The 112,021-nt window shown below is 67.1% G+C and carries 114 protein-coding genes, 1 pseudogene and 2 riboswitches (1 of these 117 cut by a window edge); of the genes and pseudogenes, 63 read left to right on the top strand and 52 right to left on the bottom strand.

What is annotated here, in order from left to right; genetic code table 11:
- Positions 1–274, top strand: the 3' end of a protein-coding gene (locus NV401_RS11430; RefSeq protein ID WP_380817358.1) for an N-acetylmuramoyl-L-alanine amidase. It extends 980 nt beyond the left edge of the window; only the last 274 of its 1,254 coding nucleotides appear in the window; its start codon lies off the left edge, out of view; its stop codon occupies positions 272–274.
- A 135-nt stretch (positions 275–409) separates the two neighbouring features.
- Complete coding sequence (locus tag NV401_RS11425) at positions 410–736, top strand: hypothetical protein (RefSeq protein ID WP_261294553.1); 327 nt, start codon at positions 410–412, stop codon at positions 734–736.
- A 98-nt stretch (positions 737–834) separates the two neighbouring features.
- On the opposite strand, the gene NV401_RS11420 is transcribed toward NV401_RS11425, so the two are convergent.
- The 9 genes from NV401_RS11420 to NV401_RS11380 all read right to left on the bottom strand — a co-directional run bounded on the left by NV401_RS11420 (position 835) and on the right by NV401_RS11380 (position 7,608).
- Positions 835–1,977, bottom strand: a complete 1,143-nt coding sequence (locus NV401_RS11420) for a cell wall hydrolase (protein WP_261294552.1) — start codon at positions 1,975–1,977, stop codon at positions 835–837.
- A 76-nt stretch (positions 1,978–2,053) separates the two neighbouring features.
- Positions 2,054–2,236, bottom strand: coding sequence for a hypothetical protein (locus tag NV401_RS11415; protein WP_261294551.1), 183 nt, complete (start codon positions 2,234–2,236; stop codon positions 2,054–2,056).
- A 2-nt stretch (positions 2,237–2,238) separates the two neighbouring features.
- Positions 2,239–3,381, bottom strand: coding sequence for a tRNA guanosine(34) transglycosylase Tgt (gene tgt / locus NV401_RS11410; RefSeq protein WP_261294550.1), 1,143 nt, complete (start codon positions 3,379–3,381; stop codon positions 2,239–2,241).
- 226 nt (positions 3,382–3,607) lie between these two features.
- Complete coding sequence (locus tag NV401_RS11405) at positions 3,608–4,060, bottom strand: EF-hand domain-containing protein (RefSeq protein WP_261294549.1); 453 nt, start codon at positions 4,058–4,060, stop codon at positions 3,608–3,610.
- Entirely contained in the window at positions 4,060–5,097 is a 1,038-nt protein-coding gene (queA, locus tag NV401_RS11400) for a tRNA preQ1(34) S-adenosylmethionine ribosyltransferase-isomerase QueA (protein WP_261294548.1), read from the bottom strand. The genes NV401_RS11405 and queA overlap by 1 nt, the downstream gene beginning before the upstream one ends.
- 34 nt (positions 5,098–5,131) lie before the next feature.
- Positions 5,132–5,854, bottom strand: a complete 723-nt coding sequence (locus NV401_RS11395) for a peptidylprolyl isomerase (protein WP_380817362.1) — start codon at positions 5,852–5,854, stop codon at positions 5,132–5,134.
- An 83-nt stretch (positions 5,855–5,937) separates the two neighbouring features.
- Complete coding sequence (gene coaD, locus NV401_RS11390) at positions 5,938–6,444, bottom strand: pantetheine-phosphate adenylyltransferase (RefSeq protein ID WP_261294546.1); 507 nt, start codon at positions 6,442–6,444, stop codon at positions 5,938–5,940.
- Positions 6,445–6,464: 20 nt separating this feature from the next.
- Entirely contained in the window at positions 6,465–7,331 is an 867-nt protein-coding gene (locus NV401_RS11385) for a polyprenyl synthetase family protein (protein WP_261294650.1), read from the bottom strand.
- 37 nt (positions 7,332–7,368) lie between these two features.
- Entirely contained in the window at positions 7,369–7,608 is a 240-nt protein-coding gene (locus tag NV401_RS11380; RefSeq protein ID WP_261294545.1) for an exodeoxyribonuclease VII small subunit, read from the bottom strand.
- Between the two features lie 435 nt (positions 7,609–8,043).
- Here NV401_RS11380 and NV401_RS11375 point away from each other — a divergent pair, with 435 nt between their 5' ends.
- The gene (locus NV401_RS11375) at positions 8,044–9,402 is read left to right on the top strand and encodes an NAD-dependent succinate-semialdehyde dehydrogenase (RefSeq protein WP_261294544.1); all 1,359 of its coding nucleotides are present in this window, start codon (positions 8,044–8,046) and stop codon (positions 9,400–9,402) included.
- A gap of 259 nt (positions 9,403–9,661) precedes the next feature.
- Positions 9,662–10,366: a L,D-transpeptidase family protein gene (locus NV401_RS11370; RefSeq protein ID WP_261294543.1), complete on the top strand. Its 705-nt coding sequence runs from the start codon at positions 9,662–9,664 to the stop codon at positions 10,364–10,366.
- A 31-nt stretch (positions 10,367–10,397) separates the two neighbouring features.
- On the opposite strand, the gene NV401_RS11365 is transcribed toward NV401_RS11370, so the two are convergent.
- The 5 genes from NV401_RS11365 to NV401_RS11345 form a co-directional block, all read right to left on the bottom strand.
- Positions 10,398–12,074: a long-chain-fatty-acid--CoA ligase gene (locus tag NV401_RS11365; RefSeq protein WP_261294542.1), complete on the bottom strand. Its 1,677-nt coding sequence runs from the start codon at positions 12,072–12,074 to the stop codon at positions 10,398–10,400.
- Between the two features lie 38 nt (positions 12,075–12,112).
- Positions 12,113–12,310 carry a hypothetical protein gene (locus tag NV401_RS11360; protein ID WP_261294541.1) on the bottom strand — a complete coding sequence of 66 codons (198 nt, stop codon included), beginning with the start codon at positions 12,308–12,310 and terminating at the stop codon, positions 12,113–12,115.
- Between the two features lie 64 nt (positions 12,311–12,374).
- Complete coding sequence (locus tag NV401_RS11355) at positions 12,375–14,072, bottom strand: GGDEF domain-containing protein (RefSeq protein WP_261294540.1); 1,698 nt, start codon at positions 14,070–14,072, stop codon at positions 12,375–12,377.
- A 133-nt stretch (positions 14,073–14,205) separates the two neighbouring features.
- Positions 14,206–16,521, bottom strand: coding sequence for an ATP-dependent Clp protease ATP-binding subunit ClpA (clpA, locus tag NV401_RS11350; RefSeq protein ID WP_261294539.1), 2,316 nt, complete (start codon positions 16,519–16,521; stop codon positions 14,206–14,208).
- 126 nt (positions 16,522–16,647) lie between these two features.
- Positions 16,648–16,845 carry a DUF1192 domain-containing protein gene (locus tag NV401_RS11345; RefSeq protein WP_261294538.1) on the bottom strand — a complete coding sequence of 66 codons (198 nt, stop codon included), beginning with the start codon at positions 16,843–16,845 and terminating at the stop codon, positions 16,648–16,650.
- Positions 16,846–16,937: 92 nt separating this feature from the next.
- On the opposite strand from NV401_RS11345, the gene NV401_RS11340 reads away from it, so the two are divergent.
- The 10 genes from NV401_RS11340 (at position 16,938) to NV401_RS11295 (ending at position 26,974) form a co-directional block, all read left to right on the top strand.
- Complete coding sequence (locus NV401_RS11340; protein WP_261294537.1) at positions 16,938–17,942, top strand: NAD(P)H-quinone oxidoreductase; 1,005 nt, start codon at positions 16,938–16,940, stop codon at positions 17,940–17,942.
- A gap of 183 nt (positions 17,943–18,125) precedes the next feature.
- On the top strand, positions 18,126–18,737 hold the full coding sequence (locus tag NV401_RS11335; RefSeq protein ID WP_261294536.1) for a YqiJ family protein: 612 nt from the start codon (positions 18,126–18,128) through the stop codon (positions 18,735–18,737).
- Between the two features lie 17 nt (positions 18,738–18,754).
- Positions 18,755–20,431 (top strand): flotillin family protein, encoded by a 1,677-nt coding sequence (locus NV401_RS11330; protein WP_390903629.1) that lies wholly within the window; start codon positions 18,755–18,757, stop codon positions 20,429–20,431.
- A gap of 137 nt (positions 20,432–20,568) precedes the next feature.
- Entirely contained in the window at positions 20,569–21,156 is a 588-nt protein-coding gene (locus NV401_RS11325) for a hypothetical protein (RefSeq protein WP_261294534.1), read from the top strand.
- A 101-nt stretch (positions 21,157–21,257) separates the two neighbouring features.
- A complete protein-coding gene (locus tag NV401_RS11320) occupies positions 21,258–22,139 on the top strand; it encodes a UDP-2,3-diacylglucosamine diphosphatase (RefSeq protein ID WP_261294533.1) in 882 nt (293 codons plus the stop codon).
- 5 nt (positions 22,140–22,144) lie between these two features.
- Positions 22,145–23,167: a glycosyltransferase family 4 protein gene (locus NV401_RS11315; RefSeq protein ID WP_261294532.1), complete on the top strand. Its 1,023-nt coding sequence runs from the start codon at positions 22,145–22,147 to the stop codon at positions 23,165–23,167.
- 104 nt (positions 23,168–23,271) lie between these two features.
- Complete coding sequence (locus NV401_RS11310; RefSeq protein ID WP_261294531.1) at positions 23,272–23,955, top strand: DUF1013 domain-containing protein; 684 nt, start codon at positions 23,272–23,274, stop codon at positions 23,953–23,955.
- A 159-nt stretch (positions 23,956–24,114) separates the two neighbouring features.
- The gene (locus tag NV401_RS11305) at positions 24,115–25,215 is read left to right on the top strand and encodes an MBL fold metallo-hydrolase (protein WP_261294530.1); all 1,101 of its coding nucleotides are present in this window, start codon (positions 24,115–24,117) and stop codon (positions 25,213–25,215) included.
- 175 nt (positions 25,216–25,390) lie between these two features.
- The gene (locus NV401_RS11300; protein WP_261294529.1) at positions 25,391–26,260 is read left to right on the top strand and encodes a dienelactone hydrolase family protein; all 870 of its coding nucleotides are present in this window, start codon (positions 25,391–25,393) and stop codon (positions 26,258–26,260) included.
- 69 nt (positions 26,261–26,329) lie between these two features.
- The gene (locus NV401_RS11295; RefSeq protein ID WP_261294528.1) at positions 26,330–26,974 is read left to right on the top strand and encodes a glutathione S-transferase family protein; all 645 of its coding nucleotides are present in this window, start codon (positions 26,330–26,332) and stop codon (positions 26,972–26,974) included.
- A gap of 13 nt (positions 26,975–26,987) precedes the next feature.
- Here the strand turns inward: NV401_RS11295 and radC are convergent, their stop codons facing one another.
- Complete coding sequence (radC, locus tag NV401_RS11290; RefSeq protein ID WP_261294527.1) at positions 26,988–27,671, bottom strand: RadC family protein; 684 nt, start codon at positions 27,669–27,671, stop codon at positions 26,988–26,990.
- A 103-nt stretch (positions 27,672–27,774) separates the two neighbouring features.
- Here radC and NV401_RS11285 point away from each other — a divergent pair, with 103 nt between their 5' ends.
- From NV401_RS11285 to map, 17 genes are all read left to right on the top strand, one after another.
- On the top strand, positions 27,775–30,954 hold the full coding sequence (locus NV401_RS11285) for a YdbH domain-containing protein (protein ID WP_261294526.1): 3,180 nt from the start codon (positions 27,775–27,777) through the stop codon (positions 30,952–30,954).
- Entirely contained in the window at positions 30,951–31,154 is a 204-nt protein-coding gene (locus tag NV401_RS11280; RefSeq protein WP_261294525.1) for a YnbE family lipoprotein, read from the top strand. Before NV401_RS11285 ends, NV401_RS11280 begins: the two co-directional genes overlap by 4 nt.
- Positions 31,154–31,543, top strand: a complete 390-nt coding sequence (locus NV401_RS11275; RefSeq protein WP_261294524.1) for a YdbL family protein — start codon at positions 31,154–31,156, stop codon at positions 31,541–31,543. The genes NV401_RS11280 and NV401_RS11275 overlap by 1 nt, the downstream gene beginning before the upstream one ends.
- A 275-nt stretch (positions 31,544–31,818) precedes the next feature.
- Complete coding sequence (locus NV401_RS11270; RefSeq protein ID WP_261294523.1) at positions 31,819–32,103, top strand: AtpZ/AtpI family protein; 285 nt, start codon at positions 31,819–31,821, stop codon at positions 32,101–32,103.
- A gap of 2 nt (positions 32,104–32,105) precedes the next feature.
- Positions 32,106–32,894, top strand: coding sequence for a F0F1 ATP synthase subunit A (locus tag NV401_RS11265; RefSeq protein ID WP_261294649.1), 789 nt, complete (start codon positions 32,106–32,108; stop codon positions 32,892–32,894).
- Between the two features lie 72 nt (positions 32,895–32,966).
- Positions 32,967–33,179: a F0F1 ATP synthase subunit C gene (locus tag NV401_RS11260; RefSeq protein ID WP_260600460.1), complete on the top strand. Its 213-nt coding sequence runs from the start codon at positions 32,967–32,969 to the stop codon at positions 33,177–33,179.
- 28 nt (positions 33,180–33,207) lie between these two features.
- Positions 33,208–33,702, top strand: coding sequence for a F0F1 ATP synthase subunit B family protein (locus tag NV401_RS11255; RefSeq protein WP_261294522.1), 495 nt, complete (start codon positions 33,208–33,210; stop codon positions 33,700–33,702).
- Entirely contained in the window at positions 33,695–34,249 is a 555-nt protein-coding gene (locus NV401_RS11250) for a F0F1 ATP synthase subunit B family protein (protein ID WP_261294521.1), read from the top strand. The genes NV401_RS11255 and NV401_RS11250 overlap by 8 nt, the downstream gene beginning before the upstream one ends.
- Before the next feature lie 184 nt (positions 34,250–34,433).
- Positions 34,434–34,760 carry a hypothetical protein gene (locus NV401_RS11245; protein WP_261294520.1) on the top strand — a complete coding sequence of 109 codons (327 nt, stop codon included), beginning with the start codon at positions 34,434–34,436 and terminating at the stop codon, positions 34,758–34,760.
- A 173-nt stretch (positions 34,761–34,933) separates the two neighbouring features.
- Complete coding sequence (gene uvrC, locus NV401_RS11240) at positions 34,934–36,853, top strand: excinuclease ABC subunit UvrC (protein WP_261294519.1); 1,920 nt, start codon at positions 34,934–34,936, stop codon at positions 36,851–36,853.
- Between the two features lie 181 nt (positions 36,854–37,034).
- Positions 37,035–39,836, top strand: a complete 2,802-nt coding sequence (locus NV401_RS11235) for a DUF3857 domain-containing protein (protein WP_261294518.1) — start codon at positions 37,035–37,037, stop codon at positions 39,834–39,836.
- Positions 39,837–39,887: 51 nt separating this feature from the next.
- Positions 39,888–40,838 carry a polysaccharide deacetylase family protein gene (locus tag NV401_RS11230; protein WP_261294517.1) on the top strand — a complete coding sequence of 317 codons (951 nt, stop codon included), beginning with the start codon at positions 39,888–39,890 and terminating at the stop codon, positions 40,836–40,838.
- Positions 40,835–41,749, top strand: coding sequence for a GNAT family N-acetyltransferase (locus tag NV401_RS11225; RefSeq protein ID WP_261294516.1), 915 nt, complete (start codon positions 40,835–40,837; stop codon positions 41,747–41,749). The genes NV401_RS11230 and NV401_RS11225 overlap by 4 nt, the downstream gene beginning before the upstream one ends.
- A gap of 74 nt (positions 41,750–41,823) precedes the next feature.
- Positions 41,824–42,450: a DNA repair protein RecO gene (gene recO / locus NV401_RS11220; protein ID WP_261294515.1), complete on the top strand. Its 627-nt coding sequence runs from the start codon at positions 41,824–41,826 to the stop codon at positions 42,448–42,450.
- Between the two features lie 52 nt (positions 42,451–42,502).
- A complete protein-coding gene (gene leuB, locus NV401_RS11215) occupies positions 42,503–43,546 on the top strand; it encodes a 3-isopropylmalate dehydrogenase (RefSeq protein ID WP_261294514.1) in 1,044 nt (347 codons plus the stop codon).
- Positions 43,543–44,640 carry a glycosyltransferase gene (locus NV401_RS11210; RefSeq protein ID WP_261294513.1) on the top strand — a complete coding sequence of 366 codons (1,098 nt, stop codon included), beginning with the start codon at positions 43,543–43,545 and terminating at the stop codon, positions 44,638–44,640. Before leuB ends, NV401_RS11210 begins: the two co-directional genes overlap by 4 nt.
- Complete coding sequence (map, locus tag NV401_RS11205) at positions 44,640–45,467, top strand: type I methionyl aminopeptidase (protein WP_261294512.1); 828 nt, start codon at positions 44,640–44,642, stop codon at positions 45,465–45,467. Before NV401_RS11210 ends, map begins: the two co-directional genes overlap by 1 nt.
- Positions 45,468–45,483: 16 nt before the next feature.
- Here map and NV401_RS11200 read toward each other — a convergent pair whose 3' ends face one another.
- Positions 45,484–46,734, bottom strand: a complete 1,251-nt coding sequence (locus NV401_RS11200; RefSeq protein WP_261294511.1) for a glycosyltransferase family 39 protein — start codon at positions 46,732–46,734, stop codon at positions 45,484–45,486.
- A gap of 53 nt (positions 46,735–46,787) precedes the next feature.
- On the opposite strand from NV401_RS11200, the gene NV401_RS11195 reads away from it, so the two are divergent.
- The 5 genes from NV401_RS11195 to NV401_RS11175 all read left to right on the top strand — a co-directional run bounded on the left by NV401_RS11195 (position 46,788) and on the right by NV401_RS11175 (position 50,115).
- On the top strand, positions 46,788–47,996 hold the full coding sequence (locus NV401_RS11195) for a trans-sulfuration enzyme family protein (RefSeq protein ID WP_261294510.1): 1,209 nt from the start codon (positions 46,788–46,790) through the stop codon (positions 47,994–47,996).
- A 151-nt stretch (positions 47,997–48,147) separates the two neighbouring features.
- Entirely contained in the window at positions 48,148–48,546 is a 399-nt protein-coding gene (gene apaG / locus NV401_RS11190; RefSeq protein ID WP_261294509.1) for a Co2+/Mg2+ efflux protein ApaG, read from the top strand.
- The gene (locus tag NV401_RS11185; protein ID WP_261294508.1) at positions 48,543–49,337 is read left to right on the top strand and encodes a LysR family transcriptional regulator; all 795 of its coding nucleotides are present in this window, start codon (positions 48,543–48,545) and stop codon (positions 49,335–49,337) included. The genes apaG and NV401_RS11185 overlap by 4 nt, the downstream gene beginning before the upstream one ends.
- Positions 49,334–49,861 (top strand): GNAT family N-acetyltransferase, encoded by a 528-nt coding sequence (locus tag NV401_RS11180; protein ID WP_261294507.1) that lies wholly within the window; start codon positions 49,334–49,336, stop codon positions 49,859–49,861. Before NV401_RS11185 ends, NV401_RS11180 begins: the two co-directional genes overlap by 4 nt.
- Entirely contained in the window at positions 49,858–50,115 is a 258-nt protein-coding gene (locus NV401_RS11175) for a hypothetical protein (RefSeq protein ID WP_261294506.1), read from the top strand. Before NV401_RS11180 ends, NV401_RS11175 begins: the two co-directional genes overlap by 4 nt.
- 7 nt (positions 50,116–50,122) lie before the next feature.
- Here NV401_RS11175 and NV401_RS11170 read toward each other — a convergent pair whose 3' ends face one another.
- Positions 50,123–51,286 carry a protein kinase family protein gene (locus NV401_RS11170; protein WP_261294505.1) on the bottom strand — a complete coding sequence of 388 codons (1,164 nt, stop codon included), beginning with the start codon at positions 51,284–51,286 and terminating at the stop codon, positions 50,123–50,125.
- Positions 51,287–51,310: 24 nt separating this feature from the next.
- Positions 51,311–53,293, bottom strand: a complete 1,983-nt coding sequence (gene parE, locus NV401_RS11165; protein WP_261294504.1) for a DNA topoisomerase IV subunit B — start codon at positions 53,291–53,293, stop codon at positions 51,311–51,313.
- Positions 53,294–53,689: 396 nt separating this feature from the next.
- Between parE and NV401_RS11160 the strand changes: the two genes are divergently transcribed.
- Entirely contained in the window at positions 53,690–54,544 is an 855-nt protein-coding gene (locus tag NV401_RS11160) for an outer membrane protein (protein WP_261294503.1), read from the top strand.
- Between the two features lie 202 nt (positions 54,545–54,746).
- On the opposite strand, the gene NV401_RS11155 is transcribed toward NV401_RS11160, so the two are convergent.
- A complete protein-coding gene (locus NV401_RS11155; protein ID WP_261294502.1) occupies positions 54,747–55,496 on the bottom strand; it encodes a GcrA family cell cycle regulator in 750 nt (249 codons plus the stop codon).
- A gap of 60 nt (positions 55,497–55,556) precedes the next feature.
- Between NV401_RS11155 and NV401_RS11150 the strand changes: the two genes are divergently transcribed.
- The 9 genes from NV401_RS11150 to queE all read left to right on the top strand — a co-directional run bounded on the left by NV401_RS11150 (position 55,557) and on the right by queE (position 66,093).
- Positions 55,557–56,408, top strand: coding sequence for an ABC transporter permease (locus NV401_RS11150; RefSeq protein WP_261294501.1), 852 nt, complete (start codon positions 55,557–55,559; stop codon positions 56,406–56,408).
- 205 nt (positions 56,409–56,613) lie between these two features.
- Positions 56,614–57,648 (top strand): efflux RND transporter periplasmic adaptor subunit, encoded by a 1,035-nt coding sequence (locus NV401_RS11145; RefSeq protein ID WP_261294500.1) that lies wholly within the window; start codon positions 56,614–56,616, stop codon positions 57,646–57,648.
- The gene (locus tag NV401_RS11140) at positions 57,645–60,710 is read left to right on the top strand and encodes an efflux RND transporter permease subunit (RefSeq protein ID WP_261294499.1); all 3,066 of its coding nucleotides are present in this window, start codon (positions 57,645–57,647) and stop codon (positions 60,708–60,710) included. Before NV401_RS11145 ends, NV401_RS11140 begins: the two co-directional genes overlap by 4 nt.
- A gap of 203 nt (positions 60,711–60,913) precedes the next feature.
- Positions 60,914–62,092: an aspartate aminotransferase family protein gene (locus NV401_RS11135; protein ID WP_380817378.1), complete on the top strand. Its 1,179-nt coding sequence runs from the start codon at positions 60,914–60,916 to the stop codon at positions 62,090–62,092.
- Between the two features lie 137 nt (positions 62,093–62,229).
- On the top strand, positions 62,230–63,150 hold the full coding sequence (argF, locus tag NV401_RS11130) for an ornithine carbamoyltransferase (RefSeq protein ID WP_261294497.1): 921 nt from the start codon (positions 62,230–62,232) through the stop codon (positions 63,148–63,150).
- A 32-nt stretch (positions 63,151–63,182) separates the two neighbouring features.
- Positions 63,183–64,094 carry an Hsp33 family molecular chaperone HslO gene (gene hslO, locus NV401_RS11125; RefSeq protein WP_261294496.1) on the top strand — a complete coding sequence of 304 codons (912 nt, stop codon included), beginning with the start codon at positions 63,183–63,185 and terminating at the stop codon, positions 64,092–64,094.
- 94 nt (positions 64,095–64,188) lie between these two features.
- Entirely contained in the window at positions 64,189–64,602 is a 414-nt protein-coding gene (locus NV401_RS11120; RefSeq protein ID WP_261294648.1) for a DUF3617 domain-containing protein, read from the top strand.
- 160 nt (positions 64,603–64,762) lie between these two features.
- Positions 64,763–65,458 carry a 7-cyano-7-deazaguanine synthase QueC gene (gene queC / locus NV401_RS11115; RefSeq protein WP_261294495.1) on the top strand — a complete coding sequence of 232 codons (696 nt, stop codon included), beginning with the start codon at positions 64,763–64,765 and terminating at the stop codon, positions 65,456–65,458.
- A 2-nt stretch (positions 65,459–65,460) separates the two neighbouring features.
- The gene (gene queE / locus NV401_RS11110) at positions 65,461–66,093 is read left to right on the top strand and encodes a 7-carboxy-7-deazaguanine synthase (protein WP_261294494.1); all 633 of its coding nucleotides are present in this window, start codon (positions 65,461–65,463) and stop codon (positions 66,091–66,093) included.
- A 156-nt stretch (positions 66,094–66,249) separates the two neighbouring features.
- On the opposite strand, the gene NV401_RS11105 is transcribed toward queE, so the two are convergent.
- The 3 genes from NV401_RS11105 to lipB form a co-directional block, all read right to left on the bottom strand.
- Positions 66,250–66,930, bottom strand: coding sequence for a hypothetical protein (locus NV401_RS11105; RefSeq protein ID WP_261294493.1), 681 nt, complete (start codon positions 66,928–66,930; stop codon positions 66,250–66,252).
- 155 nt (positions 66,931–67,085) lie between these two features.
- Positions 67,086–67,361, bottom strand: a complete 276-nt coding sequence (locus NV401_RS11100) for a hypothetical protein (RefSeq protein WP_261294492.1) — start codon at positions 67,359–67,361, stop codon at positions 67,086–67,088.
- Positions 67,362–67,450: 89 nt separating this feature from the next.
- Positions 67,451–68,116 carry a lipoyl(octanoyl) transferase LipB gene (gene lipB, locus NV401_RS11095; RefSeq protein WP_261294491.1) on the bottom strand — a complete coding sequence of 222 codons (666 nt, stop codon included), beginning with the start codon at positions 68,114–68,116 and terminating at the stop codon, positions 67,451–67,453.
- Between the two features lie 108 nt (positions 68,117–68,224).
- Between lipB and NV401_RS11090 the strand changes: the two genes are divergently transcribed.
- Both NV401_RS11090 and NV401_RS11085 read left to right on the top strand, forming a co-directional pair.
- Positions 68,225–69,052, top strand: a complete 828-nt coding sequence (locus NV401_RS11090; RefSeq protein WP_261294490.1) for a hypothetical protein — start codon at positions 68,225–68,227, stop codon at positions 69,050–69,052.
- A gap of 10 nt (positions 69,053–69,062) precedes the next feature.
- Entirely contained in the window at positions 69,063–69,818 is a 756-nt protein-coding gene (locus NV401_RS11085) for a hypothetical protein (protein ID WP_261294489.1), read from the top strand.
- Here NV401_RS11085 and NV401_RS11080 read toward each other — a convergent pair.
- The 3 genes from NV401_RS11080 to NV401_RS11070 form a co-directional block, all read right to left on the bottom strand.
- Positions 69,785–70,381 carry a GNAT family N-acetyltransferase gene (locus NV401_RS11080; protein WP_261294488.1) on the bottom strand — a complete coding sequence of 199 codons (597 nt, stop codon included), beginning with the start codon at positions 70,379–70,381 and terminating at the stop codon, positions 69,785–69,787. The genes NV401_RS11085 and NV401_RS11080 overlap by 34 nt on opposite strands.
- Positions 70,372–71,211 carry an oxygen-dependent coproporphyrinogen oxidase gene (hemF, locus tag NV401_RS11075; RefSeq protein WP_261294487.1) on the bottom strand — a complete coding sequence of 280 codons (840 nt, stop codon included), beginning with the start codon at positions 71,209–71,211 and terminating at the stop codon, positions 70,372–70,374. Before hemF ends, NV401_RS11080 begins: the two co-directional genes overlap by 10 nt.
- A gap of 172 nt (positions 71,212–71,383) precedes the next feature.
- Complete coding sequence (locus tag NV401_RS11070; RefSeq protein ID WP_261294486.1) at positions 71,384–71,833, bottom strand: tRNA (cytidine(34)-2'-O)-methyltransferase; 450 nt, start codon at positions 71,831–71,833, stop codon at positions 71,384–71,386.
- A 185-nt stretch (positions 71,834–72,018) separates the two neighbouring features.
- Between NV401_RS11070 and petA the strand changes: the two genes are divergently transcribed.
- The 4 genes from petA (at position 72,019) to NV401_RS11050 (ending at position 75,632) form a co-directional block, all read left to right on the top strand.
- A complete protein-coding gene (gene petA / locus NV401_RS11065) occupies positions 72,019–72,600 on the top strand; it encodes a ubiquinol-cytochrome c reductase iron-sulfur subunit (RefSeq protein ID WP_261294485.1) in 582 nt (193 codons plus the stop codon).
- Positions 72,601–72,610: 10 nt separating this feature from the next.
- On the top strand, positions 72,611–73,909 hold the full coding sequence (locus tag NV401_RS11060; RefSeq protein ID WP_261294484.1) for a cytochrome b: 1,299 nt from the start codon (positions 72,611–72,613) through the stop codon (positions 73,907–73,909).
- Positions 73,910–73,930: 21 nt separating this feature from the next.
- On the top strand, positions 73,931–74,770 hold the full coding sequence (locus NV401_RS11055; protein ID WP_261294483.1) for a cytochrome c1: 840 nt from the start codon (positions 73,931–73,933) through the stop codon (positions 74,768–74,770).
- Positions 74,771–74,906: 136 nt separating this feature from the next.
- A complete protein-coding gene (locus NV401_RS11050) occupies positions 74,907–75,632 on the top strand; it encodes a hypothetical protein (RefSeq protein ID WP_261294482.1) in 726 nt (241 codons plus the stop codon).
- 38 nt (positions 75,633–75,670) lie between these two features.
- On the opposite strand, the gene NV401_RS11045 is transcribed toward NV401_RS11050, so the two are convergent.
- The 16 genes from NV401_RS11045 to NV401_RS10970 all read right to left on the bottom strand — a co-directional run bounded on the left by NV401_RS11045 (position 75,671) and on the right by NV401_RS10970 (position 88,302).
- Positions 75,671–76,117: a MaoC family dehydratase gene (locus NV401_RS11045; RefSeq protein WP_261294481.1), complete on the bottom strand. Its 447-nt coding sequence runs from the start codon at positions 76,115–76,117 to the stop codon at positions 75,671–75,673.
- Positions 76,118–76,126: 9 nt separating this feature from the next.
- Entirely contained in the window at positions 76,127–77,380 is a 1,254-nt protein-coding gene (locus NV401_RS11040) for an alkaline phosphatase family protein (RefSeq protein ID WP_261294480.1), read from the bottom strand.
- Between the two features lie 123 nt (positions 77,381–77,503).
- Positions 77,504–78,709 carry a hypothetical protein gene (locus NV401_RS11035; protein ID WP_261294479.1) on the bottom strand — a complete coding sequence of 402 codons (1,206 nt, stop codon included), beginning with the start codon at positions 78,707–78,709 and terminating at the stop codon, positions 77,504–77,506.
- A gap of 277 nt (positions 78,710–78,986) precedes the next feature.
- Positions 78,987–79,307 carry a hypothetical protein gene (locus NV401_RS11030; RefSeq protein ID WP_261294478.1) on the bottom strand — a complete coding sequence of 107 codons (321 nt, stop codon included), beginning with the start codon at positions 79,305–79,307 and terminating at the stop codon, positions 78,987–78,989.
- Positions 79,304–79,687 carry a hypothetical protein gene (locus tag NV401_RS11025; protein WP_261294477.1) on the bottom strand — a complete coding sequence of 128 codons (384 nt, stop codon included), beginning with the start codon at positions 79,685–79,687 and terminating at the stop codon, positions 79,304–79,306. The genes NV401_RS11030 and NV401_RS11025 overlap by 4 nt, the downstream gene beginning before the upstream one ends.
- Position 79,688: 1 nt before the next feature.
- Positions 79,689–80,786 (bottom strand): redox-regulated ATPase YchF, encoded by a 1,098-nt coding sequence (ychF, locus tag NV401_RS11020; RefSeq protein ID WP_261294476.1) that lies wholly within the window; start codon positions 80,784–80,786, stop codon positions 79,689–79,691.
- Between the two features lie 90 nt (positions 80,787–80,876).
- Positions 80,877–81,056: a hypothetical protein gene (locus NV401_RS11015; RefSeq protein ID WP_261294475.1), complete on the bottom strand. Its 180-nt coding sequence runs from the start codon at positions 81,054–81,056 to the stop codon at positions 80,877–80,879.
- 73 nt (positions 81,057–81,129) lie between these two features.
- Positions 81,130–81,894 carry a Crp/Fnr family transcriptional regulator gene (locus NV401_RS11010; RefSeq protein WP_261294474.1) on the bottom strand — a complete coding sequence of 255 codons (765 nt, stop codon included), beginning with the start codon at positions 81,892–81,894 and terminating at the stop codon, positions 81,130–81,132.
- A gap of 153 nt (positions 81,895–82,047) precedes the next feature.
- Complete coding sequence (locus tag NV401_RS11005; protein ID WP_380817403.1) at positions 82,048–82,287, bottom strand: DUF6894 family protein; 240 nt, start codon at positions 82,285–82,287, stop codon at positions 82,048–82,050.
- A gap of 124 nt (positions 82,288–82,411) precedes the next feature.
- Entirely contained in the window at positions 82,412–82,660 is a 249-nt protein-coding gene (locus NV401_RS11000; protein WP_261294472.1) for a DUF6894 family protein, read from the bottom strand.
- Positions 82,661–82,757: 97 nt separating this feature from the next.
- Entirely contained in the window at positions 82,758–83,360 is a 603-nt protein-coding gene (locus NV401_RS10995) for a TIGR02466 family protein (RefSeq protein WP_261294471.1), read from the bottom strand.
- 181 nt (positions 83,361–83,541) lie between these two features.
- A complete protein-coding gene (locus tag NV401_RS10990) occupies positions 83,542–85,095 on the bottom strand; it encodes a methyl-accepting chemotaxis protein (protein WP_261294470.1) in 1,554 nt (517 codons plus the stop codon).
- Positions 85,096–85,108: 13 nt separating this feature from the next.
- On the bottom strand, positions 85,109–85,678 hold the full coding sequence (gene pth / locus NV401_RS10985) for an aminoacyl-tRNA hydrolase (RefSeq protein ID WP_261294469.1): 570 nt from the start codon (positions 85,676–85,678) through the stop codon (positions 85,109–85,111).
- A gap of 89 nt (positions 85,679–85,767) precedes the next feature.
- A complete protein-coding gene (locus NV401_RS10980) occupies positions 85,768–86,469 on the bottom strand; it encodes a 50S ribosomal protein L25/general stress protein Ctc (RefSeq protein WP_261294468.1) in 702 nt (233 codons plus the stop codon).
- A gap of 133 nt (positions 86,470–86,602) precedes the next feature.
- The gene (locus NV401_RS10975) at positions 86,603–87,418 is read right to left on the bottom strand and encodes a TraB/GumN family protein (RefSeq protein WP_261294467.1); all 816 of its coding nucleotides are present in this window, start codon (positions 87,416–87,418) and stop codon (positions 86,603–86,605) included.
- Positions 87,415–88,302 (bottom strand): TraB/GumN family protein, encoded by an 888-nt coding sequence (locus tag NV401_RS10970; protein ID WP_315369343.1) that lies wholly within the window; start codon positions 88,300–88,302, stop codon positions 87,415–87,417. Before NV401_RS10970 ends, NV401_RS10975 begins: the two co-directional genes overlap by 4 nt.
- A 139-nt stretch (positions 88,303–88,441) precedes the next feature.
- Here NV401_RS10970 and NV401_RS10965 point away from each other — a divergent pair, with 139 nt between their 5' ends.
- The 3 genes from NV401_RS10965 to ppdK all read left to right on the top strand — a co-directional run bounded on the left by NV401_RS10965 (position 88,442) and on the right by ppdK (position 94,662).
- A complete protein-coding gene (locus NV401_RS10965) occupies positions 88,442–89,308 on the top strand; it encodes a glycine--tRNA ligase subunit alpha (RefSeq protein WP_261294466.1) in 867 nt (288 codons plus the stop codon).
- 157 nt (positions 89,309–89,465) lie between these two features.
- Complete coding sequence (gene glyS / locus NV401_RS10960) at positions 89,466–91,928, top strand: glycine--tRNA ligase subunit beta (RefSeq protein ID WP_261294465.1); 2,463 nt, start codon at positions 89,466–89,468, stop codon at positions 91,926–91,928.
- A 70-nt stretch (positions 91,929–91,998) separates the two neighbouring features.
- Complete coding sequence (ppdK, locus tag NV401_RS10955) at positions 91,999–94,662, top strand: pyruvate, phosphate dikinase (protein WP_261294464.1); 2,664 nt, start codon at positions 91,999–92,001, stop codon at positions 94,660–94,662.
- 46 nt (positions 94,663–94,708) lie between these two features.
- On the opposite strand, the gene NV401_RS10950 is transcribed toward ppdK, so the two are convergent.
- The 8 genes from NV401_RS10950 to NV401_RS10915 all read right to left on the bottom strand — a co-directional run bounded on the left by NV401_RS10950 (position 94,709) and on the right by NV401_RS10915 (position 102,677).
- The gene (locus NV401_RS10950) at positions 94,709–95,365 is read right to left on the bottom strand and encodes a hypothetical protein (protein ID WP_261294463.1); all 657 of its coding nucleotides are present in this window, start codon (positions 95,363–95,365) and stop codon (positions 94,709–94,711) included.
- Between the two features lie 87 nt (positions 95,366–95,452).
- Entirely contained in the window at positions 95,453–96,454 is a 1,002-nt protein-coding gene (locus tag NV401_RS10945; protein WP_261294462.1) for a type II secretion system F family protein, read from the bottom strand.
- Between the two features lie 21 nt (positions 96,455–96,475).
- Positions 96,476–97,453: a type II secretion system F family protein gene (locus NV401_RS10940; RefSeq protein WP_261294461.1), complete on the bottom strand. Its 978-nt coding sequence runs from the start codon at positions 97,451–97,453 to the stop codon at positions 96,476–96,478.
- Positions 97,454–97,510: 57 nt separating this feature from the next.
- On the bottom strand, positions 97,511–98,791 hold the full coding sequence (locus NV401_RS10935) for an AAA family ATPase (protein WP_261294460.1): 1,281 nt from the start codon (positions 98,789–98,791) through the stop codon (positions 97,511–97,513).
- Between the two features lie 3 nt (positions 98,792–98,794).
- Entirely contained in the window at positions 98,795–99,493 is a 699-nt protein-coding gene (locus NV401_RS10930) for a CpaD family pilus assembly protein (protein WP_261294459.1), read from the bottom strand.
- 23 nt (positions 99,494–99,516) lie between these two features.
- A complete protein-coding gene (locus tag NV401_RS10925; protein WP_261294458.1) occupies positions 99,517–101,115 on the bottom strand; it encodes a type II and III secretion system protein family protein in 1,599 nt (532 codons plus the stop codon).
- Positions 101,115–102,152 (bottom strand): Flp pilus assembly protein CpaB, encoded by a 1,038-nt coding sequence (gene cpaB, locus NV401_RS10920; RefSeq protein ID WP_261294457.1) that lies wholly within the window; start codon positions 102,150–102,152, stop codon positions 101,115–101,117. Before cpaB ends, NV401_RS10925 begins: the two co-directional genes overlap by 1 nt.
- 48 nt (positions 102,153–102,200) lie before the next feature.
- Positions 102,201–102,677, bottom strand: coding sequence for an A24 family peptidase (locus NV401_RS10915; RefSeq protein WP_261294456.1), 477 nt, complete (start codon positions 102,675–102,677; stop codon positions 102,201–102,203).
- 48 nt (positions 102,678–102,725) lie between these two features.
- On the opposite strand from NV401_RS10915, the gene NV401_RS10910 reads away from it, so the two are divergent.
- The 3 genes from NV401_RS10910 to NV401_RS10900 are packed head-to-tail and all read left to right on the top strand — an operon-like array spanning position 102,726 to position 104,985.
- Positions 102,726–103,670: an alpha/beta hydrolase gene (locus tag NV401_RS10910; RefSeq protein ID WP_261294455.1), complete on the top strand. Its 945-nt coding sequence runs from the start codon at positions 102,726–102,728 to the stop codon at positions 103,668–103,670.
- A 4-nt stretch (positions 103,671–103,674) separates the two neighbouring features.
- Positions 103,675–104,760: an NAD(P)/FAD-dependent oxidoreductase gene (locus NV401_RS10905; RefSeq protein ID WP_261294454.1), complete on the top strand. Its 1,086-nt coding sequence runs from the start codon at positions 103,675–103,677 to the stop codon at positions 104,758–104,760.
- Between the two features lie 48 nt (positions 104,761–104,808).
- Positions 104,809–104,985, top strand: coding sequence for a YegP family protein (locus tag NV401_RS10900; RefSeq protein WP_261294453.1), 177 nt, complete (start codon positions 104,809–104,811; stop codon positions 104,983–104,985).
- 26 nt (positions 104,986–105,011) lie between these two features.
- On the opposite strand, the gene rnhA is transcribed toward NV401_RS10900, so the two are convergent.
- The 3 genes from rnhA to ispH all read right to left on the bottom strand — a co-directional run bounded on the left by rnhA (position 105,012) and on the right by ispH (position 107,695).
- Complete coding sequence (gene rnhA, locus NV401_RS10895; RefSeq protein ID WP_261294452.1) at positions 105,012–105,470, bottom strand: ribonuclease HI; 459 nt, start codon at positions 105,468–105,470, stop codon at positions 105,012–105,014.
- Positions 105,467–106,423: a homoserine kinase gene (gene thrB, locus NV401_RS10890; RefSeq protein ID WP_261294451.1), complete on the bottom strand. Its 957-nt coding sequence runs from the start codon at positions 106,421–106,423 to the stop codon at positions 105,467–105,469. The genes rnhA and thrB overlap by 4 nt, the downstream gene beginning before the upstream one ends.
- Positions 106,424–106,738: 315 nt before the next feature.
- Positions 106,739–107,695 carry a 4-hydroxy-3-methylbut-2-enyl diphosphate reductase gene (gene ispH, locus NV401_RS10885; protein WP_261294450.1) on the bottom strand — a complete coding sequence of 319 codons (957 nt, stop codon included), beginning with the start codon at positions 107,693–107,695 and terminating at the stop codon, positions 106,739–106,741.
- Positions 107,696–107,844: 149 nt separating this feature from the next.
- Here ispH and NV401_RS10880 point away from each other — a divergent pair, with 149 nt between their 5' ends.
- The 5 genes and pseudogenes from NV401_RS10880 to NV401_RS10860 all read left to right on the top strand — a co-directional run.
- On the top strand, positions 107,845–108,462 hold the full coding sequence (locus tag NV401_RS10880) for a hypothetical protein (RefSeq protein ID WP_261294449.1): 618 nt from the start codon (positions 107,845–107,847) through the stop codon (positions 108,460–108,462).
- Between the two features lie 62 nt (positions 108,463–108,524).
- A riboswitch (glycine riboswitch) is annotated at positions 108,525–108,625 on the top strand.
- A riboswitch (glycine riboswitch) is annotated at positions 108,626–108,728 on the top strand.
- Between the two features lie 55 nt (positions 108,729–108,783).
- A complete protein-coding gene (gene gcvT, locus NV401_RS10875; protein WP_380817393.1) occupies positions 108,784–109,932 on the top strand; it encodes a glycine cleavage system aminomethyltransferase GcvT in 1,149 nt (382 codons plus the stop codon).
- A gap of 1 nt (position 109,933) precedes the next feature.
- Positions 109,934–110,305, top strand: coding sequence for a glycine cleavage system protein GcvH (gene gcvH, locus NV401_RS10870; protein ID WP_261294448.1), 372 nt, complete (start codon positions 109,934–109,936; stop codon positions 110,303–110,305).
- A gap of 124 nt (positions 110,306–110,429) precedes the next feature.
- Positions 110,430–111,788, top strand: a complete 1,359-nt coding sequence (gene gcvPA, locus NV401_RS10865) for an aminomethyl-transferring glycine dehydrogenase subunit GcvPA (protein ID WP_261294447.1) — start codon at positions 110,430–110,432, stop codon at positions 111,786–111,788.
- Positions 111,785–112,021, top strand: a pseudogene (locus NV401_RS10860) (aminomethyl-transferring glycine dehydrogenase subunit GcvPB); the annotation flags it as partial. The gene gcvPA and the pseudogene NV401_RS10860, both read left to right, overlap by 4 nt.

Below are 112,021 nucleotides of genomic sequence, written 5' to 3'. Positions count from 1 at the left end.
GCGTGAGACGATGAATTCCTCGGCCAGCTTCGCGCGGCTGCTGGGCCGCGAGGCGCAGCCGCTGATCCCGATGAAGGCCAACTTCCATCGCATGGCCTCGCTGATGGTGCTCAAGGCGCCGGACATGCCCTCGATCCTGTTCGAGACGGGCTATCTCTCGAACCCGGTCGATGCCGCCTTCATCGACTCGTCCGATGGCCGCAAGCGCATTGCGCAGAGCGTGCGCCGCGCCGTGGAAGTGCATTTCGCGCGGCGGCTGGCGGCGGCGGAGTGACCCTGCCCCCGCGGGGGGCGCGGCCGACATAATTCGCGACACTTTCGGCCGCGCGCCGGCACAGGATTGCGACAGACCGGCTTCATAACGTTCCCCGAGGCCGACACGATCGGCCGGGAACAAGGAGTTACGGTTATGAACAAGATCACGCTCGCGCTCGCCGGCCTGGGCTTCGCCGCGGCCGCCATCCCCGCCACCGCCAATGCCGCGCCGTGGCAGAATATCAACCAGCGCCAGGCCAACCTGTACCAGCGCATCGACCAGGGCGTCCGCTCGGGCACGCTCGACCGCCGCGAGGCCGCGCAGGTCAAGACGCAGTTCCGCGGGCTGCTCAATCTCGAATCGCGCTATCGCCGCGGCGGGCTGACCAACTGGGAACGCAGCGATCTCAACCGGCGCTACGACATGCTGAGCCAGCGCGTGCGCTTCGAGAAGCACGACCGGCGCGGCCATCGCCGCTGATCGCACTTAGGCCGGAAACAAGGACGGCCTCGCCAGCAATGGCGAGGCCGTTTTCCTGTCCATCCCCGCGCGAGCGCCGGGGAAGGGCCAGGGAGATATCAGCGCAGCGGCTTGCCCGAATCCTTCCAGCGGTCGAGGATCTGCGAGTCATCCGAGCGCGTTGCCGTCGGCGCGGGCGTTGGCGCAGGTCTGACGGTGCCCGTGACCGGCAGTCCGCTCTGTGCATAGGCCGGCTGAATGACGGCGGGCGGTGTGGCCACGATCGGCGGCACCTGCGCGGCCAGCGCGACCGTCGCCAACGGCACGAGCGGTGCCTCGAGGCGCGGATGCGGGCCGGGCAGCGGCTCGTGGCCGCCATAGGCCTGCCGGAACGCGCCGGCCGTGCCCCAATAGCCCTTCCAGCGATGGAAGAAGTGCGCGCCGACCGCCGCCGTCATGACCAGGCTGCGGTTCCACGCCGGCGTTACCGCATAGGTATGGTAATGCGTCGCCATGCCGACCGGGGCATAGACCGATCCGGCGAGCGCGCGCGCCGCGACGCCCAAAGCGCGGTTCCAATAGGCCCTGGCGGGCACGCGTGCCATCGATCCGTCGCAGGCATAGCTGAACTGGCAGCCGGTGGTGCGCTCCGATCCCTGATAGACCACGCCGCACACCGTGTTCGGGAAGGCGGGATGGCGCACGCGGTTGAGGATCACCTGTGCCACCGCCTGCTGCCCCGCATCGGGTTCGCTCGCCGCCTCGTAATAGATCGCCGCGGTCAGGCATTGCAGCGCGCGTCCGCGATCGATCGCGCTGGCGGCGCGCAGCGAGAAGGGCGGCGCGGCCTGGATCGAGCTGTCGCCGATCAGCGTCGCGGCCTGCGCTTCCGCCGGCAGCGGCAGATCGGGCAAGGCGGCGGTGCCGGTCGCGCCGGTGGTCGGTGCGGCGCTTTCCTCGGCGACGTAGAAATAGGCCGCACCGGGAAAATGATCTTCGGTTTCGTAGCCGGCCGGGCGCGGCGGCGGCGCGATCGGCGCCTCTGCGGTCGCCGCGATCGCGCGCAGCGCCGCCTGCGCCGACACGCCGACGCCGACCAGCGCGAGCAGACACAGCGCGCCGAGCTTGGTCAGCAGCCGCAGTCTCAGCCAGTCGGTGATCAGGTCCAGGCTCACGCCGTCTCGGGCTCCATGCGCGCGGCGTGCGGTGCCGGCGCGCCGCGCATAGCCGGATTCGCGGCGGTAATCTGCCGGCGATTTCATCGCGTCCCGCCGCGAAACAGTTGCTGGTTAACGTAAAGTTTGGCCGTCTGCGCCCGCGGCCAGAGCGGCACGCGCCTCAGTCCTTCTTGCGCCCGGCGAACATCACCGCCGCGGCCAAGGCCGCCGATCCGATGCCGACGCCCAGCCCGATCGCGGCGATCGGCCAAGTCGTCTTCTCTTGGTTTGCCGCGGCGCGCTCCTTGGCGGCTTTGGCATGCGCCGCCGCAGCGACGATCTCGTTGGGTTCTTGGTCGGCCACGATCACTCTCCGGATTTTGGCTCTTTTCGATATGCCGCTCGAAAGCCGTTGGCAAACACTGTCAGGCGCTGCTCGGCGATCGCCGCGCGCAGATCGGCCATCAGCGCCTGGTAGAAATAGAGGTTGTGCTCGGTCATCAGCATCGCGCCCAGGATCTCGTCCGAGCGTACCAGGTGATGCAGATAGGCGCGCGTCCAGGTGCCGCAGACCGGGCAGGCGCAGGCGGGATCGAGCGGGCCCTGATCCTCGCCGAAGCGCGCGTTGCGCAGATTGATCGGGCCGCCGCGGGTGAACGCCTGGCCGGTGCGGCCGGAACGGGTCGGCAGCACGCAATCGAACATGTCGATGCCGCGCTCGACCGCGCCGACGATATCGTCGGGCTTGCCCACGCCCATCAGGTAACGCGGCTTGTCCGCCGGCAACTGGCTGGGCGCGAAATCGAGGCAGCCGAACATCGCCTCCTGCCCCTCGCCGACCGCCAGCCCGCCGACGGCATAGCCGTCGAATCCGATCGCGGTCAGCTCGCCGGCGCTTTCCGCGCGCAGCCGCTCGTCCAGCGCGCCCTGCTGGATGCCGAAGATCGCGGCGCGCGCGGCATGGTCACCGCCGCCGTCGAACGCGTCGCGGCTGCGCTTCGCCCAGCGCATCGACCGCGCCATCGCCGCGGCCTGCACCTCGCGCGTCGACGTCGTCGGGACGAGTTCGTCGAACGCCATGACGATGTCGGAGCCGAGCAAGCGCTGGATCTCGATCGAGCGTTCCGGGCTGATCGTGTGCTTCGAGCCGTCGATATGGCTGCGGAAGGTCACGCCATTCTCGTTGCGCTTGTTGAGATCGCTCAGACTCATCACCTGATAGCCGCCCGAATCGGTCAGGATCGGCCGGTCCCAGCCCATGAAGGCGTGCAAGCCGCCGAGGCGCGCAACGCGCTCGGCGGTCGGGCGCAGCATCAGGTGATAGGTGTTGCCGAGGATGATGTCGGCACCGCTGGCGCGCACGTCGCCGGGCTTCATCGCCTTGACGGTCGCGGCGGTGCCGACTGGCATGAAGGCGGGGGTGCGGATCTCGCCGCGCTGCATGCGGATCGCGCCGGTGCGCGCCTTGCCGTCGGTCGCGGCGATGGTGAAGTCGAAACGGGGAGTCATGCGAGCGTCCATGCCGTCTTGGGTCTTGGCTGTCGAGGTTGCTGCGCGTGACGAGGTTCCCTCGCCCCCCATCCGTCATCCTGAACTCGTTTCAGGATCCATCGCGCCAAACGGACGACCCTATTGGTTCAGCCCGGGCCCGAAGCCGCACTGTGGCCGTAACTCTTGGCGGGAGAGCATGCCGCCTGATGGATCCTGAATCGAGTTCAGGATGACGGCGCTGTGGTTAGCGGCGCTTGCCCGGCGGGCGGGGTGGGATGGCGCTGCGGATCGTCAGCAGTTCCGCGCGGCTGAGCGAGCCATTCTTGTCGGCATCGTAGCGGTCGAACAAGCGATCGAATTCCGCGGTCAGTTCGGCCAGCGTGATGCGGTCGTCATTATCGGTGTCGATGCCATATTGGCTGGGCAGCGCATTGGCGTCGCCGAGCCACCGCAGCGCCCAGTCGCCATAGCCGATATAGCCGATGTCGGGCTTGCCCTGCGCGACGGCAGCAAAGCTGCGCGCCAGGCAGGCGTGCAGTTCGGCGCGCGTCACCACCGCATCGGTATCCGCATCGCATGCGGCGATTGCCATCGCCGCTGGCTCGACGACGATCGAGGCGAACGGCTGCGGCTTGGCAGCAGGGACCGGGGGTGAAGGCTGCTGCGCGAGGCCAAGCAGCAGAGCGGCAAGCAGCATCACGACTCCTTCGCTGGCAACAACAGGCTGGCATCGCCATAGCTATAGAAACGATAGTCGCTGTCGATGGCATGCGCATAGGCCGCCTGCATTCGCTCGCGCCCCATCAGCGCGCTGACCAGCATGAACAGGGTCGAGCGCGGCAGATGGAAGTTGGTCATCAGCCCGTCGATCCCGCGGAAGCGATAGCCCGGCGTGATGAAGATCGCGGTGTCGCCTTCGAACGGGCGGACCACATCGTCCTCGCCGGCCGCGCTCTCGATCAGACGGAGGCTGGTCGTGCCGACCGCGATCACCCGGCCACCGGCAGCGCGAGTGGCGTTGAGACGGTCGGCGGTGGACGCATCGATCCGGCCCCATTCGGCATGCATCTGATGCGCGTCGGTATCGTCCACCTTGACCGGCAGGAACGTGCCTGCGCCGACATGCAGCGTCAGCGTGGCATGGCCGATCCCGGCGGCATCGAGCGCCGCCATCAGATCGGGCGTGAAGTGCAGCGCGGCGGTGGGGGCGGCGACGGCGCCCTTCTCGGCGGCGAACATCGTCTGGTAATCGTCAAGGTCACTGGCGTCGGCCGGGCGCTTGGCGGCGATGTACGGTGGCAAGGGCATGCGGCCGGCGCGCTCCAGCAGCAATTCGACCGGCTCGTCGCCGGTGAAGGTCAAAGCGATGCTGCCATCGGCCAGCTTGTCGGACGCGATCGCCGATACACCATGGCCGAAATCGACCGTTTCGCCGTCGCGCAAGCGCTTGGCGTTGCGCACGAAGGCGCGCCAGCGGCGTGGGCCCTCGCGCTTGTGCAAGGTCGCGCCGATCTTGGCGTCTCCGCGTCTGCCTTCGAGCTGCGCGGGGATGACGCGCGTATCGTTGAACACCAGCAGATCGCCGCGCCTGAGCTGGCCGGGCAGATCGCCTACCTGCAGGTCGCGCGTCTCGGTGCCGTCCAGCACGAGCAGCCGCGCGGCATCGCGTGGTACCGCCGGGCGCAGCGCGATCCGCTCCGGCGGCAAGGAGAAATCGAAGAGATCAACGTTCATCGTGACAATTCCCGCCCGCAAGCGGGGCGCGTGGTTACTTCTTGGGCGCCAGCTTCTTCGTCGCCGGCTTGGGCGCAGGCTTGGTGCCCGGCACGGGCAGCGGGTCGGGCAGGGCGACCGGCGCAGGCGGCATATAGGCCGGCGGGTTATCCGCCGCGATATAGGCGTGGAGGATTTTGGACGGGTTCGTCGGCGGTTCGCCGCGCTCGATCGTGTCGACATATTGCATGCCATCGAGCACGCGGCCGAACACGGTGTACTTCTTGTCGAGGCTGAGCCGCGGCTGGAAGACGATGAAGAACTGGCTGTTCGCGCTGTCCTTGTCGTCGGCGCGCGCGGCAGAGACGGCGCCGCGGACGTGCGGCAGATAATTGAATTCGGCGGGCACGTTGGGCAGCGGCGAGCCGCCGGTACCGTCGCCCTTGGGATCGCCGCCCTGCGCCATGAAGCCGTCGATCACGCGATGGAACGGCAGGCCATCATAGAAATGCTGGCGTGTGAGCAGCTTGACGCGCTCGACCATCTTGGGCGCGGCATCGCCGCGCAGCCAGATGACCACGCGGCCGCCGGTCGACAGATCGAGATACAGCAGATTTTCGGGATCGGTGGCGGACGCCGGCGCGATGCGCGGCGCGAACACCACGGGCGATTCGACGTTCTTCAACGGCTGCGCCTTTTCCGGCGGCGCCTTCTGCGCCAGCACCGGGGCGGCAAACAGCGCGCACGCAAACGCAATCATGGTGGCAATCGAACGCATCTTATCCCCGCGAAATTTCCGGCAGCAAGTGCGGCGTCTAGAGCATATCCGCGCTTGCGCCAATCTGAACGTCGGCCGCCCGCTCAGCTGCCCTTGCGGCCGATCCTGGCGACACGTGCGATCACCTCGTCGGAGACGCGGGCAGGCACGAACTTGGTGATGTCGCCGCCATAGAGCGCGATCTCCTTGACCAGCCGGCTGGCGATCGGCTGCAGCGCGACATCGGCCATCAGGAACACGGTTTCGACGCGCGGATTGATCTGCTGGTTCATCCCCGCCATCTGATATTCATATTCGAAATCGGCGACCGCGCGCAGGCCGCGCACGATCACCTTGGCGCCCTGGCGCTCGGCGAAATCCATCAGCAGCGAATCGAAACTGACCACCTCGATATCGCCGCCGATCGCCTCGACCTCGCGGCGGACCATCGCCATGCGCTCCTCGATGTCGAACATCGGCGACTTGGCGGCATTGGTGGTGACGCCGACGACCAGCCGATCGACCAGCTTGGCGCCGCGCCGGATGATGTCGGTATGGCCGAGCGTGATCGGGTCGAACGTGCCGGGATAGACGCCGATACGGGTGGTCATGTCTCTATCTCCGGACGGCTTCAATGATCCCGCGCCATTACGAAGCGGGCGATATCGCGCAGTAGATCCGCTTCCGCGCCATAAGCGTGGAGATGCGCGATCGCCTGATCGACCAGCAGGCGCAATTGTTCGCGCGCGCGGTCCAGGCCGAGCAGCGACAGGAACGTCTCCTTGCCCGCCGCTTCGTCCTTGCGCAGCGCCTTGCCGGCAAGCGCCTGATCGCCCTCGACGTCGAGAATGTCGTCGGCGATCTGGAACGCCAGGCCGAGATCGCGGGCATAGCCGCGCAGGCCCGTCCGCCCCTCGATCGGCAGGCGCCCGAGGATCGCGCCGGCCTCGACCGCGGCGGCAATCAGGGCGCCGGTCTTCATCGCCTGCAGCCGCGTGACGGTGGGCAGGTCGAAGCTCGATTTCTCGGCTTCCAGATCCATCATCTGCCCGCCGGCCATGCCGTTGGGGCCGGAGGCGCGCGCCAGATCGGCGATCAGCTCGACGCGCACGAACGGATCGGCATGCGTGTCCGGGTCGGCGAGCACGTCGAACGCCAGCGCGTGCAGGCAATCGCCCGCCAGGATCGCGGTCGCCTCGCCGAACGCGATATGCGCTGCAGGCTTGCCGTGGCGCATGTCGTCATCGTCCATCGCCGGCAGATCGTCGTGGATCAGCGAATAGACATGGATGCATTCGATCGCGAGGCCGGCGCGCCCGGCACAGTCGCGATCGACCGCGAACAATTGCGCAGTCGCCTGCACCAGCAAAGGCCGCAGCCGCTTGCCGCCGCCGATCGCGGCGTGGCGCATCGCGCGGTACAGATCGGCGCGCGGATCCGCGGGCACGTCGAGCAGCGCATCGAAACGCGCATCGATATCGCGCGCGACCTCGGCCATCGCGGCCTGCAGCAACGGTGACGCCCCCCCCACCGGGTCAGCCGGCGGCAAAGGGTTGCGTGCCGGCGGCGCGGCCGTCGGCATCGGTGCGGATCGATTCGATGCGCGATTGCGCCGCATCGAGCCGCTCCTTGCAGCGCAGCCGCAACTTGTCGCCCCGCTCGTACAGTTTGATCGCATCCTCCAGCGGCTCGTCGCCGGATTCAAGCCGGCCGACGATCGCCTCCAGCTCACGCAGCGCCGCTTCGAACGACAGGTCTTCGACAGGAATTTCCATGAGGCGCGCTATGGCCTGTGCGGGTGATGGGGGTCAAGGCTCAGCCCTGCTGCGTCAGCAGCTTGGCGCGGGGGCGCTGGGGGCAATATATAAGCATACGTGGTGCTAAGGTGGGCAGCGACCGGGGTTGGGGTTCACTGCCGCTTGTTCCCGGCCGTCACCCCGGGCTTGCCCCGGGGTCCCGCTTCTTACTTCTGCCGGGATGGGACCTCGTGGTGGCTAGGTATATGTGATCGCCGATTATCGTCGTGCCATGTGGCCAGATCTCGATACGATGCCAGAAGCCAAGAAGCGGGACCCCGGGTCAAGCCCGGGGTGACGGAGGGTCGGGCAGCACCATATCCGTGATCACAGCATTCGGCCCACCTCGAAGCGCCAACGGCGACCAAAACAGGGCGTCGTGCGTTGAGCGTCCGACCTATTCAGGAGCCCCCCATGTTTACCAGCATCAACCCCGCCACCGGTGCGCCCGGCGACAGCTTTGCCGAACTGACCTCGGACGAGATCGAGACGTGCGTGCAGCGCGCCGCGGACGCCTACAAAGCCTGGTGCGCGACCGATTATGCCACGCGCACCGCTTTGCTCGAGGCGATCGCCGAGCAGTTCGACGCCAATCGCCAGCGGCTCGCCGAGATCGCCGTGCGCGAAATGGGCAAGACGCTGAAATCGGCGCTGGCCGAGGTCGAGAAATGCGCCGTCGGCTTCCGCCATTACGCGCAGGAAGGGCCGGGGATGCTCGCCTCGCGCGAGTTCGCCACGTCCGCCGGCAAGGCGACCGCGCGCTGGCTGCCGATCGGACCGGTGCTGGCGGTGATGCCGTGGAATTTCCCGTATTGGCAGGTGGTGCGGTTCCTCGCGCCGACGATCATGGCAGGCAATGTCGGGCTGCTGAAACATGCCTCCAGCGTGCAGGGCGTCGGCGCGGCGATCGAGGAGATGGTGATTGCCGCCGGTGCGCCGGTAGGGCTGTTCCAGAATCTCGCGATCAAGTCCGACAAGGTCGATGCGCTGATCGCCGATGATCGCATCGCCGCGGTGACGCTGACCGGCAGCGAAGGCGCGGGCATGAAGGTCGCCGAGGCGGCGGGGCGCGCGCTCAAGAAGGTCGTGCTCGAACTGGGCGGATCCGATCCGTTCATCGTCATGCCCTCGGCCGATATCGACACGGCGGCGAAGACCGCGGTGACCGCGCGGATCCAGAATACGGGGCAATCGTGCATCTGCGCCAAACGCATGATCGTGCACGCCGACGTGTATGACGCGTTCCTGGAGAAATTCTCCGCCGGCATGCAGGCTGTGACGGCCGGCGACCCGATGGACCCGGCGACCGACATGGGGCCGCTGTCGAGCGAGGAGCAGCGCCAGACCGTGCTCGATCAGATCGCGATGATCGAGCGGGAAGGCGGCAAATTGCTGTTCGGCGGGGAAAAGCTGCCGGGCAAGGGGGCATATATGTCCGCCGGGATCCTGGTCGACGTGCCGATCGATCATGCGGTGGCGCAGGAGGAATTGTTCGGGCCGGTCGCGATGCTGTTCAAGGCAGACGATATCGATGCCGCGATCGCGCTCGCCAACGACGTGCCGTTCGGGCTCGGTTCGTCGGTGTGGACCAATGAGCCGGCCGAGCGCGAACGGTTCGAGCGCGAGATCGAGGCGGGGATGACCGCGGTCAACCAGATGCTGGCGAGTAGCCCGGAGGCGCCGTTCGGCGGGATCAAGCGCTCCGGCCATGGCCGCGAACTGGGGCCGTACGGGCTGCACGAATTCATGAACCTGAAGACGGTGGTGGGGTAACGCGCTCCCGTCATCCTGACGGACGTCAGGATCCATCGGGCGGCATGCTTGCCGGTTTGGTGATGCGCGGCGCTGCCCCCAACGCTCACCCCGCCCCAGTAGCGATCGAGCAAGTGGCGAAATGGATCCTGACTTTCGTCAGGATGACGGGCGCGGGGGGAGGGGGATGGCACTCCTTAACGCCGCGATCCCCCGTCCCGCCGCGGCACGGCCGAAAACAGCGGCTTTTCTCTGACGCCCGATTGCGCAATCAAGCGCGATGGCAAGCAGACGATTCTCCGGCATGATCGGCCAAGGCCGTGGCACGCGACTCTTTGCCGGCGCGCTCGCCGCCTGCCTGCTCGGCGGTGTCGGGCTGATGGCGGTGGCAGCGAACCTGCCCAAGCCCTCGGCCGCCGCCGCGCCTGCGATCAAGGCCCAGCCCGCGCGCAGGGTTCAGCGGCAGCCCCAGCCCAAACCGGTCACGCCCGCCGCGACAGCGGTCACCGCGCCCGAATCCAACTATGTCGTCAAGAGCATCCTGAAGATCGAGGGCCCGATGCGGCAGGGCGATTCCTACTGGGACGAAAGCCATGCCCCGGCGACCGGGCCGGTCGTCATCACCGTCGATCTCGCCGCGCAGACCGTGTCGGTGTTCCGCGCCGGCCACGAGATCGGCACGGCGGTGATCATCTATGGCGGTGATGACACGCCCACCCCGCTCGGCATCTTCCCGATCACGCAGAAGGATGCCGACCACGTCTCGAACATCTATGACGCGCCGATGCCCTATATGCTGCGGCTGACCAATGACGGCATCGCGATCCACGGCAGCGAGGTCGGCGACGGCTATGTCACGCACGGCTGCATCGGCGTCCCGACCGCCTTCGCCAAGAAGGTGTTCGGTGCGGCGAAGCTCGGCGACAAGGTCATCGTCACGCGCGGCGAGCGGCTGGCGACGGGGCAGGCGATCACCGCGGCATAATTCCCCCCTCCCTTTCAGGGAGGGGAGGACGTCAGACTCCCTCGGCCATGACCTCCGCGACCAGATCCTTCCGGCTCAGCTTGCCGATCATCGTCTTGGGCATGGTCAGCCGGATCACCACCTGGTCGACGCGTTCGTGCCGCCCGAGCTGCGGGTTGAGCCACTCGCGCAATTCCTCGGGCGTGGCGGCGATGCCGTCGTTGAGCGTCACATAGGCGCGTGGCTGCTCGCCGCGATAGGCGTCGGGCAGGCCGATCACCATCGCTTCCTTGACCGCCGGGTGATGGTAAAGCAGCGCCTCGATCTGGCTCGGGAAGACCTTGAAGCCGCTGACCGCGATCATGTCCTTCAGGCGATCAACGATGCGGATGAAGCCGTCCTCGTCGATCACGCCGACATCGCCGGTGCGCAGCCAGCCGTCTACGAACACTTCGTTATTGGCATCGGGCTTGCCCCAATAGCCCTTCATGATCTGCGGCCCGCGCAGGATCACCTCGCCCGGTTCGCCCTCGGGCGCAGGCTGCGTCGGATCCCCCTTGTCGACCAGCCGCACTTCGGTCGCCGGGATCGGCTGGCCGATCGTGCCGGACTTGCCTTCCTGCTCGTAGGGATTGGCCGAGACCACGCCCGAGCTTTCCGACAGGCCGTAGCCCTCGACCACGGTCGCGCCGGTCACCGCCTCGAACTTGGCCTTGAGTTCGGCCGAGAGCGGCGCGCCGCCCGAAATGCACACGCGCAGCGAGGAGAAATCGGTGCTCGCCGCCTTGGGATTGTCGAGCAGCGCCTGGTACATCGTCGGCACGCCGGGGAGCGCGGTCGCCTTGGTGCGGCTGAGCGCGGCGAGCACCTGTCCGGCATCGAAGCGCGGCAGCATCACGATGCAGCCGCCATTGAGCACGGTGCGGTTGAGCACGCAGGTATTGGCGAAGACGTGGAACAGCGGCAGCACGCCGAGGATCCGGTCGGGCTCGCCGGGATGCGGATCGAGTGCCATCACCTGGCGGGCATTGGCGCTGAGATTCTGGTGCGTCAGCATCGCGCCCTTGGGCACGCCGGTTGTGCCGCCAGTATATTGGATCAGCGCAACGTCCGCCACCGGGTCGATCGGCGGCGTCGTGTGCCGGCCGTCATTGGCGATCAGCTTGGAGAAAGCGAGGATGCGCGGATCGGCCGGCGGTGCCACCGTCTCCTTGCCCTTGAACAGGCGGTAGAGCAAAGATTTGCCCGCCGGCAGCGCGCCCGCGACCGAACCGACCACCAGCCGTTCGAGGCCGCTCTGCTCGAGCACCTTCAATGCGGTCGGCAGCACCGCCTTGGCCGAGACGGTGAACAGCAATCGCGTGCCCGAATCCGCCACCTGATGCGCGAGTTCGTCGACCGTGTAGAGCGGCGAGAAATTGACCACCGTCGCGCCGAGCTTGAGGATGCCGTAATAGGCGGCGAGATAGTGCGGCACGTTGGGCAGGAACAGGCCGATGCGATCGCCCGGTCCATAGCCCAGGGCGGCAAGGCCCGCGGCGACGCGGTTCGCCCCGTCGAGCGTCTCGGCATAGCTATAGTGTCGGCCGAGGAAATCGATCAGCGGCGCGCGGGCATGGGCCGCGGCGCTGCGATCGAACAGGTCGACCATCGAGAGCGGCGGAAATTCCGTGGTCCACGGGGTCGGATGGCGGTATTGCGTGCGCCAGGCGGCAGTCGGGTCGATCATTTACAGCCGTGTAAGCAACCGCCCCGCGGGCCGCAAGTTCAGACGAGCCGTTTGGACCAGGTAATCAATACCGACACCGCGACGATGCCCAGATCGAGCGCCGCCTGGACGCGCGCCGGGGCACGATCGGTGGAATCGTGCGTGATGATCCGGATATCGGCGGAAGGATGGCGCAGCGCGAAGACCAGCACCAGCAGGACCGCGGCGATGCTCAGGCCGATTCGACGTTCGCGCATAGTATCGGCCCCTTTCCGCTGCGCGCGCATGGTAACAAGCGCGCGCCGCAGGGGCAAGGGAGCGTCAGGCCGCGGCGCGGCCGCGGGGCGCGGCATTGCTGGCGTCGCGCGATCGGTCGCGGCCCGAGCGTTTGGCCTCGAACAGTGCGAGATCGGCGGCGCAATACAGCGTCTTCCAGTCCGCCTCGCGCGCCAGCGTGCCGCGCGCCATGCCGATGCTGGCGGTGACGGTGAGATCGAACGGCATGCGCGACGCGCGCAGCGTCGCGAGCAGCTCTTCGGGATCGATTGCGTCGGTCAGCGGCGTGACGATGGCGAATTCCTCGCCGCCGATCCGCGCCAGCAGCGAGCTAGGCCGCAGCCCGGTGCGCAGCGCCCGGGCCACCAGCCGCAACACCTCGTCGCCGCCGTCATGGCCGATCGTGTCGTTGACGCGTTTGAAATGATCGATGTCGAGCAGCAGCAATTGCTGCGCGTCGGCGCGGCCGATCGCTTCGCGCAGGAACGACCGGCGGTTCATCAGCCCGGTCAGCGGATCGGCATCGGCGAGCATCCGCGCGGCGATCTCCTGCGCCTTGGCGGCATCGCGCTCGCGCGTGATCAGCAGGATGCGATAGGCGATGGCGAGGCTGGAGAGCAAAGCTTCGAATACCATCGACACGATCGTCGAATTATCGATCCAGAAATTGTAGCCGACCAGATTGAGCCCGTGCCCGATGCGCAGCACGGCCAGGCCGATCGGCGCGGTCCAGGCGATCACGAACAGCCACAGGAATTGGCTGCGCTTCAGCCAGGCGCAGACCATCATCGGGATTGCCGTACAGATCAGCAGTGCGAAGCCGGTGGCATAGGCCAGGTCGAAGGCGCGAAACTGCCACGGCGCGAGCAGCACGACCGCCAGCGTCGGCACGGCGAGCGCGACGGAGGCGATATCGGTGCCGCGTGCCAGCCAGCGCGGGATCACGCCCGCTTCGAAGAAGTGCCGCAGGAACAGCGTGGCGGCGACCCCGGTCATCGCCAGCAGCACATAGTTCAGCCGCAACCGGTCATTGTTGCTGACCTCGGGCATCACCCAGGCGAGCGCGCCCGAGGAGGAGAAGGCATAGATCAGCATCCCCGCCATCATCGCGCAATAATACGGCAGGAACGGATGCCGCAGCGCATGCGCGAGCCCGAGATTGTACAGCAACAGCGCCAGGCACATTCCGCCGAACGCAGCATAGATCGCGGCCATCACGATGTTCGACGCGGCCGATTCGCGTTCGGTCGCCACCGTCGGCGCGAGCACGATGCCGCGCACCGCGGCGCTGCCTTCGACATGCCACAACAGCCGGGTCAGCGTCACCGGCCGATCGGGCAATGCGTTCTCGATGATCGCGCCGAGCTGCAAGTTCCGGGTCGCGCCGCGCGCATCGGTGACGATCTTGGCGCGCACGCCGTCGGCGTACAGCGCGTACAGCGTCATGCGCGTCTGCCAGACGCTGGCGACGCGCACGCCGAGCCGCTGGCCGTTTGAATCGAGCTGCAGATTCTGGCTGATCACCCAATAGTCGCCGGGGCCAAAGGCGCGCTGCGGCGTAGTGCAATCGAAGCCGCTCGGCGTGCGCAGCAGCGTGCCGGCGTCGAGGCCGGGAGTCGCCGGTCGCACGCAGGTGGCGATCGGCACGCCGACATTGCCGGCACGGATTGTGGCCTGCGCTGGCGCAAGGCCGATGCCGGACATCGCGATGGTGAACAGAACAAGGAAACGCACGATCGACATGGCCGCGATGTAGACATGCGCGAGCGAAGATTAGGTAAATATATGGCCGGCAGGGCCGGTTCGTGCGCAGCCGAAACGACAACGGCGCGCCTCCCGGGGGAGACGCGCCGCAGCGGCACCGGTGACGGCGAGGCTATCGCGCCTCGACCGTCTCCGCCTTGCCCTTCTTGCGCGGCTTCTTGGGCGGCGCCGGGGTGATTTCGAACGACAGCGCACCGTCCTTCATCTTCACGCTGACCTCGCCGCCATGGACCAGCTTGCCGAACAGCAGCTCCTCGGCGAGCGGCTGCTTGATCTTCTCCTGGATCAGGCGGCCCATCGGCCGGGCGCCGTAGAGCTTGTCATAGCCCTTGGTGGTGAGCCACGCCTTGCTCTCGTCGTCGAGATTGATGTGCACGTTGCGATCGGCCAACTGCAGCTCGAGCTGCAGGATGAACTTGTCGACCACGCGCGCCACGACCTCGGTCGGCAGATAGCCGAACGGCACGATCGCATCGAGACGGTTGCGGAATTCCGGCGTGAACATCTTCTGCACCGCCTGCTCATCCTCGCCCTCCCGGGTGAGCTGACCGAAGCCCAATGTCTCGCGCGCCATGTCCGATGCGCCGGCGTTGGTCGTCATGATCAGGATGACGTTGCGGAAGTCCACCGTCTTGCCGTGCTGATCGGTCAGCCGCCCATTGTCCATCACCTGCAGCAGGATGTTGAACAGGTCGGGATGTGCCTTCTCGATCTCGTCGAGCAGCAGCACCGAATGCGGCTGCTGGTCGATCGCATCGGTGAGCAGGCCGCCCTGGTCGAACCCGACATAGCCGGGAGGCGCACCGATCAGCCGCGAGACCGAATGGCGTTCCATATATTCCGACATGTCGAAGCGCTGCAGCGGGATGCCCATGATCGAGGCAAGCTGCTTGGCGACTTCGGTCTTGCCGACGCCGGTCGGGCCGGTGAACAGATAGTTGCCGATCGGCTTTTCCGGATCGCGCAGCCCGGCACGGCTGAGCTTGATCGCCGAGGCAAGCTTCTCGATCGCCGCATTCTGCCCGAACACCACGCGCTTCAGATCGGTCTCGAGCGATTCCAGCGCCTTGGTATCGTCGGTCGAGACCGATTTCGGCGGGATGCGGGCCATCGTCGCGATCACGGCCTCGATCTCGCGGCTGGTGATCGTCTTCTTGCGCTTGGCGAGCGGCACCAGCATCTGCATCGCGCCGACCTCGTCGATCACGTCGATCGCCTTGTCCGGCAGCTTGCGGTCGTTGATGTAGCGCGCCGACAGCTCGACCGCCGACTTGATCGCGTCGGGCGTGTACTTGACCTTGTGATGGTCCTCGAACGCCGAGCGCAGCCCGGTCAGGATCTTGACCGTATCCTCGATCGTCGGTTCGTTGACGTCGATCTTCTGGAAGCGCCGCAGCAATGCGCGGTCCTTCTCGAAATGGTTGCGGAACTCCTTGTAGGTGGTCGAGCCGATGCAACGGATCGTGCCGCCCGACAAAGCCGGCTTGAGCAGGTTCGACGCGTCCATCGCACCGCCGCTGGTCGCGCCAGCGCCGATCACGGTGTGGATCTCGTCGATGAACAGGATTGCGTCGGGCATCTTCTCGAGCTCGGTGACGACCGCCTTCAAGCGCTCCTCGAAATCGCCGCGATAGCGCGTGCCGGCGAGCAGCGCGCCCATGTCGAGCGAATAGATCACCGCCGGGAGCAGCACCTCGGGCACGTCGCCCTCGACGATCTTACGCGCGAGCCCTTCGGCGATCGCGGTTTTGCCGACGCCGGGATCGCCGACATAGAGCGGGTTGTTCTTCGAGCGGCGGCACAGGATCTGCACCGTGCGGTCGACCTCGGGGCCGCGGCCGATCAATGGGTCGACCTTGCCGTTCTTGGCCTTCTCGTTGAGATCGACGCAGAACTGCTTGAGCGCGGATTCGCTCTTGCCCTTCTCGCCTGCCTTGGCCGGCTTTTCCTCCTCCGCACCTTTCACTTCGCGAGTCTCCGGTGCTGCGCCGCCCTTGCCGACGCCGTGGCTGATGAAGCTGACCGCATCGAGCCGGCTCATATCCTGCTGCTGCAGGAAATAGACCGCATAGCTCTCGCGCTCGCTGAACAAGGCGACAAGCACGTTGGCGCCGGTCACTTCGTCGCGGCCGGAGGATTGCACGTGCAGGATAGCCCGCTGCACGACGCGCTGGAAGCCGCTGGTCGGCGACGGATCCGTTGCCGCCTCCACCTTGAGCGCCTCGAGCTCGGTATCGAGATAGTGCGCGACCGTCGTCCTGAGCTCGTCGAGCTCGACGCCGCACGAGATCATCACCTTGCTGGCGTGCTCGTCGTCGACCAGCGCGAGCAGCAGATGCTCCAGCGTGGCATATTCATGGCGCCGCGACGAAGCGGCTTCGAGCGCCTTGTGGAGTGTTGTTTCCAGCGCGGAGGCGAAAGATGGCATGAGAAGGTTACTCCAAGCGGGCCACGAACAACATGCGGCCCTTTCCTACAATGTGGAAAGGCAACGCCCCTGTAACAAGCACTTGAAAAATGCCCCGGTGATTCCTCTCGGCCGGCGCATCCCGGGTCATCGCCTGAATAGCCCGTCAGCACTTGCGCGATGGTTAACGGCGCGTTCTTTTTTCATCCGCGTCCGGGCAATCTCGGCCTCGAGTGCGGCGATCCGCACGTCGAGTTCGGTCACGGACAGGGGGTCGAGATCCTGCCGCGTCAGCGCGGTCAGCGGGTCATCGGGCGTGCCGGCGAAAATCTCGTCCAGATCCATGGGGAAGAAAGTTGACCCTGTGGGTGCCGATGTCAATAAGCAGCCGCGTGCGGCGTAACTATGCACGGGTAAAACAGGGGGACGCGGATCCAATGAACGAGCTTCCGATGACGATGCGGGCGATCGATCCGCAAGCCCCCGGCGGCCCCGAGGTGCTCGTGCTGGTCGAACGACCGGTGCCGGTGCCCGGCCCCGACGAGGTGCTGGTCCGCGTCGCGGCAGCCGGCGTCAATCGGCCGGAGGTGATGCAGCGCAAGGGGCTGTACCCGCCGCCGCCCGGTGCGTCCTCGATCCTGGGCATGGAGATATCGGGTACGATCGTCGCGGTCGGCGAGGGCGTGATGCCCGAAATCATCGGCCAGCCGGTCTGCGCGCTGATCACCGCCGGCGCCTATGCCGACTATGCCGTCGCGCCCTGGGGCCAATGCCTGCCGGTGCCCGAGGCGCTGACCATGGTCGAGGCCGCAGCGATGCCTGAAACGCTGTTCACCGTGTGGACCAACCTGTTCGAGCGCGGCTTTGCCGCCGAAGGCGATACGGTGCTGGTCCATGGCGGCACCAGCGGCATCGGCACGATGGCGATCGGCCTGTGCAAGCTGTTCGGCGTGACGATCATCGTCACTGCCGGCAGCGACGAGAAATGCGCCGCCGCCGTTGCGCTCGGCGCGGATCACGCGATCAACTACAAAGACGAAGATTTTGTCGCGCGGGTCAAGACGATCACCGAGGGCAGGGGCGTGCAAGTCGTGCTCGACATGGTCGGTGGCGATTATGTCCCGCGCAACCTGCAATGCTTGGGCGAGGACGGCCGGCACGTCTCGATCGCGGTGCAGGGCGGCGCGCAGGCGACGATTCCGCTGTTCGACATCATGCGCCGCCGCCTGACGCTCACCGGATCGACGCTGCGCCCGCGCGACGTGACGTTCAAGACGTTGGTGGCGGACGAACTGGTCCGTACCGTCTGGCCGCATGTCGAGGCCGGCCGGCTCAAGCCGGCGATCGACAAGACCTTCCCCTTCGCCGATGCGCCGAAAGCGCACGAGCGGATGGAAGCGGGCGATCATGTCGGCAAGATCGTGTTGGTGATGGAGGGCTGACGTCGAGACTTCGTCGCCGCCGGAGGTCGGGGCTGCCGTGTGAGCCGCGGCACACCTGTCCATAGCGGTCCGGCCCTTGCCGACGACAGGGCAGCCACTTTTTCGTTCTTCGTCCTAACCCCCACCGATTCCACTAGAACGCGCTCCAACACCGCTCTATCCCCTCTGCATGGGGACGGGGACATGCTGAATTTCATCGCGGCGTCGGAAAACGTCGTCTTCGTTTCGGCATTGCTGCTGATGGTGCTGATCGGCGTCGTGCAGGCGATCGGCCTGAGCGTCGATACGCATCTGGATGCCGATCTCGATTCGCACCCCGATTTGCTCGGCTGGCTCGGCGTTGGGCGGCTGCCGTTACTCATGCTGCTCGTCGTGTTCCTTGCCTTGTTCGGGACGATCGGGCTGGTCGGGCAGCAGGCATTGCACGACATCACCGGACACCTGCTTGCGGCCTGGATCGCCATTCCGCTTGCGGTCGTCGCCGCGCTTCCGCTCACCGGTTTCGCGGCGCGCGGTCTGGCGCGCATCCTGCCCGGTGATCACACCACGGCAATCACGCTCGACGATCTCGTTGGCGAGCCCGCGCGCATCGTTACGGGTCGCGCCACGCACGGCTCGCCCGCTCGCGCCCGTGTCGAGGATCAATATGGGCAGGCGCATTATGTGATGGTCGAGCCCAATTCCGCCTCCGAAACTTTCGAGGAGGGTGAGGCCATCCTGCTCGTTCGCCGCGAGAACGACCTGTTCCGTGCCATTTCCCGCGGCGATCATCGCCTGCCGCATATCGGAGTCTGACCGTAATGAACGACGTGGTGACCCAGACGGGTTCGGTGCTGCCGTATCTGATCTATGCCGGCGTCAGTCTTGGCGCCCTGCTGGTGCTCGGGCTGATCATCGCTAAATTGTACAAGCGCGCCTCTAAGGAGATCGGCTTCGTGCGCACAGGTTTCGGCGGCGAAAAGGTCGTGATCAATGGTGGCGCGCTGGTGCTGCCGGTGTTTCACGAAACCATGCCGGTCAACATGAACACCGTGCGCCTCGCGGTCGAGCGCAAGAATACCGATGCGCTGATCACACTCGATCGGTTGCGCATCGACGTGAAGGCTGAATTCTACGTCCGCGTCCGTCCGGATGCGCAGTCGATCGCCACCGCCGCGCAGACGCTCGGAATGCGCACGATGAACCCCGATGCGCTGAAGGAGCTGGTCGAGGGCAAGTTCGTCGACGCCTTGCGTTCGGTCGCTGCCGGCATGACGATGAACCAGTTGCACGAACAGCGCGCTGATTTCGTCCAGAAGGTGCAGCAGGTCTCCTCTGCCGATTTGGCGATGAACGGGCTGGAGCTTGAATCCGTTTCGCTCACCGGTCTCGACCAGACGTCGATCGAGCATTTCAACGCCAACAACGCGTTCGACGCCGAAGGCCTGACCAAGCTGACCGAGCAGATCGAACTGCGCAAGAAGACGCGCAACGATATCGAGCAGGATACGCGAATTCAGATCGAGACCAAGAATCTCGAGGCCGAGCGGCAATCCTTCCTGATCGGTCGCGATACCGAATTCGCCCGGCTCGAGCAGGAACGCGAGATCGAGCTGAAGCGCGCCGGCCAGGCCTCCGAAGTCTCGCGCGAACAGGCGTTGCGTACGCGCGAGGCCGATCAGGCGCGGATCGAGGCCAAGCAGCAGGTGGATAATTCGCAGATCATCGCCGATCGCGCAGTGAAGGAGGCGCAGATCGCGCAGGCCCAGGCGCTCGAACTCGCGCGTCAGGAACAGCAGATCGCGGTGCAGAACAAGAGCCGCGAGGAAAGCCAGTCGCGCGCCGAAGCCGATAATGCCCGGGCCGCGGCGGTCGTGGCCGAGGAACGCGTCGGCACCGCGCGCGAAGCCGAGGTGGCCGAGCGCCAGAAGCGCATCGAGCTGATCGACGCGTCGCGCGAGGCGGAGCGCGCCGCGATTGGCATCAAGGTGCAGGCCGAGGCGGAGAAACAGGCCGCGGCCGACCGCGCCGATGCGATCCGCCTCACCGCCGAGGGCGAGGCGGATGCCGCGCGCTTCCGCTCGGAGGCCGATCGGCTGCGCTTCGAGGTCGAGGCGGCGGGCCAGCGCGCGGTCAACGAAGCATCGAACATCCTGTCCTCGGATCAGGTCTCGCTTGCGACCAAGCTTGCTCTGCTCAAAGTGCTGCCCGAACTGATCCGAGAAGCCGCTAAGCCGATGGAGCAGATCGACAGCATCCGCATCGTACAGGTCGATGGCATCACCGGGCACGGCGGCGCCGGACAGGCGACGGTCGGCGCGGATGACGGCGACGGCAACCTCGCTAACGCCGCGGTCTCCGCCGCCTTGCGTTATCGAGCACAGGCGCCGCTGATCGATGGCCTGATGAAGGAACTAGGCCTTGATGGCTCATCGCTCGACGCGCTCGCGCGCTCCGGCGCGATCGACCAGCCAGCGGATGCATCGGCACAAGCAAAGACGGCCGACTAATCCGCAAGCCCGGCGCAGCCAGGGATCTCGAGTGGCACGCGTGACAAGGAACTACACGAGACACCAGCTTCCGCCGGGCGGGGATCGCGCGTAGGGCGGGCCGTGCCGTCGGGGGGGCGACGGGCCAAGGGGGAAACATGGCGCAGAAACATCCGGTGATCCAGCGGGACGAGACGATCCGCTCCATACTGCTCGGCGTGTTCGTGCTGGTCACCGCTATCACGCTCGTGCTGTCGGATCGCGTGCTGTTCTACGGCACCCGTTCCAAGGTCATTCCCGGCGCGCTGGTGCCCAAGGGCGCGCTGCCCGACACGTTCAAGCGCTCGCTCGACGATTACGGCGTGCATATCCCCAAATTCGCCCGCCGCCCGTTGCTGTCGATCGGCGCCGCCCCCGAACCCGCCTATGATACGCTGGCGCAGGCGACGCCGCTGCGCTTCGGCTATTCGATCCGCGAGGGCGCCGCGATCGGCCTGCCGTTCACCGCGAGCACCGAACACGGCCATGTGCTCTATTACGAAACGCCGCACGAATATGTCATCGCGCCGATCACCGACGACTATCTGCGCCAGGTGAAGGTGCCGATGGCCAAGCCGCTCGACGCCGGCGACTATGCCTATTGGCCGCATTGGTGGGGGTGGCTGTTCGTCCTCGCGCTGCTCGGCATCGGCGCGTTCGAGTTTGGCGCGCAACGGCGCCGTCGCGACGCGCTCGGGATGATCTGAGCGCGCCGGCGCCGGGGCAAGACTAGGCCAAGGGCTCCGTCATCCTGTAACAATGATCCGGCATAGGCATCGTCATTGAGGAATGATGCGGGGCAGGCAGCATGAGCGTCGTCACCAGGATCGGGTTGGATAATCTCGCGGAGTTGGGGGACTTCGCGAATTCCCAGCCTGCTATTCCCGAGCGGACCATATCCGGGCGGCGGCAATTCCGCACGATCTGGATTTCCGATGTCCATCTCGGCACCCGCGGATGCAATGCCGAGATGCTGATCGACTTCCTCGATCATGTCGACAGCGATACGCTGTACTTGGTCGGCGACATCATCGACGGCTGGCGACTGCGCAAGAAGTTCTATTGGCCGGTCGCGCATAACGATGTCGTCTGGCGGCTGCTCAAGCGCGCCAAGCGCAGCACCCGCGTCGTCTATATCCCGGGCAATCACGACGAAGTGTTCCGCCAGTTTGCGGGGCTCGATTTCGGCGGCGTCGAAATCCGCCGCCAGGCGATCCACACCACCGCCGATGGCCGCCACCTGCTGGTGCTGCACGGCGACGAATTCGATGCGATCACGCTGGCGCATCGCTGGCTCGCGCATGTCGGCGATGCCGCATACAATCTGCTGATGGCGCTCAACCGCGGGCTCAACGCCTATCGCCGCTTCTTCAACATGCCCTATTGGTCGCTGAGCAAGCACGCCAAGGCCAAGGTCAAGAAATCGGTCGAGTTCATCTCGAACTATGAGGAAGTGGTGGCGCAGGCCGCGGCGCATCGCGGCGTCGACGGCGTGGTGTGCGGCCATATCCACACCGCCGAATATCGCGATATCGCCGGCATCAAATATTATAACGACGGCGACTGGGTCGAGGGCTGCACCGCGCTGGTCGAGCATTTCGACGGGCGGATGGAATTGCTCCACTGGGCCGACGAGATCGCCGCGCGCGAGGGGATCGGCACGTTGGAAATCGCGATGCTGGCGGCCTGAGCCCGGTGCGCATCGCGATCGTCACCGATGCGTGGAGCCCGCAGGTCAACGGGGTGGTGCGCACGTTGCAGACGGTCAGCGCGGAACTCCGCGCCCAGGGGCATGAGGTGCTGGTCGTCTCGCCCGATCTGTTCGCCTCGATGCCGTGCCCGACCTATCCCGAGATCCGCCTCGCCTTCGCGCGGACCCGCGCGGTCGGGCGGATGCTGGAGGCGTTCGGGCCGCAGGCGATCCACCTGTCGACCGAGGGGCCGGTGTGCCTCGCCGCCCGGCGCTGGTGCCTCGCGCGCGCCTTTCCCTTCACCACGGCCTATCACACGCAATTCCCCGAATATGTCGCGGCCCGCACCGGCGTGAACCCGGCCTGGATCTGGCGCTATATCCGCTGGTTTCACGCACCCGCGCAGTCGATCCTCGCCTCGACCCGGTCGATCGCCGGCACGCTCAACGCACATGGCCTGAATCACGTCCGGCAATGGGGGCGGGGGGTCGATCTCGCCACCTTCTCGCCGGCCGTGACGCCCGATCCGGTGCTGCGCGCCTTGCCTGGCCCGGTGCTGCTGCACGTCGGCCGGGTCGCGGTGGAAAAGAACATCGCCGCCTTTCTCGATAGCGCGCATCCCGGTACCAAGGTGGTGGTCGGCGACGGCCCGGCGCGCGCCGCGCTGGAGGCGAAATATCCGCACGCGCTGTTCCTCGGCGGCCTGTACGGCAGCGACCTCGCGGCCGCCTATGCCGCCGCCGACGTGCTTGTCTTCCCCAGCCGCACCGATACGTTCGGGCTGGTGATGATCGAGGCGCTCGCCTGCGGCACGCCGGTCGCGGCCTATCCGGTTACCGGCCCGATCGATGTCCTCGACGACTCCGTCGCGGCGATGGACGAGGATCTCGACGCGGCGATCGCCCGCGCGCTGACGCGCGATCGCGCCGCCTGCGCGGCGTTCGGCGCGGGGTTCACCTGGGCGGCGAGCGCGCGGCAATTCGTCTCCGCGCTGGTGCCCGTCCATGCCGAGGCGCTCGCCGCCTGAGCGCCGCCACCACGCGCCTTGCTAGTGCCTGCCAATAAAGGTACATCACGGTGCAGCGCGGCCGCTCCGAAAGGGGCGGCCCTTTCTGTTTCTAGGAGTTTCCCGTGGCCCAGCCGCTCATGCCTCATGCCACCGCCTCTTGGTTGGTCGACAATACCTCGCTGTCGTTCGAGCAGATCGCCGAGTTCTGCGGCCTCCACATCCTCGAGATCCAGGCGATCGCCGACGATACCGCCGCGACCAAGCTGACGGGCCGCGATCCGATCCGCGCGCACGAGCTGACGCAGGAAGAGATCGACAAGGGCCAGGCCGATCCCGAGTACAGCCTCAAGATCATCAAGGGCCCCGAGCAGGTCCGCCGCACCAAGGGCCCGCGCTACACGCCGGTGTCGAAGCGCTCGGACAAGCCGGACGGCATTTCCTGGATCATCCGCAACCATCCCGAAATCACCGACGGCGCGATCGGCAACCTGATCGGCACCACCCGCACGACGATCGCCGCGATCCGCGATCGCAGCCACTGGAACATCGCCAACATCACGCCGAAGGATCCGGTGACGCTCGGCCTGACGACGCAGCGCGAGCTCGACGCGGCGGTGGCCAAGGCCGGCAAGGCGGCGGGCCTCGAGCCGGTGGTCGACACCAAGCTCGACGGCGACCGCGAAGCGCTGATCACCGAACTGCGCGCCCAGCGCGCGCAGGCCGCGCTCGATGCCGAAGCGGTGGAAGGTGGCGAGGGCATGTCCGCGCCGATCGAGCGCACCGCGGAGAATCTGTTCAAGAGCTGAGCGCACCTTATCGTCACCCCGGACTTGGTCCGGGGTCCAACGCGCCGCAAACCAATCCGCCGGTGATTGTGCGGCACGTTGGATGCCGGACCAAGTCCGGCATGACGGTAGAAGATTTGTCGCGTGACTAGCCGGCCATTCCGTTGCTACCCGCAACCTATGTCCAGCAAACCCAACCCTGACGCCGCCTATGTTCCGGACGAAAGTTTCGTCCCGACGAGCCACAAAGGCCTGACCTACCCGTTCGGCGGCGCCGAGCCCGCCAGCGGCGATGTGATGTCCGTCGCGCCCGGCATAAATTGGGTCCGGCTGCACATTCCGGGCCCGCTGAAACACGTCAATTGCTGGCTGATCGACGATGCCGACGATCGCGGCGACGGCGTCGCGCTGGTCGATACCGGCATGAACACCAGCGACGCGCGCGACGGCTGGAAGGCGGTGTTCAAGGGGCCGCTCGCCGGCGTCCGCGTGACAAAGATGATCGGCACGCACATGCACCCCGATCATATCGGGCTGGCCGGCTGGATGTGCGATCACCATGCCGCACCGCTGCTGATGACCCGCGGCGAATGGCTCACCGCGCAGATGCTCGTCGCCGACGCGCGCGACAGCGTGCCGGACGAGGTCACCGCGTTCCGCATCGGCTGCGGCTGGAATGAGGAGCAGGTCGCGCATGCCGCGGCGCGCGGCTGGTCGGGCTTCCGTCGCATCGTTTCGCCGCTGCCGCTCAGCTACACGCGGATCAAGGACGGCGACACGCTGACGCTCGGCGGCACCGACTGGCGCGTTGTCGTCGGCTCCGGCCACAGCCCCGAACATGCCTGTCTGCTCGACGAGACGGGCGGCGTGCTGATCGCCGGCGATCAGGTGCTGCCGCGCATCAGCCCCAATGTTTCGCTCGGCGTGACCGAGCCGAATGCCGATCCGCTGGGCGAATGGTTCGCCTCGATCGCCAAATTGAAGACCTTGCCGGCCGATCTGCTGGTACTGCCCGGGCATGGCGACCCGTTCACCGGCCTGCACGCCCGGCTCGACGCGATGGACCGCGAGCATCGCGACCGGCTGAATGAGCTGCACGCCTTTCTCGGCGAGGGGAAACGCGCCGTGGACGTGTTCGGCCGCCTGTTCCGCCGCGCGATCGGCCCCGACATGCTCGGCATGGCGACCGGCGAAGCGCTCGCGCATCTGCGCCGGCTGGAAGTGGAGGGCAGGGCGGCGAAGGACGTTCGCGACGGCGTGTGGTGGTATCGCGCCGTCTAGCCGCAAAGGCATAGCCGTTCCCCGGCGAAGGCCGGGGCCCAGTAGCGCTGGCGGAAGTGACAGCGCACGGCGGCGGTTTCTGATCGAGCCACGACTGGGCCCCGGCCTTCGCCGGGGAACTAGTGACGCCTCCGCCATCAGGCGCTAGCCTTCCTCACGACTCAGGAGACAGTGGATGTGCGACGAACATACCGCCGACGACAATGCGACCTATCTTGCCGGCCTGTCGCGCCGCCAGTTCGGCGCCGCTGCCGGCGCGGTCGGGCTCGCCATGTTGCTCCCCAGCCCGGCTGATGCCAAGCCGGTCAAGGGCAGGAACGTCACGATCAAGACGCCCGATGGCAGCGCCGACGCCTATTTCGTCGCGCCGACCAGTGGCAGGCACCCCGCCGTGCTCGTCTGGCCGGACATCATGGGCCTGCGCCCGGCATTCCAGCAGATGGCCAACCGGCTTGCCGAATCCGGCTATGCCGTGCTCGTCGTCAATCAATTCTACCGCAGCACCAAGGCGCCGTTCCTCAAGTCCGGCGAGAGCTACGACCAGCCCGAGGTGCGCGCGCGCATCGCGCCGTGGCGCACGGCCCTCACCACAGAGGCCACCACGCGAGATGCGCAAGCCTTTACCACGTTCCTCGATGCGCAGAAATCTGTCGATACCCGCAGGGGCATGGCCAGCACTGGCTATTGCATGGGCGGGCCGATGACGATGATCACCGCGGCGCTGCGCCCGGATCGGATCCGCGCCGGCGCCTCGTTCCACGGCGGCGGGCTGGTCACCGACAAGCCGGACAGTCCGCATTTGATGGCGCCGAAGATGAAGGCGGCCTATCTGTTCGCCATCGCCGAGAATGATGACGCACGCGCCCCGACCGACAAGGACGGGCTGCGCAGCGCTTTCGCCGCGGCCCATCTTCCGGCCGAAATCGAGGTCTATAAGGGCACGATGCACGGCTGGTGCCCGCCCGACAGCAAGGTCTACAACGCCGCGCAGGCCGACCGCGCCTGGGGCCGGATGCTCGCGTTATTTGACAGATCGCTAGCGTAACGACTTGACGCGGCGGCGTCGCATGTTCCACTATTGTTCTCGCAATAGACCTTTGTCGGAGGATGCCCCGTGAGCCTTACCTTCTATACCAATCCGATGTCGCGTGGCCGAATCGCGCGCTGGATGCTCGAGGAAACGGGCGCTCCGTACGAGACGGTGGTGCTGGGCTACGATCCGACCGCGGCAGGATCGATGAAAAGCGCGGACTATCTGGCGATCAACCCGATGGGCAAGGTTCCGGCGATCGTCCACGATGGCAAAGTGGTGACCGAGGGGGCGGCGATCTGCGCCTATCTCGCCGATGCGTTTCCCGCGGCCGGCCTGGCCCCGCCGCCGGCGGACCGGGCGGATTATTATCGCTGGCTGTTCTTCGCCGCCGGCCCGGCCGAGCAGGCGGTGACCAACAAGTCGATGGGCTTCGCGCCGACCACCGAGCAGGGGCGGATGGCAGGCTATGGCAATTTCGATCTGATGGTCGACGTGCTGGAACAGGCGGTGTCGGCGCATGACTATATCGCCGGCGACCGGTTCACCGCGGCGGACGTCTATGCCGGATCGCAGATCGCCTGGGGCAAGCAGTTCGGCTCGCTGCCGCAGCGCGACGCCTTCGACGCCTATCTCGCCCGCATTCTCGCGCGGCCGGCCTATAAGCGTGCCGGCGCGCTCGACGATGCGCTGATCGCCGCGGCGCAAGGCGCGACCGCCGAGGGCTAGGCCGGGCGCGGGGTCAGATCAGCCCCAGCGCCCGCAGGCTGGCATGGCCGCTGGCGCCGATGATGACGTGATCGTGCACCGCGATGTTGAGCCGCTTGCCCGCCTCGGCGATGCTGCGCGTGATCTCGATATCGGCGCGGCTCGGCGCGGGATCGCCGCTCGGATGGTTGTGCACCAGGATGATCGCCGCCGAGCCGAACTCGATCGCGCGGCGGATCACCTCGCGGATATAGACCGCGGCCTGGTCGATCGAGCCCTTGCTCATCACCTCGTCGCGGATCAGCATGTTCTTGGTATTGAGATGCAGCACGCGGAACCGCTCGATCCCGTCATGCGCCATGTCGGCACGCAGATAATCGAGCAGCGCCTGCCAGTTGGCGAGGACCGGCCGGTCGGCGACCGTGGCCTTTACCAGGCGGAGCGCCGCAGCATGGGCGATCTTCAGCGCCGCGATCGAGGTTTCGCCCATGCCGGGAATACGGGCAAGCGCCTGCGCGTCGGCGGTGAGCAGGCCGGCGATGCCGCCGAATTCGTGCAGCAGCGCCTTGGCCAGCGGCTTGGTGTCGCGCCGGGGAATGGCGAGCGCGAGGAGATATTCGATCAGTTCGTGATCGAGCAACGCATCGCCGCCGCCCTCGTTGAGCCGCTGGCGCAGGCGGGCGCGGTGGCCTGTATTGTCGGGCTCGGACTCGCTCATCGCACGGCAGATTATCAACACCCTGCGTTCGCGCAATTGCATGACGCGGCGGGGCCCCTATGCTGGCGGCAGGGCGCGTAGGCCCCTGGGAGTGAATGACGGCGTGACGGCGGACGACGAGCTCGAAGCACGCCCACGCCGCCGCCGCATCCCGCGCCTGGGCCGTGGCGCGCGCATCATCGGCATTCTCGCGCTGCTACTGCTCGTCGCGCTGATCGCGCTGTGGACGCAGCGCAAGCCGATCGCGGCTGGCTATGTGAACCGCTATCTGGCCGGCAAGGGCGTTCCCGCGACGTACGACATCGCCGATCTCGGGCTCGGGCGGCAACGGCTGACCAATGTCGTGCTCGGCGATCCGGCGCGGCCGGACCTGGTGGCGGACTGGATCGAGCTTTCCACCGATATCGGCTTTTCCGGCGCCAGCGTGAACAAGGTGCGCGCCGGCGCGGTGCGGCTGCGCGGGCGATTGGTGAACGGGACGCTCTCGCTCGGTGCGCTCGACAGATTGATGCCGCCGCCCTCGGGCAAGCCGTTCGCGCTGCCGGCGCTGAACGTCGATGTGGCGGACGCGCGGATGCGGCTGGAGACGCCGCAGGGGCTGGTCGGCCTGAAGCTCAGCGGGCGGGGCCAGCTCGATGATGGGTTCTCGGGCAATCTGGCGGCGGTATCGGATCGGCTGACGTCGAACGGCTGCGTGGCGACCGGGGTGGCAGCGGCGATGAAGATCGGCGTGGCCAAGGCGGCGCCCTCGTTCCGCGGGCCGGCACGCGCGGCAATGGTGACGTGCGGGGCGACCCGCGTCGCGGGGATCGGCGCGGACCTGGATGTCGCCCTGAGCGCGGCGCTCGATCGCTGGAACGGCACGGCACGTCTGGCGACGCGCGCAGTGCGGCACCCGCTGGCGCGGACGGAATCGATCGCCGGGCGGGTGTCGTTCGTCGGCACCGCGGCGCAAGCCAAGGGTAGCGTAAAGCTCGATAGCGGCCGGTTCGTCAGTGCCGAGGCGTCGGGCGGACGCGTGGGAATCACCGGCGATTACACGCTCGGGACGCGGCTGGCGCTGGAGCAGGGCGTGATCGATTGGGCGGGCGTAGCGCTGTCGCCGCAACGCCTGGCAGCGGTGGCGCGGCTGGGGACGAGCGCGGCCGGCACGCCGCTCGCGCCGCTCGCCGCGGCGCTGGCGCGGGCCGGCGTGGCGGCGGGCCGGTCGCTCGACGGCGAGGCGCGCTTCGCGGCGAGCAGCGACGGGCCGGTGCGGCTGGGCACGGTGCGGCTCAGCGCCGCCTCCGGCCTGCAGGCGACGCTCGATCGCAGCACGATGCGCTACGATCCGCGCAGCGGTGCGCTGCAGCTGGGCGGTACGCTGTCGCTGCGCGGCGGCGGTTTCCCGTCGGCCGAGGTGACGCTGGCACAGGCGGCCCCCGGCGCGCCGGTGACCGGCGTGGCGCGGCTGCTGCAGCCTTATGCCGCGGACGGCGCGAGCCTGGCGCTGACGCCGCTGCGCTTCAGCGCGACTCCCGGGGGCAATAGCCGCTTCACCACGCAGGTGGCGCTGTCGGGGCCGCTCGGCGACGGGCGTGTCGACGCGCTGGTCCTGCCGCTCGACGGGCTCTGGAACGGGCGTGGCCGCGTGGTGATCAATCCCGATTGCAGCACGATCGGCTTCCAGCGGCTGGCGGTGTCGGGGCTGGTGCTGCGGCCGACGCAGCTGCGGCTGTGCCCGATCAACGGGGCGCTGGTCAGCCTGAACGGAACGCGGTTGAGCGGCGGCGCAGCGATCGCGGCGCCGCGGCTGGTCGGCGCGCTCGGCAGTTCGCCGCTGACCCTGGCGGCGAGCAACGCGCAGCTGCGGCTGTCCGATATGGCGTTCGGGCTCAGCCGTGTCGCGGTGCGGATCGGCGCGCCCGCGCGTGTGACGCGGCTCGATTTCGGCGCGCTCGACGGCAGGATCAGCGGCAGCACGGTCATGGGCAGCTTTGCCGGTGGCGGCGGGCAGATCGGCAACGTGCCGCTGATCCTGTCGGCGGCGGCGGGCACCTGGGGGCTGAAAGGCGGTGTGCTCGACCTGGACGGGGCGATGGCCGTCAGTGACGCGGCACCGGAGCCGCGCTTCAATCCGCTCGCCGCCGAGGGCGTGACGCTCAGGCTGGCGAACGGGCGGATCACCGCGCAGGGCAGGCTGATGACGCCGGGCAGGACCGCGACGGTCGCCACGGTCGATATCGTCCATGATCTGTCGAAAGGCAGCGGCACGGCGGACCTGATCGTCCCCAGCCTGGCCTTTGCCGACAAGGGTCTGCAGCCCGATGATCTGACGCGCCTCACCGTCGGCGTGATCGCCAATGTCGTCGGCACGGTGACGGGCGAGGGGCATATCCGCTGGTCTTCCCAGGCGGTGACCAGCGACGGCGTGTTCCGCACCGGCAACATGGATCTCGCTGCCGCGCTCGGGCCCGTTTCGGGCATCGCGACCGAGATCCGCTTTACCGACCTGCTCGCGCTGCAGAGTGCGCCGGGGCAGGTGGCGACGATCAAGACGATCAACACCGGCATCGTCGTGACCGACGGTGTGATCCGCTATCAGACGCTGCCCGAGGCGCGCGTACGGGTGGAGGAGGGGCGCTGGCCGTTCGCGGGCGGATCGCTGGTGCTCGAGCCGACCTTGCTCGACTTCTCCGCCGCGCAGGAACGGCGCATGACGCTGACCGTGACCGGCATGGAGGCGGCGAAGTTCCTGTCGCAGTTCGAATTCGAGAATCTCGATGCGACCGGCGTGTTCGACGGGCAATTGCCGATGATCTTCGATTCGACCGGCGGGCGGGTCGACAATGGCCGGCTGACGGTGCGGCCGGGCGGCGGGACGATCGCCTATCTCGGCGAGGTGTCGAAGGAGAATCTCGGCTTCTGGGGCAATTACGCGTTCCAGGCGCTCAAATCGTTGCGCTATCGCAGCCTCGATCTGGTCATGAACGGGCCGCTGTCGGGCGAGATGGTGACCGAAGTGCGCTTCGCCGGAGTTAGCCAGGGGGCGGGCACCAAGCGCAATTTCCTGTTCGATCGGCTGCAGCGGCTGCCGCTGGTGTTCAATGTGCGCATCAAGGCGCCGTTCCGCGGTCTGTTCGATTCGGCGCGCTCGTTCTACGATCCCAGCCGGCTGGTCGAGCGCAACCTGCCCGCGCTGATCGAGGAGCGCGATCGCCAGGCCAAGCCGCCACCGGCGACGCCGCCAGCCCCAGCCGCGCCCCCACCCGTTCAGCCTCAAGAAAGCGAGACCGTGCCATGACAGCTTCAGTGATGTGGAGACGAAGCCTCATAGGGGCATTGGGAGCGACCGCGATTGGCGCGAGTTCGGCTTGCGTGAATGTCAGCGCGCCGGACAAGCCGATCGAGATCAATCTCAATATCAACGTGAAGCAGGAAGTCGTATACCGCCTCGATGGTGAGGCGAAATCGACCATCAAAGCGAATCCGGGGATTTTCTGATGACCAAGCAGGGTAAGTTCTGGATCGCGGGCGCGCTGGCGCTTGCCGCGATGTCGACCGCCGCGATCGCGCAGCGCGATCCGGCCTATGCCGCGGCGCGCGCCGCGGGGCAGATCGGCGAGCAGCCCAATGGCTATCTCGGCGTGGTCAGCGGCGGGCCGGCGATCCAGGCGATCGTCGACAAGATCAACATCCAGCGCAAGGCGACCTATGCCGAGAAGGCCGCCGCGGCGGGCGTGACGATCAACGATCAGGGCGTAACCTTCGGCTGCAACCTGATCGCGCAGACCGTGCCGGGCGAGAAATATCGTCTCCCCGGTCCGGGCGCGGGCGGCGCCTGGGCCACGCGGACCTCGGCGCCGCCGACGCGGAGCGATGCCTGCGTTTGAGGTGATTCGGTGCCTACCCCCGTCATCCCGGACTTGGTCCGGGATCCAACGGGCGGCTAGGGAAGGAGCAAGAGGCGATAGCGCAGCGCCTGCGGCACCTTGGATCCCGGACCGAATCCGGGATGACGAGGCGGTGGGGTAAGGCGCGCGCCACTAGAGTTGACTTGGGCGGACCCCTTTCCTAAACGGACCGCGCAACGGGGGCGTCGCTCCCACATTCCCTCGTCGCTGCACCCTCGGTGTGGCGGCGTTTTCTTATCAGGACCTTCCCGCTCTTGTCCGACAATCGCTCCACCGACGACCTCACCAGCCGAATCGCGAAAGCGCGCGGCGGTGAACCGGTGCGTGGCGGCGCGGCCGGTCAGGTCGGCAGGGGCTATTCGCAGGGCGGTCGCGTGCTTGCATTGCTGCTCGGCGCCTTGTTCGGCGGCGGCATCATCGGCTGGGCGATCGACAATTGGTTCGGCACCTCGCCCTGGGGGCTGCTGATCGTTCTGACGCTCGCCATCATCGGCGCGTTCATGAACATCATGAAGATTTCTAAGGAGCGCGCAGAGTGACTGTGGCAGCGAGCGCCGGCAAGATCGACCCGATGGAACAGTTCCTGGTGGAGCCCGTGCTGGGCCGCCACATGGATCTTTTCGGGTATGACGTGTCGTTCACCAATTCGGCCCTGTTCATGGTCGTGGTCTTCGTGCTGCTCGCCCTGTTCATGGTCGGCGGGATGAAGCGCGAGCTGATCCCCGGCCGCTGGCAGGTGATGGCCGAAGGCGCGGTCGGGTTCATCGACAACATGGTCAACGTGAACATCGGCAAGGGCGGCAAGAAGTTCGCGCCGTACATCTTCTCGCTGTTCTTCTTCATCCTGTTCGCGAATCTGGTCGGCGTGATGCCGCTGGCGATCGTGCCGGGGCTGCACACCTTCGCGGTGACCAGCCATATCACCGTCACCGCGGTGCTGGCGTTCTTGTCGTTCGCGATCGTGCTGCTGGTCGGTTTCGCCAAGCACGGCCTGAAGTTCTTCAGCCTGTTCGTGCCGCACGGCACGCCGTGGTGGCTGCTGTGGCTGATCCCGCCGGTCGAATTGCTGTCGTTCATGGTCCGCCCGTTCAGCCTCGCGCTGCGACTGTTCGTCGCGATGACCGCCGGGCATATCCTGCTCGAAGTGTTCGGCAGCTTCGTGGTGCAGGGCTTTTCCAGCGGCGGTCCGCTCGGCTGGATGGTCTCGATCCTCAGCTTCGTGATGATCGTCGGCGTCAGCGCGCTGGAATTGCTGGTCTGCGCGATCCAGGCCTATGTGTTCGCGCTGCTCACCTCGCTCTATCTTCACGACGCGGTGCATCTGCACTAGTCGCCGGTTTCGACAAGTTTCTCATTACCATCTGATTTTCGTAGGAGTTCTGACATGACTGATCTTGGTGCAATGTATCTCGGTGCCGGCCTGGCAGCGATCGGTTGCGGCATTGCGTCGCTCGGCGTGGGCAACGTGTTCGCGAAGTATCTTGAAGGCGCACTGCGCAACCCGAGCGCAGCAGACGGCCAGCAGGGCCGCCTGTTCATCGGCTTCGCCGGTGCCGAGCTTCTGGGCCTGATCGCCTTCGTCGTCGCCATCCTCATCCTCTTCGTCGTTCGCTAAGACGCGAAGAACGAAGGAATAATTCGTCATGCCACAGATTTCCCAAATAGGTGAGATTTACGCGTCGCAGCTGTTCTGGCTCGCGATCGTGTTCGCGCTGATCTATTTCGGGATCGGCAAGGCGATGGTCCCCAAGATCGAGCGCACGATCGACGATCGTGCCGCTCGCGTCGCGGGTGACCTCGATGCCGCGCACCGGGCGAACGAGCGCGCGCAGGGACTGGAGACTGCTTACCAGAGCGGTCTCGACACGGCCCGTGCGCAATCGCTCAAGACCGTCGGCGCGGCCAAGGAACAGGCGCTCGCCTCGACCGAGGCTACGCTGAAGGCCGGCGATGCCGATGCGCAGGACCGGATTGCTGCAGCGGCGACGCGGATCGACCATGCCAAGGCTGCGGCCGAGGCGGAAATCGAAACCGCGACGGTCGATGCGGTGCAGGATATCGTTGCCAAGCTTTCGGGCGTGGTGGTGGATCGTGCCACGATCGAACAGAAAGTAAGGGCGGAACGCGCGCATGGCTGAGGGACACGCAGTGGAAGCGGTCGCCGAAACCGGTGTAGCCGAGCTGCATCATATGCCGACCGCGTTCGGCATTTCGGCGCCGGGCTTCGTCGCCTTGTCGATGCTCGTCGTCATCCTGATCATGCTGTGGCAGAAAGTCCCGGCGCTGATCGGGCGGATGCTCGATGCCAAGATTGCGACGATCCGCCACGATCTCGACGAGGCGGCGGCGTTGCGCGCCGAGGCGGAAGCGCTGCTGGCCAAGGCCGAAGCACGCGACAAGGCGAGCGCCGGCGATGCCGCAGCGATCGTCGCCCATGCCGAGGCGGAAGCGGCAACCCTGATCAGCGACGCCCAGGCGCATGCCGCCGAGCTGGTCGCACGGCGCGGCAAGATGGCCGAGGACAAGATCGGCGCGGCCGAGCGCCTCGCCATCGCCGAAGTACGGGCGCATGCGGCCGAGGCGGCGGCGCGCGCCGCATCGTCGATCATCGCCGAGCGTCACGACGCGGCGGCCGACCAACCGCTGGTCGATCGTACGATTGCCGGCCTGGGACGGCTGAACTAAGCCTCTCCACCGATCGCCGTCACCGCGGTGCAGGCCGCGGCTGCCGGTGTCGGAGCGACGGCATCGCCGACAGGTCCGGCCCGCGCCGGGACGGCGATGTTGATCCAGCGCATTTCGAATCGAAACCAATCGCGCTACGCATCGGATCGCTGGCGAATCGCGCCATCGATCCGGAGAGTGAAGCATGAAATTCGTCGTTCTCGCCGCTGCCCTGCTGCTGCCCGCCGTCGCTTCGGCGCAGACCGCCACCTCCGCCCCGGTCGCGCCGCCCGCCGCCCCGGCCCCAGCGGCATCGACCGCCAAATTCACGCTCGATACGCCGCTCGCCACGATCGTTGCCGATCCTGCGGCCAAGGCGGTGCTCGACCAGGACATGCCGGGCACTACGACGCATCCAATGTTCGAACAGTTCAAGGGCATGTCGCTCAACCAGGTCGCCCCGATGGCGGGCGGCGCGATCACCCCCGAGATGCTGGCCAAGACGTCGGCGGATCTCGCCGCGATCAAGTAACCTCTCCCGACACGCTACCGTCATCCTGACGAAAGTCAGGATCCATCATGCCTCAGTGGCGATCGCTCGTGTGGCGCGATGGATCCTGAATCGAGTTCAGGATGACGGCAGTGTGGGTAGGCAGGCGCACACAACGGCTGGTGCGGCGGGCGTCGAGTCCCTAAATCCCCCGCATGTCCTCGCCCAATGCCCCCGACCGTTTCAACGAAGAGAAATCCACCTTCGCCGTTCGCGGCAGCGGCGATGCGCCCGACCTGGAGGCGGGGGTGGCGGCGATCCGCAACGTGCTCGCCACGCTGCCGACCCGGCCCGGCGTGTACCGGATGCAGGATGCACGCGGCGACGTGCTGTATGTCGGCAAGGCGCGCGCGCTCAAGAACCGCGTGACCAATTACACGCAGGTCGATCGCCTGTCGAAGCGGCTGCAGCGGATGATCGCGCAGACCCGCAGCATGACGATCGTGACGACCAACAACGAGGCCGAGGCGCTGCTGCTCGAGGCGCAGCTGATCAAGCGCTATCGCCCGCCGTACAACGTGCTGTTGCGCGACGATAAGAGCTTTCCGTTCATCCTGCTGCGCTCCGACCACGATTTCCCGCGCATCCAGAAGCATCGCGGCGCCAGGCGGGCGACGGGCAATTATTACGGCCCGTTCGCCAGCGCCGGATCGGTCAACAACACGCTCAACGCGTTGCAGAAGCTGTTCCTGCTGCGCTCGTGCACCGACGGCTTCTTCAAGACGCGCGACCGGCCGTGTCTGCTGTACCAGATCAAGCGCTGCTCGGCGCCGTGCGTCGGCCGGATCTCGAAAGAGGCCTATGCCGAGCTGAACAACGACGCCAAGGCGTTCCTCGGCGGCAAATCGACGCAGGTGCAGGCTAAGCTTGGCGGGCAGATGGAGGCAGCCGCCGCCGCGATGGATTTCGAGCTCGCCGCGATCCTGCGCGATCGGCTGCGCGCGCTCACTTTCATCCAGGGCTCGCAGGCGATCAACGCCGAGGGTGTCGGCGATGCCGACATCTTCGCGCTCGCCAACCAGAACGGCGTGATGGGCATCCAGGCCTTCTTCATCCGCGGCGGGCAGAATTGGGGCCATCGCAGCTTCTTCCCGCAGCACACCAACGAAGTGGGCGAAGCGGACGTGCTGACCAGCTTCCTGATGCAATTCTACGAGGAAGTGCCGCCGCCCAAGGCGATCTTCGTCGATCGCGATCTGCCCGAGGCGGAGCTGCTCGGCGAGGCACTGGGCGGGGCGGTCGGCTACAAGGTCGCGCTGTCGGTGCCGCAGCGGGGCACGCGCAAGCGGCTAATGGAGCAGGCGCAGCGCAACGCGGTCGAGGCGCTCGAGCGGCGGCTGGCGGAAAGCACCACGCAGGCCAAATTGCTGCGCGAAGTCGCCGAGCTGTTCGATCTGGCCGAGCCGCCCGACCGGATCGAGGTGTACGACAACAGCCATATCCAGGGCAGTGCGGCGGTCGGCGCGATGGTCGTCGCCGGGCCGGAAGGATTCCGCAAGGGCCAGTACCGCAAGTTCAACATCAAGCAGGCGCAGACCAACGACGATTTCGGCATGATGCGCGAAGTGTTCCAGCGCCGCTTCGCCCGCGCGCAGGCGGAGGATCCCGATCGCGATTCGGGCGACTGGCCGGATCTCGTGCTGATCGATGGCGGGCGCGGGCAGCTCAACGCGTGCAAGGCGATCCTCGAGGAAATGGGCATCGAGGACGTGTGCCTGGTCGGCATTGCCAAGGGGCCGATGCACGGCCGCGACGGGCGCGAAGTGTTCCATATGCTCGACGGGCGCGAGTTCCAGCTGCCGGTCAACGCGCCGGTGCTGTTCTACCTGCAGCGGCTGCGCGACGAGGTGCACCGCTTCGTCATCGGCGCGCATCGCGACAAGCGCAGCAAGGCGATCGGCGCGAGCCCGCTGGACGAGGTGCCGGGCATCGGGCCGGCGCGGAAGAAGGCGCTGCTGATGCATTTCGGCACCGGGCGGGCGGTGCGCAATGCCAGCCTGGCGGATCTGCAGCAGGCGCCCGGCGTGTCGGCGGCAGTCGCGCAGCAAGTGTATGATTTCTACCACGGGCGGTGAGCCCATCCCAAACCGTCATCCTGACGAAAGTCAGGATCCATCGCGCCTCATCGGTGCTCGGACATGGGGCGCGATGGAACCTGAAACGAGTGCAGGTTGACGGTGCGTGGGGCCGGGCGATTGCCGGTTGCTACACGCCGAGCCTGCGCTAGACTGACCCCCGATTTACGGGGGTAAGTGCATGGTTCGGCTTATTTTGTTCACCACGCTCGTGGTGGTGGCGGGCGGCACCGCGCAGGCGGGGGACAAGCCGCTTTATGCCCCGGCGCCGGCCTGGGTGAAGCCGGCCCCGGCAATCGACGCCGCCAAGCTATCTGCCGATGCGCCGATCTTCCTGATCATGGACAGCCAGCAGCGGCTGCAGGACGGCGAAGTGGCGAGCTATTCGGCGCAGGCCGCGCGTATCTCCTCGCCGCAGATGCTCGATGCGTTCGGCACGGTGAAGCTGCCCTGGCAGCCCGACAAGGGCGATCTGACCATCCACAGCGCGGAGATCATCCGCGGCACCGAGCATATCGATCTGCTGAAAGGCGGCGATCGGTTCTCGGTGCTGCGCCGCGAGGAACAGCTCGAACAGCGCATGATGAACGGCATGCTCACCGCGACGATGGCGGTCGAGGGATTGCGCGTCGGCGATGTGCTGTACCTGGCCTATAGCCAGACGCAGAAGGACATGACGCTGCAGGGCAATGTGCAGGCCTTCGCGCAATTGCCCGCCGATCCGGTGCGTGCCGCCTTTGGCCGCGTGCGGCTGCTCTGGCCGCAGGGCCAGGACGTGCGCTGGAAGGTCAGCGCCGCCGCGCCCGTGCCGCAGGTGACGACGGCGGGCGGGTATCGCGAACTGACGATGACCGTGCCGCTGGCCAAGCAGCCCGACATGCCCGGCGATGCGCCGCCGCGGTTCACCCGCCTGCCGCTGATCGAGGCGACCAGCTTCACCGATTGGAGCGGGATTTCGAAGATCATGGCGCCGCTCTATGCGCACGAGGGGCTGATCGCGGCGAACAGCCCGCTGGCCGGCGAAGTGGCTAAGATCGCCGCCGCGGAGCAGGATCCGCTGAAGCGCGCCGCGCTCGCGCTGCAGCTGGTTCAGGAAAAGGTCCGGTACCTGTTCAAGGGCATGGATAACGGCAATTACGTGCCGCAGGCGCCGACCCAGACCTGGGCGGCGCGCTATGGCGATTGCAAGGCAAAGACGCTGCTGCTGCTCGCCATCCTCGCCGATCTCGGCATCGAGGCGGAGCCGGTGCTGGCCAATAGCCAGCTCGGCGACTGGGTGCCGGAACGCCTGCCGACCCCCGGCGCGTTCGATCACGTGCTGGTGCGCGCGACGGTCGCCGGCGAATCGCTGTGGCTCGACGGCACGGGCAGCGGCACGCTGCTCGCCGATATCCGTGATACGCCGCCGTTCCGCACCGTGCTGCCGCTCCGCCCGGCGGGGGCCGCGCTGATCCCGCTGGCGATGCGCGCCAGCGCGCGACCCGAGATCACCGCCGACCTGCAGCGCGACGAATCCGCCGGGCTCAATCTGCCCGCGCCGTTCACCCTGTCGGTGACGATGCGGGGGCCGCTGGCACAGACGCTGCGCGGTGTGCAGGGCCAGATCGGCAAGGAGCAATTGGCCGCGATGGCATCGCAGATGGCCGCGCCGTTCGTTGGTTCGGGCGCGACGATCGTGACGCGCGGCATCCGCTTCGACGACGCTGCCGGCACCGCGACGGTGACCGCGGGCGGCATCGCCTATCCGAGCTGGGAGCGCGAGAACGAACGCTATCGCACGACGCTGGATCCGGCGCTGAACGAGCTGAGCTTCGATCCGGATCGGCACCGTGCAGCGTGGCGGGATATCCCGGTCTCGACGGGCAATCCCGAGCATTATGTCATGCACCTGCGCGTGCGTCTGCCCGATGGCGGCAAGGGCTTCGCGCTGGAGGGGCCGCCGACCATGGCCGATACGCTGGTCGGCAAGCGGATCGAGCGCAGCACCTCGCTGGCCGATGGCGCCATCACCAGCGATATCCGGCAGATTTCGAGCGGTGCCGAAATCCCCGTCGCCGAGATCGGCGTGGCGCGGCAGAAACTGGCGCAGGCCAAGCAGCACATGCTGCGCGCCGTCGCGCCTGCAGCCTATCCGCCGGAGTGGCAGACGGTGCAGGCCGGCCGCCAGGCCAAGGCGTTCGATCCGATCCTGGCGCTGTACAAACAGGGCATCGCCGACCAGCCGGACAAGGCGGAGGGATTTACCAACCGGGCGTGGTTCTACGAACGGATCTACGATCGGACCGCGGCGATCGCGGATATCGGCCGGGCGATCGCGATCGAGCCGACGGTCAGCTCCTATCTGTGGCGCGCGCGGCTGTATCGCACGCTCGGCGACAAGCAGAAGGCGCTCGCCGATATCATGGCCGCGCGCACGATCGATCCCGGTTCGAGTGATGCGATCGGGCAGTTGGCCGAGCTCTATGTCGACACCGGCGCGAAGGACAAGGCACTGGCGCTGGTTGACGCGCGGATCGACGAAGGCGGCAAGGACAAGACCGGGTTCATGCAGAGCAAGGCCGAACTGCTCGGCCGGCTGGGCGATAAGGACGCGGCGATCAGGACGATCGACGCGGCGATCGCCGAGTCGCCGGGCAATCCCGAACTGCTCAACGGCCGCTGCTGGCTGAAGGGCACGATGAACGTGATGCTCGATACCGCGCTCAAGGATTGCACCAAGGCGATCGCGCTCAGCGATTCATCGGAAAAGGTGCTCGACAGCCGCGCGATGGTCTATTTCCGTCTCAACCAGTTCGACGATGCGCTGGCCGATCTCGATGCCGCACTGGATCAGTCGCCCGGCCTCGCCGCGAGCCTGTACATGCGCGGCGTGATCCACAAGAAGCAGGGCGACAGTAAGGCGGCGGCGCTCGATCTGGCGGCGGCGCGGATGATCGCGCCGCTGATCGACGAGCGCTATGGGCAATACGGTATCGTGCCCTGACCCGCGACATCGTTCGGCAAATCTTCACCTCGCACCGGCTATGCCGCCGGCATGACTCCCGTGCTCCTGACCGTCGATACCGAACTGGCCTGGCGGCATCACGCCGCCGGGCTCGATCCGGCCGCCTTGTTCGATCGTTCGATCGAGCCGGCCGGGGTGGGCATCGCCTATCAGCTGGCGGTGCTGGCGCGGCACCGGTTGAAGGCATGCTTTTTCGTCGATCCGCTGCCCGCCTTATTGTTCGGCCCGGCGCCGATGCAGCGCGTGGTGGAGGCGATTCTGGCTGCGGGGCAGGAGGTGCAACTGCATCTCCATCCCAACTGGACCGGCGCCACCGCCGGGGATCGCGGCGCCAGCCATGGTAGGTTCGAGCTGATCGATTTCAGCCAGAACGAGCAGCGCGACCTGATCGCCCGCGCGCGCGACCTGCTCGTCGCGGCGGGCGCACCGCTGCCGGTGGCGTTTCGCGCCGGCAGCTATAGCGCGAACGACGCGACGCTGCGCGCGCTGGCCGCGCTCGGCTTTCGCTACGACAGCAGCCATAACGGCGCGGAACATCCCTGGCCGAGCGCGATCGGCCTGCCCGCCACGCAGATCGCGCCGGTGCGGCACGAGGGGCTGATCGAGGTACCGGTGACGCTGATCCACGATCGTCCCGGGCGCGCGCGCAATTTCCAGATCTGCGCGCTGTCCGGCGGCGAGATGGCGGCGGCGCTCGATCATGCAGCGGCGCAGGGGCACGCCGCGGTGACGATCGTCAGCCACAGTTTCGAGCTCGCCAACCGTGCCGGCACGCGGCGCAACAACGTGCATGTGCGGCGGTTCGAGGCGCTGTGCGCCTTGCTTGCGACGCGCCGCGCCGTGCTGCCGACGGCGCATTTCGCCGATGTCGATCTGGCGCTCGACCAGGTCGACGTGCCGCTCGCGCCCAGCGCATTGCGTACCGGCTGGCGCTATGCCGAGCAGGCCTGGTCCAACCTGATCGAGGAACGCGCGCGATGAACGCGGTGAGCCTGCCGCTCAAATTCCAGATCGGCGCGCGCACCGTGGCGTCGATCCGGCGGCACTTGCAGCGTGTGCCGCTCGATCTCGCCGCGGTGATCGCCGGTGCCGTGCCGGCGCTGCCGCCGCTCGATGCCGCCGCGCACGGCTATCACATCACCTCGCTGCCGGAGGACCGGCTGGCCGCGATCAGCGCGGCGCGTCCGGGGATGATCGCCTTCGTGCGGCAGCGCTACACGCGCTATTTCGCGGACCTGACGCTCGGCTATGAGGCCTATCTCGCGACCATGTCGTCGAACACGCGCTCGTCGCTCAAGCGCAAGGCGAAGAAGGTCGCGGCCACATCGGGCGGCGCGCTCGACGTGCGGCGCTTCCGCACGCCGGCGGAGATGACCGCGTTCCACACGGTCGCGCGGCAAATCTCAGCGACGACCTATCAGGAGAAATTGCTCGGCGCCGGCCTGCCGGCCGATGCCGCGTTCGTGCAGCGCATGGCGGCGCTGGCGGCGGCGGACGCGGTGCGCGGCTGGCTGCTCTATGTCGGCGAAGCGCCGGCCGCCTATCTCTATTGCCCGATCGAGGCGGGCACGGTGCGCTACGATTATCTCGGCCATGATCCCGCGTTCAACGATCTGTCGCCGGGCGGGGTGCTGCAGCTCGAGGCGATGCGCGACCTCTGCGGCGCGCCGGGGCTGGCGCGGTTCGATTTCACCGAGGGCGAGGGGCAGCATAAACGGCAGTTCTCCACCGGCGGCGTGGCCTGCGTCGACGTGCTGCTGCTGCGCGCGAGCCCCGGCAACCGGCTGACGATGCTCGCGCTGGCGACGTTCGATCGGGGCACGGCGCTGGCGAAGCGCGGCGTACAGCGCTTCGGCCTGGGGGATTGGGCGAAGAAGATCCGGCGGGCTTAACCCCTTTCCCATCAGGAGAGGGAGCGCGCAGCGGGGCCCTCCCTCTCCCGGTGGGAGCGGTGTAAGGGGCTCCCATGCAGCTCCGCGCCGAAGCCCTGATCCTCGCCGTCCGCCAGCATGGCGAGCATGGCGCCATCGTGCGCGCGCTGACCGCCGAGCACGGACTGCAGGCGGGCTATGTCCGCGGCGGGCGCTCGCGGCGCATCCGTCCGATCCTGCAGCCGGGCAATCTCGTGCTTGGCGACTGGCGCGCGCGCACCGACGACCAGCTTGCCGGCCTGACGCTGGAGCTGATCCGCAGCCGTGCACCGCTCTATGCCGAGCCGCTGCCCGCCGCCGCGCTCGAATGGGTCACTGCGCTCACCGCCACTGCGCTGCCCGAGGCGCAGCCCTATGTGCGCGTGCACGGCGCGCTGACCGGCGTGATCGGCGCGATCGAGGCGGCGCCGGCGGCGCGCGGCTGGGCGGTGGCGCTGGCGCGGTTCGAACTGCTGCTGCTGGCCGAGCTTGGCTATGGGCTGGAGAGCGACGACCTGCCCGATATCCTGCGCACCGGCGGCGAGGCCGGATGGCCCGATATTCTCGCCGCGCTCAAGGTGACGGGGGCGGCGCTGGAGACGGATATCCTCGTCGATCGCCGTCGCGATACGCTCAGCGCGCGCGCGCGGCTGATCGAGCGGCTGAAAAGGGCAGTTGCGTGAGGCGAAGCGGGGCGGCAAAGGCTCGGCGAGCTCGTTTTTCCGGGAAATTTCCATGCCGCTGATCGCAATCCTCGCCGGAGACGGCATCGGGCCCGAAGTCACTGCCGAGGCGCGCCGCGTGCTCGATGCACTGTCGCTGGACCTGACGTTCGAGGAGGCTCTGGTCGGCGGCGCGGCTTATCATGCCACCGGGCACCCGCTGCCGCCCGAGACGCTCGATCTCGCCCGGCGTGCCGATGCGATCCTGTTCGGCGCGGTCGGCGATCCGTCGTGCGACACGCTCGAACGCGCGCTGCGCCCGGAACAGGCGATCCTCGGGCTGCGCAAGGAACTAACGCTGTTCGCTAATCTACGCCCGGCAAAGCTGTTCCCTGGCCTGGAAGACGCCTCCGCGCTGCGCCCCGAAGTCGCCGCGGCGATCGACATGGTGATCGTGCGCGAACTGAACGGCGACGTCTATTTCGGCGAGAAGGGCATGCGCACGACGCCTGCCGGCCTGCGCGAAGGCTATGACGTGATGAGTTACGACGAGGCGGAAGTGACGCGCATCGCGCATCTCGGCTTCCAGACCGCGGCTAAGCGCGGCGGGAAATTGTGCTCGGTCGACAAGGCCAATGTGCTTGAGACCTCGCAGCTGTGGCGCGACGTGGTGATCGAGCTTTCCGCGCAATATCCGCAGGTTGCGCTCAGCCACATGTATGTCGATAATTGCGCGATGCAGCTGGTGCGCAATCCCGGACAGTTCGACGTGATCGTCACCGGCAATCTGTTCGGTGATATCCTGTCCGATCAGGCGAGCATGTGCGCCGGCTCGATCGGCATGCTGCCGTCCGCCTCGCTCGATAGCGCGGGCAAGGGACTGTACGAGCCGATCCACGGCAGCGCGCCCGATATTGCCGGTCAGGGCAAGGCCAATCCCTGCGCGACGATCCTGTCAGCAGCGATGATGCTGCGCCATTCGCTGGGCAATCCGGGCGCGGCGGACCGGATCGAAGCGGCGGTCGGCAAGGCGCTGATCGGCGGCGCGCGCACGCCGGATCTCGGCGGCACGCTGTCGACCGTGGCGATGGGCGATGCGGTGCTCGCCCACCTATGAGCCTGCTCGAGCTGGCGATCGTCATCCCGACGTTCAACGAATCCGCCAACGTGCCGACCCTGGTGGCGAAGCTGGAAGCGGCGCTCGCCGGGCGGCGCTGGGAGGCGATCTTCGTCGACGACGACAGCCCCGACGGCACGGCGGATATCGCCCGGGAAATCGCGCGTAGCGATCCCCGCGTGCGGGTGATCCAGCGCATCGGCCGGCGCGGTCTGTCCTCGGCGTGCATCGAGGGCATGTGCGCCACCGCCGCGCCGGTCGTCGCGGTGATCGACGGCGATCTGCAGCATGACGAGACGATCCTGCCGGCGATGCTCGATGCGCTGCAGGCCGATGCAACGCTCGATGTCGCGATCGGGTCGCGCTTCGTGCCCGGCGGCGGCACCGGCGAGTGGGACAGCGACCGCGTCGCCAAATCCGCCTTCGCCACCAAGCTCGCGCGCGGCGTGCTGAAGGCCGAGCTAAAGGATCCGATGAGCGGCTTCTTCATGATCCGCAGTGCGATCGTCCGCGATCTGACGCACGACATGTCGGCGATCGGCTTCAAGATCCTGCTCGACATCATGACGACCAGCAAGCGGCCGCTCAAGTTCCGCGAATTCCCCTATACGTTCCGCGTCCGCACCGAGGGCGAGAGCAAGCTCGATCATGTCGTGGCGATGGAATTCCTGATCGCGCTGTACGATCGCATGTTCGGCCATGTCGTGCCGGTGCGTTTCGCGATGTTCTCGGCGATCGGGCTGCTTGGCCTGGGCATCCACATGGCGGTGCTCAGCACGCTGTTCCTGGGGCTCGAGACGAGCTTCCGGCTTGGCGTGATCGTCGCCACCGGGGTGGCCATGACGTTCAACTTCCTGCTCAACAATGCGCTGACTTACCGCGAGCTGCGGCTCAAGGGCGCGAAGGGCCTGTTCGGCGGCTGGGTGTCGTTCTGCCTGGTCTGCTCGGTCGGTGCGATCGCCAATGTCGGCGTGGCGGAATTCCTCCACGACGTGCAGCGCCACGAATGGGCGATCTCGGCGGCGATCGGCGTCGCGGTGGGCGCGGTGTGGAACTATGCCGTGTCGTCGCGCTTCGTCTGGGGGCGCTATTGATGACCCGCTATGTTGCCGCCGATGCGGTCGCCACGGCGCGGCGCGCGGGCGAGATCAAGCTCTACGGGCCCGAGGCGTTTGCCGGCATGCACCGCGCCGGGCAGGTTGCCGCCGCCGCGCTCGATGCGCTGACCGATCAGGTGGTGCCGGGCGTCAGCACGCAGGCGCTGGACGATCTCGCGCGCGATGCGATCGTCGCGGCGGGTGCGGTGCCGGCCAATGTCGGCTATCGCGGCTATGCCCATACCAGCTGCATCTCGATCAACCAGGTCGTGTGCCACGGCATTCCGGGCGCGCGCACGCTGAAGGACGGCGACATCGTCAACATCGATCTCACCGCGATCGTCGATGGCTGGCACGGCGATACCAGCCGCATGTACCTGGTCGGCGAGGTGGCGCTCAAGGCGCGGCGGCTGGTCGACCTGACCTATGACTGCCTGATGCTCGGCATCGCCGCGGCCCGGCCGGGCAACCGGCTCGGCGATATCGGTCACGCGATCCAGCGCCATGCCGAAAAGCATCGCTACGGCGTGGTGCGCGATTTCGTCGGCCACGGCGTCGGGCTGGTCTATCACGACACGCCGGACGTGCCGCATTACGGCAGGCCCGGCACCGGCCCCGAGCTCCGCCCCGGCATGATCTTCACGATCGAACCGATGATCAATATCGGCAAGCCCGAGGTGAAGATGCTCGACGACGACTGGACCGCGGTGACGCGCGATCGCTCGCTGTCGGCGCAGTTCGAACATTCGATCGGCATCACCGAGCAGGGCTGCGAGATCTTCACCACCAGCCCCAAAGGCCTGCACCGCCCGCCCTACGCCTGAGTGGTTTGCCCGATCCTCACGCCCAGCTCGGCAGCCACATCCAGTATTTGAATGCCGGCGGCCCGGGCAGCGCGGCAGCCGATATGATCGGGTAGAAATAGACGAACAGCACGGCCGCGACGGCAAGATAGGCGTCGTCCCAATGCTTGCGGCGCGCGGGCCAGCGCTGCGCCGCCGCGCCGAGCGCGAGGCTCAGCCAGATCGTCGAGGGATAGTAATAATAGAAGAAGCCGAGCGATTTGGGGATGATCGCCCAGATCAGCAGCGACGCGCCCCACAGGCCGGCAATGCCGAGCAGCGTCCAGGCACGGGTCCTGAGGCCAGTCCAGCCGCACCAGGCGACCGCGATCAGCCCGCCCCACAGGATCGCCGGATTGCCGAGCAGCAGCACGCCGCGCTGCGCCCCGTCGGCCGGTTCGTAGAGGTACCAGATCGGGCGGATCATCAGCGGCCAGCTCCACCAGCTCGACTGATAGGGATGCGGCGGCAGGATCTGCGTCTGTTGCAGGTACATGGTCTGCTGGAACGGAATCAGCCCGGCCAGCGTCATCGGTTCGGACGCGTAGAAGAAGGCCGGCGCGAAGGTCAGGCAATAGCTCGCCACACTGACCGCGCCGAGCAGCGCGAGCGCCGGCAGCGTGCCCAGCCCGTGCCAATGCCGCGGCGCGCCGCGGTCGCGCCAGCGCAGCGCGAGGAAGCCGAGCGCGACCCAGGCGACATAGGGCGCGGCGGCCCATTTCACCCCGACCGCGAGCCCGAGCAGCACGCTGCCCAGGATCCATTGCCGCCATACGCGGCCGGGCGGGGCATAAGCGGCGTGCAGCAGGGCGAGCAGCGCCAGCACGAGAAACGCGGCCATGAAGCCGTCGAGCATCCCGATCCGCGCCTGGATGAACACGGTGAAGTTGAGCATCGTGAACAGCGCGCCGAACACCGCGGTGCGCGTGTTGTGGAACAGCACCCACAGGATCCCGAACACGCCCAGCACCACCGCGGTGGCGGCGAGCGTCGAGGGCAGGCGCCAACCGAACTGGTTGTCGCCGAACGCCCAGATGCCGGCCGCGATCAGCGTCTTGCCGAGCAGCGGATGCTCGATATTGGCGGGGCCGAGCAGGGCCAGCAGCTTGCGCGCGGCGGGCACGTAATGCACTTCGTCGAACATCAGGATGCTCGGGCGCGCGATGTTCAGCGTGAACAGGAATTGCGCGGCGGCGCCGATCAGCGTCGCGGGCAGGATCGGGCGGTTGGGTGCAGGCGCGACGGGCATCGATTCTCGTTACAGCCTTGCAGCCCGCTTCGTCACCCGGCAAAGCGTGGGCCATGAAACGCCGCACCGGACAGAACCGCGAGATCACCAACCAGTGGCGCCCCGCCACGCAGGCCGTGCGCGGCGGCACCGCGCGCAGCGAATTCGGCGAAACGTCCGAAGCGTTGTTCCTGACCTCGGGCTATAGCTACGATTGCGCCGCCGATGCCGCCGCGCGCTTCGCCGGCGAGCAGGAGGGCATGACCTATTCGCGCCTGCAGAACCCGACGGTGCAGATGCTGGAAGACCGTATCGCGCTGATGGAAGGCGCCGAGGCGTGCCGCACCATGGCCACCGGCATGGCGGCGATGACCGCGGTGCTGCTGTGCCAGTTGCAGCAGGGCGATCATCTGGTCGGCGGGCGCGCCGCGTTCGGCTCGTGCCGCTGGCTGACCGATACGCTGCTGCCCAAGTTCGGAATCGAGACGACGATCGTCGATGCGCGCGACCCGCAGGCGTTTGCGGACGCGGTGCGCCCCAACACCAAGGTGTTCTTCTTCGAGACCCCGGCCAATCCGACGATGGACGTCGTGGATCTGCAGGCGGTGTGCGACATCGCCAAGCGCCACGGCATCACCAGCGTGGTCGACAATGCCTTCGCCACCGCGGCGCTGCAGCGGCCGATGGATTTCGGCGCCGACGTCACCGCCTATAGCGCGACCAAGATGATGGACGGGCAGGGCCGCGTGCTGGCCGGCGCGGTGTGCGGCACCAGCGCCTTCATCAACGATGTGCTGCTGCCGTTCACGCGCAACACCGGGCCGACCCTTAGCGCGTTCAACGCCTGGGTGGTGCTGAAGGGGCTGGAGACGCTCGACCTGCGCATCAAGCGCCAGAGCGAGAACAGCCTGAAGGTCGGCGCATTCCTCGAAAAGCGCGTCCCGCGCATATTGCACCCGGGCTTGGCGAGCCACCCGCAGCACGATCTGGCGATGCGCCAAATGGATGCCTGCGGGCCGATCTTCGCGTTCGAAGTCGCCGGCGGCCGCGCCCAGGCGCACGGCCTGCTCGACGCGCTCGAACTGGTCGATATCTCCAACAATATCGGCGATTCGCGCTCGCTGATGACGCATCCTGCCTCGACCACGCATTACGGCGTGGCGGAAGAGAAACGGATCGAGATGGGCGTGACGGAAAATCTGTTGCGGCTCAACGTCGGGCTGGAAGATCCGCTGGACGTGATCACGGATCTGGATCAGGCGCTGACCAAGGTCGGGCTGTGAATCACGTTCACGCTTCCGTCGCACACCGCCCCGGCGGAAGCCGGGGCCCAGTTGTGGAACAGACGTCGGCGGGCGTTGCGCACCGATACAGCAACCTTCGCGACTGGGCCCCGGCGTTCGCCGGGGTGGTGCTTGCCGCGGGACGCAGCTCATGAAGGCCCTCTTCCCCAACGTTGCCGAGACGCGGGGGATCATCGTGCGTGTGTCGGTCAGCTATCTGCCCGAACAGTCCGAGCCGCAGCGCGGGCGCTGGTTCTGGTCCTATCATGTGCGGCTCGAGAATGAGGGGCCGCAGGCGGTGCAGTTGCTGACCCGTCACTGGGTGATCACCGACGGGCGCGGCGCACGGCATTCGGTCGAGGGCGAGGGCGTGATCGGCGAACAGCCCATGATCGCGCCGGGTGCGAGCTTTGATTATGTCTCGGGCTGTCCGCTCGCCACGCCGACCGGGCAGATGCAGGGCAGCTATCATATGGTCGACGAGGACGGCGCGGGGTTCGATGTCGCGATTCCGCGCTTCGCCCTGCTCGCGCCGGCGGTGGGGGCGTGAAACGCACGCACCTTCCGCTCAACGGGCTGCGCGTGCTCGACGCCGCGGCGCGCCACCTGTCCTTCACCCGCGCCGCGGACGAGCTTGCCGTCACGCCGGCCGCGGTCGGCCAGCAGATCCGCGCGCTGGAGGATACGCTCGGCGTCGTGCTGTTCCGCCGCACGACCAAGGGGCTGGAACTGACCCCGGAGGGCGCCGCCGGGCTCGGCGCGCTGCGCCAGGGTTTCCTCGAATTCGAGGAAGCGGTGCGCGCGATGCAGGCCGGGCAGACGTCGAAATCGCTGACCATCGCCGCGCCGCGCGACTTTACCGAGAAATGGCTGATGCCGCGGCTCGCCGAAATCGCGCGCGCCGATGGCGAACTGCGCTTTGCCCTGGTCTCGGCCGACGAGGATGTGGACTTTACCGAGGCCAATCTCGATCTGGCGATCCGCTGGGGCGACGGGCCCGGCGCGCATGAAGGCGAGGCGCTCGAATCCGAGGGGCTGGTGACGGTCGAGCGGCCGGGCGGGGGCGTCGACACGCATATTTCCTGGCCCGGCTGCCTCAAGGAGGAAGCGGTGTCGCTGGTGCGCGTCGGCGATGCCGGGTTGGCGCTCGACGCCGCCGCCGAAGGGCTGGGCCGTGCCACCGTGCCGGAACTGCTCGCCGCGATCGATCTTGCCGCGGGGCGCGTGGTCAGGGTGGGTGACGCGCAGCCGTCCGCCAAGGGCTATTGGCTGGTCGCGCCGCTGCCGCAATGGCGCCAGAAGAAGGTCAAGGCGCTGGTCGAGGCGCTGGCCACGTCGTGAGCGCGACGTTCGAGAGCGCGCGCTTACGCATGCGCCCGACGCAGATCGACGATGCCGAGGCGCTGCACCAGGCCTATTGCGACCCCCATTTGATGCAATGGTGGTCGAGCGGCCCGCACGCCGACGTTGCCGAAACGCATGCCTATCTGGCACAGCGCCTGGACCAGGCCGGCGCGCGCGGCTGGACGATCACGCGGCAGGCCGACGATGTCGCGATCGGCACGCTGTGGGCCGGTGCGAAGCGGCCGGGGGTGAGCGAGATCGGCTATATGCTGGTGCGTTCGGCCTGGGGCCAGGGCTATGCTCAGGAGGCGGTGACGCGGCTGATCGACCTGCTGCTGCGCGAGGAAGGCCAGCGCCGCATCTTCGCCGATACCGATCCCGACAATAGCGCCTCGAACCGCCTGCTGGCGCGTCTTGGCTTTGTGCAGGAGGGGCGGCTGCGCGGCGAATGGGAAACGCATATCGGCGTGCGCGATTCCTTCATCTGGGGCCTGCTCGCCGACGATTGGATCAAACGATGACCCCGCCCGACCTCACCGACCCCACGCAGCGCGCCGCATATAGCCGCGAACTCGCCGCAATCGCTCGCCCGCTCAGGCTGACCGGCGTCGCCTTCCTGCTCGTCGGCGCGGCGCTGGCGGTCGCGCGGCGGCTATGGCTGCCCGAACTACCGACATTGGTGCCGATCGCCGCGCTGGCGCTGGGCGTGCTCAACATGCTGGCGGCGATGGCGATGCGCACGATCTATCACGCGCGGCGGATGAAGCGCGACTGACCGGCGCCTAACTCGTCAGATCGATCATCTCGATGCGCGTCTCGGGATCGCGCGAGCGGATGCGGGATCCCAATTTGACGCTCCAGAACGCCGTGAATGTATAGCGCTCCACCCGCTGCATCCCCGATCTGGCGGATTTCGGCGTAAAGGGCGCATAGCGCCGGCCGATCAGCGCCGTTTTCACGGGTTCGACCCAATGTCCAGACAGACTGGGGCTCTCGCGCAGGATTTCAATGTCGCTGACCTTGCCATCGGTGCCGATCCAAAAGCCGATATCGACCCATTGTTTGTCGACGTTGCTCGTCAATACGCGATTGACCGTGGTGACCAGCGGGCCGCTCCCTGGCAGTCGATCCGGCACCAGCGGCGGCGCGTATAACAATATCGGCGTCGTCTCGGCATTGGCCTTCAAGCTATCGACCAAGCGATCGACCTGGGTCATGTCGCCGCGCCGCGCCGCCGCGCGTGCCAGCATGACCTTCGCTGCACCGGAAAATCGCGCGAATTTGGGGTCGGTCAGGTCAGCAAGCGCCGCGAGTTCGCGATCGGCCGCTTCGCGATAGATCACGTCCTGCTCGGCGAGCGAAGCAAATAGGTTGGCGATGCGCAACTGCGCGTAGCTTGCCGTTTGTCCCAGATCGTATTTTTGGGCCCGTTCGATGACCGAGCGATAGATGCGAACCGCGGTATTGACGTTGCCGATTTTCGCCTGGCTGTCTCCGACAGCGATCCGTGCATCTAGGATACGAGAGTCGCTTTCGGGCAGCCCGGCCTTGAGGGTCGCCACCACGTCGCGCGTACTAGAGAGGTAGCTCGCCTTCTCCCCGAGATGGACTGCCACGCGCGATTGCGCGCGCATGAGATCCGATACGTCGACCGGCAGGGTCGCCGCATACTTCTTGTTGCGTCGGATCGATGCCAGCAAGGTCGTTCGCGCAGTTTTGTAATCGCCTGCCACGAAAGCATTCTCGGCATGTGCCAGGCTTGCGTCGATATCCTCCTTGGGTGGACACTGGCGGGCCAGACAGTCACGCAACAATGCTTCGGTGCGTTCCAGCGGCATCGCCGTGACGATGATGTCGCGCTGCGCGGGCGGCGGCGATTGCTGCTGCGCCAGGGCGGGAATCGGCAGCGTCGACAGTGCCGATAAAAGAATTCCGCGAATCACCATCGCTCAACTCCCGCATGCGCCTGATCAGGCGTCGATCGCCTCTTCGTCGAACCGGGCGGCATTTTCCTGGATGAACGCGAAGCGATGGGCGGGGTTGTTGCCCATCAGGCGATCGACCAAGTCTTTGACACCAGCGCGCTCTTCATATTCCTGCGGCAGCGTGATGCGCAACATCGAGCGCGTCTTGGGATCCATCGTCGTTTCGCGAAGCTGCATCGGGTTCATCTCGCCCAACCCCTTGAAGCGCGCGACATCGACCTTCTTGCCCTTGAACACGCCATTCTCGATCTTGGTGCGATGGGCGTCGTCCATCGCGTAGAGCGATTTGGTTCCGGCGGTCAGGCGATAGAGCGGCGGCTGCGCCAGATACAGATGCCCGCGGCGCACCAGATCGGGCATTTCCTGGAAGAAGAAGGTCATCAGCAAGGTCGCGATATGCGCGCCGTCGACATCGGCGTCGGTCATGATGACGATGCGTTCGTAGCGCAGATTGTCCGGCAGGCAGTCCTTGCGGGTGCCACAGCCGAGCGCCTGGATCAGATCGGCGATTTCCGAATTGGCGGCGATCTTCTGTAGCGTGGCGCTGGCGACGTTCAGGATCTTGCCGCGGATCGGCAGGATCGCCTGCGTCTTGCGATCGCGCGCCTGCTTGGCCGAGCCGCCGGCGCTGTCGCCCTCGACGATGAAGATCTCGGTGCCCTTGGGATCGTCCGACGAGCAATCGGTGAGCTTGCCCGGCAGCCGCAGCTTGCGCGCGCTGGTCGCGGTCTTGCGCTTGACCTCGCGCTCCGCCTTGCGGCGCAGCCGTTCGTCCATCCGCTCGAGGATATAGCCGAGCAGCGCCTTGCCGCGCTCCATATTGTGGCTCAGCCAGTGATCGAAATGATCGCGCATCGCCTTTTCGACCATCGCGGTCGCTTCCGGGCTGGTCAGGCGATCCTTGGTCTGGCTCTGGAACTGCGGTTCGCGGATGAACACGCTGAGCATCAGCTCGCTGCCGATCATCACGTCGTCGGCGGTGATGTCCTTGGCCTTCTTGTTGCCGACGAGATCGCCGAAGCCGCGCAGGCCGCGCACCAAGGCGGCGCGCAGGCCGGCTTCGTGCGTGCCGCCGTCGGGCGTCGGGATCGTGTTGCAATACCAGGAATAGGATCCGTCGCTCCATAGCGGCCAGGCCACCGCCCATTCGGCGCGGCCCTGATTCTCGCCGGGGAAATCCTGGCTGCCGGCGAAGAAGTCGGCGGTCGCGCATTCGCGGCCGGCGATCTGCTCGCGCAGGTGATCGGCGAGGCCGCCGGGAAACTGGAACATCGCCTCGGCCGGCGTGTCGTCGGTGATCAGCTCGGGCGCGCACTTCCAGCGGATCTCGACGCCGGCGAACAGATAGGCCTTGGAGCGGGCGAGCTTGTACAGCCGCGCCGGCTTGAACAGCAGCACCGGCCCGAAAATCTGCTCGTCGGGGACGAAGCTGACCAGCGTGCCGCGGCGATTGGGCGTCGGGCCGAGCGCCTCGAGCGGCCCGAGTGACAGGCCGCGCGAAAAGGACTGGCGGTAGATCGTCTTGTTGCGCGCGACCTCGATCACCGTGTCGGACGACAGCGCGTTGACCACCGAAATGCCCACGCCGTGCAGCCCGCCCGACGTGGCATAGGCCTTGCCGTCGAACTTGCCGCCGGAATGCAGCATGGTGAGGATCACCTCCAATGCCGACTTGCCGGGGAATTTGGGATGCGGATCGACCGGCATGCCGCGGCCGTTATCGACGATCGTCAGGCGGTTCCCGACCTCCAGCGTGATCTCGATCCGGTTGGCATGGCCCGCCACCGCCTCGTCCATCGCATTGTCGAGCACTTCGGCCGCGAGATGGTGCAGCGCACGTTCATCCGTGCCGCCTATGTACATGCCCGGGCGGCGCCGGACGGGTTCCAGTCCTTCCAGCACCTCGATCGAGGATGCATCGTAATCGCTAGTCGGGGTATTTTTGGAAGCGAACAGGTCATCGGCCATGGCCTGCTATAGGGCCGCGGGGCAGGCGCTGCCAAGCGGCCCCGGTGTTGCTGCGATGCAACAGGTTTTACTAATCTGGATTAGGGATGCGGCGAAAGCTGGCCTAGGGCGTTTCCCGCAGGCCTGACGCTGCTGAAAGGGACTGTAGTGCGTATCCAAATTTTCCCACCCGATCGATCGGGAACGATCGCGGCGTCGGGCGCCTGAGAGATTCGCAACGCTGCCCGCGGGCAGTGTTGGGATAGGGGGCATGGCCAGCAGGGCAGCGCGGGAACGCCGCTCGACCTGGCCAGCGTGGCAGGAATGCCACGTGATCAAATGTAATGTTCCAGCAATGTTTCCATTCGCGCTGGCGATCGTTCGAGCCGCGGGGATATCCTCGCCTAGGAGTTTTTAATGCGTAACAAGATGTTTTTCGTTCTCGCCGGTGGCGCAGCGGCGCTGGCCATGGCCGCACCGGCCTCGGCGCAGACCGACGACGCCCCCTTCGACGGCCCCTATGTCGGCGGTTCGCTCGGCTATGATTTCCAGCCCAAGGGCGGGAACGATTCGATCCAGTTCGATCGCAACCTCGATGGCACCTATGGTGACACGCTGACGCTCGCGGCTCCGCAGGCGAACGGCAACACCAATGCGTTCCAGCCGGGCTTCTGCCGTGGCCAGGCCAATGGCACCAGCGCTGCCAATGGCTGCCGCCAGAACAAGGACGGCACGGGCTATGCCGCACGCATCGGCTTCGACAAGCAGTTTGGCGCGATCGTCGTCGGCGCGGTCGGCGAATTCGGCAAGAGCGAGATCCGCGACAGCGTCACGGGCTTCAGCACCACGCCGGCGTCCTACACGTTCACGCGCGAAGTCGATTATGACGCCAGCGCGCGCCTGCGTCTCGGCTTCGCCGCGAACAAGACGCTGTTCTACGGCACCGGCGGCGTCGCCTATGCCAAGGTCGATCACTCGTTCGAGACCAGCAACACGGCCAATGCGTTCAGCAGCTCGGGCAAGAACGACGCCTGGGGTTATGTCGTCGGCGGCGGTGTCGAGCAGAAGGTCGGCAGCAACTTCTCGGTCGGTCTGGAATATCAGTACAAGACGCTGAAGGACGACGATTACACGGTTCGTGCCGGCAACACCGGCACCACGGCGGCCACCAATCCGTTCCTCCTGGGCAATGCACAGGGCACGGATCTGCAGCGCAGCGACGACCGGCTGAAGTCGCACAGCGTCCGCGCTGTGGCGGCCTTCCGCTTCTAAGAGTTAGGCGGAGCATCCCGGGCCGTTCGCGGTCCGGGGCGCTCTCAGCCGGGTTTGCACCCCGGCCGGCGCGGCCCCAGGGATATATGACTCGGACAGCAATCTAGTCATCCCGGACGACCCACGTTGCCATGCAAATAAAAACCCCGCTGCGGCCATCCGGCTGCAGCGGGGTTTTTTATTGCCCGTGGGGCCGCGCGCCTCAGCGGGCGCGGGCACCGCCGAACGGCAACGGCGGCGGCGGACGTCGGTCGCGGCGCGGCAGCTGCGCCTGATAGGCGTGGCCGCAATGCGCGACGCAATAAGGGAAGCCCGGGTTCACCTTGTCGCCGCAGAAATGGAAGTCCGGCTCGCCGGGATGGCCGAGCGGCCACTTGCACACCTTGTCGTTGAGATCGAGCAGGCTCGTCTTGTCGGCCATTTCGGGCGACGGCTTGGCCGGCACCAGGCGGCGCGGCGGGGCCGGCGTGATCGGCGCCTGCTGCTCGCCGGGGGCCTGGCGCAGGAAGCCGCCGGGGCCGACCGAGCGCATGATCGGGGCTGCCGGCGCGGCCGGCGCGGCGACGACCGGCGTGTCGCTCGCATCGTCGTCATCCTCGTCCTCGTCTACCTCAACCGTCGCGGCCGGCGCGGGCGTCGGCGCGGCGACGCGCTCGATCGGCTTGGGCACGGGCGCTGCGGCGACCACGGGGGCCGGTGCGGGCGCGGGCGCAGCCGCTGCCTTGGGGGCGACCGGCTCGGCCGCGGCGGTCGGCGCCGCGGCGGCGGGCTTGGCGGCGCCGGGTTCGTTCGGCTTGACCGGCGACGGGCGCGACTGCAGCCCCAGGCGGTGGGCCTTGCCGATCACCGCATTGCGGCTGACGCCGGTCAGCTCCTCGGCGATCTGGCTGGCGGTGCTGCCGCCTTCCCACATCTTGCGCAGCGTATCGATCCGCTCGTCGGTCCAGCTCATATCTATCCCATCTCTACTGCCGGGTTGCAGGCGGCGGCGCCACGCTTTAGCGCGGGCACCATGAGCAGCCAGCCCCCCATCGGCGACATTCCATCGTCGGTAATGAACGCCCCCGGCGTTCCAGTCATCCGGAACGTCAATTGGGGCGGTCTTCGCACCCTCTATATCAAGGAGGTGCGCCGTTTCTTCAAGGTGCAGCTGCAAACCATCTGGGCGCCGGCAATCCAGACGCTGCTGTACCTGATCGTCTTCACCGTCGCGATGGGCGGCCGGAGCGCGGTGCATGTCGGCGGCGAGACCGTCGCCTTCGCCGATTTTCTGGCGCCGGGGCTGATCGTGATGGGGATGCTGACCAACGCCTTTGCGAATGCCAGTTTCTCGCTTTTGGTGGGCAAGATCCAGGGCACGATCGTCGATTATCTGATGCCGCCGCTGTCCACCGCGGAACTGCTGACCGCATTGGTCGGCGGCGCGGTGACGCGCGCCTTCTGCGTCGGCTTCGCGGTATGGCTGGCGATGCTGGTCTGGCCCGGCGTGCACGTGCTGCCGCACAATCCGCTGGCGATCCTGTGGTTCGGCCTGCTCGGTTCGGTGTTCCTGGCGCTGCTCGGCGTGCTGACCTCGATCTGGGCGGAGAAGTTCGATCATGCCGCGGCGGTGAGCAATTTCGTCGTCGGCCCGCTGACGCTGCTGTCGGGCACCTTCTATTCGGTCGACCGCCTGTCGCCGACATTCCAGGCGATCAGCCATGCCAACCCGTTCTTCTATATCATCTCGGGCTTTCGCTACGGCTTTCTCGGCGTGGCCGATTCGCCGGTTTGGATCGGCAGCCTGGTGATCCTGGCGATCGACGTGGTGCTCGGCGTGATCTGCTACGCGCTGCTCAAGGGCGGCTGGCGGCTGAAGAACTGAGCTACTCCTCCCCGGTACGGGGAGGTGGCACGCGAAGCGTGACGGAGGGGGGGGGCCGGCAGCGCTACGGTTGCGCATGCGGAGAGCCCCCTCCACCACTCGGCTGAAGTCGCCGAGTGGTCCCCCTCCCCGTGCCGGGGAGGAGTAAAAATCAGTTTCGAAACGATACTCGCTCCGCTAGCCTCCCGCCGGGGGAGGGCGAGCGATGCGACTCATGGCGATCGGTGGGCTGCTGGTGCTGGCTGCGTGCGGCGCGACCACGCCCGCAGAGCCCCCCGCCGCCCCGCCGCAAGTCCGCGTCGCGCAGATCGGCGTCGACCAGCGCGCCGCCAGCGTCACCGGGGTCGGCACCGTCGCGCTCAGGCGTGAGGCGCAGCTCGGCTTCACCAGCCCCGGGCGTATCGCCAGCATTTCGGTGCGCGAAGGCGATACGGTGCGCCGGGGGCAATTGCTCGCCGCGCTCGACACCACCGCGGTCAGCGCGGATGTCGCGCGCATTGCCGCCGAACGCAGCCGCGCGGCGGCGGAATATGATCGCAGCGCCGGGTTGCTCGCCAAGGGCTGGGTGACCCAGCCGCGCGTCGAGAGCGCCAAGGCGGCGCTCGGCGCGGCGGACGCGCAGTTGAGCGCCGCCCGCTTCCAGGCATCCGCCGCGCGGATCGTGGCACCGGGGCCGGGCACCGTGCTGGCGCGGCTGGTCGAGCCGGGGCAGGTGATCGCGGCGGGCACGCCAGCCTTGATCGTCGGCGACCAATCGAGCGGGTACATCCTGCGCGTGCCGCTGTCGGACCGCGATGCCGCGCTGCTGACGCTCGGCGCGCCGGCGCGCGTCACGCTGGCGGCGCTCGACGATGCCGCGATCACCGGGCAGGTCGCGCAGATCGCCGGCCGCGCCGATCGCGCGACCGGCACGTTCGCGATCGAGATCGGCCTGCCGGCCGAGGCGCGGCTCCGCTCCGGCCAGATCGGCAGCGCGACGATCACCGCGCGGGGGGCGGCGGACAGCACGATCCGCGTGCCCGCCGCCGCCATCTTCGCCGCACGCGCCGGCGAGGCGTTCGTCTATGTCGTCGATCCCAGGACGCGCCGCACGGTGCTGCGCAAGGTGACGATCGCCGAGGCGGGGGATGACGGCATCCGCGTCACCGGCGGGCTGGCGCGTGGCGAATGGGTGGCGACGTCGCGCGTCGATCGCCTGAAGGCCGGAATCGTCGTCGCGCCGATAAAGCCCGCGCGGTGAACGTCACCGCCTTCGCCGTCCGCCGCTGGCAGGTGACGCTGGTCGCGTTTCTGCTGATCGCGATGCTCGGCGTGTCGGCCTTCCTGTCGATCCCCCGCTCGGTCGATCCGCATTTCCCGATTGCCGTCGTGGTGACCACCGTGATCCTGCCGGGTGCCGATGCCGCCGACATGGAGGAGACGGTCGCCAAGCCGCTCGAGGACGTGCTGCAGGGCCTGGATCATGTGCGCGAGATTCATTCGACCAGCACCGACGGCGCGGCGGTGGTGGTGGTCGATTTCGAACATGGCACCGATGCCGAACAGTCGCTCGACCGTGTGGTGCGCGAAGTGCAATCGGTGCGCGATCGCCTGCCGCAGGGCATCCAGCGCATCGCCTTCCGCCGCCCGCGCACCACCGAGGCGGGGGTGCTGCAACTGGCGCTGGTCAGCGACACGGCGAGCTGGCGGCGGATGCGCAAATATGCCGAGGATCTGCGCGACCGGCTGAACGTCGTGCCGGGCGTGCGGCAGAGCGCGATCGATGCGGCGGCGGCGCCGGAAGTGCGGGTGGCGATCGATGCCGGCAGGCTGGCCGAGGCACGGCTGCCGGCGGCCATGGTGGCCAATGCGATCGCGCAGGGCGGGGTGGATCTGCCGGCAGGATCGGTCAATGCCGCCGGGCGGCGCTACAATATCGCGGCCGGCGGCGCCTATCGCACGATCGACGCCGTACGCGACGTGGCGGTACGCGCGAATGACGGGCGGCTGGTGCGCGTGGGGGATATCGCCACGGTCGGCTGGGCGGAGGCGGAGCGGACGCATATCGCGCGCTTCAACGGGCATCGTGCCTTGTGGGTGACGATCCGGCAGAAGGACGAGGTCGATGCCGGCACGTTGCGCAACGATCTGGTCGCCGCGGTCGATGCGTTCAGGGCGGACCTGCCGCCGGACATGCGGCTGGACACCGCCTTCGACCAGAGCCGCGACATCCAGCAGAAGCTCGCGCAGCTGACGCGCGATTTCGTCATCGCGCTGGCGCTGGTCCTGATCACGATCCTGCCGCTCGGCTTTCGCCCGGCGATCATCGTCGCGATCTCGATCCCGCTCAGCCTGGCGATGGGGGTGTTCCTGCTCGCGCTGTTCGGCCATTCGCTTAACCAGATCAGCATTTCCGGATTCATCATCTCGCTCGGCCTGCTGGTCGACGATTCGATCGTCGTCACCGAGAATATCGAGCGCCACATCCGCGGTGGCGACACGCCGGTCGACGCGGCGATCAACGGCACGCGCGAGATCGGCGCGGCGGTGCTCGGCGCGACCGGCGTGCTGATCTTCGCCTTTCTGCCGCTGGTCTTCCTGCCCGAGGGCGCGGGCGATTTCGTGCGCGGGCTGCCGCTCGCCGTGATGGTGACGGTGGCGAGTTCGCTGTTCGTGTCGCTGACGATCATTCCGTTCGTCGCCAGCCGGCTGCTCAGGCCGCACGGCGCGGAGGGCAATGCGTTGCTGCGCGGGCTGATGGGCGGCATCCATCGCTTCTATGCGCCGCTGCTGCACGCCGCGCTGAACCGGCCGCGGACATGGTTCTGGGCAGCGATGGCGCTGTGCGTCGGCGCCTTCGCGCTGGTGCCGGTGCTCGGCTTCAGCCTGTTCCCGGCGGCCGAGACGCCCTATTTTCTGGTCCGCGTCGAGACGCCCGAAGGCAGCACGATCCCGGTGACCGACAAGGCGGTGCGCGATGTCGCGGCGATCCTGCGGCGCGAAGGCGCCGTCGTGAACCTGATGCAGAATGCCGGGCGCGGCAATCCGCAGATCTTCTACAACATCATGCCGCGCGACGAACGCGCGCGCTACGGCGACATCTTCGCGACGATGGCGAGCTGGGACGTGCGCGAGAGCCCCAAGGTGCTGGCACGGCTGCGCCGCGCGCTGGCCGATTTCCCCGATGCGCGCGTGACCGTGGTCAATTTCGAGAACGGCCCGCCGGTCGAGGCGCCGATCGCGATCCGCGTGCGCGGGCCGGATATCGCGGTGCTGAAGACATTGTCCGACAAGGTGGTGACGGCGATGCAGAGCGTGCCCGGCCTGCGCGATATCGACAGCCCGATCGCCTATGACCGGATCGATCTCGATCTCGGGCTGGACGAGGCCAAGGCCGGGCTGCTCGGCGTGGCGCCGGGCGAGGCGCGACGCGCGGTGCGGCTGGCGATCAGCGGCGAGCAGGTCAGCCGGCTGCGCGACAATGAGGGCGATACCTGGCCGGTGACGGTGCGCCTGCCGATGACGGGCGATCAGCCGGTCTCGGCGCTGGGCAACATCTATGTGCCGACACTGGCCGGTGGCAGCGTGCCGCTGCTGGAGATCGCGCAGCCGCGGCTGAAGAGCGTGGTGCCCCTGATCACCCGCTACAAATTGCAGCGCACGGTGACGATCATCGCCTACAATCAGCCGGGCACGCTCACCTCCAAGCTCAACCGGGAGGTGGAGCAACGCCTGAAGAGCATCACGCTCCCCGAAGGCTATATTTTCAGCATCGGCGGCGAGGCCGAGGCGGCGCAGCGCAACTTCGCCGGGCTGGGGCCGATCATCTTGCTCGCCTGTTTCGGCGTGTTCGGCGTGCTGGTGGTCGAGTTCGGGCGGTTCCGGGAGACGATCGTGGTGGCGGGCGTGATCCCGCTCGGCACGGTCGGCGGGCTGGTCGCGCTGCTGCTCACCGGCAATTCGCTGTCGTTCCTGGCGATCATCGGCTTCGTCGCGCTGATCGGGATCGAGATCAAGAATTCGATCCTGCTGGTCGATTTCACCGCGCAGCTGCGCGCACGCGGCATGGCGCTGCGCGAGGCGATCGAACATGCCGGCGAGATCCGCTTCCTGCCCGTCCTGCTGACCTCGGTGACGGCGATCGGCGGGCTGCTGCCCTTGGCGCTGGGCGGCTCGGCGCTCTATTCCCCGCTCGCCTGGGTGATCATCGGCGGGCTGGTGAGCTCGACCGTGCTCAGCCGCATCGTCACGCCGGTGATGTACCTGCTCGCCGTGCGCGGCGACGAGGCGAAAAGATTGGCGGCTGTTCCTGCGGCAGCATGAATTTTTCTTCTCCGCGTCTCCGCGTCTCCGCGTGGACGAGAAGGGTGGTTCACGCGGAGCCGCGGAGACGCGGAGAAGAAGGTTGTTGTGCTGCGCGCGGGTGGTGTTGCGCTCTTAGAGGAACGTGCCTAAAAACCTGCTCGGGCGGCCGTTTTGGCCGCCCTTCTCTTTTCGGGAGACTTGCTGTGCCGATCACCCCCCTGATGCCCGTGTACCCGCGTTGCGGCGTACGCCCGGTGCGCGGCGAGGGCGTGTATCTCTACGGCGAGCAGGGCGAGCAATATCTCGATTTCGCCGCCGGCATCGCGGTCAACGCGCTCGGCCACGGCCACCCGCATTTGGTCAAGGCGATCGCCGAGCAGGCCGCGACGCTGATGCATGTGTCGAACCTGTACGGCAGCCCCCAGGGCGAGGCGCTGGCGCAGCGCATCGTCGATCATTCGTTCGCCGATACGGTGTTCTTCACCAATTCGGGCGTCGAGGCGATCGAATGCGCGATCAAGACCGCGCGGCGCTATCATTATGTCGCCGGCAACCCCGAGCGGCACAAGCTGATCACGTTCAAGAACGCGTTCCACGGCCGCTCGATCGGCGCGATCTCCGCCACCGACCAGCCCAAGATGCGCGACGGCTTCGAGCCGCTGCTGCCGGGCTTCGATTATGTGAAGTTCAACGATCTGGAGGGCGCGCTGGCCGCGATCGACGATCAGACCGCCGGCTTCCTGGTCGAGACGATCCAGGGCGAGGGCGGGATGACCGCAGGCACGCCCGAATTCATCCAGGGCCTGCGCAAGGCATGCGACGAGCATGGCCTGCTGCTGATCCTCGACGAGATCCAGTGCGGCTATGGCCGCACCGGCAAGATGTGGGCGTACGAGCATTACGGCATCGAGCCCGATATCATGACGGTCGCCAAGGGCATCGGCGCGGGCTTCCCCCTGGGCGCGTGCCTCGCCACCGAGGAAGCGGCCAAGGGCATGGTGTTCGGCACGCACGGCTCGACCTATGGCGGCAACCCGCTCGCCATGGCGGCGGGGCAGGCGGTGCTCGATGTGATGCTCGAGCCCGATTTCCTGCCGCATGTCGAACAGATGGGCGATCGGCTGCGCGCGGCGTTCGAACAGCTCATCCCCAACCACGATCACCTGTTCGAGGAGATCCGCGGCAAGGGGCTGATGCTCGGCATCAAGATGAAGGAGCCGGCGGTGAGCCGCGATTTCGTCGCGCACCTGCGCGACAATCACGGGCTGCTGACGGTCGCGGCGGGCGAGAACGTGTTCCGCGTGCTGCCGCCGCTGGTGATCGACGAGAGCCATGTCGCCGACTGCATCGAGCGGCTGAGCGCCGGCGCGCGCTCGTTCGTGCCGCCAAGCGATGACTAATATCCTCCCCGGAACGGGGAGGGGGACCACGCAGTGGTGGAGGGGGTTCGCCGGGAGCGCAGCGCTTGGGGAGGCCCCCCTCCACCACGCGCTGAAGAAGCGCGTGGTCCCCCTCCCCGTGCCGGGGAGGATATAGAATGACCCGCCACTTCCTCGATCTCTCCGATGCCGGCCCGGACGGCATCGCCGCGATGCTGGCCGACGCGCTCGATCGCAAGGCCGCGCGCATCGGCTGGCCCAAGGGCAAGGCCGATCGTGACGCCCCGCTCGCCGGCCATGTGCTGGGCATGGTGTTCGAGAAGAATTCCACCCGCACGCGCGTGTCGTACGACATGGCGATGCGGCAATTGGGCGGATCGTCGATCGTGCTCGATGCCGGCACCACGCAGCTCGGCCGCGGTGAGTCGATCGCCGATACGGCGCGGGTCCTGTCGGGCTATTGCGACGCGATCATGATCCGCACCGACGATCACGCCAAGATCGAGGAAATGGCGCGCTATGCCAGCGTACCGGTGATCAACGGGCTCACCGATGCCTCGCATCCCAGCCAGATCATGGCCGATCTGCTGACGATCATCGAAAGCGGCAAGCCGCTGCCGGGCCTGAAGCTCGCCTGGGTCGGCGACGGCAACAACGTGCTCGCCTCGATCGTGGAAGCCGCGGCGCTGATGCAGTTCGACGTGGTCGCCGCCTGCCCGCAGGGCTTCATGCCCGCCGAGATCGATCTCGCCCGCGGCCAGGGGCGCGTGCGCGTCGTGGCGCAGGCGTCGGAAGCGGTGGCGGGGGCCGATGTGGTGGTCACCGACAGCTGGATCTCGATGGGGCAGGAGCATGCCGAGACCAAGCTCGCCGCGCTCGCACCCTATCAGGTCGACGAGGCGCTGATGGCCCAGGCCAAGCCCGACGCGGTGTTCCTGCACTGCCTGCCGGCGCATCGCGGCGAGGAAGTGACCGACGGCGTGATCGACGGGCCGCAGTCGCTGATATGGCCCGAGGCGGCCAACCGGCTGCACGCGCAGAAGTCGATCCTGCGCTGGTGCTTCGGACAGATCGGTTGAGTTAGCCGCCGCGCGTTCCTATCTGGACGGCGATGGACGATATCACGATGACCGACACCGACCGCGCGCTCGGATTCACCATTCCCGCGCGGCACGCCCGCGGCCGCGTCGTGCGCCTGGGCGCCACGCTCGACACGATCCTTGCCGCGCACGCCTATCCGCCGCCGATCGAGGCGCTGCTGGCGGAAGCGCTGACGCTCGCCGCGTTGCTCGGCTCGACGCTCAAGGATGCCGGCGGCCAGCTGACGCTGCAGGCGCAGACCGAGAGCGGCGTCGTGAAGCTGCTGGTGTGCGACTATAAGGCCGGCGAGCTGCGCGGTTACGTGCAATACGATGCCGAGCGGCTCGCCGCCGGGCCGGAGGATCCCAGCCTGTTCGCCTTGTTCGGCACCGGCTATCTCGCGATCACGTTCGACCAGGCGGCGACCAAGGAACGCTATCAGGGCATCGTGCCGCTCGACGGCGCGACGCTGGCCGACGCGGCGGAGAGCTATTTCATCCAGTCGGAGCAGATCCCGAGCCTGGTGCGGCTCGGCATCAAGCGCCGGGCGGACGGTCGCCATGTCGCCGGTGGCCTGTTCCTGCAGCATCTGCCCGAGGGCGAGGATGGCCGCGAGCGGCTGCACGTGCGGCTCGATCATCCCGAATGGGAGCATGTCGCGATCCTCGGCGGCACGATGGGCGCGGACGAGCTCGCCGATCCGGCACTGCCGCTCGAGACGCTCGTCTGGCGATTGTTCAACGAGGAAGAGGAAGTGCGGCTGCTGTCGCAGGTGCCGCTGGCGCGCGGCTGCCGCTGTTCGCCCGACTATATCGCCGGCGTGCTCGGCCAGTTCCCGCCCGAGGAGCAGGCCGACATGGCCGACGAGAACGGGCTGATCCATGTCGATTGCCAGTTCTGCTCGACCAAGTTTCCCGTGCCGGTCAGCGCAATCGTTTCGTAAGCGTCATTGTCTCGCGCACCGCGCGTCCCCAAATACGCAACCGGGCGATCGGCCGATCGCTTATGGGGTGCGGCGTGGCCAGGGGACGGGCGTGATGGTAGGTCGACGGGCGTGGATGGGGCTGCTGTTCCTGGCCGCCGCGGGCGGGGCCGCCGGCGCCGCGCAGGCGCCACGCCTGGCCGCACTGGAAGCGGTCCAGCCGGGGCAATGGCTGCTCAAGGAAAAGGACGGCGCGTCGCGCTCGCTCTGCGTCGCCGATCCAAGATCGCTGATGCAGATCGAGCATGGCGGCGCACAATGCTCGCGCTTCGTGGTGGTCAACGATCCGCGTTCGGCCACGGTCCATTATACCTGCCCCGGCGCGGGCCACGGCCGCAGCACGATCAACATCGAGGATCGCACGCAATTCCGCTTGCAGACGCAGGGGATTCTCGACGGCGCACCGTTCGATACCGAATTCGAGGGGCACCGCATCGGCCATTGCGGCACCGGCGGCGGGCCGCGTTAAGCGAAGTTTTACGAACCCTGAGCTATGATGCGTGCGTGACCTAATTCGTTCGGCCACAGCTTCTCCCTAGACGGGCTGTCATCAGCCACCCCTGGGCCGCTCACGGGCGGCCCGTTTTTCGTTGCGCTGGCTGAGCCATGAGCATAGCGGAGGCGCCATCATGACATCTGCCACCACTTATGCGGTCGTCCTCGTCTCGGGCGGCCTGGACTCGATGGTTTCCGCCGCGCGCGCGAAGGAAGACGGGCATCGCCTGCTCGCGTTGTCGATCGACTATAACCAGCGCCACCAGGTCGAGCTCGCCGCGGCGCGGCGCATCGCCTCGCTGCTCGGTGCCGAGCGCCATATCATCCTGCCGCTCGATCTCGCCGCGTTCGGCGGTTCGGCGCTGACCGCCGATATCGACGTGCCGAAGGACGGCGTCGGCGCGGAGGACGGGGGCGGCATTCCGGTCACCTATGTGCCGGCGCGCAACACGATCTTCCTCAGCCTGGCGCTCGGCTGGGCCGAGGCGATGGGTGCGCGCGACCTGTATATCGGCGTCAACGCGCTGGATTATTCGGGCTATCCCGATTGCCGGCCGGAATTCATCGCCGCGTTCGAGAACCTCGCCGAGCTCGCCACCAAGGCCGGCGTGGAGGGCGCGCCGTTCCGCATCCAGGCGCCGCTGCAGCACATGACCAAGGCCGATATCGTGCGCGAGGCGGCGCGGCTCGGGCTCGATGCCGGGCTCAGCTGGTCATGCTACGATCCGGCGCCGGGTGGGCTGCATTGCGGGCAGTGCGACAGCTGCCGGCTGCGCGCCAAGGGGTTCGAAGAAGCCGGTTTGCCCGACCCGACGGCCTACGCGGTCTAGCCATGGCCTATGCGGTCAAGGAGATGTTCCTCACGCTGCAGGGCGAGGGGGTTCATGCCGGGCGTCGTGCGGTGTTCGTGCGCTTTGCCGGGTGCAACCTGTGGAGCGGGCGCGAGCAGGATCGCGCCACCGCGGTGTGCCGCTTCTGCGACACCGATTTCGTCGGCACCGACGGGCTGGGCGGCGGCAAGTTTGCCGATGCGGCGGCGCTTGCCGGGGCGGCGGCGGCGTTCTGGGGCGAGGGGGCGGAGAGCCGCTTCGTCGTGCTTACCGGCGGCGAGCCGATGCTGCAGATCGACGATGCGCTGGTCGATGCGCTGCACGCTCAGGGGTTCGAGATCGCGATCGAGAGCAACGGCACGATCGCGGTGCATCCCGGGATCGACTGGGTGTGCATCAGCCCCAAGGCCGGCAGCCACGTCGTGCAGCGATCGGGCGACGAGCTGAAGCTGGTCTGGCCGCAGGCGGGCACCGATATCGCCGCGCTGGAAGGCTGGGATTTCGCCCATTTCCTGCTCCAGCCGATGGACGATGCCAACGCGCAGGCCAATCATGCCGCGGCGATAGATACGGTGATGGCGCGGCCGCGGTGGCGGCTGACGATCCAGACGCACAAGCTGCTCGGCCTGCGGTAACTCAATTTCTCCCCGTGCCGGGGAGGGGGACCGTTCGCGTTCTTTACGCGAATGGTGGAGCGGGCTCTCCACGAGCGGCACGTTGCCGGCCCGCCCCCTCCACCATTTGCTAAAGAAGCAAATGGTCCCCCTCCCCGTGCCGGGGAGGAGTAGAGCCTATTGCATCACCCACTGCACGTTGCTGCCGCACTTCTTCTCGTTCCACTCGTTCTTCTTCCAGCACATCGCGTCGAGCCGCGGCAGCAGCACGCGGCGATCGTCGAAGCCGATGCCACGCGGGAAACGCTGTTCGCCATACGGCACCAGCGCGTTGCGCATCTCGCGCAGCCGGCGCTTGGCGACGGTGTGCAGCGCGCCGCGCGGCGCGAAGATCGCGGCGCGGCCGATGTTCGACGCGGTCTGGCAGAAGCCGAGCTGCGCCGACGTGGTCGAATAGCTGCCATAGACGCGCGTGCCGAACTGATCGAGCGCGGTCTGCGCCGCCTTGGGCGCCTTGTTCTTGCGCTTGAAATAGTTGGTCAGCGTCGCATAGGTCGATTTCAGCTCGGCGGCGTGATCGAGCATCATAAGGTTATATTGCGGCACGGTCAGCAGGGTCGGCGCGAACTGGCATTGCAGCGCGGCGATGTTGAGCGCGGCGCGCAGGTTCCATACCAGCCCGGCGTCGAGCTCCGCCTCGGTCGCGTCGGGCATGTCGAGCCCGATGATCGCCTCGTCGCCGCGCACCGGCGCGCCGCTGAAATCGTACGATTTCATGAAGAACTGCGCCGAGGCCGGCAGCGGCGCCAGCGCCGACACCGCGAGCGTCGCGGCAAAGATGGTACGCAACACAGTCATCGAAACCTCACCTGAATACACTTAACGCGTGGTTACGGCGTTTTGCGCCGCGGCCCAACCCTTTTCCTGCCGAACAGCCCTTTTCCCGGCCGGAATCGAAAAGGCCGCCCGGTTTCCCGGACGGCCCCGTCGATAAATCAAGCCGTGAGGCTGGATTACATCGTGGTGTTGGTCGTCGTGGTGTTCGACATCATCGTGGTGTCGTTGGTCATCATGGTGTCCGGCGCCATGCCGTTGCCCATGTCATTGCCCATTGCGCCATCGACCGAGGTCATGTTGTCGGACATCGTGTCCATGCCTTCCGTGGCGTTCAGATCGGTAACCATCGTGTTCTCGGTGGTCGTCTCGGTCTTCGGGCCGCAGGCCGAAACCATCAGCGCCGCGCCGGCGATCATCGAACCAGTGAGGACCTTGGAGATGAGTGCACGCATTTGAAAAGCTCCCTAGAAAATGGATTGGTAACGCCTGTTGGCCATAATACCCAAACCGGACCGGACGTTAGTCTGATTACCGAAACGCCTCAAGCACAGTTTTCTGCGCCGCAAGAAAGTGTTTCGAGAAACGCATTGCGGTGCAACGCAAGGGCGGCGTCGAAAGTTGCAAGCCCGGCCGCCTTGCCCAGCGCCTGCGCGCTCGTCACGCCGTAGTCGGCGATGCCGCACGGCACGATTCCGCCGAAATGGGCCAGGTCCGGCGCAAGATTGACGGAGAAGCCGTGCAGCGTGACCCAGCGCTTCACGCGCACCCCGATCGCGCCGATCTTGGCTTCGCGCCCCTTGTCCATCGTCCAGATGCCGATCCGGCCGGGCGCGCGGAACGCGGCGATATCGAGCTCGCCCAGCGCCGCGATCACCCAGCCTTCCAGCGCATGGACGAAGCGCCGCACGTCGCGCCCGCGCTTCGTCAGGTCGAGCACGACATAGCCGATGCGTTGTCCCGGGCCGTGATAGGTATAGCGCCCGCCGCGCCCGGCATCGACCACCGGGAAGCGCGGGTCGATCAGTTCGGCGATATCGGCCGAGGTGCCGGCGGTATAGACCGGCGGGTGTTCGAGCAGCCAGACCAGCTCGCGCGCCGTGCCCGCGACGACCGCGGCGGCGCGCGCCTCCATCTCGGCCAGCGCCGCGGCATAGTCGACCGGCGCGCCGGCCACGCGCCATTCGATATCGTCGAATTGATCCGTCACCACAGGGCAATTGCGCCAGACGCGCGCGTCGCGCAAGCAGTGGCAAGCGCGGGCGCGTTGCGCTAACGAAGCGCGCGGGGCGCGGATGCGGCTTGGGAGCGGGGATCGATGATGGTCAATATGGGCGATGTGTGGGATCGGGCGACCGGGTTCATCAGCGATAACCTGTCCGTCGTGCTGCCCATCGCCTTGTTCGCGATCTTCCTGCCCAGTTCGCTGTCGGCGAGCATCGCGCCGATCGCCAAACAGTCGCCGACCGCCAATACCGTGGTCGGCATCGTCGGGCTGGTGCTGACGCTGATCACCTTGTGGGGGCAGCTCGCGATCATCGCGCTGGCGACGGAGCCGCGCGCCGGGCGCCAGCCCGCGGTCGCCGCCGCCAACGCCCGGATCCTGCCGCTGATCGGCTTGGCGCTGATCACGCTGATCGGCTTCTTCGCGCTGATCCTGCCATTCCCGATCGTGCTCGGGCTGGCCGGTTACGACCTGCAGGCGGCGATGAACGGCGAACAGGTGCCGCTGCCCGATGGCACGGGCGGGTTCGTCGCGCTCTATGCATTGTTCCTGCTGCCGCTGCTGATCTTCCTCGGCGCGCGCCTCGCGCTGCTGACGCCGGTGGTGGTGCGCGAGCGGCGCGGGCTGGGGGCGTTCAAGCGCTCGTTCGTGCTGACCCGCGGGATCGCCTGGAAGGTGATCGGCGTGATGATCCTCTATTGCATCGTGTTCGGCGTCGCGCTGCTCGCCGCGCGAACGGTGTTCGGATCGATCCTCGAGCTGGTCGCCGGCGGTGAAGGCACGATCTCGGTCGCCACCGTGCTCACCTCGGTGCTGGTCAGCGCGGTGCAGACCGCGTTCATCGCGCTCAGCGCGGCGTTCCTGGCAAAACTCTATCTCGCGGTGCGCGATGCGCGCGAGGCGATCGTCGAATCGAGATGACATTTCCGCTATGAAATTTGATGTACGAGGTGTGCTGACCGACGCCTGGGCGATGTGGCGGGCGGATCGTGATCTGCTGTTGCGGGTCACCGGCTTTTTCTTCTTCCTGCCGCAATACGCCATGCTGCTGCTGATGCCGGCAATGCCGCCGCTGGTCGTCACCCCGGAGATGAGCGAGGCGGATCAGCGCGCGCTGGCGGCCAGGATCACCGAATGGGTGATGGCCTATGGCGGCTGGTATGTCGCCGGGCTGCTGCTGGTGCAGGCCGGGTCGCTGATCGTGCTGATGCTGTACCTGCAGCGCGACCGGCCCGATCTCGGCAGCGCGATCGCGCGCGGCGCGCGGCTGTACCCGCGCTATCTGCTGGCGATGATCGTGGTCGGCCTGCCGCTCGGGCTCGGCGTGATGACGCTCGTGCTGCTGCTGCCCGGCCTCTACCTGCTCGGCCGGTTGATCGCGGTCGGCCCGGCGCTGGCCGCAGCGCAGCCGCTCGGCGTGGCGCAGAGCCTGGCGCGCAGCTGGGCGATGACGCGCGGCCACGGCTTCGTGCTCGCCGGGCTGGTGTCGCTGTCGATCGTCGGCGGGGCGCTGGCCGCCGCGCCGTTCGCGATGATCGCCGGCGCGCTCGAGGCCAACGCGCCCAATGTCGTGGCGATTGCGCTGGCCGATGCCGGCGCCGCGGCGGCGGCGGCGGCGGCATTGCTCGCCACCGTCCTGCTGCAGATCGCCGCCTATCGCCGGCTGGCGGCGAGCAAGGGGATCTGAGGCGCGGCATCGGCCGGCAGCGCGCCGGTCAGCCGCGGATCGGCGAACGTCTCGATCGTGCGCGCGATCGCGGTGAAGCCCGAATGGCGATAGAAGCCCAGCGCCGAAGGGTGATCGAGCGTGCAGGTATGCACCCAGACCCGCTGGACATCCCGGCGCCAGGCCAGCGCCAGCGCATTGGCCATCAGCCAGCGGCCATGGCCCTGCCCGGCGAGTTCCGGAATCAGCCCGACATAGGAAAGCTCGCACGCGCCGGCGACGCGATAGTCGAGCTCGAGCATGCCGATCTCGATCCCGCGCGCGTCGATCGCGGCGTGGATCGCGATGCCGGGATCGTGGATGATCTCGGTCAGCCGCGCCTCGTCCATCACCAGCCGCGAGAACCATAGCCACGGCGCGCCGATGCGGCGGAACAGCGCGCGATATTTGTCCGGCGTCGGCGCATCCCAGCGCACCAGCCGGAACGCGGAATCGGGCAGCGGCCGGGCCGGGGGGCGCTTGGTCATCTCCAGCGTGGTGACGATCGTCGCCACCGCGCTGTCCGGCACCGGCGTCAATCCCATGTGGCGACCGGCGGCAGGCTCATCAGGATCGCATCGATATTGCCGCCGGTCTTCAGCCCGAACAGCGTGCCGCGATCATAGACCAGGTTGAATTCGGCATAGCGCCCGCGCCAGGCGTGCATCCGGGCGATGTCGGTGGCGTCAAACGGATCGTTCATGCGCCGCCGCACGATCCGCGGATAGGCATCCAGGAAGGCGCGGCCGACATCCTGCACGAACGCGAAATTCTCCGCGAAATCGCCCTCCAGATGATCGAAGAAGATGCCGCCGACGCCGCGATGCACCTGGCGGTGCGGGATGAAGAAATAATCCTCGGCCCATTGCTTGAAGCGCGGATAATCGCCGACCGGATGCGCCGCGCACGCGGCCTCCAGCGTGGCGTGGAAATCCTCGGTATCCGCCTCTACCGGCAGCGGCGGGTTGAGATCCGCGCCGCCGCCGAACCAGCGTTTGGTGGTGGCCAGGAAGCGGCAGTTCATGTGCACCGCCGGCACGTGCGGATTGGCCATGTGCGCGACCAGGCTGATGCCGGTGGCGAAGAAGGCGGGATCGTCGCCGGCGCCGTTGATCGTCTTGGCGAACTCGCCCTCCAGCGTGCCGCCCACGGTCGAGACGTTGACCCCGACCTTCTCGAACACGCGGCCCTTCATCACGCCGCGCGTGCCGCCGCCGCCGGGCCCGCCCGACGGATCGACGCGGTCCCAGGGCGAGTATTCGAACACGGCGTCCGAGCCGGCCTCGCGCTCGATCGCGGTGAATTCGGCGCAGATCTGGTCGCGGAGCGATTCGAACCAGGTGCGGGCGGTGGTCTGTTCGGCGTCGAGGATCATGGCAGCGTCATATCGTTTCATGCCGGGTGTGGAACCATAATTCCTCCCCGGCACGGGGAGGGGGACCACGAAGTGGTGGAGGGGGCGGGCCGGCAACGCAGCGCGTGGGGAGAGCCCCCTCCACCATTCGGCTGAAGAAGCCGAACGGTCCCCCTTCCTGTGCCGGGGAGGATCAGGTGGGCCAGCCGCCGGTCTGGCGTAGCGCTTCCGCTGCGACGATCCCCGTCGCGACCGAAATATTCATCGAGCGCATCCCCGCCCGCATCGGGATCAATACGCGCATGTCCGCTACCGCGTGCACTTCATCCGGCACCCCGGCCCCTTCGCTGCCCATCAGCAGCACGTCGTCCGCCGCGAAGGTCGCGGCATCCAGCCGCACCGCCCCCTTTGTCGTCAGCAGCACGATCCGCCCGGTCACCTGCGCCAGGAACGCATCCCAATCCATATGCCGCACGACATCGACCTGCCCGACATAATCCATGCCCGAGCGCGCCAGCGCCTTGTCGCTCCAGGTGAATCCCATCGGTTCGATCAGATCGACGCCGAGCCCCAGGCACGCGGCGGTGCGTAGGATCGCGCCGACATTGCCGGCGATATCGGGTTGGTAGAGAGCGATGCGCATTTGCGAGCCCTTCGCATGTAGAACGCCGCCTGCGCAACCACCCGAAAATGCAGTTGGCAAAGCGGTGCCGCCGCGTCTATCAGGCCGCCAGTCTCCGCGGGAACGGAGGATAGGGGAAGCGTATCTTGTACGTTGCGGATGCTGCCCCCCGGAATGGTCGCCGGCTAAGTTGCAAGGGCAAGTGAATGGCAAGTATCGATACCGCTGTCCCACCCGGTGAGGACCCGGCGCCGTACCACGAGGAGGTCGCCGACCCCCGTCGGCGCGACTTCATCAACATCGCCGCCGTCGCCTTTGCCGGTGTCGGCGCGGGCGTGGTGGTGCTGCCGCTGGTCAACCAGATGAACCCCAGCGCCGACGTGCTGGCGCAGGCGACGACCGAGATCGATCTGTCCAAGATCGCCGCGGGCCAGGCGATCAAGACCAGTTTCCGCAAGCAGCCCTTGTTCGTGCGCAACCTGACCCCGGCCGAGATCGCCGCGGCCGATGCGGTGCCGCTGAGCGAACTGCGCGATCCGCAGTCGCTGGAGGAGCGCACTAAGGGCAAGAAGAATTGGCTGATCACGATGGGCGTGTGCACCCATCTCGGCTGCGTGCCGCTGGGCGCCGGCGAGGGTGAGAACAAAGGCCCGTTCGGCGGCTATTTCTGCCCGTGCCACGGCTCGGCCTACGATACTGCCGCGCGCATCCGCAAAGGCCCGGCGCCGACCAATCTGGTCGTGCCCGATTACGCCTTCTCGTCAGACACGACCGTGACCGTCGGTTGAGGATCCAGATATGAGCTTTCCCTGGGCCAAGCAGTATCAGCCGCAAAATTCGCTGATGAAATGGGTGGACGAGCGTCTGCCCGTCCCCCGTCTCGTCTACAACGCGGTCGGCGCCGGCTATCCGGTGCCGCGCAACCTCAACTATTTCTGGAACTTCGGCGTGCTCGCCGGGGCCGCTTTGGGCATCCAGATCATCACCGGCATCGTGCTGGCGATGCATTATGCGGCGAACGGCGCGATCGCGTTCGATTCGGTCGAGCATATCATGCGCGACGTCAACGCCGGCTGGCTGCTGCGCTATGCGCACGCCAACGGCGCCTCGATGTTCTTCATCGTCGTCTATCTGCACATCTTCCGCGGGCTCTATTACGGCTCGTACAAGGCGCCGCGCGAGATGGTGTGGCTGCTCGGCGTGGTCATCTTCCTGCTCATGATGGCCACTGCCTTCATGGGTTATGTGCTCCCCTGGGGGCAGATGAGCTTCTGGGGTGCGCAGGTCATCACCGGTTTCTTCTCGGCGATACCCGGCGTCGGCGAAACGATCCGCGTGTGGCTGCTCGGCGGCTATGCGCCGGACGATGCCGCGCTCAACCGCTTCTTCTCGCTGCATTACCTGCTGCCGTTCGTGATCGCCGGCGTGATCATCCTGCACATCTGGGCACTGCACATTCCGGGGTCGAACAACCCAACCGGCGTGGAAGTGAAGGGCGAGCAGGATACCGTGCCGTTCCATCCTTACTATACGGCGAAGGACGGCTTCGGGCTCGGCATCTTCCTGATCGTGTTCGCGGTGCTGCTGTTCTTCTACCCGAACTATCTCGGCCACCCGGACAATTACATCCCGGCCAACCCGCTCTCGACGCCCGCGCACATCGTGCCGGAATGGTATTTCTGGCCGTTCTACGCGATCCTGCGCGCCTTCACGGTCGATTTCATCCTGCCCGCCAAGCTGTGGGGCGTGCTCGCGATGTTCGGATCGATCCTGCTGCTGTTCTTCCTGCCCTGGCTGGATAGCTCCCCGGTGCGTTCGAACAACTATCGCCCGAAGGCGCGGATCGCGTTCTGGGTGCTGGTCGCCGACGTGCTGATCCTCGGCTATTGCGGCGGTTCGGCGGCGGATCCGGTGTACGTGATCCTCAGCCAGATCTGCGGCGCCTATTATTTCGCCCATTTCCTGATCATCCTGCCGATGATCTCGCGCTCCGAGCGGCCGACGCCATTGCCCAATTCGATCACCGAGGCGGTGCTGGCGAAGCATGGCGGGACCAGCCCGGCGCACACCGCGCTGACGCCGGCCGCGTCGTCGTAAGCGAACAAGAGGGATATCGACATGGTTCGCTTCATCGCATTGCTCGTCGGGCTCGCCTTTGCGGGCGTCCTGGCGCTCGCCCTGTTCGGCACCGTCTCCGGGCTGATCACCGATCCGCCCGCGGCGACCGCCGAGCATGAATTCCACAAGCACCCCAAGGAACTCGCGCTGGCGAGCGACGGCCCGTTCGGCAAGTTCGACAACCGTCAGGTCCAGCGCGGGCTGCAGGTCTACAAGGAAGTCTGCGCCGCCTGCCATTCGCTGCGTCTGGTGGCGTTCCGCGACCTCAAGGAAATCGGCTATAGCGACGCGCAGGTGAAGGCGTTCGCGGCGAGCTACGACAATATCCCGTCGATCAACCCGGATACGGGCGAAGTCGCGACCCGCAAGGGCCTGGCCTCGGATCGCTTCCCGTCGCCGTTCCCCAACGACATCGCCGCGCGTGCCGCCAACAACAATGCGCTGCCGCCTGATCTGTCGCTGATGACCAAGGCGCGGCATGATGGCGCGGCCTATCTCTATTCGCTGCTGACCGGTTATCAGAACCAGCCGGCCGAGCTGATCAAGCACTTCCCGGATTCGAAGACGCCGGCGGGGCTGCACTACAATCCCTATTTCGCCAACCTCAACATCGCGATGCCGCCGCCGCTCACCACCGAGGGGCAGGTGACCTATCTCGACGGCACCAAGCCGACGGTCGATCAGATGGCCAAGGACGTCTCGGCGTTCCTCGTCTGGACCGCCGAGCCCAAGCTGCAGGCACGCCACGGCGCCGGCTTCGCGACGGTCCTGTTCCTGCTGATCTTCAGCTTCCTGGCCTATGGTGCGTATCGCAACGTGTGGCGGAACATGAAGCACTAAGCGCCGGCCGACCACGCGGCACGGCCGCGGCGGGGATCACATCATCGGGGGGCGGAACGAATATGTTCCGCCCCCCGTTTTGTTTCCGTCAGCGGCGCTTTCGGCAGGCCGCTCTCCGTGTTCGGGAGTTTGGAAGATGGCGTTTTCGAAAATAAAGCTGGCTGCACTCGGCCTGGTCGCGGCGATCGGGCTCGGCGGGTGCACCGACGGCTATGGCTATAGCGGCGTCTCGGTCGGCTACGGCGCAAGCGGCTACGGCTATGACGATTACGGTTATGGCGGCGGCTATGGCGGCGGTTACGGCGGCGGTTATTACGACAGCGGCTATGGCGGGTTCGGCAACAGCTATTACGGCTGGTTCGGCGACTATTATTATCCCGGCACCGGCTATTACGTCTATGATCGCTACCGTCGCCCGCATCGCTGGAACGATCGTCAGCGGCGCTATTGGGAGGGCCGTCGCGGCAATGGTCGCCCCAATGGCAGCTGGCAGGGCGGGCGCCCGGGGCGTGACGGCCAGCCGGGCTATGGCCAGGGCCGTCCGGGGGGTGATGGGCAGACGGGCTACGGCCAGGGCCGTCCGCCGCGCGACGGGCAGGCCGGGCGCCCGGGCCGCGGCCCGGATCGTGCCAACTGGCAGGGCTTCAGCCGCGATCCGCGCCAGGGACAGGGCTTCCAGGGCAATCGCGGCGAGCGCCCGGCATTCCAGCCCGGCACCCGGCCGAACCCAACCTATCAGCCGCAGGCGCGGCCGGAGCGCGGCGGCGATCGCCAGTTCAGCCGGCCGCAAGCCGGGCAGAATCGCGGCACGGTCCGCAGCGGCGGTCGCGGTGGCGAGCGCCGCGGAAGCCGCCCGCAATAAGTCTCCTGCTGTCCCCGGCGCCCGGCCGGGGACGGCGCTTATTGCGGCCGTGTGCTGACCAGGCCGATCGAGACGAAGGTCAGCACCGCGACGTCGTCCTGATTGAACACCGTCATCTTCGAACGATAGCTGCCCATCTCCGGCCGACTCTGCGACGCGCGCTTGTCGAGCACCTCGGTCTCGCAGCGCAGCGTGTCGCCCGGAAAGACCGGCTTCAGCCAGCGCAGCTCGTCGATTCCGGGCGATCCCAGCCCGGCCTGCTGGTTGGCCTTCAGGTTGGCGACAACCATCGACATCACCATCCCGCAGGTATGCCAGCCGCTGGCCGACAGGCGCCCGAAATGCGTCCTGGCTGCGGCTTCATCGGACAGGTGGAACGGCTGCGGATCGAACTTCTCGGCATAGGCGATCACTTCGTCGCGCGTGACCGCATAGCTGCCGAAGCTCTGTGTCGATCCGACTTCGATATCCTCGAAATATTGCACCAGCCGCTCCTATTTCCTGACCGCGTTCCAGGTCTTCAGGCTGCCATCCGTGGCACCCGGCGCGATGCCGAGCAAGGCCGCGAGCATCGGCTGCACGTCGACATTGTCGAACGCCGGGATCGTGCGGTGCGTGGCGAAGGCGGGGCCGTGCGCGATGAACAGAGCGGTCATGTCGTCGGCCATATTGTCATAGCCGTGATTGCCGCCGCTGGAGGTCTTGGTCGGCGCGGTCGGGGCGATCGTCCAGCCGGTCTCGGCGAGGCACAGATAGGGCGGCACGCGGGGATTCCAGCCATAGGCGAAGCGCGCGGGAATCTCCGCCTTGCGCCAGCAGGTCATATGCTCGTGCCTGGCCAGCAGCGCCCGCTCCAGCGCGCGTTCATGGCCCGGCGTCGCGACGAGCGTGGCATAGGGGCCGCTCTCGACGATGCGATACTCCGCCGGCGGCGCGATGCGGTCGAGCGCGATCACGCGGTCGCTGCTCGTCGCCGCCATGCCGTGATCGGCGACGATGACGAGATTGGCCGGCTGGCCGAGCGCGGCCAGGCCGCTCGTGAGCTCGCCGATCCGCGCGTCGACATCGCCGACCGCCGCGGTGGTGCGCGCATCGCCCGGCCCGAAATGGTGCCCGGCGGTATCGACCGTGTCGAAATAGACCGTGACGAAGGCCGGGCGGATCGCCGCCGGGCGGCGCAGCCAGTCGAGCACGGCATTCACGCGTTGCGGGTTCGACACCGCCTGGTTGAACTGCTGCCAGTCGTCGGGCCGCGTGCCGCCGCTGATGTCGTTCGGCCATTGCTCTGCCCGCGTCCCGCCGATCGCGACGTTCGATCCCGGCCAGAACATCGTCGCGGTGCGAATCCCCGCCTTGTCCGCGGTGATCCAGATCGGCTCGGCCGCGTTCCACCAGAACGGATCGTCGCTCGCCATGGTGAATTTCTCGCCCGGTCGGCGCGCATCCTCCATGTTGTTGGCGACGATCCCGTTGCGATCGGGCCGCAGCCCGGTGACCAGCGTATAATGATTGGGAAAGGTCTTGGAGGGAAAGCTCGGGTGCATCGGCCCGGTCACGCCTTCGCCCGCCAGCCGCGACAGATTCGGCGTCACGCCGCGGTCGAGATAATCGGGGCGGAAGCCGTCGATCGAGATTAGGACGGTGACGGGCGCGCGGGTTTCCTGCGGTGCGGCCGGGGCGATCGGCGGGGGCGGGGCCGGCGCCGTGGCACAGGCCGATAGCGCGAGCGCCGCCAAGAACGCCGTCATCCCGGACTTGGTCCGGGATCCAACCATCCTCTTGGCGCGAACTTCTGTGAGCATGCGGCGAGCCTTCACCAAGGATAGAGTTGGATCCCGGATCAAGTCCGGGATGACGGTCGGGAGAAGGCGCTATTGCCCCAGCATCAGCTTCGCGAACAGCGTGAAACTCACCGGCATCTTGCCATAGGCCGCATCCAGCGCGTCGGGCAGCAGATAGGTGCCAACCGCACCGCCGACCGCCAGCCCGACCGGCCCGGCGACCGGCAGGCGATAGGCATAACCGCCCTCCAGCTTGGTCACGCGGAAGCGGCGATCGTGCAGCGGATCGTCCTCGTCGGGAAACAGCTCGTCATTGGCGACATTCTCGACCCGCCCGAACACACTGTGGTGCGCGCTCAGATCGTAATTCGCCTCGCCCAGCCACGCGGTCAGCGTCCGCCCCGGCCCCTTGTCCTTGTTCGAAAAGGCGAAGGTCGTGGTCAGCGGGCCGGTGGCGTAATGTACGCTCGCGGTGGTGCGCCGCTCGTTGCTGTCGGGCTCCAGTTCCTCGGGCGATTTGAGCCAGCCATAGCTCGCCTGCACCGCCCAGGCGGAGGAGGGCGTCCAGGTGCCGCGCACGCTCCACGAATCGAGTTTCGGTGTCTCGATCCCCCAGCGATGCTCGTCCGGCTCGCGCCCACGGAACGCCGAGGCCTCGAGCTGGAAGCGCGGTGCCGAGATGCCCGCCGTGACCACGCCATAGGTGATGTGCGTGCTGTCGAACCAATGGTGCGTGATCGGCGAGAGCGGCTGATATTGCGCCGATTTGCGGTGCATGAACGCCGACGGCCCGAGCGCCGGTTCGCCGACCGGCCCGCCATAGAGGAACACGCTGGTGTCGGGCGCGACATCCATATCGATCCGGCCGGACAATTCCATGAACAGATCGTGCGGATGCTGGCGATCGATCAGCGGGCGTCCGTTCGCCGCCTCGCCGGTGGCGAGCAAATTGGGATAGCCGCGCGCGCCCATCAGCGGCTCCAGGCTCAGCATCGTCTGCAGCTGCAGCCGCGCGCCATCGCCCAGCGGGCGCTGCGCGGTGATCATGCCCATCGACTGGACGAACGCCATGTCGTCGCCGCGCGGGCCGCCCTGATCGGTATAGGCGCCCCACACATAGCCGTGCAGCATCAGCATCCAGTCGCCGGGATGCAGCATCACCCCGCGCATCATCCCCTCGTTTGAGGGCAGGCGCGACGTTCCGGAGCCGGCGGCATAGCCGGTCCGCCCCATCATCATGTTCATATCCATGCCGGGCATGGCGGCCATGTCATGCCCCATCGCGGCATGATCCATTTCCCCCGCTTCCGTCGCCGGCGCAGGCCGGGGCCCAGTCGGCAAGGCGGTCGTTGGCGCGTGCTGCGCGTGGTCACCGCCGTCTCCCGACTGGGCCCCGGCGTCCGCCGGGGTGGTAAGGGGCGGGGCAGCGTCAGGCATATGCCCATGCTCCATGGCCTGCGCCAGCACGGGCACGGGACACGCCATCGCGGCGCCGGCCGCGAGCAGGTATCTTTTCATCATCAAATCTTTCGTCGAACGCATGAGGAAGCGGAGGCGCGGGGCCTCCGGTCGATCACGCGTCCAGACGCGGCGGCGGGGTGGCCGGCGGCGAGATCCGCCCGCGATCGAAGCGCACCAGGGCGCGGGCCGGTGGCACGGCCACTCGCGGCAGCGGCGCGGCAAGACCCGCGCGCAGCAACGTCGCCGGCGGGATGCAGCCCATGCACGCATGTACGGCCACCGCCTTGCGCTCATGCTCCTCGGGCGCCGCCGGCATGGCATGCGGCATCGCCATCCCGGCCATGCCGGTCGATCCGTCATGGCACGGCGCCGCCGCCATCGCGGGCAGGGCGAGGCAGGCGAGCAGCAGCACGAGGATCAGGCGCGCGATCATGGCCGGGGCTTAGCCGTTGTCCGCGGCCACAGGAACCCCACCGATCCCAGCAGCAGCCCGAGGAAGCCGCTCTGCGCGACCAGGGCCGGCGCGAAGTCGGTCAGCCCGAGCCCCGCCCAGGCATAGGAATTGGCCGCCACGTCGCCCAGCATGATCGCCAGCCCGAGCCCCAGCGCCCAGCGCCGCCGCCCGAGCGCCAGCAGCACCAGCACGGCGGCGTCGAGCGCGACCAGCGCATTCCAGAACAGGTTGAGCGCGGGCGGGCCGAACGTGTACGGCGCCCAGCCGAACCACCAGAAATCCAGCGCATGGGTGATGAAGCCGATCGCGAAGCCCAGCGCGATCACGCCGAGCAGCAGGCGGTCGATCGGCCGCGTCATGTCAGCTGTGCAGGAAGTGCATGACGTCGCCGTCCTGCACGACATAGGTCTTGCCCTCGGCGCGCAGCTTGCCCGCCTCGCGTGCCTTGGATTCCCCGCCCAATGCGACGAAATCGTCGAACGCGATCGTCTCGGCGCGGATGAAGCCCTTTTCGAAATCGCTGTGGATCTCGCCCGCCGCCATCGGCGCGGTGGCGCCGACATGCGTCGTCCAGGCGCGCGTTTCCTTGGGGCCGACGGTGAAGAAGGTGAGCAGCTGGAGCAGCGAATAGCCCGCCGTGATCACGCGTGCGAGCCCGGTCTCCTCCAGCCCCAGCTCGCCGAGGAATTCGCCGCGCTCGTCCGGCGCCATCGTCGCGATCTCGGCCTCGATCGCGGCCGAGACGACCACTGCCTGCGCGCCCTCGGCCTTGGCCTTCTCGAACACCTTGGCCGACAGCGCATTGCCGTTGGCGGCATCGCCCTCGTCCACGTTGCACACGTACAGCACCGGCTTGGCGGTGAGCAGTTGCGCCTGCGCGAACACGCGCGCCTCGTCTTCGTCCTTGGGTACGGTCAGCCGCGCGGGCTTGCCGTCGCGCAGCAGGTCCAGCGCCTGGCCCAGCACCGAGGCAGCGATCTTGGCCTCCTTGTCGCCCTGCGTCGCCTTCTTGGCCGCCGCCGGCACGCGCTTCTCGAGCGATTCGAGATCGGACAGCATCAGCTCGGTCTCGACCGTCTCGGCATCGGCGATCGGATCGACCTTGCCCTCGACATGCGTCACGTCGGTCTCGGTGAAGCAGCGCAGCACGTGCACGATCGCGTCGACTTCGCGGATATTGCCGAGGAACTGGTTGCCTAGGCCCTCGCCCTTGGAGGCACCGCGCACCAGCCCGGCAATGTCGACAAAGCCCAGCTGCGTTTCGATGATCTTCTGCGATCCGGCGATCGTCGCCAACTGCTGCAGCCGCGGATCGGGCACCGCGACATTGCCGACGTTCGGCTCGATCGTGCAGAACGGATAATTCGCCGCCTGCGCCGCCGCGGTCTCGGTCAGCGCATTGAACAGGGTCGATTTGCCGACATTCGGCAGCCCAACGATACCACAACGGAAACCCATCTCACACGCCTTGCCATCAAAAGGAAAAGCCGGCGGCGCCGGCGACATGGCGCGCGGGATAGAGCGTTCGGCGCGCTATTGCCAGCCGTGTCAGCCCGGCATCACCATGCGCAGCACCGGCCGTGCAACCGGGCCGCCCTCGGCGCGCTCGTCGTGCAGCGTGGCAAGCGCCTGATGGGCTTTGGCGATGCCCGGATCGGTGCAGCGTTCGGCCAGCGCGCGCTGCATCGCTGCACGCCGCGCGTGATACGTCTTGTCGTCCTCCGGCATCGAACCGTCCCTGTTTGCCCATGCGTTCGAACGCAGGCCTATCACCGCGGGCCGGTGCCGTGCATGATCTCGCTCAGTCGTGCGCGCTGCGGCTCTCGCCGCTCCAGGTCGAGACGCCATTGGTCAGATGCAGGTAATTGGCGGTGAAATCGCCCACACTGCGCAATTCGCGCCAGTTCGCCACGGTCACCGAGCGCTTGTTGCGCGTGATCAGCCCGTCCAGTTCCAGCGTCTTGAGCGTGCGGTTGACGTGCACCGCGGTCAGCCCCAGCGTGTCGCCCAGTTGCTCCTGCGTCATCGGCAGGTCGAAGGTCTCGCGCGGCCCCAGGCCAGCGGCCTCGCGCCGCACCGCCATCTCGCACAGCATGTGCGCGGTGCGCGCGCGGGCATCGCGCCGGCCGACATTGGCGACCCATTCGCGCATGATCGCCGCCTCGACCAAAGTCTCGCGCCACAAGGCCTTGGTGATCGCCGGATGCGCCATGGCAACCGCCAGCAGGTCGTCGATCGGGACCATCAGCATCACCGTATCGGTCAGCGCCTGGATATTGTGATCGGATTGTTCGAGCAGGATATTTTGCGCGTCGACGAAGTCGCCCGGCACATGGACGGAGACGATCTGGCGCCCGCCATCGCCGACGATCTTGTGACGATAGACGAAGCCGCTCTTCAGATACGAACAGACTTTCGGCCGGTCGCCTTCGCGCAGCAGATACTGGCCGGGATCGAATTCGCGCTGCGTCAGCGGCAATTTGCTCAGCGCGTCGAGATCGGAAGAGGTGAGCACGCCGCGGGCGCCCAGCCGCTGTCCGAGCCAGTTGGTATTGTTGTCGACCACGATCTTCCTCTCAGGGGCGGAAGAGTCGGCTGGCTCCCTCGCGGGGCCGGTCTATTCCGTGAGGGTTCTGGCCTAAATCATGTCACTGGCGGGGTCGTTGATCTGGACCAAATCGCCGCGCCATAACATTTGTTACAATCGCCATATCGCCGGTCAGATACTGACGGATACGGCTTGGGAAAAAGGGATTCGGCGGCTCGCACCACCGTCGCCGACAATCTCGATCGAACGATCAAGATCGAACTTGCCGTTCTCGAGTATCTCCAATGATAACATGCTTCTGATCTGGCGGATAGCGTCGATTGCGGCGGCATCCATATCGCTGAACGCCATGCCTTCCAGGTCTTCCGTCACTCTGCCCTGTTCGACGAGACAAAGGTAAAATCGCTGCATGATGTGTCCCACGGGCGCGAACGCGTCGGGCACCCGCGCGATGGGCGGTGACGATCGACCCGCCAATCGTGAACAAACGCATGTTGGGAATATTTGTTGCAATCCCGGGCCGCAACCCAAGTCGTCAATGGTGAACGACAGAGCCTTGCTCCTCGATCATTTCGAGGCGCACGGTGAATAGCGGCATGCCCCCGTCGTCGGTCACCTCGACGCGGAAATCCCGCCCGTCGTTGATGATCGCGGGATTGTCGCGCAGATATTCGCCCGCGAAGACGATCGCCTCGACCCGCGCGGCGGCAATATCGCAGAGTTCGGTGCCCTCGATATCCGGCTCCCGCACATGATCGGCGAGATTGAAGTGAAACAGGGGCATGGTGCACTCCTAACCGTATCAGGCATGCAACATTGGGCCGATCGGGCCACCTCGGCCATAAACTCGATCAACGACCCGCGGTGTGATCGCGAATGGTTCAGCGATAGTTGAAGCTGATGCTGATCCGGTCCTCGCGCGCATTGCCGGCCGGCACTTCGTGCCGCAGCCAGCTCTCCCATAGCAGCACCGTGCCTGCGGCCGGCGCGACATAGACGAAACGCTGCGCGTCTTCCGGCGCGTCGGCAAGCGGCGTCGGCGCCGCCATCATCAGTGGCAGTCGCGGATCCTCCAGCTTGAGCCCGCCGGCACCTTCCGGCACCGTGACATAGATCGTGCCGGAGACGACCGAATGCGGGTGGATATGCCCGCTATGCGTGCCCTTGGGCTTGAGGACGTTGACCCACAGGCTGTCGAGCTTCAGCTTCCGCCCGCCGAGATCGAACGCGCAGTCCTTCGCAAAGGCGGCGACATGCTTGTTGAGCAGCCGCACCAGATTGCCGAACGCCGGGTCGCGGTACGGCAGGTCGTCGAGCGAGGCATAGGAGGTATAGCCGCGATAGCCGTGCTGTTTGGACCAGGCACGCCCGGCCAGATCCTCCTCGCTCAACGCGCGGCACGAGCGGTCGAGATCGGCGAGCAAGGTGTCGTCGGCGAGCTGGCCCTCATAGAGGCGCGTGGCGAAAAGCGATCGGCTGGTCATCGCCCGTCCCAAGCACGGCGGCGCGCCCGGTTCAACCACAACCCGCCCGGAAGCCCCCCGTCATCCCGACCATAGTCCGCGTCCGGCGCACCCATGGCCGATTGCCGCGCCGCGCGATGGGCCGGCGGATAGCCATTCAAACTGGCAGTCCGGGTGGTATCGGGGCCGGCTTTAGATGCCCTCAATGCACCCGATGATGCGCCCGCGCGCGCTCCTCTACCGTGAACAGGGAGGTCTGGCGGGTAAGCAACTCGACTTCGGCATTCAGCGTCCGCGCCGCGGCCGATGTCTGTTCGACCATCGCGGCATTCTGCTGCGTGGAGTGCTCCATGCTACCGACGGCGGCGGTGATCTCGGTAATGGTCGCCGATTGCGCGAGATTGTCTGTCACCATTCCAGTCAGGCGCGTGTGAACTTCATCCACGTTCGCGGTGATGGCGACGAACGCCGAATCCACCTTCTCGACCGCCTGAACCGCGGTGATGATGTCGGTCTGGGTCAGCATCAGCTGGTCACGCGCGCGTTTTGCTTCCTCCTCGGCGCGCATGGCGAGCGCGCTGACGAGGTCGGCGACGACCGCAAAGCCCCGGCCGGCCTCTCCGGCCCGCCCGGCCTCGACCGCTGCGTTCATCGCGAGCACGCGGGTCTGGAACGCGATCTTGTCGAGCCCCTCGATCACGTCGTCGATGCCCTTTGCGCTATCCGACACGCGATGCATCGCCTGCATGGCCTCGCCGGCGGTTTCGCGTCCGCCGCGCACCGCGTTGATTGCCTGGTCGGCACGCTCGACCGTCTGCCCGGCGGAGTCGGTGCTCGCTTTGATGCGATGGTCGATCTGTATCAGGGCGGCCGAAGACTGTTCGATGCTGGCGGCGTTGCTTTCGGTGCGCCGGGCCAGATCGTCCGACGCGTTGGAAATCTCTCCGGAGCCGGCCCGGATCGCCGCGGCGCTCGCGCCGACCGCGCCGATCGTCGACCGCATCTTCTCGAGCGTTTCATTGTAGCTCTGCTCGAGTTTGACGAAGCTTGCGGGAAGACCGTGCAGTTCCTCGGTCAGATTGCCCATGGCCAGGCTGGACAGCGCGCCTTCCAGCGCGGCGATCCCGGCATCGCGCTCGACCTGCGCCTCTTCGAAATAGATCGATACCGACAGTTCCATGTCCAGCAGCGCCGCTTTGACGAGCGCGACGCTGACCGACCTGGGGTCGGGCGCACGAAACATCGTCAGCATCCTGCGCCAGGGCGACAGCGCCTTGTGGACGGCTTCGATCAGATGCTCGATGACGAGCGCATAGCCGCCGATATACCAGCGCGGTTCCAGCCCGATACGGGCGTGGACCGATCCGATCCGCCGGACGCTCGAGTAGAATTCGTCGTCGAAATCGCCGTTGAGAATGCGGTTCCAATGCGCTTCCTGGGCGGCCTTGGCCCTGGCCATATGCGCTTCGTCGCGGAAGAAGGCGGATGTTTCGGCGGTGGCGCGGGCCGAACTGTAGAACCGGTCGAGCGCGCCGCTGAGCAAGGTCGACACTAGGGGCAGCGCCCTGGACAGGGTCGAACGCTGCCGCTGATCCATGCCCATGAAGGTCAGGCGCTCGGTGACGGCTTTATTCGACATGGCAATCCTTTGGTCGCGAAAGGCCACATGCAAGGTGGCGGCTTTCTGCCAATTTAGGATCAAGTGCGGCGCGCCGGTCGCACGCGCGCGGATTGTGCCGAAAATCGTCGACAGCATCCCATGGGCAGCTCTAGCCAGCCAGGCGTACCGCCACGTCGCTCATGAAGCGCCCGTCGTCCCCCGCCGCCAGCCACGGCGCCTCGGCCGCCACCGCGCCGAGCAGCTCGGCCAGCGCGTCCATCTCGGCCTTGGCGTAATTGCCCAGCACATAGCCGTGCACGCGGTCCTTGTGCCCGGGATGGCCGATGCCGAGCCGCACGCGGCGGAAGTCCGGCCCCAGATGCTGGTCGATCGAACGCAGCCCGTTATGCCCCGCAGTGCCGCCGCCGGTCTTCACCTTGACCTTGAACGGCGCGAGATCGAGCTCGTCGTGGAACACGGTCAGCGCGTCGGTGCCCAATTTGTAGAAGCGCAGTGCCTCGCCGACGCTGCGGCCGCTTTCGTTCATGAACGTCGCGGGCTTGAGCAGCAGGATCTTCGCCGTGCCGACCCGGCCTTCCTGCGTCCAGCCCAGGAACTGCTTCTTGGGCGGTGAAAAGTCGTACAGATCGGCGATCGTGTCGGCGACCATGAAGCCGACATTGTGCCGGTTGAGCGCATAGCTCGCACCGGGATTTCCGAGACCGACCCAAAGTTGCATGCCGTGTTATCGCCCGTCTGGATGAAAAAGGGCAGCGGAAACGGAGTATCCGTCGCCGCTGCCCTTGATCGCTTTGGTGAGACGCGAGCTTATTCGCTCTTGTCGTCGCCTTCGGCCGCATCGCCCTCGGCGGCGTCGCCTTCGCCTTCGGCCTCGGCTGCTGCCTCGGCGTTGGATTCGGCCACGGCGGCATCCAGCTCTTCGTCCTCAACCGTCGGCACGGTCGGCGGCACGATCGTCGCGATGGTGAAGTCGCGGTCGGTGATCGCCGGCGTCACGCCCTTGGGCAGGGAAACGTCGCTGATATGGATCGAATCGCCGATCTCGCGGCCCTTCAGCGAGATGGTAATCTCGCCCGGGATCGCGGACGCGTCGCAGACCAGCTCGATCTCGTGCTTGACGATGTTGAGCACGCCATTGCCCTTGGTCAGGCCATGCGATTCTTCCTCATCGGTGAACACGACGGGCACCGAGACGTGCACGGTGGTGTGCTCGCCGATGCGCAGGAAATCGACATGCATCGGGCGATCGGTGACGGGGTGGAACGCGACGTCCTTGGGCAGCGTCAGCGTCGTCGTGCCGCCGGCCAACTCGACCGATACGGTGGAATTCATGAAATGCCCGGTCATCAAAGCGCGCATCAGCGCCTTTTCCTCGAGGTGAATCGAGACGGGGTCTTGCTTGTTGCCGTAGATCACGGCGGGTACGCGGCCTTCGCGGCGCAACAAACGGGAGGCTCCCTTGCCAACCAGTTCGCGCGTCTCGGCTGCGAGCGTCAATTGTTCGCTCATGCTATTGCTCCGAAATGCAGGTTCAATCTCGCGCCAAGCCTCCAGGGATGACCCTGACGCGAAGCGCGCGGCTATAGGCGAAAGGGCGGCTGGTGGCAATGCTTGCGGCTCCCCTCCCTGCAAGGGAGGGGAGTCATTGTACCCGCTCGACCCTCAGCCCCTTGCCGCGGAGCATCGCCACCACCGACTCCGCTCCCACCAGATGCCCCGCGCCGACCGCTACCAGCACGCGGCCCGGCGCCGCCATCCGCCGCACGATCCACGCCGACCACCGCGCGTTACGCCGGGTCACCAGTGTCTCCTGCAACGCCGGCGCGCCGCGGAAGGCCGGCGCGAAGCTCGCCGCGAGGCGCTCCGTATCCCCCGTGCGCCACGCCGCCAGTGTCCTGGCATAGCCGCCCGGATCGTCGATCGCACGCGCCAGCAGCACGCGCTGCGCCGCCTCGGGCAAGGTATCGAACAGGGCCAGTTGCCCGGCCTGCGTCTCCAGCGCGAGATGCCGCCGCCCGGCGAAGCGTGTCGCCAGCACTTTTTCCACGCCATCCTCGGCCGAGGCGCCGGCCGCCTGCATGGGCCCGGCGGCGATCGTCACCGCCGCCGCCCAGGTCTTGAGCTGATCGAGCCGCGCGCCATATGCCGCCGCCGTCTTGCGCTGTGCCGGGGCCACGCGATCGACCAGCGGCGGCAGGCCGGTGCCCTGCGCGGCCTGCTCGAACCCCGCCGTCGTGCCGGCGGGGATTTCCGTCACCAGCGTGTCGGCGCGGGCGATCGCGGTCGCCACCGCCGGCGTCTGCCACTGCACCCCCGCCGGCAGCGCATGGATCGTGCCGAGCAGCCAGATTTCGGTATCGGCATCGTGCAGCCGCCACAATGCCGGGCGCGCCGGGCTGTCGCGCGGCCCGCAGGCGGCGAGCAGCAGCGCTGCGGCAAGGGCTAGCGCGCGGATCAATATTTGACCCGCACCGCCTTCAGCTTGTGCCGCTTGAGCTGCGCGATCACGCTGTCCTTGCCCGCCAGATGGCCCGCGCCGACCGCGACGAATACCGTGCCCGGCTGCTGCATCCGCGTGCCGATCCAGTCGGCCCAGCGGATGTTGCGATCGGTCAGCAGCACGCGGCCGATCTCCGGCGTGTCGCGCATGCCCTCGTTCAGCGTCTTGCCAAGCCGCTCGGGCTTGCCCGCCGACCAGTCGTCGACCATCCCGGCGAGCGACTTGTTGACCTCGGGCAGATCCTTGACCGTGCTGTTGAGGAACGCGATCTGCAGGGTCTCCGGCAACGTGTCGAAATAGCCGATCTGCTGTTCCGCGGTTTCCAGCCCGATCACCTTCTTGCCCGCCGCCTTGGCTGCCGCGCTCAGCACCGTCTCCGGCCCGTTGCTCGTGTCATAGCCCGATTTCATCACCGGGATCAGCGACAATTGCGTCGCCGCCAGCCACGGATCGGCGCGGTCGAGCGCATTAGCCGGCAGGCCGAACCCGCTCAGCGCCTTGAGATACGCCGCCCGGTCCGGCGCGGCCAGCTTCTCGGGCAGCGTCTTGCCCTCGGTGGTGAAGCCCGCCTTCAGCACGATGCCCTGCATTTCCGCGGCCGGCGGCTGGATCATTTCGAGCACCAGATCGTCGCTCGCGTCGAACGCCGTCTTCACCCCGTCGTCGAACCAGGTCAGCCCGGGTTTGAGCACATGGATCGTGCCGAACAGATAGATCGTCGTGTCGGCGTCCTTGACCACCCACAGCGCCGGATCCGCGTCATTGCCCTTGGCCACGGCAGGCAGCGGCAAGGCGAGCAGCGCGGCGGCGAACAGCGCGCGCAGTTTTTTCAGCATCATCATGGCGCGGATATAGGTGGCGTGTCCCGGCGCGGCAATTCGCGCCAGTTGACCGTCAAACCCGGCTGCGCCAAAGCGCACGCACGTTTTCCGCATCTGCGAAGGGTTATCGTCCTTGAGCCAGCCGCTCAGTTTTCAACGCATGATTCTCAAGCTCCATGACTATTGGAGCGAACGCGGCTGCCTGATCCTCCAGCCGTACGACATGGAAATGGGCGCCGGCACGTTCCACACCGCGACGACGTTGCGCGCGCTGGGCCCCGAGCCGTGGAACGCCGCCTTCGTCCAGCCCTGCCGCCGGCCCACGGATGGCCGCTACGGCGAGAATCCCAACCGACTGCAGCATTATTATCAGTATCAGGTGATCCTGAAGCCCAGCCCACCCGATCTGCAGGAACTCTATCTTGGCAGCCTCGCCGCGATCGGCATCGATTTCACCAAGCACGACATCCGCTTCGTCGAGGACGATTGGGAAAGCCCCACGCTCGGCGCCTGGGGGCTCGGCTGGGAAGTGTGGTGCGACGGCATGGAAGTCACGCAGTTCACCTATTTCCAGCAGATGGGCGGGTTCGATTGCAAGCCGGTGGCGGGCGAGCTGACCTACGGGCTCGAGCGGCTGGCGATGTATATCCAGGACAAGGACAGCGTGTACGATCTGGCGTTCAACGACGCCGGGGTCAGCTATGGCGACGTGTTTCTCGAAAACGAGAAGCAAATGTCGAAATGGAATTTCGAGATCGCCGATACGGACGCGCTGTTCGATCTGTTCCGCAAGCATGTCGCGGAATGCGAGAACTCGCTGGAGGCCAAGCTGCCGATTCCCGCGTACGAACAGGCGATCAAGGCCAGCCACGTGTTCAACCTGCTGCAGGCGCGCGGCGTGATCTCGGTGGCGGAGCGCCAGGCCTATATGGGCCGCGTGCGTGATCTCGCGAAGGGCAGCTGCCAGGCCTGGATCGAAAGCAACACGCCCGCCTGGCAAGCGAAATATCCGGGGTGGACGGCATGAGCGCGCTTCTCAATCCTCCCCGGAACGGGGAGGGGGACCATTCGGCTTCTCCAGCCGAATGGGGGAGGGGGACCTCCACGATCGCTACCGTAGCGTTGCCGGCCCGCCCCCTCTGTCAGGTTGCGGCTGCCACCTCCCCGTGCCGGGGAGGAGTAGAATGACCGACTTCCTCCTCGAGCTGCGCTCCGAAGAAATCCCCGCGCGCATGCAGGACAAGGCACGCGAGGATCTCGCCCGCCTGTTCGCCGCCGAGTTGACCAAGGCCGGCCTGACCGCCCCGGAGCTCGTTACCTATGCCACGCCGCGCCGGCTGGTGCTGATCGCGCGCGATTTGCCCGGCGAAACCGCCGCGGTCTCGGAAGAGACCAAGGGCCCCAAGGCCAGCGCCCCGCCCCAGGCGCTCGAAGGCTTCCTGCGCAAGACCGGCCTCACGCGCGAGCAACTGGTCGAGCGCGACGGCGTGCTGTTCGCCGTGATCGACAAACCGGGCCGCGCCACTGCCGATGTACTCGCGCAGGCGATCCCGGCGATCGTCCGCGCCTTCCCCTGGCCGAAGTCGATGCGCTGGGGCAGTGCCAGCACCACCACCGAGAGCATGAAATGGGTCCGCCCCCTGCAGGGCATCGTCGCCCTGCTCGGCGAGCAGATCGTGCCCGTGGAGATCGCCGGCGTGACCAGCGGCGCGGCGACGGTCGGCCATCGCTTCCACCATCCCGGCGTCATCACGATCGGCTCGGCCGCCGATTATGTCGAGAAACTGCGCGCCTGCCACGTCATCGTCGATCACGCGGAACGCCGCCAGATCATCGCGCTTGGCGCGACGATGGCCGCGCGCAAGGCCGGGCTGGAGCTGATCCAGGACGAAGGGCTGCTGAACGAGAATGCCGGCCTCACCGAATGGCCCGTGCCGCTGCTCGGCCGCTTCGACGAAGCGTTCCTCGATGTGCCGCCCGAAGTGATCCAGCTGACCGCGCGCGTGAACCAGAAATATTTCGTGTGCCGCGACGCCGACGGCAAGCTCGCCAACGCCTTCGTCTGCACCGCCAATATCGACGCGGCGGACGGCGGCGCGAAGATCGTCGAGGGCAACCGCAAGGTGCTCGCCGCGCGGCTGTCGGACGCGAAGTTCTTCTACGACACCGATCTCAAGGTCGACCTCGAGGAGCAGGCGAAGAAGCTCGGGGCAATCGTGTTCCACGAAAAGTTGGGCACGCTGGCCGACAAGGTCGACCGCGTCGCCAGGCTGGCCCGCTGGCTGGTGGAAGAGGGCATCGTCCTTCCTGCTCCCCTCCCTGGAAGGGAGGGGCCGGGGGTGGGTCCTGAGACTCAGGACCGATCCTCAAAGGACCAACCCACCCCCAACCCCTCCCTTCCAGGGAGGGGAGTATTAGCCGCCCTCGCCGAGCGCGCCGCGCGCCTCGCCAAGGCGGATCTCGTCACCGGCATGGTCGGCGAATTCCCCGAGCTGCAGGGCCTGATGGGCGGCTATTATGCGGCAGCGCAGGGCGAGGACCCCGCCGTCGCCGCCGCGATCCGCGACCATTACAAGCCGGTCGGGCAGGGCGACGATGTGCCCACCGATCCGGTCACCGTGGCGGTGGCGCTGGCCGACAAGCTGGATACGCTGCGCGGCTTCTTCCTGATCGAGGAATTGCCCACCGGTTCGAAGGATCCGTTCGCGCTGCGCCGCGCGGCGCTCGGCGTGATCCGCCTGATCGTCGCCAACGGCTTGCGCGGCGAACTCGGCCAGTGGCTGAACAAGGCTGCCGACCTGCATCTCGAAACCTATCTGCGCAGCAGCGGCCAGGCGATCCCTGACGCGCCGATGTATCTCGAAGTGTCGGACGAGACGAAGCGGCTGATGGCCGATGGCGAAATGCTGATCGACTTTCCCGTCGCGGCTTCGGCGCCCTGCTATGCCGGGCTGCGCGCGGCCGGCCTGCATCCCGCGCCGCCGATCGATTTCTTCGCCGACCGCCTCAAGGTCCAGCAGCGCGAAGCCGGCGTCCGCCACGATCTGATCGACGCGGTGTTCGCTTTGGGCGGCGAGGACGATCTCGTCCGTTTGCTCGCCCGCGTGGCGGCGCTGCAGGCGTTCGTCGGCACGCCCGACGGCGCGAACCTGCTCGCCGGGTACAAGCGCGCGGCGAATATTTTGAAGAAGGAAGGGGTGGCCCTTGCTGCTCCCCTCCCTGAAAGGGAGGGGCTGGGGGTGGGTCTTGAGACTCAGGACGCTTCCACAAAGGACCAACCCACCCAGCATCAGTTGAACCAGCCCCCGGCTGGTTCAGATCGTCCGGGGGACGATCGGCCTGTTGCTCCCTCCCTTTCAGGGAGGGGGGAAGGAATTCCGCTGTCCTACACGCCGGAAAAGGCAGAAACCGATCTCATCGCCGCGCTCGATTCGGCTGCCCCCCGCGCGGCCTCCGCGGTCGAGGCGGAGGATTTCGAAGGTGCGATGGCGGCCCTGGCCACGCTGCGCGCGCCGATCGATGCGTTCTTTGAAGGCGTGACCGTCAACGATCCGGAGCCGGCCAAGCGGACGGCGCGACTGGCGCTGCTCGCCCGCGTGCGCGCGGCGGTGCACAGCGTGGCGGATTTTTCGAAGATCGAGGGTTAGCCGCGCGCGCGCGTAGCGTGTGCGACTTTTGTGACTTTGGCGGCCCGCGCCGCCCCGAGGGGACTGAGTAATGACGCAGTACGTATATCGTTTCGGTGGCGGCGTTTCGGACGGCGGCAAGGGAGACCGCAACCTGCTCGGCGGCAAGGGCGCGAACCTGGCCGAAATGGCCTCGATCGGCCTGCCGGTGCCGCCGGGCTTCACCATCTCGACCGAATTCTGCGACGTCTATTACCAGGAAGGCCGCGCCTTTCCGCAGGGCCTGCGCGACGAAGTGGCGACGGGCATCGCGCATATCGAGGGCATCACCGGCAAGAAGTTCGGCGACGCCGCCGATCCGTTGCTCGTCTCGGTCCGCTCGGGCGCACGCGCCTCGATGCCGGGCATGATGGATACGGTGCTCAATCTCGGCCTCAACGACCAGACCGTGCAGGGCCTGGCCGAAACCTCGGGCGACGCGCGCTTCGCGTGGGACAGCTATCGCCGCTTCATCCAGATGTACGCCGATGTCGTACTCGAATTGGACCACGCCGCGTTCGAGGATGCGTTGGAGATCGCCAAGGAAGATAACGGCTATTATCTCGATACCGATCTCACCGCCGATGATCTGCAGAAGCTCGTCGCCGAATATAAGACGCTGGTCGAGCAGCAGTGGAACAAGCCGTTCCCGCAGGACGTGCACGATCAGCTCTGGGGCGCGGTCGGCGCGGTGTTCGGCTCGTGGCAGTCGGAGCGCGCGAAAGTCTATCGCCGCCTCAACGACATTCCCGCCGCCTGGGGCACTGCGGTCAACATCCAGGCGATGGTGTTCGGCAATATGGGCGAGACCTCGGCCACCGGCGTCGCCTTCACGCGCGATCCCGCCAAGGGCGACCGCGCTTATTACGGCGAGTTCCTGATCAACGCGCAGGGCGAAGACGTCGTCGCCGGCATCCGCACCCCGCAATATCTCACCGTCGCGGCGCGCGAGGCCGCCGGCGCCAAGCCCGCCTCGATGGAAGAGGCGATGCCGGAGGTGTATGGCGAACTGGCCAAGGTGTTCGACCTGCTCGAGACGCATTACCGCGACATGCAGGATATCGAATTCACCGTGCAGCAGGGCAAATTGTGGATGCTGCAGACGCGCTCGGGCAAGCGCACCGCCAAGGCCGCGCTGAAGATCGCCGTCGATATGGCGGAAGAGGGGCTGATCACGCGTGAGGAAGCGGTCGCCCGGGTCGACCCGCAGGCGCTCGATCAGCTGCTGCATCCGACGCTCGATCCCTCGGCCAAGCGCGATGTGCTGACCAAGGGCCTGCCCGCCTCGCCAGGTGCCGCCTCGGGGGCCGCCGTGTTCGACAGCGACACCGCCGAGAAGCGCGCCGCGGCGGGCGAGAGCGTGATCCTGATCCGCACCGAAACCTCGCCGGAGGACATTCACGGCATGCACGCCGCCAAGGGCATCCTGACTGCGCGCGGCGGCATGACCAGCCACGCCGCAGTCGTCGCCCGCGGCATGGGCCGGCCGTGCGTCTCGGGCGCCGGCACGATCTCGATCGACGCCAAGGCCGGCGTGATGCGCGTCGCCGGGCGCGAGATCCATGCCGGTGACATCGTCACGATCGACGGCTCGACCGGCGAAGTGATGGCCGGCGCGGTGCCGACCGTGCAGCCCGAACTGTCGGGCGATTTCGGCACGCTGATGGCCTGGGCCGATGGCGTGCGCCGTCTCAAGGTCCGCGCCAATGCCGAGACCCCGCTCGACGCCCGCGTCGCGCGCGATTTCGGCGCCGAGGGCATTGGCCTGTGCCGCACCGAGCATATGTTCTTCGATGCCGAGCGCATCACCAACGTGCGCCAGATGATCCTGGCGGAAGACGAAGCCGGCCGCCGTGTCGCCCTGGAGAAACTGCTGCCCGAACAGCGCAGCGATTTCGTCGAACTGTTCGAGGTGATGGCCGGGCTGCCCGTCACGATCCGCCTGCTCGATCCGCCACTGCACGAATTCCTGCCGCACGAGGAAGCCGAATTCGCCGAAGTGGCGAGCGCGGCGGGCGTAGACATCGACGTGCTCAAGCGGCGCGCGGCGGAGCTGCACGAATTCAACCCGATGCTTGGCCATCGCGGCTGTCGGCTCGGCGTGACATACCCTGAGATCTACGAGATGCAGGCGCGCGCGATTTTCGAGGCGGCGATCGAGGTGGCGGTGAAATCCGGCGCCGCGCCGATCCCCGAGGTGATGATCCCGCTGGTCGGCACGCGTCGCGAACTCGAGCTGATGAAGCAGGTCGTCGACAAGGCCGCGCAGGCGGTGTTTGCCGACAAGGGCCGCGAGATCGAATATCTCGTCGGCACGATGATCGAGCTGCCGCGCGCCTGCCTGATGGCCGGCGAGATCGCCGAGGTCGGCGAGTTCTTCAGCTTCGGTACCAACGATCTGACGCAGACGACGCTCGGCGTCAGCCGCGACGATGCCGCGCGCTTCCTGACAACGTATGTGGAGCGCGGCATCTACGCCAAGGACCCGTTCGTCAGCCTCGATGTCGAGGGCGTCGGCCAGCTGATCGAGCTGGCGGCGGAGCGGGGCAGGGCGGCGCGCGCCGGCATCAAGCTCGGCATCTGCGGAGAACATGGCGGCGATCCGGCGAGCATCGCCTTCTGCGAAAAGGTCGGGCTCGATTACGTCTCGGCCTCGCCCTACCGCGTGCCGATCGCCCGGCTGGCCGCGGCGCAGGCCGCGTTGGCCAAGCGTTGATGGACACCCCCTTCCCCGGCCTGCGCCGGGGAAGGTGGGGGTAGAACTACCGCGCCGGGAAGCGCTCCGCCTGCTCGGCTTCCTTGCCGTCCTGCAGCAGCGCCGCCTGCTCGCGCCACTGCTCGCGGGTGATATAGCCCGCCGGCAGCGCCAGCCGCTGCTCGAGCGCCATCTCGTCTTCGGCCGACAGGCCGGTAATATCCTCGAAGCGCGTCACCCCCAGCTCGAACAGCCGCGTCTTGAGCGCCGCATCGATGCCGCTAATCCGCCCGAGATCGGGGCGTCCGCCGATGCTGAACCAATTGCTGCGCGGCGTGTCGGGCGCGGATGCCGGCATATCGTGCGCTGTCATGGGTGTGTCATTGATTGCTGCGGGCGGGGTGGCATCGGCCACCGGCTCCACCCGCTCCACGGACGGCGCGACGACCGGCGCCGATGCCGGCTCCGCGTCACCCGGCGATGCCGGCGCGATCGCCGCGCGTTCGTCGGCGGTCGCCTGATCCCGCTCCAGCGTGGCGATGCGCTGTTTGGCCTCCGCCAGTCGCTTGTCGGCGTCGCGGCGGAACTGCGCGTAATGCGCGCTTTCGTCGCGGAAGCGCTTGCGCCACTTCTTGCCGCCGGGATGCAGGCCGAGGCCGATGGTCACCCCGGCGAGGAACAGGATAAGCAGCGCGATGAATTGGGGCAGCGTGGAAAACAGCATTGCGGGCATCGCCTTGATCGAAACAGCGGGCCGCGCATGCGGCCGCCGACGATCCTGACGCGATGCGCGCGGCCGATCAACCCTAGATCAATTCCCCACGCCGCCGCTGAACGCGTCGGAAATCGAGCAGGCGGCGGGGCCGAGGATGACCACGAACAGCACCGGCAGGATGAACAGGATCAGCGGCACGGTCATGATCGCGGGCAGGCGCGCGGCCTTTTCCTCGGCGCGCATCATGCGCTCGTTGCGGAATTCGGCCGACAGGACGCGCAGCGCGGAGGCAAGCGGCGTACCGTATTTCTCGGTCTGAATCATCGTCGTGACGACGCCCTTCACCGCGTCGAGATCGACGCGCATCGCGAGATTCTCGAACGCCTGCCGCCGATCGGAGAGGAAGCCCAGCTCGATCGCGGTCAGCGTGAATTCGTCGCCCAGCTCCGGATAGGCACGGCCCAGTTCGCGTGCCACGCGCTGGAACGCGGCATCGACGGTCAGTCCCGCTTCGGCACAGATCACCAGCAGGTCGAGCGCGTCGGGCAGGCCCTTGCGGATCGCGGCCGAGCGTTTGGAAATCTTGTTCTTGAGGAAGATGTCGGGCGCTTTGTACGACAGGATGAACGTGCCGGCGACGATCGCGTAACGCTTGAGCGGCCCATAGGTCGGAAACATTTCGATGCCGTAGACCAGGTAGATTGCCAGCGCGCCGAACACGATCGGCAGCACCAGCCGTGCGAAGATCACCGCGACGGCATATTCCTTCGAGCGAATGCCGGCCTGCATCAGCTTGATCTGCGCGGCCTTGACCTGGCTGTCCTGCAGCACCTTCATGCCGCTGAGCAGCGCCTTGATCCGGTCGGTCGTCTCGTTCTTGGTGACCAGCTTGGCGCGCCGCTTGGTCGAGGCGGTGATCCCCGCCTTCAATTGCTCGCGCCGCTCCTGCAGCGCCTTCACGCGCTTGGCCATCGGGTCGCGCACCGTCGTCGCGGCATAGATTGCGAGCAGCACGGCGAACGCCGCGACCGCGGCGAGCATCGTCGCCACCATCGTCACATCGACCCCGAGGATCGTCGGTCCCTGGGCATCACCCATGATGTTGGCGCTTTCCGTGCATCAGATTTCGAAGTTGATCATCTTGGCCATGATGAAGGCGCCGATCGCCATCCAGCACAGGCCGCCGCCGCCCGCGACCATCAGCCGCTCGTCGTTGAAGAAGGTCTGCATGTAGGTTCCGTTGATGAACCAGATCATGATGAAGACGATGAACGGCAGCGAGCCGATGATATAGGCCGATGCCTTGGATTCGGACGACATCGCCTTGATCTTGAGCTTCATCTGCCCGCGCATGCGCAGCACGTTGGCGAGGTTGGCGAGCGTTTCCGCCAGGTTGCCGCCGGTCTCGCGCTGGATCGCGATCGAGATGACGAAGAACTGGAATTCCGGCGTGCCCAGCCGGTCGGCGGTTTCCTGCAGCGCGGCGTCCATCGTGCGGCCGATCTTCATCTTGTCGGTAACCGCGCGGAACTCGACCCCGACGGGCCCGTCCACCTCGTTGCCGACCACCGCGATCGTCTCGGTGATCGGCAGGCCGGAGCGCAGGCCGCGCACCAGCAGTTCGATCGCGTCCGGCAGCTTGACGGTGAACTGGTTGATCCGGCGTTTGATGAAATAGCCGACCACGAAATGCGGCAGGCCGGCGCCCAGCACCAGGCCGAGCAGCAAGGCGAGCAGGATCGGCAGCCCCTTGAGTGCCAGCACCATGGTGGCAACGACGGTGATCACGACCGTCGCCAGCCCATATTGCCCGACGGTCCAGGTCTTGCCGGTCATCGCCAGCCGCTGCTTGAGCAGCGCCGGGCGCGGCAGCATCCGCATCGCGAAGCCGTCCATCTTGGTGCCGCGCGCGGCGGTGATGCGGCGCATCATCTGCGCCTCGATCACCGCGTTGCCGCCATCGGCGTGGCGCGCGCGCATCGACGTCAGCCGGCGCGCCTGCGCGCGCTGCGGCGAGGGGCCCGAAAGCGCGAAGGCGACCAGCAGCAGCACGACGAGCGCGCCCGCGACCAACATGATGAACGGCATCAATTCCATGACGCTACCCTGCACCCGTTTCCTTACCGGACGGTCAACCGCCGGCTCGTGAAGCGATTATTTCTTTTTCGACAACATCGTCTTCAGCGCGAACTTGCTCATCAGCGAACCGCCGCCCTTGGGGCTCTTCTTGGTGCCGGGGGCCGCCGCATCAGTTGCGGCGTCGCCGCACGACATCAGCGTGTCGGCCAGATCGTTCAGCGGCGCGACCGTCTTCGATCCCTTGCCCGCTTCGGCCAGCGGCTTGCCCAGCTTGGCCGATTGCGCCGCCAGCTTCTGGTCGAACGGGATCGTGAAATCGATCTTGCGTTCGATCGAGCCTTCGAAATCCTTGCGCGTGATCTCCAGCTGCTGTGCCACCTGCACGCGATTGGCGACGACATAGACCTGCGTCTGCGGCGCATTGGATTTCAGCCAGGACAGCAGGCGGATCGCGTCGCGCGCCGCCGCCAGCGTCAGCTCCGTCACGATCACCGCGATCTGGATATCGGTGATCAGATGCGGATGCTGCACCAGCATGTTGCGCGGCAGATCGACGATCGTGCATTCGAACGCGGCGCGCATTTCCTCCTGCAACTGGTAGAAGGCGGCACCGTCGGTCATCACGGGCGAGCTGATCGGCGCTTCCGCCGACAACACCGACAGCGTTTCGCTCGATTTGACCATCGCGCGTTCGATGAACAGGCCGTCAATGCGGCTGGGATTCTCGATCGCATCGGTCAGGCCACGGCCCGGCTCGAGGTCGAGCGCCAGCGCGCCGGTGCCGAAATGCACGTCGAGATCGAGCAGCGCCGTGCTGCGCTTGCCGCGTTCGCTCAGGATCCATGCCAGCGACGTGGCGATCGTCGAGGCGCCGACACCGCCGCGCGCGCCGATGATGGCGGTCGAACAATGCGGTCGTTCGGTGCTGAGATCGGCGGCCTTGGGCGCGTTGAGCATGGTCTGCGCATGCGTGAACGCCTCACGCAGCATGTCCGGGCTGAGCGGCTTGAGCAGATAATCCTGGATCCCGCTGACCACCAGATCGCGGTACAGCCGCACGTCGTTGACCTGCCCGGCGGCGATCACCACCGTGCCGGGTTCGCACACTTCGGCGAGCGCGTTGATGTCGTTGAGCGGATCGCCGGATTCGGAAAGGTCGACGAACAGGATCGTCGGGCTGGCGGAAACCGACAGCGATTGTACCGCGTTGCGCAGGCCGCCCTTATGGATCTTCTCCTGCGCCCAGCCCATTTCGCTGGCGATCGGGCGCAGCGCCTCGGCGGTCGTCTCGTCGCAGACATAGGCGACGAAGGGATCGCGGCTGCTTAGCCGTCCCGGATTGAAAGGTGCGTTCATGATTCAGTTGCCCCCGCTCGAACCGCCGGCCGAACCGCCGCTGGATCCGCTGCCCGCGCTGCCGCCCGCGGCCCCGCCGGTCGCGCTCGCCGCGCCGCTCGGGCTCACGCCACCGCCCTTGCGATAGGCGTCGATCGCCTTGTTGGCCTGCGCCGTGTCGGTAATGTCGGCGCCGGGCTGGCCGCGCACCAGATCGGTCGGGTTGGCGATCATCGCCGCCAGGCTGGAATTGACCGCGCAGCCGTGATTGGACGAGGTGCTGCCGAGGAAGTTGGTGCCGCCATCGCGGCTGAAATCGGGGCAGTGTGGGACGGTCGCCTTCATCCGGCTGACCACGACCCGCACGGTGCCCGGCGCGACCGGCGCACCGGTGACCGGCACCTCGTCCGATACCAGCAGGCCGTACCGCGCCGCCTGCGCCTGCACTTCGTCGCGCACGCCGGGGCCGCCATAGGCATTGGGATCGTCGACCGCGATACGGTCGCCATAGCCGACGTTGATCGACTGCATCCACCCGGCCAGCCGCTGGCGCTCGCCCGGCGCCAGCGCATTGCCGCTGGTCGCCACGTCGAACAGATAGTCGGCGCGCGAGACGACCGGCTGGTGTGCCGATTCAAGGCCGCGATACTGCGAACTGCTGCACGCCCCGATCAGCAGAGCGGGGGCAAGAGTGGCGGCGATCAGGATGTTACGCGTCGACATGGGTTTCTTCCTGGCTGCGAGCGTCAAAGGGAAAAGCCGGGCGCCGCTGTGGCGCCCTTTTTCGCATTGGGTTTGGCCGCGGGCGGCGCCTTTTCCTCGCGCCGGTCATCGGATTTGGGCGTGGGAAGCGCAGGCGCGACGGCACCGAACGCCGGCACCACCGTCGCCGGCGGCGCCATGCTCGGCTTGGGCCGTTCGCTGCCGCTGACGCTGCCGTCGAGCTTGCCGAACAAGATGCGCGAGGCATCGGTCGGCGCCTGATAACCGTCGGTCGGCAACACGATGTCGTTCGCGTTGACCGGCTTCACCAGATACGGCGTGATCACGATCATCAGCTCGGTCTCGTTGCGCTGGAACGCGTTCGAGCGGAACAGCGCGCCGAGGATCGGCACGTCGCCTGCACCCGGCGTCTTTTCGAACGAATTGTTGTGATTGTTCTGCAGCAAGCCGGCGATCATGAAGCTTTGGCCGGAGCCGAGCTCGACCGTCGTCTCTGCGCGCCGGGTGGACAGGCCGGGAATCGAGGTGCCTCCCACCGTGACCGCGTTGGAATAGTCGAGCTGCGACACTTCCGGTCGTACGCGCAGCGAGATGCGACCATCGGCAAGCACCGTCGGCGTGTAGGACAGGCTCACGCCATATTGCTTGAATTCGACCGACACCGCGCCGAGCCCTGCGCTGATCGGGATCGGGATTTCGCCACCGGCCAGGAACGTGCCGGTCTCGCCCGACAAGGCGGTCAGGTTCGGATTGGCCAAGGTCGAGGCCTGGCCGGTCCGTTCGCCGAGATCGAGCGCGCCGAGCAGGTCCAGCCCGAGCAGCTTGGTCAGGCCGCCGATCGTGGTGCGCTGGGACCCCGGCGTGATCGTCGTGCCCGCGCGCAGGACGACCTGGCCGGTGATCGGATCGATCGTATAGCCCTGCACGGCCTGGCCGACGCCGAGCGGCAGCCGCGGGTCCGTGGTATAGGTGCTGGCCGGGGAGCGGCCGCTGCCGATGCCGAATTTGAACCCGCCGGTGCCGTCGAGCGTCGTCAGGTTGGCGGCGATATTCTTGGAAAAACTGCGGCTCACCTCGGCGAATCGCACCTGAAGGTTGACCTGAAGCGGCGTCGCGGTGCGCAGCCGGCTGAGCACCTTGGTGGCATCGCCGACGAACGCCTGGACCAGGCGTTCCGCCTCGGACGCGTCGGCGGGGGAGGAGACCGTGCCGGTGAGCAGGATCAACCCGTTCATCGATGTCGCCGCGATCCGCGCGTCGGGCATTGCCAGGCCCAGCATCTGCTGGATCGAATCGTAATTGTTGATCACCCGCACGGTCGCCGAATAGACCACGGCGCCAGCCTTGTTGGTGGCCGAGATGGTGGTCTCGCCGGGCGCCTTGCCGAAGACATACATCTGGGTCGGCGAGCGGATCTGCACGTCGGCGATCGTGTCGCTGGCGACGAAGAGGTCGGTCATCGGACGCGCCAGCGTGATCAGGCGGCCACGGCCGGTATTGACCTGCAGCACCGGCGCGCTGGCGGCGGTCTGGGCGAGCAGCGGGGCGGACGTGCCGCCGAGCGTGCCGGCCAGCAGGGCCACGGCCAGCGGCCAGCGGCTCGGGCTTGGCAGGATGCGCATCACTTCTTCTCCCCCACGATGACCGCGGTCACCGTATTTCCTCGCGCCACCCGGACCACCGGGCCCATCGCCACGCTGCCCCCCGGATAGGCACCGCCCACCGGTGCCGCCGCAGCGGGTAACACGGCACCGGTGACGATCCGTGAATCGACGGTCTTGCCCGGCACCGTGCGGCGCTGGAAACGCGACACGTCGGCGCCGACCGCGTAGCTGCTGTTGCCGGACACCGGCTGCGTGGCGAGCCGCGCCAGCATCGCCTTTTCGGCCTTGGGATCGGCATTGTCCGGCAGCTTCACGTCGCCGCTGGCGATCGCCTGTTCGAGTTCGGACGTATTGTCCGCAATCGAGCGCAGCGACAGCGACAGCGTGCCGAGTGTCTGCGCGACTGCGGCCTGTTCGGCGATCTTGGGCGTCGCCTCGATCGTCACGTTGGAAAAGCCGCGGACCTGCGTCTTGCCGTCCTCGCCGACGATATTGTCGGTGCGCTGATCGGTCGCCAGCACGCGCAGATTGCGCATCACCGTCTCGGAGGCCTTGAGCGGCGGGCCGTCGCCACCACCGGGCACGGTCTGGGTCAGGATCAGATCGATGCGATCGCCCGGGAAGACGAAGCCCGCAACGCCGGCCTGCGCCGAAATCGGGATCGTCACGGCGCGCATCCCCGGCGTCAGCGCCGCGGCCAGGAAACCGCGATCGCCCGGCTTGACCAGCGACCCTTGCGTCAGCGGCTGGCCGGCGGTGATCGCGCTGCGCACGACCGTGCCCTGCAGCGCCTGCACATTGGTATCGGCCTTCAGGTAATAGGCATTCTCGACCAGATCCTTGGGCCAGGGCTGAAACTTCAGCGCCGTGGCGTCGAGGATCGTGCCGACCGGCAGCGCGCGAGTCGCGACAAGCACTTCAGGCCCGTCGATCTGCGCCGCAGCGGCCTGGGCGGCGGGGGTCGGGGCGCCCGAGATCAGGCTGCGCGCCATGAACGCGGTGATCGCTGCGACGATCAACGCTCCAACCAGCAGGACGAGTTTACGGGTATCCATGTCGCTTCGAACCTCTCGGACGTGGATCGATTGATCCGCGATTAATCATCATAGAAATTGGTTAAATATCGGTTCGTGAATCACGCAGGCCGCGGCGATGGCGATTGCCACGCCGTACGGTATCTCGATCGGGTCCGATTTCCGGCGGCGCCAATGGTCGATCGCCAGCACCAGCGTCAGCACGCCGCCGATCAGCGACATGAGGATCAGCAGCCACGCCAGGGTAGTGATGTCGATGCACCACAGCGCCAGCGCGCCGATCATCTTGACGTCGCCGCCGCCCATCCAGCCGCGGGCGTAGGGGATGCAGAACAGCGCGAACACGACAACCGCGACCGCGATCTGCAGCGCGATGTCGGGCCACAGCTGCAGGCCGTGCGCCCACCACCACAGTGGCGCGAGCAGGGCGATGGCCAGATTCTTCCAGTTGGCGATCTCGCGCGTACGCGCGTCCTCGATCCCCGCCGACAGCAGGAGCAGCGCCAGCGCGCCAAGCAGGACGAAGATCGATATTCCCCACGGCATCGGGGAATTTCCTAGACGGCATGGCTTTCGAAAAAGTAACGATCCCGGATGAATTCCCCCCAGACGTACCGCCGCGCCATTCCCGCCGATGCCCATATCGATACCTGGGCCGCGCCCGACGGCTGGAAATTGCGCTGCTTCGACTGGCCGGCCGCGGGGCAGGCGCGCGGCAGCATCCTGTTCCAGGGCGGGCGTGGCGACATTTTCGAAAAGTATCTCGAAACCTTCGCGCACTGGCATGACGCCGGGTGGAACGTCACTTCGCTCGATTGGCGCGGGCAGGGCGGGTCGGGGCGGTTGTCGGCCAATCCGCATGTCGGGCATGTCGAGGATTTCGCGCACTATATCGCCGATTTTCGCGCCTTTTGGGCGCTATGGCAGGCGGCGACGCCGGGGCCACACGTGCTGATCGGCCATTCGATGGGCGGTCATCTGGCGCTGCGCGCGATGGTTGAGGGCGCGGCGACTCCGGCGGCGGCGGTGCTGGTCGCGCCGATGCTCGGGTTGCACAGTCCGATCGGCGCGGCGCTCGGCGAGCGGATGGCGAAGCTCGTCACGCGGCTCGGCAATCCCGCGCGCTCGGCCTGGAAAGGCAACGAACGCCCGGCGACGACGACGACGCGCGAGGCACTGCTGACGCACGATCATGGCCGCTACGAAGACGAGATCTGGTGGCAGCGCGAACGGCCCGAACTGCTGCTCGGCCCGCCGAGCTGGAAGTGGCTCAGCCGCGCGTTCGAATCGACCCGCGCGCTGCGTGACGATCCCCGGCTAGCGACCATGCCAGTGCCTACGCTGCTGATCGTCGCCGAGGCGGACAAGCTGGTCAGCCCGGCGGCGGCGCTGCAGGTGGCGACTCGCCTGCCCGATGCACGCGTGATGCAGTTCGGCGCCGAATCGGCGCACGAAGTGTTGCGCGAGGCGGATGGCGTGCGCGATCGCGCGCTCGGCGAGATCGACCGCTTCCTCGCCGCGCACGCGCCGGCGGGCTGACCGCGTGGCGCGCTACGACATCGCCATCGTCGGCGCCGGAATCGCCGGCGCCAGCCTCGCGGCGGCAATCGGCAGCCGCGCCTCGGTGGTGCTGCTCGAAGGCGAAGATTCGCCCGGCTATCATGCCACCGGCCGATCCGCGGCCTATTGGTCGGAAAGCTATGGCGGGCCCGGCGTCCAGCCACTGACCACCGCATCGGGGCCGGCGCTTACCAAGGGCGGCTTCCTCGATCCGCTCGGCTCGCTGCATATCGGGCGGCGCCAGGATGCCGCGAAGATCGATGCTTTTCTCGGCGCATTCGCCGGCAGCGGGGTGGCGCTGGCCCCGGTCGATCCGCGCTCGCTGGTGCCGGGCCTGCGGGAGGATTGGTCGCTCGGCGTGATGGAGGCGAGCAGCGCCTATATCGACGTCGCCGCGCTGCACGCCGATTGCCTCGCCCGCGCCCGGCGCGGTGGCGCGACCCTGGTCACCGGCGCGCCGTTGCGCTCGGCGGTGCCCGGCTGGCGCCTGGAGACCGGCGCCGGCACGTTCGAGGCGGATATTCTCGTCGATGCGGCGGGCGCCTGGGCCGATCCGGTCGCAGCGCTCGCCGGCATCGCCCCGCTCGGCATCCAGCCATATCGCCGCACTGTCGTGCAGCTGCGCACCGATCCGGCCCCGCCCGCCGGCCTGCCGCACGTCGCGGACATTTCCGGTGGCTTCTATTTCAAGCCCGAGGGCGTGGGGCGGCTGTGGCTCAGCCCGCACGACGAGACGCCGGTCGATCCGCACGACGTGCAGCCCGAGGAGCTTGACGTGGCGCTGGCGATCGATCGCTTCGAGCGCGCGGTCGACTGGCGCGTCGCGGCGGTCGAGCGGCGCTGGGCCGGGCTGCGCAGCTTCGCGCCGGATCGCCTGCCGGTCTACGGCTTCGAACCCGGGCGGCGTGATTTCTTCTGGTGTGCCGGGCAGGGCGGCTTCGGCATCCAGACCGCGCCCGCCGCCGCCGCCCTGGCCGCGGCGCTGCTGCTCGGCGCGGCGCCCGACGCGTTCGTGGCGGCGATCGATCCGGAGCCGTACGCGCCGGCACGGTTCAGACCGCTGGCGTAACGACTTCTAACGCTCTAGGATGCACCGCTGTAGTAAAGGAGGGGTGTCATGGCGCACAAGTTCGAGATCTACAAGGATGGCCGGGACGAGTTCCGTGTCCGCTTCAAGTATAACAGCGAAGTGATGTTCTCGACCGAAGGCTATGCCAGCAAGGCATCGGCCAAGGACGCGATCGAATCGATCAAGAAGAACGGCCCCGACGCCCCGACGGAAGACAATAGCTAGCGCGTCTTCCGACCGTTCCGTGCGGATCAGGAACGCCCGGCCTTCACCGCGGCGTCGCTGGCCAATTTGTCGACCCGCTCGTTATCCGCATTCCCGGCATGGCCCTTGACCCATACCCAGTCGATGCGGTGCGGCTTGGCGGCGTCGAGCAGCTTCTGCCACAGATCGGCATTCTTCACCGGCTGCTTCGCCGCGGTCTTCCAGCCGTTCTTCTGCCAGCCCTTGATCCACTTGGTCAGCCCGTCCATCACATAACGGCTGTCGGTCGATAGCGTCACGCGACACGGGCGGGTCAGCGCGTTCAGTCCCTCGATCGCCGCGGTCAGCTCCATGCGGTTGTTGGTGGTCAGTTTCTCGCCGCCGGAAAGCTCCTTCTCCGCGGTGCCGGCGCGCACCAGCGCCCCCCAGCCGCCCGGCCCGGGATTGCCTTTGCACGCGCCATCGGTGGCGATTTCCACGCGGGACATTTCAGCTGTTTCAGTCATGCGAAGATCGCGTCGCCTTGTTCGAGATAAGTATCGAGCCGGCGCAGATAGGCCAGCGGGTCCTTGCGTGTCACCAGCGCATCGGCCGGCGTGTTGAGCCAGTCCCACGCACGCGTCAGCAGGAAACGGATGCACGCGCCCTGCGCCAGGATCGGCAGCGCGGCACGCTCCTCGGGCGACAGGCCGTGCGCCGCGTCATAACCGGCGATGAGCGCGCGGCCGACCGCGGGGTCGAGCGGCAGGCCGGCCGAATCGAACGCCCAGGCGCTGTGCATCACGGCCAGGTCGTAGACGCGGATGTCGGTGCAGGCGAAATAGAAGTCGATCAGCCCGGTGACGCGGTCGCCGAGCATCAGCACATTGTCCGGGAACAGGTCGGCATGGATCGTGGCGACGGGCAGGGTGCGCGGCCAGCGGGCCTCGACCGTGTCGAGCGCGGCGGCGACGCGGTCGAACAGGCCCGGCTCGATCTGGTCCATCGCCCGGCCGCATTGATCGAGCAGCGGGCGCCAGTCGTCGACACCCAGTGTGTTGGGGCGGACCATCGCGAAATCGACAAGACCGGTGTGCATCTCGCCCATCGCCACGCCCGCCGCGCGCGCCTGCGCTGGGGTTGGGGTGGAGAGCGAAACGCCGGACAGGAACTTGATCAGGCAGGCAGAGCGGCCTTCGAGCTGCTGGATCGCCTGTCCGGTGCGGTCCTTGATCGCCGGCGGGACCGGGCTGCCGCGCGCCGCGAGATGATCCAGCATCGCGAAGAAGAACGGCAGATCGCTGGTATCGACACGCTTCTCGTACAGCGTGAGGATGTATCGGCCGGCGCTGGTATCGACCAGGTAATTGCTGTTCTCGACGCCCTCGGCAATGCCCTTGGCGGAGATCAGCTGGCCGCAATCGTAGCGCGCGAGGAACGCGCCGAGCGCCTCGGCGGAGACGTGCGTGTAGACCGCCATATCAGCGCCGCGTCGCGGTTGGGGAGCAGCCCCAGGTCGTCACCCCGGACTTGGTCCGGGGTCTGCCGTGCAGCAAGGCTTGCGCTAGAAATGTCATCGTCGTCCCATGCCGCGCCATGGACCCCGGAACAAGCCGGTGCTTATCGTCCCTTCGAACAGATATTCTGTTGTTCCCCCGCGAAAGCGGGGGCCCAGGGCCACGAGCGATGCGGTTTGAAACCCTGGGCTCCCGCTTTCGCGGGAGAACAGGAGCGGACATGTCGCAAGGTATATCGCCGAACAGTCCGGGGGGAACGATGGGGACGGGGGATGCCCTCAGGCCGCGGCTTCCAGCCCGCGCGGCAGTTTGAACGAGATCGTCTCGCGATTGGTCTCGACCTCGCGCTCGCTGATCGTGAAATGCTCGGCCAGCCGATCGACCAGTTCGCGCACCAGGATTTCCGGCGCCGATGCGCCTGCGGTGATGCCGAGCGTGCCGACCCCGGCGAGGAACGTCAGATCGAGGTCGCCCGCGCGCTGGATCAGGCGCGCCGGCGTGCCTTCGCGCTCGGCCACTTCCACCAGTCGCACCGAGTTGGACGAATTGGGCGCGCCGATCACCAGCATCGCATCGCACATCGCGGCGATCGCCTTCACCGCGGTCTGGCGGTTCGACGTGGCGTAGCAGATGTCGTCCGGGCGCGGCGCCTGGATCGCGGCGAAGCGGCGCTGCAGCGTCGCCACCACGTCCGCCGTGTCGTCGACCGACAGGGTGGTCTGCGTCAGGAACGCGATGTTGGTCGGATCTGCGGGCGTGAACGCCTCGGCATCCGCCGCCGTCTCGATCAGCGTCATCACGCCGGGCGGCACCTGGCCGAACGTGCCGATCACTTCCGGATGGCCGGCATGGCCGATGAACACGATATGCTTGCCCTGCGCGACCAGCCGTTCGGCCTGGCGATGCACCTTGGACACCAAGGGGCAGGTCGCATCGAGATAGGTCAGGCCGCGATCTTCCGCTGCCGCGGGCACCGATTTGGGCACGCCGTGCGCCGAGAAGACGACCGGCACGTCCTGCGGCACGTCGCTCAGTTCCTCGACGAACACCGCGCCCTTGGCCTTCAGCGAATCCACGACATATTTGTTATGGACGATCTCGTGCCGGACATAGACCGGCGCGCCGTGCTTCTCGATCGCCAGTTCGACGATGCGGATCGCGCGGTCCACGCCGGCACAAAAGCCGCGCGGCGCGGCGATCAGCAGTTCTAGGTGCGGTTTCGGAGCAGGTGCCATGCGGCGATGCTCTACGCGATTGCTTGCGTGCGGGAAAGCCGGTTCCTATGGTGCGCGCCATTCCAAAGGCAGGGCGCCGGTGCGCTTTTTGCCGTCCCAAGATTAAGGTGCGTATGCCCGTGACAGCCCGGAAGATCCTTGCCCCCTTGATGCTGGCCGTCCTTGTCGGCGGTTGCGCCGGCAAGGGGCAGATCGATATCGAAGGCGGTATCGGCATCACCGCGGTCCGCTCGGCCTGCCCGAGCGTCGGCATCCCGGCCTCGACCGGCGACATCACCGTGTTCGATCCCCCCGCCAGCCGCGACGCCGCGGCGATCGACGTCACCGCGCTGATGACCAATGTGCGCTCGACCTGCACCGATGCCGGCGCGGACATCGTCACCGCAGTGACGTTCGACGTGCGCGCCAGCCGGATTCGCGGCGATGCCGCCCGTGACGTGACCTTGCCCTATTTCATCACCATCGTGCGCGGCGGCACTGCGGTGATCGCCAAGCGTATCGGCCATGTCACGGTCCACTTCGATGCTGGCCAGACGCGGGCGCAGGCCAGCGGCACGGCCAATGCGATCGTCGCGCGCAGCGCGGCGACGCTGCCGGAGGAAGTGCGCAAGAAGCTGACCGAGAAGCGCAAGGCCGGCGATACCAATGCGGCGGTCGATCCGCTGACCGCGCCGGGCGTGCGCCAGGCAGTGCTCAGCGCGAGCTTCGAGGCGCTGGTCGGCTTCCAGCTGACCGAGGACCAGTTGAAATATAACGCCACCCGCTAAACCCGTTTGACTCATATGCTGCGGCGCGTCACATCGGGCGCGTCGATGGCGGGTAACCGCCATGGGCACGCGCGGGAGAGTGCAGGCGTCCTTTGAGGGCTGGCCTGCCGCCGAAGGAGCAACCGCCCCGGAATCTCTCAGGCACCAGGACCGCGCGGGCTTATCGATACTCTGGAAAGCGCATCCGCATCGGCGGGTGCCACCGAAGGTGTAAGCCGGGCGAGCGTCCGGTCAAAGCTCTCAGGTTCCGTGACAGAGGGGGCAGCGATCCGCAGGCACCAAGGTGCCAGGGGAATCGTTGCACTCGCGCGGAGACCTGGATTGAGCGATTTCGACAATGGCGGCGCTGAAGAAGGCCCCGAAATCGAGAACGAGCTGCTCGCGCTCGATGCCTGGCATCGTGCGAAGGGCGGCCGGATGGTGTCGTTCGCGGGCTATGAGATGCCGGTCCAGTATGAAGGCATCATGGCCGAGCATCTGTGGGTGCGCGACCATGCCGGGCTGTTCGACGTCAGCCATATGGGCCAGCTGTTCCTGTCCGGCGACGGGCTCGATGCGGCGCTCGAGGCGCTGATCCCCGCCGACGTCGTCAGCGTGAAGCCGAACGCGCAGAAATATTCGCTGCTGCTCGCCGACAATGGCGGGATCCTCGACGATCTGATGTTCACCCGCTGGGACGACGGCATCTACATGGTCGTCAACGGCGCGGTGAAATATGACGATATTTCGCACCTGCTCGATCACCTGCCGGACGATGTGACGATCAACCACATGGCCGATGCCGCACTGCTGGCCTTGCAGGGGCCGGAGGCGGTGACCGTGCTGTCGCGGCTCGTGCCGGGGGTCGAGGATCTCGTGTTCATGACCGGCGGGCGCTTCGTGTGGAACGATGTGCCGCTGTGGATCAGCCGCTCGGGCTATACCGGCGAGGACGGGTTCGAGATTTCGCTCGATGGCGAGCAGGTCGCGGCGTTCGCCGATGCGCTGGCCGCAGAGCCCGAAGTGAAGCCGATCGGCCTCGGCGCGCGCGATTCGCTCCGGCTCGAGGCGGATCTGCCGCTCTATGGCCACGATCTCGATACCGATACGACGCCGATCATGGCCGCATTGAACTTCGCGGTCGGCAGCAAGCGTCGCCGCGCGGAAGCCAATTTCCCCGGCGCCGAGCGCATTTTGGCCGAGCGCGACCAGGGTCCCGCCGTCAAGCGCGTCGGCCTGGTCATCGACGGTCGCCAGCCGGTGCGCGAGGGTGCTGCCGTGGTCGATGCCAGCGGCGCCGAGATCGGCAAGGTCACCAGCGGCGGCTTCGCGCCGTCGCTCAACGCACCGATCGCGATGGCCTATGTGCCGCTGGCGCTGGCTGAAATCGGCACCGTCATCCAGCTGTCGCAGCGCGGCAAGGTCCACACCGGCACCGTCACCGCGATGCCCTTTATTCCCCACCGCTACGTCCGCGCAGGAGGCAAGTGAAATGAGCCGTTACTTCACCGAAGACCATGAATGGATCGACGTCGATGGCGATATCGGCACAGTCGGCATCTCCGAATATGCTCAAGGGCAGTTGGGCGACATCGTGTTCGTCGACGTGCCCGAGGACGGCAAGGAACTGAGCAAGGGCGACGAGGCGGCGGTGGTCGAGTCGGTCAAGGCCGCGTCGGACGTCTATGCGCCGGCCAGCGGCACCGTGCTGGAGGGCAACACCGCGCTCGCCGACACGCCGGGCCTGGTCAACGAGGATCCCGAAGCCGAAGGCTGGTTCTTCAAGATTACGCTCAGCGATCCGAGCGAGCTCGAGTCGATGATGGACGAAGTGGCTTACGCGGCCTTCATCGCCAAGCTGTAGTCCTTCCCCACTCCCGCTTGCGGGAGGGACTGGGGGAGGGCCTGTCCACCCCTCCGCCGGACGTTTGTGAGGACATGCCCTCCCCCGACCCCTCCCGCAAAGCGGGAGGGGAGGAGTAGTTCAAATGCGCTACCTGCCCCTCACCGATACCGACCGTACCGAAATGCTCGCCGTGATCGGCGCGTCCTCGATCGACGATCTGTTCGTCGACGTGCCCGAGGCCGCCCGGCTCGACGGCCCGATCCACGGCCTGCCGATGCACGCCAGCGAACTCGCCGTCGAACGCCACATGAGCGCCTTGTCGCGCAAGAACATCGCCGCCAGCGATGGTCCGTTCTTCCTCGGCTGCGGTGCGTACAAGCATCACGTGCCGGCCAGCGTCGATCACCTGATCCAGCGCGGCGAATTCCTCACCGCCTATACGCCGTACCAGCCGGAAATCGCGCAGGGCACGCTGCAGATGCTGTTCGAATTCCAGACGCAGGTCGCACGGCTGCTCGGCACCGATGTCGCCAACGCCTCGATGTACGATGGCTCGACCGCGTGCTGGGAAGCGATCGGCATGGCGCGGCGCATCACCAAGCGCGGCAAGGCGTTGCTCTCGTCCGGGCTGCACCCGCATTACGTCTCGGTCGCCAATACGATGGCCAAGTTCACCGGCGATCAGCTCGAAACGGCAATGCCGGCGCTGGCGGCGGACACCGATATTGTCGATCTGATCGCGCGGATCGACGGCGATACGTCGTGCGTCGTGGTGCAATATCCCGACATTCTCGGCCGCATCGAAGATCTGAGCGCGCTGGCCGCCGCCTGCCAGGCGAAGAAGGCACTGCTCATCGCGGTCGTCACCGAGCCGGTTGCGCTGGGCGCGATCCGCTCGCCCGGCGAGATGGGCGCAGACATCGTCGTCGGCGAAGGCCAGTCGCTAGGCGTCGGCCTGCAGTTCGGCGGCCCCTATGTCGGCCTGTTCGGCTGCAAGGAAAAATATGTCCGCCAGATGCCGGGCCGGCTGTGCGGCGAGACGCTGGACGCCGACGGGCGGCGCGGCTTCGTGCTCACCCTGTCGACGCGCGAGCAGCATATCCGCCGCGAGAAGGCGACGTCGAACATCTGCACCAACAGCGGCCTGTGCGCGCTCGCTTTCTCGATCCACATGACCTTGCTTGGCGAAGCCGGCTTGCGCGCGCTGGCCGAGACCAACCATGCCGGCGCGGTCGCTGCGGCCGAGCGGCTCGCGCAGCTGCCCGGGGTGGAGCTGGTCACACCGGCCTTCTTCAACGAATTCACGCTGGATCTCGGGCAGGAAGCGCGCCCGATCGTCCGCGCGCTGGCGGAGAAGGGCATCCTGGCCGGGGTGTCGCTCGGCCGGCTGTATCCGGGCGAGGACACGCTCGCCAACGGTCTGGTGGTCGCGGTGACCGAGACGACGACCGCGGAGGACGTGGAAACACTTGCCGCCGCGCTGCAGGAGCTACTGGCATGAGCATCAATGCAAGCGGCTGGCGCCCGGAAGCGCCGCAGCAGGGCACCAGCGCCGCGCCGACCTTCACCGGCAACAAGGCGCTGATGCTGGAAGAGGCGCTGATCTTCGAGATCGGCGATATCCACACGACCGGCGTTGATTTTTCTTCTCCCTCTCCCCGCCGGGGAGAGGGCCGGGGAGAGGGGACGTCTGCCTCGGACGGCACGCCCGGTAACCCGGTACAGGGGGGGGGG

Origin of the sequence: Sphingomonas hylomeconis (assembly GCF_025370105.1) — a bacterium.
Taxonomy (GTDB): domain Bacteria; phylum Pseudomonadota; class Alphaproteobacteria; order Sphingomonadales; family Sphingomonadaceae; genus Sphingomonas; species Sphingomonas hylomeconis.
This window is presented reverse-complemented; position numbering and strand designations above follow the sequence as displayed.

Excerpts from the sequence above, each read along its gene's own strand:
- NV401_RS11425 (WP_261294553.1), top strand. The coding sequence starts at position 410 with ATGAACAAGATCACGCTCGCGCTCGCCGGCCTGGGCTTCGCCGCGGCC.
- NV401_RS11420 (WP_261294552.1), bottom strand. The coding sequence starts at position 1,977 with ATGAAATCGCCGGCAGATTACCGCCGCGAATCCGGCTATGCGCGGCGC.
- tgt (WP_261294550.1), bottom strand. The coding sequence starts at position 3,381 with ATGACTCCCCGTTTCGACTTCACCATCGCCGCGACCGACGGCAAGGCG.
- NV401_RS11405 (WP_261294549.1), bottom strand. The coding sequence starts at position 4,060 with ATGCTGCTTGCCGCTCTGCTGCTTGGCCTCGCGCAGCAGCCTTCACCC.
- queA (WP_261294548.1), bottom strand. The coding sequence starts at position 5,097 with ATGAACGTTGATCTCTTCGATTTCTCCTTGCCGCCGGAGCGGATCGCG.
- NV401_RS11395 (WP_380817362.1), bottom strand. The coding sequence starts at position 5,854 with ATGCGTTCGATTGCCACCATGATTGCGTTTGCGTGCGCGCTGTTTGCC.
- coaD (WP_261294546.1), bottom strand. The coding sequence starts at position 6,444 with ATGACCACCCGTATCGGCGTCTATCCCGGCACGTTCGACCCGATCACG.
- NV401_RS11385 (WP_261294650.1), bottom strand. The coding sequence starts at position 7,331 with ATGGCCGAGGTCGCGCGCGATATCGATGCGCGTTTCGATGCGCTGCTC.
- NV401_RS11380 (WP_261294545.1), bottom strand. The coding sequence starts at position 7,608 with ATGGAAATTCCTGTCGAAGACCTGTCGTTCGAAGCGGCGCTGCGTGAG.
- NV401_RS11375 (WP_261294544.1), top strand. The coding sequence starts at position 8,044 with ATGTTTACCAGCATCAACCCCGCCACCGGTGCGCCCGGCGACAGCTTT.
- NV401_RS11370 (WP_261294543.1), top strand. The coding sequence starts at position 9,662 with ATGGCAAGCAGACGATTCTCCGGCATGATCGGCCAAGGCCGTGGCACG.
- NV401_RS11365 (WP_261294542.1), bottom strand. The coding sequence starts at position 12,074 with ATGATCGACCCGACTGCCGCCTGGCGCACGCAATACCGCCATCCGACC.
- NV401_RS11360 (WP_261294541.1), bottom strand. The coding sequence starts at position 12,310 with ATGCGCGAACGTCGAATCGGCCTGAGCATCGCCGCGGTCCTGCTGGTG.
- NV401_RS11355 (WP_261294540.1), bottom strand. The coding sequence starts at position 14,072 with ATGTCGATCGTGCGTTTCCTTGTTCTGTTCACCATCGCGATGTCCGGC.
- clpA (WP_261294539.1), bottom strand. The coding sequence starts at position 16,521 with ATGCCATCTTTCGCCTCCGCGCTGGAAACAACACTCCACAAGGCGCTC.
- NV401_RS11345 (WP_261294538.1), bottom strand. The coding sequence starts at position 16,845 with ATGGATCTGGACGAGATTTTCGCCGGCACGCCCGATGACCCGCTGACC.
- NV401_RS11340 (WP_261294537.1), top strand. The coding sequence starts at position 16,938 with ATGAACGAGCTTCCGATGACGATGCGGGCGATCGATCCGCAAGCCCCC.
- NV401_RS11335 (WP_261294536.1), top strand. The coding sequence starts at position 18,126 with ATGCTGAATTTCATCGCGGCGTCGGAAAACGTCGTCTTCGTTTCGGCA.
- NV401_RS11325 (WP_261294534.1), top strand. The coding sequence starts at position 20,569 with ATGGCGCAGAAACATCCGGTGATCCAGCGGGACGAGACGATCCGCTCC.
- NV401_RS11320 (WP_261294533.1), top strand. The coding sequence starts at position 21,258 with ATGAGCGTCGTCACCAGGATCGGGTTGGATAATCTCGCGGAGTTGGGG.
- NV401_RS11305 (WP_261294530.1), top strand. The coding sequence starts at position 24,115 with ATGTCCAGCAAACCCAACCCTGACGCCGCCTATGTTCCGGACGAAAGT.
- NV401_RS11300 (WP_261294529.1), top strand. The coding sequence starts at position 25,391 with ATGTGCGACGAACATACCGCCGACGACAATGCGACCTATCTTGCCGGC.
- radC (WP_261294527.1), bottom strand. The coding sequence starts at position 27,671 with ATGAGCGAGTCCGAGCCCGACAATACAGGCCACCGCGCCCGCCTGCGC.
- NV401_RS11280 (WP_261294525.1), top strand. The coding sequence starts at position 30,951 with ATGACAGCTTCAGTGATGTGGAGACGAAGCCTCATAGGGGCATTGGGA.
- NV401_RS11275 (WP_261294524.1), top strand. The coding sequence starts at position 31,154 with ATGACCAAGCAGGGTAAGTTCTGGATCGCGGGCGCGCTGGCGCTTGCC.
- NV401_RS11260 (WP_260600460.1), top strand. The coding sequence starts at position 32,967 with ATGTATCTCGGTGCCGGCCTGGCAGCGATCGGTTGCGGCATTGCGTCG.
- NV401_RS11255 (WP_261294522.1), top strand. The coding sequence starts at position 33,208 with ATGCCACAGATTTCCCAAATAGGTGAGATTTACGCGTCGCAGCTGTTC.
- NV401_RS11250 (WP_261294521.1), top strand. The coding sequence starts at position 33,695 with ATGGCTGAGGGACACGCAGTGGAAGCGGTCGCCGAAACCGGTGTAGCC.
- NV401_RS11245 (WP_261294520.1), top strand. The coding sequence starts at position 34,434 with ATGAAATTCGTCGTTCTCGCCGCTGCCCTGCTGCTGCCCGCCGTCGCT.
- uvrC (WP_261294519.1), top strand. The coding sequence starts at position 34,934 with ATGTCCTCGCCCAATGCCCCCGACCGTTTCAACGAAGAGAAATCCACC.
- NV401_RS11235 (WP_261294518.1), top strand. The coding sequence starts at position 37,035 with ATGGTTCGGCTTATTTTGTTCACCACGCTCGTGGTGGTGGCGGGCGGC.
- NV401_RS11230 (WP_261294517.1), top strand. The coding sequence starts at position 39,888 with ATGACTCCCGTGCTCCTGACCGTCGATACCGAACTGGCCTGGCGGCAT.
- NV401_RS11225 (WP_261294516.1), top strand. The coding sequence starts at position 40,835 with ATGAACGCGGTGAGCCTGCCGCTCAAATTCCAGATCGGCGCGCGCACC.
- recO (WP_261294515.1), top strand. The coding sequence starts at position 41,824 with ATGCAGCTCCGCGCCGAAGCCCTGATCCTCGCCGTCCGCCAGCATGGC.
- leuB (WP_261294514.1), top strand. The coding sequence starts at position 42,503 with ATGCCGCTGATCGCAATCCTCGCCGGAGACGGCATCGGGCCCGAAGTC.
- NV401_RS11210 (WP_261294513.1), top strand. The coding sequence starts at position 43,543 with ATGAGCCTGCTCGAGCTGGCGATCGTCATCCCGACGTTCAACGAATCC.
- map (WP_261294512.1), top strand. The coding sequence starts at position 44,640 with ATGACCCGCTATGTTGCCGCCGATGCGGTCGCCACGGCGCGGCGCGCG.
- NV401_RS11200 (WP_261294511.1), bottom strand. The coding sequence starts at position 46,734 with ATGCCCGTCGCGCCTGCACCCAACCGCCCGATCCTGCCCGCGACGCTG.
- NV401_RS11195 (WP_261294510.1), top strand. The coding sequence starts at position 46,788 with ATGAAACGCCGCACCGGACAGAACCGCGAGATCACCAACCAGTGGCGC.
- apaG (WP_261294509.1), top strand. The coding sequence starts at position 48,148 with ATGAAGGCCCTCTTCCCCAACGTTGCCGAGACGCGGGGGATCATCGTG.
- NV401_RS11175 (WP_261294506.1), top strand. The coding sequence starts at position 49,858 with ATGACCCCGCCCGACCTCACCGACCCCACGCAGCGCGCCGCATATAGC.
- NV401_RS11170 (WP_261294505.1), bottom strand. The coding sequence starts at position 51,286 with ATGGTGATTCGCGGAATTCTTTTATCGGCACTGTCGACGCTGCCGATT.
- parE (WP_261294504.1), bottom strand. The coding sequence starts at position 53,293 with ATGGCCGATGACCTGTTCGCTTCCAAAAATACCCCGACTAGCGATTAC.
- NV401_RS11160 (WP_261294503.1), top strand. The coding sequence starts at position 53,690 with ATGCGTAACAAGATGTTTTTCGTTCTCGCCGGTGGCGCAGCGGCGCTG.
- NV401_RS11155 (WP_261294502.1), bottom strand. The coding sequence starts at position 55,496 with ATGAGCTGGACCGACGAGCGGATCGATACGCTGCGCAAGATGTGGGAA.
- NV401_RS11150 (WP_261294501.1), top strand. The coding sequence starts at position 55,557 with ATGAGCAGCCAGCCCCCCATCGGCGACATTCCATCGTCGGTAATGAAC.
- NV401_RS11145 (WP_261294500.1), top strand. The coding sequence starts at position 56,614 with ATGCGACTCATGGCGATCGGTGGGCTGCTGGTGCTGGCTGCGTGCGGC.
- NV401_RS11135 (WP_380817378.1), top strand. The coding sequence starts at position 60,914 with ATGCCCGTGTACCCGCGTTGCGGCGTACGCCCGGTGCGCGGCGAGGGC.
- argF (WP_261294497.1), top strand. The coding sequence starts at position 62,230 with ATGACCCGCCACTTCCTCGATCTCTCCGATGCCGGCCCGGACGGCATC.
- hslO (WP_261294496.1), top strand. The coding sequence starts at position 63,183 with ATGGACGATATCACGATGACCGACACCGACCGCGCGCTCGGATTCACC.
- NV401_RS11120 (WP_261294648.1), top strand. The coding sequence starts at position 64,189 with ATGGTAGGTCGACGGGCGTGGATGGGGCTGCTGTTCCTGGCCGCCGCG.
- queC (WP_261294495.1), top strand. The coding sequence starts at position 64,763 with ATGACATCTGCCACCACTTATGCGGTCGTCCTCGTCTCGGGCGGCCTG.
- queE (WP_261294494.1), top strand. The coding sequence starts at position 65,461 with ATGGCCTATGCGGTCAAGGAGATGTTCCTCACGCTGCAGGGCGAGGGG.
- NV401_RS11105 (WP_261294493.1), bottom strand. The coding sequence starts at position 66,930 with ATGACTGTGTTGCGTACCATCTTTGCCGCGACGCTCGCGGTGTCGGCG.
- NV401_RS11100 (WP_261294492.1), bottom strand. The coding sequence starts at position 67,361 with ATGCGTGCACTCATCTCCAAGGTCCTCACTGGTTCGATGATCGCCGGC.
- NV401_RS11090 (WP_261294490.1), top strand. The coding sequence starts at position 68,225 with ATGATGGTCAATATGGGCGATGTGTGGGATCGGGCGACCGGGTTCATC.
- NV401_RS11085 (WP_261294489.1), top strand. The coding sequence starts at position 69,063 with ATGAAATTTGATGTACGAGGTGTGCTGACCGACGCCTGGGCGATGTGG.
- NV401_RS11080 (WP_261294488.1), bottom strand. The coding sequence starts at position 70,381 with ATGGGATTGACGCCGGTGCCGGACAGCGCGGTGGCGACGATCGTCACC.
- hemF (WP_261294487.1), bottom strand. The coding sequence starts at position 71,211 with ATGATCCTCGACGCCGAACAGACCACCGCCCGCACCTGGTTCGAATCG.
- NV401_RS11070 (WP_261294486.1), bottom strand. The coding sequence starts at position 71,833 with ATGCGCATCGCTCTCTACCAACCCGATATCGCCGGCAATGTCGGCGCG.
- petA (WP_261294485.1), top strand. The coding sequence starts at position 72,019 with ATGGCAAGTATCGATACCGCTGTCCCACCCGGTGAGGACCCGGCGCCG.
- NV401_RS11060 (WP_261294484.1), top strand. The coding sequence starts at position 72,611 with ATGAGCTTTCCCTGGGCCAAGCAGTATCAGCCGCAAAATTCGCTGATG.
- NV401_RS11055 (WP_261294483.1), top strand. The coding sequence starts at position 73,931 with ATGGTTCGCTTCATCGCATTGCTCGTCGGGCTCGCCTTTGCGGGCGTC.
- NV401_RS11050 (WP_261294482.1), top strand. The coding sequence starts at position 74,907 with ATGGCGTTTTCGAAAATAAAGCTGGCTGCACTCGGCCTGGTCGCGGCG.
- NV401_RS11040 (WP_261294480.1), bottom strand. The coding sequence starts at position 77,380 with ATGACGGCGTTCTTGGCGGCGCTCGCGCTATCGGCCTGTGCCACGGCG.
- NV401_RS11035 (WP_261294479.1), bottom strand. The coding sequence starts at position 78,709 with ATGGATCATGCCGCGATGGGGCATGACATGGCCGCCATGCCCGGCATG.
- NV401_RS11030 (WP_261294478.1), bottom strand. The coding sequence starts at position 79,307 with ATGATCGCGCGCCTGATCCTCGTGCTGCTGCTCGCCTGCCTCGCCCTG.
- NV401_RS11025 (WP_261294477.1), bottom strand. The coding sequence starts at position 79,687 with ATGACGCGGCCGATCGACCGCCTGCTGCTCGGCGTGATCGCGCTGGGC.
- ychF (WP_261294476.1), bottom strand. The coding sequence starts at position 80,786 with ATGGGTTTCCGTTGTGGTATCGTTGGGCTGCCGAATGTCGGCAAATCG.
- NV401_RS11015 (WP_261294475.1), bottom strand. The coding sequence starts at position 81,056 with ATGCCGGAGGACGACAAGACGTATCACGCGCGGCGTGCAGCGATGCAG.
- NV401_RS11005 (WP_380817403.1), bottom strand. The coding sequence starts at position 82,287 with ATGCAGCGATTTTACCTTTGTCTCGTCGAACAGGGCAGAGTGACGGAA.
- NV401_RS11000 (WP_261294472.1), bottom strand. The coding sequence starts at position 82,660 with ATGCCCCTGTTTCACTTCAATCTCGCCGATCATGTGCGGGAGCCGGAT.
- NV401_RS10995 (WP_261294471.1), bottom strand. The coding sequence starts at position 83,360 with ATGACCAGCCGATCGCTTTTCGCCACGCGCCTCTATGAGGGCCAGCTC.
- NV401_RS10990 (WP_261294470.1), bottom strand. The coding sequence starts at position 85,095 with ATGCTGTCGACGATTTTCGGCACAATCCGCGCGCGTGCGACCGGCGCG.
- pth (WP_261294469.1), bottom strand. The coding sequence starts at position 85,678 with ATGCAACTTTGGGTCGGTCTCGGAAATCCCGGTGCGAGCTATGCGCTC.
- NV401_RS10980 (WP_261294468.1), bottom strand. The coding sequence starts at position 86,469 with ATGAGCGAACAATTGACGCTCGCAGCCGAGACGCGCGAACTGGTTGGC.
- NV401_RS10970 (WP_315369343.1), bottom strand. The coding sequence starts at position 88,302 with ATGATGATGCTGAAAAAACTGCGCGCGCTGTTCGCCGCCGCGCTGCTC.
- NV401_RS10965 (WP_261294466.1), top strand. The coding sequence starts at position 88,442 with ATGATTCTCAAGCTCCATGACTATTGGAGCGAACGCGGCTGCCTGATC.
- glyS (WP_261294465.1), top strand. The coding sequence starts at position 89,466 with ATGACCGACTTCCTCCTCGAGCTGCGCTCCGAAGAAATCCCCGCGCGC.
- ppdK (WP_261294464.1), top strand. The coding sequence starts at position 91,999 with ATGACGCAGTACGTATATCGTTTCGGTGGCGGCGTTTCGGACGGCGGC.
- NV401_RS10950 (WP_261294463.1), bottom strand. The coding sequence starts at position 95,365 with ATGCTGTTTTCCACGCTGCCCCAATTCATCGCGCTGCTTATCCTGTTC.
- NV401_RS10945 (WP_261294462.1), bottom strand. The coding sequence starts at position 96,454 with ATGGGTGATGCCCAGGGACCGACGATCCTCGGGGTCGATGTGACGATG.
- NV401_RS10940 (WP_261294461.1), bottom strand. The coding sequence starts at position 97,453 with ATGGAATTGATGCCGTTCATCATGTTGGTCGCGGGCGCGCTCGTCGTG.
- NV401_RS10935 (WP_261294460.1), bottom strand. The coding sequence starts at position 98,791 with ATGAACGCACCTTTCAATCCGGGACGGCTAAGCAGCCGCGATCCCTTC.
- NV401_RS10930 (WP_261294459.1), bottom strand. The coding sequence starts at position 99,493 with ATGTCGACGCGTAACATCCTGATCGCCGCCACTCTTGCCCCCGCTCTG.
- NV401_RS10925 (WP_261294458.1), bottom strand. The coding sequence starts at position 101,115 with ATGCGCATCCTGCCAAGCCCGAGCCGCTGGCCGCTGGCCGTGGCCCTG.
- cpaB (WP_261294457.1), bottom strand. The coding sequence starts at position 102,152 with ATGGATACCCGTAAACTCGTCCTGCTGGTTGGAGCGTTGATCGTCGCA.
- NV401_RS10915 (WP_261294456.1), bottom strand. The coding sequence starts at position 102,677 with ATGCCGTGGGGAATATCGATCTTCGTCCTGCTTGGCGCGCTGGCGCTG.
- NV401_RS10910 (WP_261294455.1), top strand. The coding sequence starts at position 102,726 with ATGAATTCCCCCCAGACGTACCGCCGCGCCATTCCCGCCGATGCCCAT.
- NV401_RS10900 (WP_261294453.1), top strand. The coding sequence starts at position 104,809 with ATGGCGCACAAGTTCGAGATCTACAAGGATGGCCGGGACGAGTTCCGT.
- rnhA (WP_261294452.1), bottom strand. The coding sequence starts at position 105,470 with ATGACTGAAACAGCTGAAATGTCCCGCGTGGAAATCGCCACCGATGGC.
- thrB (WP_261294451.1), bottom strand. The coding sequence starts at position 106,423 with ATGGCGGTCTACACGCACGTCTCCGCCGAGGCGCTCGGCGCGTTCCTC.
- ispH (WP_261294450.1), bottom strand. The coding sequence starts at position 107,695 with ATGGCACCTGCTCCGAAACCGCACCTAGAACTGCTGATCGCCGCGCCG.
- NV401_RS10880 (WP_261294449.1), top strand. The coding sequence starts at position 107,845 with ATGCTGGCCGTCCTTGTCGGCGGTTGCGCCGGCAAGGGGCAGATCGAT.
- gcvH (WP_261294448.1), top strand. The coding sequence starts at position 109,934 with ATGAGCCGTTACTTCACCGAAGACCATGAATGGATCGACGTCGATGGC.
- gcvPA (WP_261294447.1), top strand. The coding sequence starts at position 110,430 with ATGCGCTACCTGCCCCTCACCGATACCGACCGTACCGAAATGCTCGCC.